This window comes from Mangrovimonas spongiae, from assembly GCF_003944795.1.
Classification (GTDB): Bacteria; Bacteroidota; Bacteroidia; order Flavobacteriales; family Flavobacteriaceae; genus Mangrovimonas; species Mangrovimonas spongiae.
This window is the reverse complement of sequence record NZ_RWBG01000001.1, coordinates 807401-922743: the sequence shown is the minus strand read 5'-3', so window position 1 is coordinate 922743 and position 115343 is coordinate 807401. Positions and strand designations below refer to the sequence as shown.

126 protein-coding genes and 1 tRNA gene (2 of these 127 running past the window's edge) are annotated in these 115343 nt (G+C 34.6%); 57 read left to right on the top strand and 70 right to left on the bottom strand.

Features of this window, described 5'->3' with window-relative positions:
• The 31 genes from EJA19_RS04290 to rpsL form a co-directional block, all read right to left on the bottom strand.
• Positions 1 to 246 carry the 5' portion of a DNA-directed RNA polymerase subunit alpha gene (locus tag EJA19_RS04290; RefSeq protein WP_125467093.1) on the bottom strand. The gene continues 747 nt to the left of window position 1, outside the view, so 246 of the gene's 993 nt are visible here — the first part of the coding sequence; the start codon lies at positions 244 to 246; the stop codon falls past the left edge of the window.
• 97 nt (positions 247 to 343) lie between these two features.
• Positions 344 to 949, bottom strand: coding sequence for a 30S ribosomal protein S4 (gene rpsD, locus EJA19_RS04285; protein WP_125467092.1), 606 nt, complete (start codon positions 947 to 949; stop codon positions 344 to 346).
• A 168-nt stretch (positions 950 to 1117) separates the two neighbouring features.
• On the bottom strand, positions 1118 to 1501 hold the full coding sequence (rpsK, locus tag EJA19_RS04280) for a 30S ribosomal protein S11 (RefSeq protein ID WP_125467091.1): 384 nt from the start codon (positions 1499 to 1501) through the stop codon (positions 1118 to 1120).
• A 114-nt stretch (positions 1502 to 1615) separates the two neighbouring features.
• The gene (gene rpsM / locus EJA19_RS04275; protein WP_125467090.1) at positions 1616 to 1990 is read right to left on the bottom strand and encodes a 30S ribosomal protein S13; all 375 of its coding nucleotides are present in this window, start codon (positions 1988 to 1990) and stop codon (positions 1616 to 1618) included.
• A gap of 2 nt (positions 1991 to 1992) precedes the next feature.
• A complete protein-coding gene (ykgO, locus tag EJA19_RS04270) occupies positions 1993 to 2109 on the bottom strand; it encodes a type B 50S ribosomal protein L36 (RefSeq protein ID WP_013305171.1) in 117 nt (38 codons plus the stop codon).
• A 4-nt stretch (positions 2110 to 2113) separates the two neighbouring features.
• Complete coding sequence (infA, locus tag EJA19_RS04265) at positions 2114 to 2329, bottom strand: translation initiation factor IF-1 (protein WP_125467089.1); 216 nt, start codon at positions 2327 to 2329, stop codon at positions 2114 to 2116.
• A 9-nt stretch (positions 2330 to 2338) separates the two neighbouring features.
• A complete protein-coding gene (gene secY, locus EJA19_RS04260) occupies positions 2339 to 3685 on the bottom strand; it encodes a preprotein translocase subunit SecY (protein ID WP_125467088.1) in 1347 nt (448 codons plus the stop codon).
• A 14-nt stretch (positions 3686 to 3699) separates the two neighbouring features.
• A complete protein-coding gene (rplO, locus tag EJA19_RS04255; RefSeq protein ID WP_125467087.1) occupies positions 3700 to 4152 on the bottom strand; it encodes a 50S ribosomal protein L15 in 453 nt (150 codons plus the stop codon).
• Positions 4153 to 4164: 12 nt separating this feature from the next.
• The gene (gene rpmD, locus EJA19_RS04250; RefSeq protein WP_125467086.1) at positions 4165 to 4347 is read right to left on the bottom strand and encodes a 50S ribosomal protein L30; all 183 of its coding nucleotides are present in this window, start codon (positions 4345 to 4347) and stop codon (positions 4165 to 4167) included.
• A gap of 12 nt (positions 4348 to 4359) precedes the next feature.
• Positions 4360 to 4884: a 30S ribosomal protein S5 gene (gene rpsE / locus EJA19_RS04245; RefSeq protein ID WP_125467085.1), complete on the bottom strand. Its 525-nt coding sequence runs from the start codon at positions 4882 to 4884 to the stop codon at positions 4360 to 4362.
• A gap of 7 nt (positions 4885 to 4891) precedes the next feature.
• Complete coding sequence (gene rplR / locus EJA19_RS04240) at positions 4892 to 5248, bottom strand: 50S ribosomal protein L18 (protein ID WP_125467084.1); 357 nt, start codon at positions 5246 to 5248, stop codon at positions 4892 to 4894.
• 10 nt (positions 5249 to 5258) lie between these two features.
• A complete protein-coding gene (rplF, locus tag EJA19_RS04235; protein ID WP_125467083.1) occupies positions 5259 to 5801 on the bottom strand; it encodes a 50S ribosomal protein L6 in 543 nt (180 codons plus the stop codon).
• Positions 5802 to 5814: 13 nt separating this feature from the next.
• Positions 5815 to 6213 carry a 30S ribosomal protein S8 gene (gene rpsH, locus EJA19_RS04230; protein ID WP_125467082.1) on the bottom strand — a complete coding sequence of 133 codons (399 nt, stop codon included), beginning with the start codon at positions 6211 to 6213 and terminating at the stop codon, positions 5815 to 5817.
• Between the two features lie 74 nt (positions 6214 to 6287).
• A complete protein-coding gene (gene rpsN / locus EJA19_RS04225) occupies positions 6288 to 6557 on the bottom strand; it encodes a 30S ribosomal protein S14 (protein ID WP_046756854.1) in 270 nt (89 codons plus the stop codon).
• 4 nt (positions 6558 to 6561) lie between these two features.
• Entirely contained in the window at positions 6562 to 7113 is a 552-nt protein-coding gene (rplE, locus tag EJA19_RS04220; protein WP_125467081.1) for a 50S ribosomal protein L5, read from the bottom strand.
• 2 nt (positions 7114 to 7115) lie between these two features.
• Positions 7116 to 7427 (bottom strand): 50S ribosomal protein L24, encoded by a 312-nt coding sequence (rplX, locus tag EJA19_RS04215; RefSeq protein ID WP_125467080.1) that lies wholly within the window; start codon positions 7425 to 7427, stop codon positions 7116 to 7118.
• 12 nt (positions 7428 to 7439) lie between these two features.
• Entirely contained in the window at positions 7440 to 7808 is a 369-nt protein-coding gene (rplN, locus tag EJA19_RS04210) for a 50S ribosomal protein L14 (protein ID WP_036121793.1), read from the bottom strand.
• A 2-nt stretch (positions 7809 to 7810) separates the two neighbouring features.
• On the bottom strand, positions 7811 to 8068 hold the full coding sequence (rpsQ, locus tag EJA19_RS04205; protein ID WP_125467079.1) for a 30S ribosomal protein S17: 258 nt from the start codon (positions 8066 to 8068) through the stop codon (positions 7811 to 7813).
• Between the two features lie 14 nt (positions 8069 to 8082).
• A complete protein-coding gene (gene rpmC, locus EJA19_RS04200) occupies positions 8083 to 8274 on the bottom strand; it encodes a 50S ribosomal protein L29 (RefSeq protein WP_125467078.1) in 192 nt (63 codons plus the stop codon).
• A 13-nt stretch (positions 8275 to 8287) separates the two neighbouring features.
• Entirely contained in the window at positions 8288 to 8713 is a 426-nt protein-coding gene (rplP, locus tag EJA19_RS04195) for a 50S ribosomal protein L16 (protein ID WP_125467077.1), read from the bottom strand.
• Between the two features lie 20 nt (positions 8714 to 8733).
• On the bottom strand, positions 8734 to 9438 hold the full coding sequence (gene rpsC, locus EJA19_RS04190) for a 30S ribosomal protein S3 (protein WP_125467076.1): 705 nt from the start codon (positions 9436 to 9438) through the stop codon (positions 8734 to 8736).
• 9 nt (positions 9439 to 9447) lie between these two features.
• A complete protein-coding gene (rplV, locus tag EJA19_RS04185; protein ID WP_125467075.1) occupies positions 9448 to 9855 on the bottom strand; it encodes a 50S ribosomal protein L22 in 408 nt (135 codons plus the stop codon).
• 6 nt (positions 9856 to 9861) lie between these two features.
• Entirely contained in the window at positions 9862 to 10140 is a 279-nt protein-coding gene (gene rpsS / locus EJA19_RS04180; RefSeq protein WP_125467074.1) for a 30S ribosomal protein S19, read from the bottom strand.
• Between the two features lie 6 nt (positions 10141 to 10146).
• A complete protein-coding gene (gene rplB / locus EJA19_RS04175) occupies positions 10147 to 10974 on the bottom strand; it encodes a 50S ribosomal protein L2 (RefSeq protein ID WP_125467073.1) in 828 nt (275 codons plus the stop codon).
• Between the two features lie 10 nt (positions 10975 to 10984).
• Positions 10985 to 11275, bottom strand: a complete 291-nt coding sequence (gene rplW, locus EJA19_RS04170) for a 50S ribosomal protein L23 (protein WP_125467072.1) — start codon at positions 11273 to 11275, stop codon at positions 10985 to 10987.
• A gap of 6 nt (positions 11276 to 11281) precedes the next feature.
• Positions 11282 to 11911 (bottom strand): 50S ribosomal protein L4, encoded by a 630-nt coding sequence (gene rplD / locus EJA19_RS04165; protein WP_125467071.1) that lies wholly within the window; start codon positions 11909 to 11911, stop codon positions 11282 to 11284.
• Positions 11911 to 12528, bottom strand: coding sequence for a 50S ribosomal protein L3 (gene rplC / locus EJA19_RS04160; RefSeq protein ID WP_125467070.1), 618 nt, complete (start codon positions 12526 to 12528; stop codon positions 11911 to 11913). The genes rplD and rplC overlap by 1 nt, the downstream gene beginning before the upstream one ends.
• A 177-nt stretch (positions 12529 to 12705) precedes the next feature.
• Positions 12706 to 13011 (bottom strand): 30S ribosomal protein S10, encoded by a 306-nt coding sequence (gene rpsJ, locus EJA19_RS04155; protein WP_007650482.1) that lies wholly within the window; start codon positions 13009 to 13011, stop codon positions 12706 to 12708.
• 11 nt (positions 13012 to 13022) lie between these two features.
• Positions 13023 to 15155: an elongation factor G gene (gene fusA / locus EJA19_RS04150; protein ID WP_125467069.1), complete on the bottom strand. Its 2133-nt coding sequence runs from the start codon at positions 15153 to 15155 to the stop codon at positions 13023 to 13025.
• 8 nt (positions 15156 to 15163) lie between these two features.
• Positions 15164 to 15640: a 30S ribosomal protein S7 gene (gene rpsG, locus EJA19_RS04145; protein WP_125467068.1), complete on the bottom strand. Its 477-nt coding sequence runs from the start codon at positions 15638 to 15640 to the stop codon at positions 15164 to 15166.
• 22 nt (positions 15641 to 15662) lie between these two features.
• The gene (gene rpsL, locus EJA19_RS04140; protein ID WP_036121756.1) at positions 15663 to 16037 is read right to left on the bottom strand and encodes a 30S ribosomal protein S12; all 375 of its coding nucleotides are present in this window, start codon (positions 16035 to 16037) and stop codon (positions 15663 to 15665) included.
• 178 nt (positions 16038 to 16215) lie between these two features.
• Here rpsL and EJA19_RS04135 point away from each other — a divergent pair, with 178 nt between their 5' ends.
• From EJA19_RS04135 to rlmB, 6 genes are all read left to right on the top strand, one after another.
• On the top strand, positions 16216 to 17913 hold the full coding sequence (locus tag EJA19_RS04135; protein ID WP_240640204.1) for a POTRA domain-containing protein: 1698 nt from the start codon (positions 16216 to 16218) through the stop codon (positions 17911 to 17913).
• A 120-nt stretch (positions 17914 to 18033) separates the two neighbouring features.
• Positions 18034 to 21108 (top strand): SusC/RagA family TonB-linked outer membrane protein, encoded by a 3075-nt coding sequence (locus EJA19_RS04130; RefSeq protein ID WP_125467067.1) that lies wholly within the window; start codon positions 18034 to 18036, stop codon positions 21106 to 21108.
• Positions 21109 to 21119: 11 nt separating this feature from the next.
• Positions 21120 to 22604 (top strand): SusD/RagB family nutrient-binding outer membrane lipoprotein, encoded by a 1485-nt coding sequence (locus EJA19_RS04125; protein WP_125467066.1) that lies wholly within the window; start codon positions 21120 to 21122, stop codon positions 22602 to 22604.
• Between the two features lie 11 nt (positions 22605 to 22615).
• On the top strand, positions 22616 to 23458 hold the full coding sequence (locus tag EJA19_RS04120) for a hypothetical protein (protein ID WP_125467065.1): 843 nt from the start codon (positions 22616 to 22618) through the stop codon (positions 23456 to 23458).
• Positions 23459 to 23476: 18 nt separating this feature from the next.
• Positions 23477 to 24463 carry a hypothetical protein gene (locus EJA19_RS04115; protein WP_125467064.1) on the top strand — a complete coding sequence of 329 codons (987 nt, stop codon included), beginning with the start codon at positions 23477 to 23479 and terminating at the stop codon, positions 24461 to 24463.
• Between the two features lie 68 nt (positions 24464 to 24531).
• On the top strand, positions 24532 to 25266 hold the full coding sequence (rlmB, locus tag EJA19_RS04110; RefSeq protein ID WP_125467063.1) for a 23S rRNA (guanosine(2251)-2'-O)-methyltransferase RlmB: 735 nt from the start codon (positions 24532 to 24534) through the stop codon (positions 25264 to 25266).
• Here the strand turns inward: rlmB and EJA19_RS04105 are convergent.
• A complete protein-coding gene (locus tag EJA19_RS04105) occupies positions 25263 to 26012 on the bottom strand; it encodes a rhomboid family intramembrane serine protease (RefSeq protein WP_125467062.1) in 750 nt (249 codons plus the stop codon). The genes rlmB and EJA19_RS04105 overlap by 4 nt on opposite strands.
• 101 nt (positions 26013 to 26113) lie before the next feature.
• Between EJA19_RS04105 and EJA19_RS04100 the strand changes: the two genes are divergently transcribed.
• Positions 26114 to 27391 (top strand): replication-associated recombination protein A, encoded by a 1278-nt coding sequence (locus EJA19_RS04100; RefSeq protein ID WP_125467061.1) that lies wholly within the window; start codon positions 26114 to 26116, stop codon positions 27389 to 27391.
• On the opposite strand, the gene EJA19_RS04095 is transcribed toward EJA19_RS04100, so the two are convergent.
• The 4 genes from EJA19_RS04095 to radC are packed head-to-tail and all read right to left on the bottom strand — an operon-like array spanning position 27388 to position 30926.
• Complete coding sequence (locus EJA19_RS04095; protein ID WP_125467060.1) at positions 27388 to 28209, bottom strand: hypothetical protein; 822 nt, start codon at positions 28207 to 28209, stop codon at positions 27388 to 27390. The two genes, EJA19_RS04100 and EJA19_RS04095, sit on opposite strands and share 4 nt — an antisense overlap.
• A 29-nt stretch (positions 28210 to 28238) precedes the next feature.
• On the bottom strand, positions 28239 to 28928 hold the full coding sequence (locus EJA19_RS04090) for a YjjG family noncanonical pyrimidine nucleotidase (RefSeq protein WP_125467059.1): 690 nt from the start codon (positions 28926 to 28928) through the stop codon (positions 28239 to 28241).
• Positions 28918 to 30219: a polysaccharide deacetylase family protein gene (locus EJA19_RS04085; RefSeq protein ID WP_125467058.1), complete on the bottom strand. Its 1302-nt coding sequence runs from the start codon at positions 30217 to 30219 to the stop codon at positions 28918 to 28920. Before EJA19_RS04085 ends, EJA19_RS04090 begins: the two co-directional genes overlap by 11 nt.
• Before the next feature lie 8 nt (positions 30220 to 30227).
• A complete protein-coding gene (radC, locus tag EJA19_RS04080) occupies positions 30228 to 30926 on the bottom strand; it encodes a RadC family protein (protein ID WP_125467057.1) in 699 nt (232 codons plus the stop codon).
• A gap of 53 nt (positions 30927 to 30979) precedes the next feature.
• On the opposite strand from radC, the gene EJA19_RS04075 reads away from it, so the two are divergent.
• Positions 30980 to 31570, top strand: a complete 591-nt coding sequence (locus tag EJA19_RS04075) for an FMN-binding negative transcriptional regulator (protein WP_125467056.1) — start codon at positions 30980 to 30982, stop codon at positions 31568 to 31570.
• Positions 31571 to 31612: 42 nt separating this feature from the next.
• Here the strand turns inward: EJA19_RS04075 and EJA19_RS04070 are convergent, their stop codons facing one another.
• On the bottom strand, positions 31613 to 32965 hold the full coding sequence (locus EJA19_RS04070) for a UDP-N-acetylmuramate--L-alanine ligase (RefSeq protein WP_125467055.1): 1353 nt from the start codon (positions 32963 to 32965) through the stop codon (positions 31613 to 31615).
• Positions 32966 to 33028: 63 nt separating this feature from the next.
• Positions 33029 to 33766, bottom strand: coding sequence for a tetratricopeptide repeat protein (locus tag EJA19_RS04065; protein WP_125467054.1), 738 nt, complete (start codon positions 33764 to 33766; stop codon positions 33029 to 33031).
• A gap of 140 nt (positions 33767 to 33906) precedes the next feature.
• Here EJA19_RS04065 and EJA19_RS04060 point away from each other — a divergent pair, with 140 nt between their 5' ends.
• Positions 33907 to 40140 carry an alpha-2-macroglobulin family protein gene (locus tag EJA19_RS04060; protein WP_125467053.1) on the top strand — a complete coding sequence of 2078 codons (6234 nt, stop codon included), beginning with the start codon at positions 33907 to 33909 and terminating at the stop codon, positions 40138 to 40140.
• Positions 40141 to 40176: 36 nt separating this feature from the next.
• On the opposite strand, the gene EJA19_RS04055 is transcribed toward EJA19_RS04060, so the two are convergent.
• The 6 genes from EJA19_RS04055 to EJA19_RS04030 form a co-directional block, all read right to left on the bottom strand.
• Positions 40177 to 40893, bottom strand: coding sequence for an SDR family oxidoreductase (locus tag EJA19_RS04055; protein WP_125467052.1), 717 nt, complete (start codon positions 40891 to 40893; stop codon positions 40177 to 40179).
• Positions 40894 to 40905: 12 nt separating this feature from the next.
• Positions 40906 to 41457 carry a DinB family protein gene (locus tag EJA19_RS04050; RefSeq protein ID WP_125467051.1) on the bottom strand — a complete coding sequence of 184 codons (552 nt, stop codon included), beginning with the start codon at positions 41455 to 41457 and terminating at the stop codon, positions 40906 to 40908.
• A gap of 82 nt (positions 41458 to 41539) precedes the next feature.
• Positions 41540 to 42058, bottom strand: coding sequence for a DUF4136 domain-containing protein (locus EJA19_RS04045; RefSeq protein ID WP_125467050.1), 519 nt, complete (start codon positions 42056 to 42058; stop codon positions 41540 to 41542).
• Positions 42059 to 42076: 18 nt separating this feature from the next.
• On the bottom strand, positions 42077 to 42784 hold the full coding sequence (locus EJA19_RS04040) for an ion transporter (RefSeq protein ID WP_125467049.1): 708 nt from the start codon (positions 42782 to 42784) through the stop codon (positions 42077 to 42079).
• Positions 42785 to 42796: 12 nt separating this feature from the next.
• On the bottom strand, positions 42797 to 43795 hold the full coding sequence (gene obgE / locus EJA19_RS04035; protein ID WP_125467048.1) for a GTPase ObgE: 999 nt from the start codon (positions 43793 to 43795) through the stop codon (positions 42797 to 42799).
• Positions 43796 to 43838: 43 nt separating this feature from the next.
• Entirely contained in the window at positions 43839 to 44945 is a 1107-nt protein-coding gene (locus tag EJA19_RS04030; RefSeq protein WP_125467047.1) for an adenylate kinase, read from the bottom strand.
• Positions 44946 to 45079: 134 nt separating this feature from the next.
• Between EJA19_RS04030 and EJA19_RS04025 the strand changes: the two genes are divergently transcribed.
• The 9 genes from EJA19_RS04025 to EJA19_RS03985 all read left to right on the top strand — a co-directional run bounded on the left by EJA19_RS04025 (position 45080) and on the right by EJA19_RS03985 (position 52518).
• A complete protein-coding gene (locus tag EJA19_RS04025; protein ID WP_125467046.1) occupies positions 45080 to 46234 on the top strand; it encodes a 5-(carboxyamino)imidazole ribonucleotide synthase in 1155 nt (384 codons plus the stop codon).
• Between the two features lie 2 nt (positions 46235 to 46236).
• Positions 46237 to 46716 (top strand): 5-(carboxyamino)imidazole ribonucleotide mutase, encoded by a 480-nt coding sequence (gene purE, locus EJA19_RS04020; protein ID WP_125467045.1) that lies wholly within the window; start codon positions 46237 to 46239, stop codon positions 46714 to 46716.
• A 212-nt stretch (positions 46717 to 46928) separates the two neighbouring features.
• Positions 46929 to 48962, top strand: a complete 2034-nt coding sequence (locus EJA19_RS04015) for a M3 family metallopeptidase (RefSeq protein WP_125467044.1) — start codon at positions 46929 to 46931, stop codon at positions 48960 to 48962.
• Positions 48963 to 49101: 139 nt separating this feature from the next.
• Positions 49102 to 49605, top strand: a complete 504-nt coding sequence (locus EJA19_RS04010; RefSeq protein WP_125467043.1) for a GbsR/MarR family transcriptional regulator — start codon at positions 49102 to 49104, stop codon at positions 49603 to 49605.
• 53 nt (positions 49606 to 49658) lie between these two features.
• Positions 49659 to 50036, top strand: coding sequence for a DoxX-like family protein (locus EJA19_RS04005; protein ID WP_125467042.1), 378 nt, complete (start codon positions 49659 to 49661; stop codon positions 50034 to 50036).
• Positions 50023 to 50790 carry a DUF2071 domain-containing protein gene (locus EJA19_RS04000; protein ID WP_125467041.1) on the top strand — a complete coding sequence of 256 codons (768 nt, stop codon included), beginning with the start codon at positions 50023 to 50025 and terminating at the stop codon, positions 50788 to 50790. The genes EJA19_RS04005 and EJA19_RS04000 overlap by 14 nt, the downstream gene beginning before the upstream one ends.
• Positions 50754 to 51506 carry a class I SAM-dependent methyltransferase gene (locus EJA19_RS03995; protein ID WP_125467040.1) on the top strand — a complete coding sequence of 251 codons (753 nt, stop codon included), beginning with the start codon at positions 50754 to 50756 and terminating at the stop codon, positions 51504 to 51506. The genes EJA19_RS04000 and EJA19_RS03995 overlap by 37 nt, the downstream gene beginning before the upstream one ends.
• Before the next feature lie 10 nt (positions 51507 to 51516).
• Positions 51517 to 51921: a hypothetical protein gene (locus EJA19_RS03990; protein WP_125467039.1), complete on the top strand. Its 405-nt coding sequence runs from the start codon at positions 51517 to 51519 to the stop codon at positions 51919 to 51921.
• 45 nt (positions 51922 to 51966) lie between these two features.
• Positions 51967 to 52518, top strand: coding sequence for a sigma-70 family RNA polymerase sigma factor (locus EJA19_RS03985; RefSeq protein ID WP_125467038.1), 552 nt, complete (start codon positions 51967 to 51969; stop codon positions 52516 to 52518).
• A gap of 249 nt (positions 52519 to 52767) precedes the next feature.
• On the opposite strand, the gene EJA19_RS03975 is transcribed toward EJA19_RS03985, so the two are convergent.
• The gene (locus tag EJA19_RS03975; RefSeq protein ID WP_125467036.1) at positions 52768 to 53598 is read right to left on the bottom strand and encodes a UbiA prenyltransferase family protein; all 831 of its coding nucleotides are present in this window, start codon (positions 53596 to 53598) and stop codon (positions 52768 to 52770) included.
• Positions 53599 to 53718: 120 nt separating this feature from the next.
• Here EJA19_RS03975 and gcvP point away from each other — a divergent pair, with 120 nt between their 5' ends.
• The 4 genes from gcvP (at position 53719) to EJA19_RS03955 (ending at position 59136) form a co-directional block, all read left to right on the top strand.
• Positions 53719 to 56568, top strand: a complete 2850-nt coding sequence (gene gcvP / locus EJA19_RS03970) for an aminomethyl-transferring glycine dehydrogenase (protein WP_125467035.1) — start codon at positions 53719 to 53721, stop codon at positions 56566 to 56568.
• Positions 56569 to 56670: 102 nt separating this feature from the next.
• The gene (locus tag EJA19_RS03965; protein ID WP_125467034.1) at positions 56671 to 57729 is read left to right on the top strand and encodes a 3-oxoacyl-ACP synthase III family protein; all 1059 of its coding nucleotides are present in this window, start codon (positions 56671 to 56673) and stop codon (positions 57727 to 57729) included.
• A gap of 4 nt (positions 57730 to 57733) precedes the next feature.
• Entirely contained in the window at positions 57734 to 58261 is a 528-nt protein-coding gene (locus EJA19_RS03960; protein WP_125467033.1) for a class I SAM-dependent methyltransferase, read from the top strand.
• A 32-nt stretch (positions 58262 to 58293) separates the two neighbouring features.
• Positions 58294 to 59136, top strand: a complete 843-nt coding sequence (locus EJA19_RS03955; RefSeq protein ID WP_125467032.1) for a glycosyltransferase family 2 protein — start codon at positions 58294 to 58296, stop codon at positions 59134 to 59136.
• Between the two features lie 186 nt (positions 59137 to 59322).
• Here the strand turns inward: EJA19_RS03955 and EJA19_RS03950 are convergent, their stop codons facing one another.
• Positions 59323 to 60129, bottom strand: coding sequence for a DNA/RNA non-specific endonuclease (locus EJA19_RS03950; protein WP_125467031.1), 807 nt, complete (start codon positions 60127 to 60129; stop codon positions 59323 to 59325).
• Between the two features lies 1 nt (position 60130).
• On the bottom strand, positions 60131 to 62758 hold the full coding sequence (locus EJA19_RS03945; protein WP_125467030.1) for a valine--tRNA ligase: 2628 nt from the start codon (positions 62756 to 62758) through the stop codon (positions 60131 to 60133).
• 176 nt (positions 62759 to 62934) lie between these two features.
• Between EJA19_RS03945 and EJA19_RS03940 the strand changes: the two genes are divergently transcribed.
• A complete protein-coding gene (locus EJA19_RS03940) occupies positions 62935 to 63360 on the top strand; it encodes a DUF1573 domain-containing protein (protein WP_125467029.1) in 426 nt (141 codons plus the stop codon).
• A 36-nt stretch (positions 63361 to 63396) separates the two neighbouring features.
• Here EJA19_RS03940 and EJA19_RS03935 read toward each other — a convergent pair whose 3' ends face one another.
• The gene (locus tag EJA19_RS03935; protein WP_125467028.1) at positions 63397 to 64704 is read right to left on the bottom strand and encodes an aspartyl protease family protein; all 1308 of its coding nucleotides are present in this window, start codon (positions 64702 to 64704) and stop codon (positions 63397 to 63399) included.
• Between the two features lie 136 nt (positions 64705 to 64840).
• On the opposite strand from EJA19_RS03935, the gene EJA19_RS03930 reads away from it, so the two are divergent.
• From EJA19_RS03930 to EJA19_RS03915, 4 genes are read left to right on the top strand one after another with little or no spacing between them, the layout of a single operon-like run.
• Complete coding sequence (locus EJA19_RS03930; RefSeq protein WP_125467027.1) at positions 64841 to 66034, top strand: pyridoxal phosphate-dependent aminotransferase; 1194 nt, start codon at positions 64841 to 64843, stop codon at positions 66032 to 66034.
• Positions 66034 to 67047: a UDP-N-acetylmuramate dehydrogenase gene (gene murB, locus EJA19_RS03925; protein ID WP_125467026.1), complete on the top strand. Its 1014-nt coding sequence runs from the start codon at positions 66034 to 66036 to the stop codon at positions 67045 to 67047. The genes EJA19_RS03930 and murB overlap by 1 nt, the downstream gene beginning before the upstream one ends.
• 46 nt (positions 67048 to 67093) lie before the next feature.
• On the top strand, positions 67094 to 67627 hold the full coding sequence (locus EJA19_RS03920) for an RNA polymerase sigma factor (RefSeq protein ID WP_125467025.1): 534 nt from the start codon (positions 67094 to 67096) through the stop codon (positions 67625 to 67627).
• Between the two features lie 8 nt (positions 67628 to 67635).
• Positions 67636 to 68433: an anti-sigma factor gene (locus EJA19_RS03915; protein WP_125467024.1), complete on the top strand. Its 798-nt coding sequence runs from the start codon at positions 67636 to 67638 to the stop codon at positions 68431 to 68433.
• Between the two features lie 42 nt (positions 68434 to 68475).
• Here the strand turns inward: EJA19_RS03915 and aqpZ are convergent, their stop codons facing one another.
• Positions 68476 to 69165 (bottom strand): aquaporin Z, encoded by a 690-nt coding sequence (aqpZ, locus tag EJA19_RS03910; protein ID WP_125467023.1) that lies wholly within the window; start codon positions 69163 to 69165, stop codon positions 68476 to 68478.
• Between the two features lie 143 nt (positions 69166 to 69308).
• Between aqpZ and EJA19_RS03905 the strand changes: the two genes are divergently transcribed.
• Genes EJA19_RS03905 through EJA19_RS03875 form a run of 7 tightly spaced genes read left to right on the top strand, consistent with a single transcriptional unit; the run spans position 69309 to position 76586 of the window.
• Complete coding sequence (locus EJA19_RS03905) at positions 69309 to 69512, top strand: membrane or secreted protein (RefSeq protein ID WP_125467022.1); 204 nt, start codon at positions 69309 to 69311, stop codon at positions 69510 to 69512.
• A 6-nt stretch (positions 69513 to 69518) separates the two neighbouring features.
• On the top strand, positions 69519 to 70631 hold the full coding sequence (locus EJA19_RS03900; RefSeq protein ID WP_125467021.1) for a glycosyltransferase: 1113 nt from the start codon (positions 69519 to 69521) through the stop codon (positions 70629 to 70631).
• Positions 70622 to 71170 carry an RNA polymerase sigma factor gene (locus EJA19_RS03895; protein WP_125467020.1) on the top strand — a complete coding sequence of 183 codons (549 nt, stop codon included), beginning with the start codon at positions 70622 to 70624 and terminating at the stop codon, positions 71168 to 71170. The genes EJA19_RS03900 and EJA19_RS03895 overlap by 10 nt, the downstream gene beginning before the upstream one ends.
• The gene (locus tag EJA19_RS03890) at positions 71167 to 72381 is read left to right on the top strand and encodes an Nramp family divalent metal transporter (protein WP_125467019.1); all 1215 of its coding nucleotides are present in this window, start codon (positions 71167 to 71169) and stop codon (positions 72379 to 72381) included. Before EJA19_RS03895 ends, EJA19_RS03890 begins: the two co-directional genes overlap by 4 nt.
• A gap of 48 nt (positions 72382 to 72429) precedes the next feature.
• Positions 72430 to 73305 (top strand): lipoyl synthase, encoded by an 876-nt coding sequence (gene lipA / locus EJA19_RS03885; protein ID WP_125467018.1) that lies wholly within the window; start codon positions 72430 to 72432, stop codon positions 73303 to 73305.
• On the top strand, positions 73305 to 74303 hold the full coding sequence (gap, locus tag EJA19_RS03880; RefSeq protein WP_125467017.1) for a type I glyceraldehyde-3-phosphate dehydrogenase: 999 nt from the start codon (positions 73305 to 73307) through the stop codon (positions 74301 to 74303). The genes lipA and gap overlap by 1 nt, the downstream gene beginning before the upstream one ends.
• A gap of 48 nt (positions 74304 to 74351) precedes the next feature.
• Positions 74352 to 76586: an ATP-binding protein gene (locus EJA19_RS03875; RefSeq protein WP_125467016.1), complete on the top strand. Its 2235-nt coding sequence runs from the start codon at positions 74352 to 74354 to the stop codon at positions 76584 to 76586.
• On the opposite strand, the gene lpxK is transcribed toward EJA19_RS03875, so the two are convergent.
• A complete protein-coding gene (gene lpxK / locus EJA19_RS03870; protein ID WP_125467015.1) occupies positions 76587 to 77594 on the bottom strand; it encodes a tetraacyldisaccharide 4'-kinase in 1008 nt (335 codons plus the stop codon).
• Positions 77595 to 77647: 53 nt separating this feature from the next.
• Here lpxK and EJA19_RS03865 point away from each other — a divergent pair, with 53 nt between their 5' ends.
• From EJA19_RS03865 to msrA, 3 genes are all read left to right on the top strand, one after another.
• On the top strand, positions 77648 to 78742 hold the full coding sequence (locus EJA19_RS03865; protein WP_125467014.1) for a Nif3-like dinuclear metal center hexameric protein: 1095 nt from the start codon (positions 77648 to 77650) through the stop codon (positions 78740 to 78742).
• Between the two features lie 3 nt (positions 78743 to 78745).
• Positions 78746 to 79525 carry a zinc ribbon domain-containing protein gene (locus tag EJA19_RS03860; RefSeq protein WP_125467013.1) on the top strand — a complete coding sequence of 260 codons (780 nt, stop codon included), beginning with the start codon at positions 78746 to 78748 and terminating at the stop codon, positions 79523 to 79525.
• 119 nt (positions 79526 to 79644) lie between these two features.
• Positions 79645 to 80331: a peptide-methionine (S)-S-oxide reductase MsrA gene (gene msrA / locus EJA19_RS03855; protein WP_125467012.1), complete on the top strand. Its 687-nt coding sequence runs from the start codon at positions 79645 to 79647 to the stop codon at positions 80329 to 80331.
• Here the strand turns inward: msrA and EJA19_RS03850 are convergent.
• Positions 80328 to 81137 (bottom strand): class I SAM-dependent methyltransferase, encoded by an 810-nt coding sequence (locus EJA19_RS03850; protein WP_125467011.1) that lies wholly within the window; start codon positions 81135 to 81137, stop codon positions 80328 to 80330. The two genes, msrA and EJA19_RS03850, sit on opposite strands and share 4 nt — an antisense overlap.
• Positions 81138 to 81142: 5 nt before the next feature.
• Complete coding sequence (locus tag EJA19_RS03845) at positions 81143 to 81562, bottom strand: (4Fe-4S)-binding protein (protein WP_125467010.1); 420 nt, start codon at positions 81560 to 81562, stop codon at positions 81143 to 81145.
• Positions 81563 to 81714: 152 nt separating this feature from the next.
• Between EJA19_RS03845 and kynU the strand changes: the two genes are divergently transcribed.
• The 9 genes from kynU (at position 81715) to EJA19_RS03800 (ending at position 90249) form a co-directional block, all read left to right on the top strand.
• Positions 81715 to 82947, top strand: a complete 1233-nt coding sequence (gene kynU, locus EJA19_RS03840; RefSeq protein WP_125467140.1) for a kynureninase — start codon at positions 81715 to 81717, stop codon at positions 82945 to 82947.
• Positions 82940 to 84337 (top strand): FAD-dependent oxidoreductase, encoded by a 1398-nt coding sequence (locus tag EJA19_RS03835; protein ID WP_125467009.1) that lies wholly within the window; start codon positions 82940 to 82942, stop codon positions 84335 to 84337. The genes kynU and EJA19_RS03835 overlap by 8 nt, the downstream gene beginning before the upstream one ends.
• A 222-nt stretch (positions 84338 to 84559) precedes the next feature.
• A complete protein-coding gene (locus EJA19_RS03830) occupies positions 84560 to 84997 on the top strand; it encodes a RidA family protein (protein ID WP_125467008.1) in 438 nt (145 codons plus the stop codon).
• Between the two features lie 69 nt (positions 84998 to 85066).
• Positions 85067 to 86506, top strand: coding sequence for an aldehyde dehydrogenase (locus EJA19_RS03825; protein ID WP_125467007.1), 1440 nt, complete (start codon positions 85067 to 85069; stop codon positions 86504 to 86506).
• Positions 86507 to 86602: 96 nt separating this feature from the next.
• Complete coding sequence (locus tag EJA19_RS03820; protein WP_125467006.1) at positions 86603 to 87385, top strand: SDR family oxidoreductase; 783 nt, start codon at positions 86603 to 86605, stop codon at positions 87383 to 87385.
• A gap of 95 nt (positions 87386 to 87480) precedes the next feature.
• Entirely contained in the window at positions 87481 to 88002 is a 522-nt protein-coding gene (locus tag EJA19_RS03815) for a 3-hydroxyanthranilate 3,4-dioxygenase (protein ID WP_125467005.1), read from the top strand.
• Positions 88003 to 88085: 83 nt separating this feature from the next.
• Entirely contained in the window at positions 88086 to 89171 is a 1086-nt protein-coding gene (locus tag EJA19_RS03810) for an amidohydrolase family protein (protein ID WP_125467004.1), read from the top strand.
• The gene (locus EJA19_RS03805; RefSeq protein ID WP_125467003.1) at positions 89171 to 89815 is read left to right on the top strand and encodes an O-methyltransferase; all 645 of its coding nucleotides are present in this window, start codon (positions 89171 to 89173) and stop codon (positions 89813 to 89815) included. Before EJA19_RS03810 ends, EJA19_RS03805 begins: the two co-directional genes overlap by 1 nt.
• A gap of 2 nt (positions 89816 to 89817) precedes the next feature.
• Complete coding sequence (locus EJA19_RS03800) at positions 89818 to 90249, top strand: TlpA family protein disulfide reductase (protein WP_125467002.1); 432 nt, start codon at positions 89818 to 89820, stop codon at positions 90247 to 90249.
• Between the two features lie 7 nt (positions 90250 to 90256).
• Here the strand turns inward: EJA19_RS03800 and EJA19_RS03795 are convergent, their stop codons facing one another.
• The 5 genes from EJA19_RS03795 to EJA19_RS03775 all read right to left on the bottom strand — a co-directional run bounded on the left by EJA19_RS03795 (position 90257) and on the right by EJA19_RS03775 (position 95104).
• Complete coding sequence (locus tag EJA19_RS03795; RefSeq protein WP_125467001.1) at positions 90257 to 90544, bottom strand: twin-arginine translocase TatA/TatE family subunit; 288 nt, start codon at positions 90542 to 90544, stop codon at positions 90257 to 90259.
• Between the two features lie 77 nt (positions 90545 to 90621).
• A complete protein-coding gene (locus EJA19_RS03790; RefSeq protein WP_125467000.1) occupies positions 90622 to 92922 on the bottom strand; it encodes a M1 family metallopeptidase in 2301 nt (766 codons plus the stop codon).
• A 61-nt stretch (positions 92923 to 92983) separates the two neighbouring features.
• Entirely contained in the window at positions 92984 to 93496 is a 513-nt protein-coding gene (locus tag EJA19_RS03785) for a DUF6702 family protein (protein ID WP_125466999.1), read from the bottom strand.
• 56 nt (positions 93497 to 93552) lie between these two features.
• Positions 93553 to 94209 (bottom strand): hypothetical protein, encoded by a 657-nt coding sequence (locus tag EJA19_RS03780; protein ID WP_240640202.1) that lies wholly within the window; start codon positions 94207 to 94209, stop codon positions 93553 to 93555.
• Between the two features lie 91 nt (positions 94210 to 94300).
• Entirely contained in the window at positions 94301 to 95104 is an 804-nt protein-coding gene (locus tag EJA19_RS03775; protein ID WP_158611348.1) for a carboxypeptidase-like regulatory domain-containing protein, read from the bottom strand.
• Positions 95105 to 95219: 115 nt separating this feature from the next.
• Here EJA19_RS03775 and pepE point away from each other — a divergent pair, with 115 nt between their 5' ends.
• The gene (gene pepE / locus EJA19_RS03770) at positions 95220 to 95927 is read left to right on the top strand and encodes a dipeptidase PepE (RefSeq protein WP_125466997.1); all 708 of its coding nucleotides are present in this window, start codon (positions 95220 to 95222) and stop codon (positions 95925 to 95927) included.
• A gap of 32 nt (positions 95928 to 95959) precedes the next feature.
• On the opposite strand, the gene EJA19_RS03765 is transcribed toward pepE, so the two are convergent.
• Positions 95960 to 96032, bottom strand: a tRNA-Gly gene (locus EJA19_RS03765).
• 92 nt (positions 96033 to 96124) lie between these two features.
• On the opposite strand from EJA19_RS03765, the gene EJA19_RS03760 reads away from it, so the two are divergent.
• Both EJA19_RS03760 and EJA19_RS03755 read left to right on the top strand, forming a co-directional pair.
• Positions 96125 to 96574 carry a GNAT family N-acetyltransferase gene (locus EJA19_RS03760; RefSeq protein WP_240640201.1) on the top strand — a complete coding sequence of 150 codons (450 nt, stop codon included), beginning with the start codon at positions 96125 to 96127 and terminating at the stop codon, positions 96572 to 96574.
• Between the two features lie 49 nt (positions 96575 to 96623).
• A complete protein-coding gene (locus EJA19_RS03755; protein WP_125466995.1) occupies positions 96624 to 97388 on the top strand; it encodes a M48 family metalloprotease in 765 nt (254 codons plus the stop codon).
• A gap of 62 nt (positions 97389 to 97450) precedes the next feature.
• Here the strand turns inward: EJA19_RS03755 and EJA19_RS03750 are convergent, their stop codons facing one another.
• A complete protein-coding gene (locus EJA19_RS03750) occupies positions 97451 to 97840 on the bottom strand; it encodes an ankyrin repeat domain-containing protein (protein WP_125466994.1) in 390 nt (129 codons plus the stop codon).
• Positions 97841 to 98101: 261 nt separating this feature from the next.
• Here EJA19_RS03750 and gpmI point away from each other — a divergent pair, with 261 nt between their 5' ends.
• Together gpmI and EJA19_RS03740 are read left to right on the top strand one after the other, a co-directional pair.
• Positions 98102 to 99619, top strand: a complete 1518-nt coding sequence (gene gpmI / locus EJA19_RS03745) for a 2,3-bisphosphoglycerate-independent phosphoglycerate mutase (RefSeq protein ID WP_125466993.1) — start codon at positions 98102 to 98104, stop codon at positions 99617 to 99619.
• Positions 99620 to 99654: 35 nt separating this feature from the next.
• Positions 99655 to 100065, top strand: coding sequence for a BT0820 family HAD-type phosphatase (locus EJA19_RS03740; protein ID WP_125466992.1), 411 nt, complete (start codon positions 99655 to 99657; stop codon positions 100063 to 100065).
• A 1-nt stretch (position 100066) separates the two neighbouring features.
• Here the strand turns inward: EJA19_RS03740 and EJA19_RS03735 are convergent, their stop codons facing one another.
• Complete coding sequence (locus EJA19_RS03735; RefSeq protein WP_125466991.1) at positions 100067 to 101335, bottom strand: acetyl-CoA hydrolase/transferase family protein; 1269 nt, start codon at positions 101333 to 101335, stop codon at positions 100067 to 100069.
• Between the two features lie 125 nt (positions 101336 to 101460).
• On the opposite strand from EJA19_RS03735, the gene map reads away from it, so the two are divergent.
• From map to EJA19_RS03720, 3 genes are read left to right on the top strand one after another with little or no spacing between them, the layout of a single operon-like run.
• Positions 101461 to 102279 carry a type I methionyl aminopeptidase gene (gene map / locus EJA19_RS03730; protein ID WP_125466990.1) on the top strand — a complete coding sequence of 273 codons (819 nt, stop codon included), beginning with the start codon at positions 101461 to 101463 and terminating at the stop codon, positions 102277 to 102279.
• Between the two features lie 3 nt (positions 102280 to 102282).
• The gene (locus tag EJA19_RS03725; protein ID WP_125466989.1) at positions 102283 to 103074 is read left to right on the top strand and encodes a DUF3050 domain-containing protein; all 792 of its coding nucleotides are present in this window, start codon (positions 102283 to 102285) and stop codon (positions 103072 to 103074) included.
• Positions 103071 to 103841 carry a class I SAM-dependent methyltransferase gene (locus EJA19_RS03720; protein WP_125466988.1) on the top strand — a complete coding sequence of 257 codons (771 nt, stop codon included), beginning with the start codon at positions 103071 to 103073 and terminating at the stop codon, positions 103839 to 103841. The genes EJA19_RS03725 and EJA19_RS03720 overlap by 4 nt, the downstream gene beginning before the upstream one ends.
• Here EJA19_RS03720 and EJA19_RS03715 read toward each other — a convergent pair whose 3' ends face one another.
• Together EJA19_RS03715 and EJA19_RS03710 are read right to left on the bottom strand one after the other, a co-directional pair.
• Complete coding sequence (locus tag EJA19_RS03715; protein ID WP_125466987.1) at positions 103842 to 104816, bottom strand: FAD:protein FMN transferase; 975 nt, start codon at positions 104814 to 104816, stop codon at positions 103842 to 103844. It lies immediately after the preceding gene.
• A complete protein-coding gene (locus tag EJA19_RS03710; RefSeq protein ID WP_125466986.1) occupies positions 104816 to 105193 on the bottom strand; it encodes a Na(+)-translocating NADH-quinone reductase subunit F in 378 nt (125 codons plus the stop codon). Before EJA19_RS03710 ends, EJA19_RS03715 begins: the two co-directional genes overlap by 1 nt.
• A 149-nt stretch (positions 105194 to 105342) precedes the next feature.
• On the opposite strand from EJA19_RS03710, the gene EJA19_RS03705 reads away from it, so the two are divergent.
• On the top strand, positions 105343 to 106095 hold the full coding sequence (locus EJA19_RS03705; RefSeq protein WP_125466985.1) for a DUF6090 family protein: 753 nt from the start codon (positions 105343 to 105345) through the stop codon (positions 106093 to 106095).
• 165 nt (positions 106096 to 106260) lie between these two features.
• On the opposite strand, the gene nqrF is transcribed toward EJA19_RS03705, so the two are convergent.
• From nqrF to EJA19_RS03675, 6 genes are read right to left on the bottom strand one after another with little or no spacing between them, the layout of a single operon-like run.
• Positions 106261 to 107568, bottom strand: coding sequence for an NADH:ubiquinone reductase (Na(+)-transporting) subunit F (gene nqrF, locus EJA19_RS03700; protein ID WP_125466984.1), 1308 nt, complete (start codon positions 107566 to 107568; stop codon positions 106261 to 106263).
• A 1-nt stretch (position 107569) separates the two neighbouring features.
• Positions 107570 to 108289: an NADH:ubiquinone reductase (Na(+)-transporting) subunit E gene (gene nqrE, locus EJA19_RS03695; RefSeq protein WP_125466983.1), complete on the bottom strand. Its 720-nt coding sequence runs from the start codon at positions 108287 to 108289 to the stop codon at positions 107570 to 107572.
• Between the two features lie 51 nt (positions 108290 to 108340).
• Positions 108341 to 108985, bottom strand: a complete 645-nt coding sequence (locus EJA19_RS03690) for an NADH:ubiquinone reductase (Na(+)-transporting) subunit D (protein WP_125466982.1) — start codon at positions 108983 to 108985, stop codon at positions 108341 to 108343.
• A gap of 4 nt (positions 108986 to 108989) precedes the next feature.
• Positions 108990 to 109739, bottom strand: coding sequence for a Na(+)-translocating NADH-quinone reductase subunit C (locus EJA19_RS03685; RefSeq protein WP_125466981.1), 750 nt, complete (start codon positions 109737 to 109739; stop codon positions 108990 to 108992).
• Position 109740: 1 nt separating this feature from the next.
• Positions 109741 to 110967 (bottom strand): NADH:ubiquinone reductase (Na(+)-transporting) subunit B, encoded by a 1227-nt coding sequence (locus tag EJA19_RS03680; RefSeq protein ID WP_125466980.1) that lies wholly within the window; start codon positions 110965 to 110967, stop codon positions 109741 to 109743.
• A gap of 39 nt (positions 110968 to 111006) precedes the next feature.
• Positions 111007 to 112362, bottom strand: a complete 1356-nt coding sequence (locus EJA19_RS03675; protein WP_125466979.1) for a Na(+)-translocating NADH-quinone reductase subunit A — start codon at positions 112360 to 112362, stop codon at positions 111007 to 111009.
• A gap of 170 nt (positions 112363 to 112532) precedes the next feature.
• Between EJA19_RS03675 and EJA19_RS03670 the strand changes: the two genes are divergently transcribed.
• Together EJA19_RS03670 and apaG are read left to right on the top strand one after the other, a co-directional pair.
• Positions 112533 to 113783 carry a type IX secretion system plug protein gene (locus tag EJA19_RS03670; protein ID WP_125466978.1) on the top strand — a complete coding sequence of 417 codons (1251 nt, stop codon included), beginning with the start codon at positions 112533 to 112535 and terminating at the stop codon, positions 113781 to 113783.
• Between the two features lie 89 nt (positions 113784 to 113872).
• Positions 113873 to 114259 (top strand): Co2+/Mg2+ efflux protein ApaG, encoded by a 387-nt coding sequence (apaG, locus tag EJA19_RS03665; protein ID WP_125466977.1) that lies wholly within the window; start codon positions 113873 to 113875, stop codon positions 114257 to 114259.
• Here apaG and EJA19_RS03660 read toward each other — a convergent pair.
• Together EJA19_RS03660 and EJA19_RS03655 are read right to left on the bottom strand one after the other, a co-directional pair.
• A complete protein-coding gene (locus EJA19_RS03660; protein WP_125466976.1) occupies positions 114256 to 115251 on the bottom strand; it encodes a DUF6695 family protein in 996 nt (331 codons plus the stop codon). The two genes, apaG and EJA19_RS03660, sit on opposite strands and share 4 nt — an antisense overlap.
• Positions 115241 to 115343: the end of an NRDE family protein gene (locus EJA19_RS03655; RefSeq protein WP_125466975.1), read on the bottom strand. 623 nt of this gene lie beyond the right edge of the window; only the last 103 of its 726 coding nucleotides appear in the window; its start codon lies off the right edge, out of view; its stop codon occupies positions 115241 to 115243. Before EJA19_RS03655 ends, EJA19_RS03660 begins: the two co-directional genes overlap by 11 nt.

Sequence of the window (115343 nt, the reverse complement as noted above, 5' to 3'; positions counted from 1 at the left end):
ATTAAGGATAATTTCGGTAACATCTTCTACAACACCTGAGATGGTAGAAAATTCGTGATCAACACCTTCAATTCTTACTGATGTGATTGCAAAACCTTCTAAAGAAGATAATAACACACGTCTAAGGGCATTTCCTACTGTTAATCCGTAACCAGGCTCTAAAGGACGGAATTCGAATTTACCTTCGAAATCTGTCGAGTCGATCATGATTACTTTATCTGGTTTCTGAAAATTAAATACAGCCATTTGTTTTCTTCGTTTTAATTGTTATTTAGTTGCGCGGTTTATAAGTTTGAAGAAGTACGAATAAACCCTTTGGCTAAATACCAATGTTGTTAATTTATTATTTAGAATATAATTCGACGATGAATTGCTCGTTGATATTTTCAGGAATTTGAAGTCTAGCAGGAACTGAAACATATGTTCCTTCTTTTTGTTCGTTATTCCAAGTAATCCATTCGTATACGTTGCTTGAATTTGCTAACGAGTTATTGATAGCTTCAAGTGATTTTGATTTTTCTCTTACACCTACAACATCGCCAGCTTTTAATTGGTAAGAAGGAATGTTTACTAACTCACCATTTACAGTAATGTGTCTGTGAGAAACTAATTGTCTAGCGCCACGACGAGAAGGAGAGATTCCCATTCTAAATACGACGTTGTCTAATCTAGACTCGCATAATTGCAACAATACTTCACCTGTAATTCCAGGAGCTGCTGTTGCTTTTTTAAACATGTTTCTAAATTGACGCTCTAAGATACCGTAAGTGTACTTAGCTTTTTGCTTTTCTTGCAATTGGATTGCGTATTCAGATTTTTTTCCACGACGTTTATTTGCACCGTGTTGACCTGGAGGATAGTTTCTTTTCTCGAAAGATTTATCTTCTCCAAAAATAGCTTCTCCAAATTTACGAGCTATTTTAGTTTTAGGACCAGTATATCTTGCCATTTTAATTAATTTTAGAGTGATTATTGAATTAAGGTCTTAGTCTTATCCTTCGATAATCGTTAATCTCTTGTTATACTTGTTTAAATTTTTTCAGTTTGCAAATTTACATATAAAAAAATTAATATCAACTATTTAGAACAGTTGATATTAATTTGAGGTTACATGTAATTAAACTCTTCTGCGTTTTGGAGGTCTACATCCGTTATGTGGTAATGGTGTAACATCTATAATTTCTGTTACTTCAATACCTGCATTATGAATAGAACGAATAGCAGATTCTCTACCATTTCCAGGACCTTTAACGTAAACTTTTACTTTTTTCAATCCTGCCTCTTGTGCTACTCCTGCAGCATCTTCAGCAGCTAATTGAGCAGCGTAAGGTGTGTTTTTCTTAGATCCTCTAAATCCCATTTTACCAGCTGATGACCATGAAATTACGTCACCTTTTTTGTTGGTAAGAGAGATGATTATGTTATTGAAAGAAGCTGTAATATGAGCTTCTCCAACTGCGTCTACAATAACTTTACGTTTCTTTGTATTTGACTTTGCCATATTAAATATTAGTTTTTAGTTGTTAGTTTATAGTTATTAGAATCCTAAACATTTCTATTTCAAGCAGATTCGTCTAACTTCTAAATACTAATGACTAACGTCTCAAAAAAATTATTACTTAGTTGCCATTTTCTTGTTAGCAACTGTTTTTCTTTTACCTTTTCTTGTTCTAGAGTTGTTTTTAGTACGTTGACCTCTTAATGGAAGTCCCGCTCTATGACGAATTCCTCTGTAACATCCTATATCCATTAATCGCTTAATGTTTAATTGTGTTTCAGAACGTAGCTCACCTTCAATAGTATAGTTTGCTACAGCAGCACGAATGCTACTAATTTGATCGTCGTTCCAATCTTGAACTTTGGTGTTTTCATCAACTTTAGCTTCTGCTAAAATGTCTTTTGCTCTACTTTTTCCTACACCATAGATGTAAGTTAAAGAGATAACACCTCTTTTGTGTTTTGGTATGTCTACACCTGCAATTCTTGCCATAATTATCCTTGTCTTTGTTTGAATCTAGGATTCTTTTTGTTGATTACGTAAAGTCTACCTTTTCTACGCACGATTTTACAATCTGCACTTCTTTTTTTTACTGATGCTCTTACTTTCATAGTATTAGTATCTATAAGTTATTCGAGCCTTAGTTAAATCGTAAGGACTCATTTCTAATTTTACTTTGTCTCCTGGTAACAATTTTATGTAGTGCATTCTCATTTTTCCTGAGATATGAGCTGTCACTATGTGACCGTTCTCTAACTCTACGCGAAACATTGCGTTAGACAATGCTTCTATAATTGTTCCATCTTGTTCTATAGGTGCTTGTTTTGCCATAGTATTTTTTTAAGCGACTGCTTTTCTATTTTTACCTGTTTTCATCAAGCCATCATAATGTCTATTCAACAAATAAGAGTTTACTTGTTGCATGGTATCGATTGCAACTCCTACCATAATCAACAATGATGTTCCTCCAAAAAATAGTGCCCAACCAGATTGTACATTTAACACCTTAACAATAATAGCAGGGAAAATTGCTATTAGGGCTAAGAATATAGATCCTGGTAAGGTTATTTGAGACATTATTTTATCTAAATATTCCGACGTTTCGCTACCTGGCCTTATACCTGGTATAAATCCGCCGCTTCGTTTTAAATCATCAGCCATTTTGTTTGTTGGTACTGTAATTGCCGTATAGAAGTATGTAAATACTATAATTAATAAGGCAAATACTAAATTATACCAAAACCCAAATATGTCAGCAAACTGAGTTTGCAACCATTGTCCTACAGCAGAATCTTTCATTAAAGATGTTCCGCCTATTAAACCTGGCACAAACATAATAGCTTGAGCAAATATAATTGGCATTACTCCAGAAGCATTTAACTTTAATGGAATATATTGTCTTGATCCAAATACATTTTTCTCGTAGCCACCAGAAGCTGTTCTTCTAGCATATTGAACGGCTATTTTTCTTACAGCCATTACTAGCATTATAGAAGCTAGGATTATCACTAACCAAATTACCAATTCAAAAAGGATTAACATAACATTGTTTCCTTCTAATCTTGAAGAGGCATTTTGTAAGAATGCTTTAGGTAATGTTGCAATAATACCTACCATAATTAATAGGGATATACCATTACCAATTCCTTTATCAGTGATTTTTTCACCTAACCACATTGCAAATATACAACCTGTTACTAAAATAACTATAGATGAAAAATAGAATAATCCTCCTGTTCCTAATAAAAAGGCACTTTGAGGAATTCCAAATGCTGTTGGTAAACTAGCTAAGTATCCTGGTGCTTGCACCAAACAAATAGCAATGGTTAACCAACGTGTAATTTGAGTGATTTTCTTTTGACCACTAGCGCCTTCTTTTTGTAGTTTTTGTAAGTAAGGAATAGCTATTCCCATTAACTGTACCACAATAGAAGCCGAAATGTAAGGCATAATACCTAAAGCAAAAACCGATGCATTTGCAAATGCTCCTCCGGTAAACGCATTAAGTAATCCTAACAATCCTGTTTCTGTATTGCTTTGTAAGCTCTCTAATTGAGCAGCATCAATACCAGGTAAAACTACTTGTGCACCAAAACGGTAAACTAATAACAGACCTAGGGTTACTATAATTCTGTTTCTTAGTTCTTCTATTTTCCAAACGTTCTTTATTGTTTCTATAAACTTCATGCGCTTAAACGTGATTATAAAGTTACAACTTCACCACCAGCACCTTCAATAGCTGCTTGAGCTGACGCAGTAAACTTATGAGCAGATACTTTTACTTTTGATTTTAATTCGCCTCTTCCTAAGATTTTTACTAGATCGTTTTTTCTAGCTAATCTTAAAGAAACCATAGTTTCAAAATCTAAAGTATCGGTAATCTTTTTATCGTCTACTAATTGTTGTATAGTATCTAAGTTTACACCTTGATAGCTTACACGGTTTCTATTAGTAAAACCAAATTTAGGCACACGTCTTTGTAGTGGCATTTGTCCACCTTCAAATCCTATTTTCTTAGAGTATCCAGAACGAGACTTTGCTCCTTTGTGACCTCTTGTTGCTGTGCCACCTTTTCCAGATCCTTGTCCGCGTCCAACACGCTTTGCGTTGTTATTAACTGAACCTTCAGCAGGTTTTAAATTACTTAAATCCATTTCAGTATCTTATTATTTTGTTTCTTCTATAGAAACTAAATGTTTAACTTTATTAACCATACCAAGGATGTTTGGTGTGGCATCGTGCTCAACTACTTGACCAATTTTTTTAAGCCCTAATGCTTCAAGGGTTCTTTTTTGTCTTTGGGTACGGTTGATTGCACTTTTTACTTTTGTAACTTTAATCTTTGCCATCGTTATCCTTTATTAACCTTTATACAATTTCTCAAGAGAGATTCCTCTTTCTCTAGCAACTGCTTTAGCATCTCTTAATTGAAGTAACGCATCGAAAGTTGCTTTTACCACATTATGTGGGTTAGATGACCCTTGAGATTTTGATAATACATCATGTACACCAACTGCTTCTAATACAGTTCTTACAGCACCACCAGCAATAACTCCGGTACCAGGGGCAGCAGGAATAATGTTTACTCTTGCTCCGCCGTATTTACCTTTTTGCTCGTGTGGTAGTGTTCCTTTCACTAATGGAATACGAACTAAGTTTTTCTTAGCGTCTTCTACAGCTTTAGAAATAGCACTTGCTACGTCTTTAGACTTTCCTAAACCGTGTCCAACAACACCTGCTTCGTTACCAACTACTACAATTGCTGAGAAACCAAATGCTCTACCACCTTTAGTTACTTTTGTTACTCTTTGTACACCAACTAAACGATCTTTAAGATCTAATCCACCTGGTTTTACTAATTCTGCGCTTTTATATTTTTGATACATAATATATTTAGAATTTAAGTCCTGCTTCTCTAGCTCCTTCAGCTAATGATTTTACTCTTCCGTGATATAAGTACCCACCTCTATCAAAAGAAATGGTTTCTACACCTGCTTTAAGGGCTTTTTCTGCAACCGACTTCCCTACTAATGTAGCAACTTCAGTTTTGGTTCCTTTAGCAGAACTAATTTCTTTATCTCTTGATGATGATGATGCAATGGTTTTTCCTGTTACATCGTCAACTATTTGAGCATAAATTTCTTTATTACTTCTAAAAACAGATAGTCTTGGTCTAGCTTCAGTTCCAGAAACTATTTTACGAACTCTGTTTTTTATTCTTTGTCTTCTTTCGTTCTTTGTTAATGCCATAACTTAATTATTATGCTGATTTACCTGCTTTTCTTCTAATTTGTTCACCAACAAATTTCACTCCTTTTCCTTTATAAGGTTCTGGCTTACGGAAAGAACGAATTTTTGCCGCTACTTGTCCTACAAGTTGTTTATCATGCGATGTTAACTTGATAATTGGGTTCTTTCCTTTTTCAGAGATAGTTTCCACTTTTACCTCTGGTGCAAGATCTAAAACGATATTATGAGAGAAACCTAAGGCTAAATCTAATTTTTGTCCTTGATTACTTGCTCTATATCCTACACCTACTAACTCTAATTCTTTTGTCCAACCTTTAGAAACACCTTCAATCATGTTATTGATTAAAGCTCTGTACAAACCGTGTTTCGATTTTTCATCTTTTTTCTCAGAAGAACGTTCAACCGTTAAATTTCCTTCTTCAACTTTTATTGATACAGCTGAAAATTCTTGGGTTAGTTCTCCTAACTTCCCTTTTACTGTAACAACGTTATCTTTAACGTCTACTGTTACTCCTTCTGGGATTGCTATTGGGCTATTACCTATTCTTGACATTTTTTTCAGCTTTTTAGTATACGTAACACAATACTTCTCCACCAACGTTTGCTTGTTGTGCTTGTTTTCCTGTCATAACTCCATGAGAGGTAGAAACAATTGCAATTCCAAGACCATTTAAAATACGTGGCATTTCTTTTGAACCTGAGTATTTACGTAAACCTGGTTTACTTATTCTCTGTATTTTTTTAATTACAGACTCTTTGGTGTCTTTGTTATACTTAAGGGCAATTTTTATTACTCCTTGAGCAGACGAGTCGTCAAATTTATAACTTAAAATAAATCCTTGATCGAATAATATTTTAGTTATTTCTTTCTTTAAGTTAGATGCTGGAATCTCTACCACTCTGTGGTTTGCTCGCACAGCATTTCTAATTCGCGTTAAATAATCCGCAATTGGATCTGAATACATAGTTATTTAATTTCGGTAACGGTTTTTAATATTGTCTTTCAACATTAAACCTGAGACCAGTTTATATTTGTTTTTTACCAGCTAGCTTTCTTAACTCCAGGTATTAACCCTTTGTTAGCCATCTCTCTGAACATTACACGTGAGATACCAAATTGTCTCATGTAACCTTTTGGTCTTCCAGTTAGTTTACAACGGTTGTGCATACGTACTGGAGAAGCATTTTTTGGTAACTTTTGTAGTGCTTCGTAATCGCCAGCTTCTTTTAAAGCTTTGCGTTTTTCTGCATATTTAGCTACTGTTTTTGCTCTTTTTACCTCACGGGCTTTCATTGATTCTTTAGCCATAGTATTAATTCTTTTTAAAAGGTAATCCTAATTCTGTTAATAATGATTTTGCCTCTTTATCGGTTTCTGCGCTAGTTACAAATGTAATATCCATTCCAGAAACTTTGTTTACCTTATCGATATCAATTTCTGGGAAGATAATTTGTTCAGTAACTCCTAGGTTATAATTACCTCTACCGTCAAAACCTGTGGCTTTAATACCATTAAAATCTCTTACACGTGGAAGTGCCGATGTTATTAAACGATCTAAAAATTCGTACATACGCTCTCCACGTAAAGTAACTTTAGCTCCAATAGGCATTCCTTTACGAAGTTTAAATGATGCAACGTCTTTTTTAGACATAGTTGCAACAGCCTTTTGTCCTGTTATAGCAGAAAGCTCGTCGATAGCATGATCGATTAACTTTTTGTCTGCAACAGCAGCGCCAATACCTCTAGATAAAACTATCTTTTTTAGTTTAGGAACTTGCATTACGTTGTTATAACCAAATTCCTCTGTAAGAGCTGAGATTACTCTGCTCTTGTACTCTTCTTTAAGTCTCGGTGTATATGCCATAACTAAATTACTTCATTAGATTTTTTGGAAAATCTTACTTTCTTGTCTCCTTCCATTCTGTATCCTACTCGTGTTGTTTCTCCTTTAGCGGTTAACAATGATAAGTTAGATATGTGAATAGCTGCTTCTTTTTCAACGATTCCTCCTTGAGGGTTTTGTGCACTTGGTTTTGTGTGTTTCTTCACCATGTTCACACCTTCAACAATCGCCTTGTTTTTATCTTTGTATACTTTAAGTACTTTACCTTCTGATCCTTTATGATCTCCAGCTACTACTTTTACAGTATCTCCTGATTTGATTTTAAGCTTTGTCATTTTATAATTTCATTAAAGCACTTCTGGTGCTAATGATACAATTTTCATGAATTGTTTATCACGAAGTTCTCTTGCTACAGGTCCAAATACACGTGTTCCTCTCATTTCACCTTGTGGGTTTAAAAGGACACAAGCATTATCGTCGAACCTAATATAAGATCCATCTGGACGACGTACTTCTTTTACAGTACGTACTACTACTGCTGTAGAGACAGCACCTTTTTTGATATTTCCGTTAGGAGTGGCTTCTTTTACAGAAACAACTATTTTATCTCCTACAGAGGCATATCTTCTTTTAGTACCACCAAGAACGCGTATTGTTAATACTTCCTTAGCTCCGGTGTTATCTGCTACTTTTAATCTTGATTCAGTCTGTACCATAATTACTTCGCTCTTTCAATTATTTCAACTAATCTCCAACATTTGGATTTACTCATGGGTTTTGTTTCCATGATTTTTACAGTATCTCCAATGTTACAATCGTTTGTTTCGTCGTGTGCAACGTACTTTTTCGTTTTTAATACGAATTTTCCGTACATAGGGTGTTTTACCTTTTTTACCTCAGAAACCACAATCGACTTCTGCATTTTATTACTGGTAACTACACCTATACGTTCTTTTCTTAAATTTCTTGTTTCCATATTCTACTGCAGAATTATTGTAAATCTCTTTTAGTTAATTCGGTTGCAATTCTAGCTACTGTACGTCTTGCAGCACGTAACTGAATTGGGTTCTCTAAAGGAGAAATAGTATGAGCCATTTTTAACTCTGAATAGCTCTGTTTTGTTTCACTAAGTTTCTCTTGCAACTCAGCAACAGATAATTCTTTAATTTCTGATTGTTTCATAATATCAAATAAATTATGCTTCGTGTTCGTAATCTCTTGCAACAACAAACTTAGTTCTTACTGGTAGTTTTTGTGCTGCTAATCGTAATGCTTCTTTAGCTGTTTCTAAAGGTACACCACCTACTTCAAACAACATTCTACCAGGTTTAACAACTGCTGCCCAATATTCTACGGCACCTTTACCTTTACCCATACGTACTTCAAGAGGTTTCTTTGTAATTGGCTTATCTGGGAATATTTTAATCCAGATAGATCCTTCTCTTTTCATGTAACGTGTAGCGGCAATACGCGCTGCTTCTATTTGACGTGCTGTTATAAACTTAGCGTCTAAAGATTTTATTCCAAAAGAACCGCTTGTTAATCTATGCCCTCTTCCGGCATTTCCTTTCATGCGTCCTTTTTGTTGCTTACGAAATTTTGTTTTCTTAGGCTGTAACATGTTCTTTCTTGTTTAAAAAATTACTTTCTACGACGGGATTTTCCGCGTCCACCTTTTCCTTGCTTCTTAGACAATCCAACAAGCGGAGAAAGCTCTCTTTTTCCATATACTTCACCTTTCATGATCCACACTTTTACACCTAATCTACCATAAGTAGTATGTGCTTCTACAAGTGCATAATCAATATCGGCTCTAAATGTTGATAAAGGAATACGTCCTTCTTTGTAGTGTTCGCTACGTGCCATTTCAGCGCCGTTTAAACGACCACTAATTTGAATTTTAATTCCTTCAGCATTCATTCTCATAGTGGCAGCGATAGCCATTTTAATAGCACGACGGTAAGAAATACGATTCTCGATTTGACGTGCAATACTTGCTGCTACTAGGTGCGCATCTAGTTCCGGTCTTTTAATTTCAAATATGTTTATTTGAACTTCTTTACCTGTAATTTTTTTAAGCTCTTCTTTTAACTTGTCTACCTCTTGACCGCCTTTACCAATTATGATACCTGGACGAGCCGTAGTGATAGTAACGGTTACAAGTTTAAGTGTACGCTCGATAATTACTCTTGATACACTAGCTTTTGATAGACGTGCATGGATATACTTTCTAATCTTGTCGTCTTCGGCAAGTTTATCTCCATAATCGTCGCCACCGAACCAGTTAGATTCCCATCCTCTGATAATTCCTAAGCGGTTTCCTATTGGATTTGTTTTTTGTCCCATACCTCTATCTTAACTTTGTGTTTTATTATTCGCATCCACCACTAATGTAACGTGGTTTGAACGTTTTCTAATTCTGTGAGCACGACCTTGTGGAGCTGGACGCAATCTTTTAAGCATTGCTCCTCCGTCTACTCTTACTTCTTTCACATAAAGCTCAGCTGCTTCAATATCGGCGTCTTCATTTTTTGCTTGCCAGTTGGCAATAGCCGATAATAAAAGTTTCTCTAAACGATTTGATGCCTCCTTTTGGCTAAATCTTAAGATATTTAGAGCTTTTTCCACGCGTTCGCCTCTTACTAAATCAGCTACTAAACGCATTTTTCTTGGAGACGTAGGACAGTTATTAAGCTTAGCGAAAGCAATTTGCTTTTTCTGTTCCTTAATAGCGTCTGCCATTTGTTTTTTACGACTTCCCATAGCTTATTACCTTTTTCCTTTGTTTTTAGCACCAGCGTGTCCACGGAATGAACGTGTTGGTGAAAATTCTCCTAATTTATGTCCTACCATGTTTTCTGTTACATATACTGGCACGAATTGACGTCCGTTATGCACAGCTATCGTTTGTCCAACAAAATCTGGAGTAATCATACTGGCTCTTGACCAAGTTTTGATTACGGTTTTCTTACCAGACTCAACATTGGCCTGAACTTTTCTTTCTAATTTATAATGAACGTAAGGTCCTTTTTTTAATGATCTTGCCATGTCTTATTATTTCTTTCTACGTTCTACAATATATTTGTTACTTGCCTTAGTTTTAGAACGCGTTCTATAACCTTTAGCTGGCAATCCTTTTCTTGAGCGAGGGTGTCCTCCAGAAGAACGTCCTTCACCACCACCCATTGGGTGATCAACTGGGTTCATTACTACTGGTCTTGTTCTTGGTCTTCTACCTAACCAACGTGTTCTACCAGCTTTACCAGCTACAAGTAATTGATGATCTGAATTTGACACAACGCCTATTGTTGCCATACAAGATCCAGGAACCATACGTGTTTCTCCAGAAGGCAATTTAATAGTAGCAAATCTACCTTCTCTTGCCATTAATTGAGCAAAGGCTCCAGCTGAACGCGCCATTACAGCACCTTGTCCTGGTCTTAACTCAACACATGAAATAATTGTTCCTAATGGAATTTTATTTAATGGCATAGCGTTACCGATTTCAGTTGGTACATTTTCGGTATTCGAAACCACTTTTTGTCCAACTTGAAGACCGTTTTGCGCGATAATATATCTCTTTTCACCATCTTCATATTTTAATAAAGCGATGAATGCAGTTCTGTTTGGATCGTACTCGATAGACATAACTTCTGCAGATACTCCTGCTTTGTTACGTTTAAAATCGATGATACGATAACGTTTCTTATGACCACCACCTATGTAGCGCATGGTCATTTTTCCTTGACTGTTTCTACCACCAGATCTTTTTTTCGGAGCAAGTAAACTTTTCTCCGGCTTATCAGTAGTAATGGCGTCATACCCATTAACTACTCTAAAACGCTGACCTGGCGTGATTGGTTTTAATTTCTTTACTGACATTTTAGTCTATTTACATATTACTGTATAAATCAATAATCTCACCTTCCGCCACTTGAACAATAGCTTTTTTAATAGCTTTTGTTTTTCCGTTTTGAATTCCCGTTTTTGTATAACGAGTACTTCTTTCTGGGCGGACATTTATCGTACGAACTTTTTCAACAGAAACACCATAAGCAGCTTCTACCGCTTCTTTAATTTCTATCTTGTTCGCCTTTGTATTCACCTCAAAAGCATAAGCATTCAAAGTCTCACTTTGAGTGGTCGCTTTTTCTGTGATTATAGGTTTTATTAAGATGTTCATGGTTCCTTATTTACTTAAATTCGTTTCAATTCCTTCTAATGAACTCTCAAAAAGCACTACTTGATTTGCATTAACAATCTTATAAGTGCTTAATTCAGAGCTATTTACAACTTCGTGCCCTTGTAAATTACGTGACGACAAATATACATTATTATTTGACGCTCCCAACACAAAGAGTGATTTTTTATCATCTAGGCTTAAGGCTTTTAGCACTGCTTTGAACTCTTTTGTTTTTGGAGTTTCAAAGTTTAAGTCTTCTAGTACTGTAATCGCTTTCTCATTTGCTTTAATTGTTAAAGCTGATTTACGTGCTAAACGTTTAAGGTTTTTGTTTAATTTAAACCCGTAATTTCTAGGTCTTGGACCAAACATACGTCCACCACCTTTAAAAACACCAGATTTAATACTTCCTGCTCTTGCAGTACCAGTACCTTTTTGTTTTTTAATTTTACGTGTACTTCCAGCAATTTCTGCTCTTTCCTTAGCCTTGTGTGTTCCTTGACGTTGATTAGCTAAATATTGCTTCACGTCTAAATAAACAGCATGGTTGTTTGGCTCTATAGCAAACACATCTTTAGAAAGTTCAACCTTTCTTCCTGTGTCTTTTCCGTTTATATCTAAAACTGCTACTTTCATTACTTTCTTACAATTACATAAGCGTTTTTGTGTCCAGGAACGCATCCTTTAACAACAAGTAAGTTCTTTTCTGGAACTACTTTTAAAACTCTTAAATTTTGAACTTTCACTTTCTCGCCACCCATTCTTCCGGCCATTCGCATACCTTTAAATACACGTGCAGGATATGATGCAGCACCAATAGATCCAGGAGCTCTTAAACGGTTATGTTGACCGTGTGTTGCTTGACCAACTCCACCAAAACCGTGTCTTTTAACAACACCTTGGAATCCTTTACCTTTTGATGTACCTGAAACATCAACAAATTCTCCTTCAGCAAAATGCTCTACTGTAATAGCATCGCCTAACTTGTACTCCTCATCAAAACCTTTAAATTCAACAACTTTGCGTTTTACAGAAGTACCTGCTTTTTTAGCATGACCTAAGTCTGCTTTTGTAGCACTTTTTTCTGTCGCGTCATCGAAACCTAATTGAACAGCGTTGTAGCCATCAACTTCGTCAGTTCTGACTTGGGTAACGATACATGGTCCAGCTTGGATAACTGTACATGGAATGTTCTTTCCATTGTCATCGAAAATGCTGGTCATACCGATTTTTTTTCCTATTAACCCAGACATAATTATTAATTAAAATTTATTATTACTTACTTATTTAAAAAATTTCAGGGTCAAAATACTTTTCAACCCTGAAATGTATTTTTACCGTTTTTCCCGCGACCGCATCGGTGGGACATTTTCATTCTCGCGAAAGCGGGAATCTCTTTCTGAGAGATACCTGCCTACACAGGTGTGTGATTATACTTTAATCTCAACTTCTACACCACTTGGCAACTCTAGTTTCATCAAAGCATCGATAGTTTTTGATGACGAGCTATAGATATCAAGTAATCTTTTGTAAGAACTTAATTGAAATTGCTCTCTAGATTTTTTGTTTACGTGTGGTGAACGTAGTACAGTAAAAATTTTCTTGTGTGTTGGTAATGGAATTGGTCCCGTTACTACAGCTCCAGTGCTTTTTACTGTTTTTACAATCTTATCAGCAGATTTATCTACTAAGTTGTGATCGTATGATTTTAGTTTTATTCTAATTTTTTGACTCATTTTCGTAAAATTTAAGCTTCAACTCCTCCTTGCGCAGCTTTAATCACTTCTTCTGCAATGTTAGAAGGTGTTTCTGCATAATGTGAAAATTCCATAGTAGATGTTGCTCTACCAGATGATAAAGTACGTAACGATGTTACATATCCAAACATTTCAGATAATGGCACATCTGCCTTTATTACTTTAGAACCTGCTCTGTCGCTCATGTTATTAACTTGGCCACGACGACGGTTAAGGTCTCCAACAATATCTCCCATGTTTTCTTCAGGAGTTAACACTTCTAATTTCATGATTGGCTCCATGATTACAGCTTTTGCAGCTTTTGCAGCAGCTTTAAATCCTAATTTAGCAGCCAATTCGAATGATAATTGATCTGAATCCACATCGTGATAAGATCCATCTGTTAAAGTAACTTTCATAGCATCTACTTCGTATCCTGCTAATGGACCGTTTTGCATAGCCATTTTAAATCCTTTTTCTACAGAAGGAATGAATTCTTTTGGTACGTTACCACCTTTAATTTCAGAGACAAACTCAAGACCTTGCTTACCTTCTTCAGCTGGTTCAAGAGTAAATACGATATCTGCGAATTTACCACGACCACCAGATTGTTTCTTGTAAGTTTCTCTGTGTTCAGCTCTTTGTGTTACGGCTTCTTTGTACTCTACTTGAGGTTGACCTTGGTTAACCTCTACTTTAAATTCACGTTTAAGGCGATCTACAATAATATCTAAGTGAAGCTCACCCATTCCTGATATAATTGTTTGTCCTGAAGCTTCGTCTGTTCTTGCAGTAAATGTAGGATCTTCTTCTGCTAATTTAGCTAAAGCCATACCTAATTTATCTACATCGGCCTTAGTTTTAGGCTCAACAGCGATACCAATTACTGGGTCTGGGAATTCCATAGATTCTAAAACGATTGGTGATTTTTCATCTGATAATGTATCACCTGTTTTAATATCTTTAAATCCTACTGCAGCTCCAATATCTCCTGCTTCAATATATTCGATTGCATTTTGCTTGTTTGAATGCATTTGGTAAATACGTGAAATACGCTCTTTTTTACCAGAACGGTTATTTAACACATAAGAACCTGCATCTAATCTACCAGAGTATGCACGGAAGAAAGCTAAACGACCAACAAAAGGATCGGTTGCAATTTTAAATGCTAACGCTGAAAAAGGCGCTGTTACATCTGGTTTACGTGTTGTATCTTCTCCTGTATTTGGATCTGTACCCACGATAGCATCCTTATCTACTGGTGAAGGCAAGTAACGGCAAACAGCATCTAATAAAAACTGTACACCTTTGTTCTTAAATGCCGAACCACAAATCATTGGAATAATAGACATATCCATAACTGCTGCACGTAATGCTGCGTGGATTTCATCTTCTGTGATAGACTCTTCATCTTCCATGAATTTTTCTAGAAGATTTTCGTCGTATCCAGCTACTTCCTCGATAAGGTTTGCTCTATATTCTTTTACTTCGTCTTTCATGTCTTCAGGAATATCGATTACGTCAAACGTAGAACCGAAATTATCCTCATGCCAAACGATAGCTCTGTTTTTTACTAAATCTACAATACCTCTAAAGTCTGCTTCATCACCAATTGGTAATACAATTGGTACGGCGTTAGACCCTAGCATATCTTTTACTTGTTGGCATACTGCTAAAAAGTTAGATCCTTGACGGTCCATCTTGTTAACAAATCCCATACGTGGTACTTTGTAGTTATCTGCTAATCTCCAGTTAGTTTCTGATTGTGGCTCAACACCATCAACAGCACTAAACAAGAACACTAAACCATCTAATACTCTTAACGAACGGTTTACCTCTACGGTAAAATCAACGTGTCCTGGAGTATCAATAATGTTAAAATGGTATCCTTTTGTATCTGGTAATTCTTTAGCATTTTCCATTGGGAATTTCCAAGTACAAGTTGTTGCAGCCGAAGTAATGGTAATACCTCTTTCTTGCTCTTGTTCCATCCAGTCCATAGTTGCAGCACCATCGTGCACTTCACCTATTTTATGAGAAACTCCTGTATAGAAAAGAATACGCTCTGTAGTTGTTGTTTTACCTGCATCAATATGAGCGGCAATCCCTATATTTCTTGTATATTTTAAATCTCTTTGTGCCATTTTATATTTTAGAATCTAAAGTGAGAGAATGCTTTGTTTGCTTCTGCCATTCGGTGAGTATCTAAACGTTTCTTAACGGCAGCACCTTCTTCTTTAGCTGCAGCTAAAATCTCAGCAGCTAATTTTTGAGGCATTGATTTTTCGTTTCTTTTTCTCGAAAAGTTAATTAACCACTTCATAGCAGTTGACACTTTACGGTCTGGACGAATTTGCATTGGAATTTGAAATGTTGCACCACCTACACGACGACTACGTACTTCTACGTGTGGCATCACATTTGAAAGTGCATCTTTCCATATTTCTAAAGCTGTTTTTTCGTCATCTGTTTTCTTTTGCTCTACGATATCTATTGCTTCGTAAAACACTTTAAAAGCCACAGACTTCTTCCCATCCCACATCATCATATTAACGAAACGAGTTACTAACTGGTCGTTAAAACGTGGATCCGGCAAAAGAGGCCTTTTTTTCGCTTGTCTTTTTCTCATGTCTTCTTCTTAAAGTTTTTAATTACTTCTTAGGGCGTTTTGCACCATACTTAGATCTACGTTGCGTTCTACCTTGAACACCTGCGGTATCCAATGCACCACGAACAATGTGATATCTAACACCTGGTAAATCTTTTACCCTTCCACCTCTAACCAATACTATCGAGTGCTCTTGTAAATTGTGTCCTTCTCCTGGGATGTATGCGTTTACTTCTTTACCATTAGTTAACCTTACCCTTGCAACTTTACGCATTGCTGAGTTAGGTTTTTTTGGTGTAGTCGTATATACACGCGTACAAACCCCACGTCTTTGTGGACACGAATCTAAAGCAGCCGATTTACTCTTCTTGGTTATTTTGGCTCTTCCTTTTCGTACTAATTGTGAAATTGTTGGCATATATTTCTATATAAAATTATTTTAACCCTCACTTTTGAGGGCTGCAAAGGTAGAAATAAAAATTAATTTTTCAAATGTTATTACATTAATTTTCAAGCGAATTAAAATTTTGACACGCCTTTCATATCATATAATTACATTTTACGTTAGCTTTACACACCAAACCCTGCTTTAAAACGTGTTTAGAACTTTTATTTTACTCCTTATTATATACTGTGTAAATATTGATTTAGGTTTTAGCCAAAACTTAAAATTAAAAATTACCAGCAAAGATAGCTTAGAGACACAAATTATACACCAAACAGGATACAAAACCACTCACGATAATTTTAAATCCGCAATCAACGAAATCGACAGTTTAAAATCCAAACTCATTAAAAGTGGGTTTATAGAAGCAAAAGTTTACAACGTTAAAAAAAAGCACGACAGTCTTGTAACCTGCAAGATGTTGCTAGGAAGCAAAATTGATTCGGTAAAAATTTTCTTTAACAACAAAGAGCACAACATCAAAACACACCTTAACAACATTACTAATAGTGAAGTTTTTGAGAATTATATTACAATCCCTTTCGAACAAACTCAAAACACACTCGAACAACTAAGTGCCAAGATAATTGAATCGGGAGACCCATTTTCGACAGTAAAACTGACAAAACAATTTATAAATAAAAACATCCTAGAAGCCAATTTGGACATAACTCAAAAAACAGAGAGTAGAAAAATTGACAAGATTATAATTAAAGGTTATGAAAAATTCCCAAAGGCATACTTAAAGCATAATCTAAAAATTAAAGAAGGGAACGTATTCAATTTAAATAAAATTAAACAACAACTATCTAATTTAAATCAGCTTCGATTTTCGAGTCAAATTAAAGATCCTGAAGTTTTATTCACCAAAGACTCTACTATATTATATGTATATCTTAAAAAAACCAAAAGCAATAATTTTGATGGCTTTTTAGGTTTTGGAACAAATGAAGAAAACGGCAACTTAGAATTTAATGGCTACCTTAACCTCGATTTAAACAATAATCTAAATTTAGGTGAATCGTTCTCCTTAATATATAAAAGTGATGAAAACGACCAACGCACGTTTAATGCTAACTTAAAAATACCGTATCTTTTTAACTCTCCAATAGGAGCCCAATTACAATTAAACTTATTTAAAAAAGACTCCTCATTTACAACAGCATCGCAAAACGTCAAACTTTTATATCAGTTAAATACAAAAAATGAAATATCGGCGGGGATAAAATCAATAAAGTCAAATAACTTATTAAGTAACACCAGCAATTTTACACCTATTGAAGATTACGAATCCTTTTTCTACAGCATAGGCTACCTACACCAAAACCTTCAAACAAATAATCGTTTATTCCCTATTTCCACATATATAAACCTAGAATTCGGGACAGGATATAGAAATAATGAAGAAAAACACGAACAACATGATTTATTTATCGACACTTATAAAACCTTTAATTTAAACCGGAAAAACAGTATTTTCTTAAGAGCAAATGGCGGCTATTTAATCTCCAATAATTATTTAGAAAACGAACTCTACCGGTTTGGAGGAATAAATTCCATTAGAGGATTTAAAGAAAACAGCCTGTCTGCAAATTTATATGGTATCCTTAATACGGAATACAGATATTTGCTAAGTCAAAGCATTTACCTTCATACCATTATAGATTTCTCTTACTTAGAAAATGATATAGCAAACCAAAAAGAAAAGCTTTACGGTTTTGGATTAGGTTTTGGCATATTAACAAAAGCAGGACTATTAAAATTTAACTACGCCAACGGCAAAACTGAAACCCAAAACTTCAAGTTTTCAAACTCTCAAGTACACCTAAGCTTAACTTCATTTTTTTAGGAAAACTTTAGCTTCACACGGTGATTTTCGCAAAAAAATTCAAAATTTTAACCCTTATTTATTGTTTAATTAACTTTTTATTATGATTTTTGGCGTAGACTAATTCAAATAAAATATAAAATGAAAACAAAGTTTAGTGGAATTTTAACGCTATTCCTAGCGTTTGTTGTGCAACTTTCGTTCGCGCAAGAAAAACAAATTTCAGGAACAATTTCCGATGAAAACGGATTACCTCTTCCTGGAGTTAATGTCATTGTTAAAGGGACTACTAACGGTACCCAAACAGACTTCGACGGTAATTACTCTATCACTGCAAACCAAGGTGATGTATTGTCTTACTCTTTCGTAGGTTACGCTACTAAAGAAATGACTGTTGGTGCTTCTAACACCATGAGCTTCGCTATGGATCCTGATGTTCAGGCTATTGACGAAGTAGTAATTACAGCCTTAGGTATTAAAAGGGAAAAGAAAGAAATTGCTTATCAAGCAGAAGCCATTGAGAGTGAGAAGTTAAGTACGGTTAACCCTACTACAGCTGCTCAAGGTCTTGTTGGTAAGATTTCTGGTCTTCAAATTAATGTTCAAGATAACGGTGTAAATCCTTCTTCTCAGATACTGTTAAGAGGTTTACGTTCTATTGGTCAAAACAACTCAGCATTGATTGTTATTGACGGTTCTAGAGCTACTCAAGGGGCGTTTGATGATTTAAACCCAAATGATATTGAGAATATCAACGTTCTTAAAGGATCTACGGCTGCTGCTTTATATGGATCAGATGCTGCAAATGGTGCCTTAATTGTTACCACTAAAAGAGGTAAAGAGAACTCTAAGTTCACTGTTGGCGTAAGATCAACTACCACATTTACTCAAGTGGCTTATATGCCTGATTTCCAAACTGAATATGGTACTGGATGGCAAGGTGACTATGACCCAATTGAAAACACTAACTGGGGACCTCGTTTTGACGGTGTTCCAAGACAAGTTGGACCAACTTTTGATGATGGTACATACCAAACCTTACCATATGCGCCAGTAGATGATAATTTATTGAATTTTTATCAAACGGGGGTTAACCTTCAAAACAATGTATACTTTACAGGTGGGGGTAAAAACAGTTCTTTCTACATGTCTTTAGGTCATCAAGATACAGAAGGTATTATTAAGAATGATGATTACGAAAGAACAACTGTTAGAGTTAATGCTTCTCAAAGGTTAGGTAATCTAGAATTATCTTTAAACTCTAGTTTTTTCAGAGACAATACAAATGTTGTAGGGAGTACTATAGGTTCTCAAGACAGACCTCTATACTGGTTTGTATTGAATACCCCTGCAAATATTCCTTTAGAAAATTATCAAGATTGGAGAAACGATTTGTATGCCTCTCCTGATGGCTACTTTAACGGATATTATCAAAACCCTTATTGGGCAATCGATACTAACAGAAACACTGATAGAACTAACAGATTGAATGGTAACATTCAAGCAAGTTGGGATGTTGCTGACTGGTTAAATATTACAGGAAGGTTTAGTTTGAATAGAGCTACAGGTACTGGTAAAAACTGGAGAGCTGAACAAAATTATACAGGAGCTTACACAAGACCTGATGCAGTATCTTCTTTTGTTACAGATAGTGAGTTTCAATCTACTATTTATACATCAGATTTATTAGCTACAGGTAATTTTACTTTATTTGAGGATTTTAGCCTTAAAACTATCTTAGGTGCTACAAGTTACAATCAACGTTATAGACAGAGTTCTATTACGGCTAACAACTTAAGTATTTTAGGTTTTTATGACATTTCAAATGGTACAGGTGAATTACAAGGAACAGTAGATGAACAAGAGAAAAGAACCTATGGTTTCTTTGCTGATGTTACCTTAGGATACCGTGACTTTATATACTTAAATGCATCAGGAAGACAAGATTACACATCTACACTAAATCCTGATGATAATAGTTACTTCTATCCTGCTATCGGATTGTCTTTTGTAGTATCTGAAGCTTTCCCATCAATTAAAGAAGGACCTATAGATTTACTTAAAATATCAGCTAACAATTCTACAGTATATAACGATTTACCAATATACCAAATTAATGAACGTTATGCTCAATCAGGATCATTCCCTTTTGGTACTATAAATGGATTCTTTGCTCCAGGAACTTTTGTTGATCCTGATATTAAGAAAGAAAAAATAAATTCAACTGAGATTAACTTGAATTTATCTATGTTCACAGGACGTCTTACTTTAGATGGTTCTTATGCTAAAACTATGATTACTGATAACATTGTAAACACCACGCCTTCTGTAGCATCTGGTGGTACTAACTTCTTAACTAATATTGGTGAGTTAGAAAACAATGCTTTTGATTTTACCTTAGCTGGTGATATTTTAAGATCAGATAATGGATTAAACTGGAACTCTGCACTAACATTCTCATCTGCAGAAACTACAGTAAATAAGATTGGAAATGGAGTTACTAGTGTTAACTTAGGTAGCAATATTTATGCTATTGAAGGAGAGGTTTTCCCTCAAATACAAGCAACCTCTTATGTTAGAGACCCTCAAGGTAGAATTGTTGTAGATGCTACTAATGGTAGACCTCTAATTGGTGATTTAAAGCCATTAGGAAAAACAACCCCGGATTATGTTATTGGTTGGACTAACTCTTTAAGCTATAAAGGCTTTAATTTATCTGGTACGCTAGATTATAGAACAGGTCACGTATATTACTCTCAATTAGCAGATGCTATGGAGTTTACCGGTAGATCTGTAGAAAGTGTATCTACAAATAGACAAGATTTTGTGATGCCTAACTCCGTTATTAACGTAGGTACAGCTGAAAACCCACAATACGTTGCAAACAATAATATACCTGTAACAGGTGGTAGACAAAGTTATTGGACAGACACATATAATGACATTAAAGAAAATTACGTAAGAGATGCTACAGCAGTTAAGCTACGTGAAATTGCTTTATCTTATGACTTACCTAGTAAGTTAATTGAAAACTTAAAGCTATCTAAAGTATCTATAGGTGTTGTTGGTAGAAACTTAATTACTTGGTTGCCTGAAGAAAATAGATTTTCAGATCCAGAATTTAATAACACTAACAGTAATGCTATTGGTACTGGTGGTTACTTCCAATCACCTCCAACACGTTCGTATGGATTTAATGTAAATATTGAATTTTAAAAAAAAAGATAATGAAAAGAATAAAAAATATAATAACAGTATTATTTGTTTCTATAGGTTTATTTTCTTGTAGCGATAGCTATTTAGATGTAAATGAAGATCCAAATAATCCAACTGAAGTTGGTGCAGAATTAATGCTTCCTGTTGCACAGGTATATTCTGCTAACACTCAATTTGCAAATAGATATACAAATACTCTAGGGAATATGCTTATGTACAACTGGAGTCAAAGTGATGGATTCTCTTGGTATTACGATGAATTTGAATATCAAGTAAATGCTACCTTTTATGATAGAATTTTTGATTATTCGTATGGAAATACGTTAAAGCAATACCAAGCTTTAGCTAATCTAGAAGGAGCTGAAAATGCTAATTATGTAGCTATCGCTGAAATCATGAAAGCCTTTCACATGCAAATATTAGTAGATGCTTATGGAGATGTACCATACTCTGAAGCTTTACAAAGAGGAGATAATCCAACTCCTGGTTACGATGATGCAGAAACTATTTATGATGATTTAATTGTAAAGTTAACTAATGCTATTGCCATGATAAACAATGCAGATGAAACTGCTGTAATTCCTGGTGAAGATGATATCATGTTTGGTGGTAATATGACGTCTTGGAAACAATTTGCTAATACCGTCAAATTAAGAATTTTAGTAAGACAATCTGGTATGGCTTCTAAACAAGCTTATATCACCACTGAAATGAATGCTATAATGAATGAAGGCTCTGGATTTATTACAAACAATGTTGCTGTAAACCCAGGTTACCTTAATGAAGAAGGTAAACAAAGTCCATTTTATGCCGCTTATGGTTTAACTGTTGCTGGTGAAACGCAAAATAACGGTCAAGCTACTTGTGCTTCAGATTACGTGGTTCAGAAATTGATTAACTTTAATGATCCTAGAATAGACCGTCTTTACACTTTACCTGTAGAGCCATTAACCATAGGTCATGTTGGTATACCACAAGGTGTACTTAATTACCCTGCGGACGATTCCTGGGAGCCAGAACATGTTTCTTTATTAGGTCCTGGTGTTTTAAGCAGTCCTCAGCAAGATGCGACTATTTTCACACTTGATGAAGCTTTATTTTTACAAGCTGAAGCTGCCCAAAGAAATCTAATGACTGGAGATGCTCAATCATTATATGAGTCTGCTATTACAGCTTCATTTAATTTCTTAGGTGCTGGAGATGCTTCTGCATATTATAGCCAATCTATAGAAAATGTAGGTTGGAATGCTTCTAGTGATAAAATAGAAGCTATTATAACTCAAAAGTGGATCGCTTTAAATGGTACTAACGGTTTTGAATCTTGGATTGAATATAATAGAACAGGATTCCCTTCTGATGTACCAGTATCAATGTTAGCGACTACTCCTGATAGACCTGTAAGATTAGCTTATCCTAATAGTGAAGTTACTTCTAACTCAGGAAATTTACCTAACCAGCCTGATGTATTCAATACAAAAATATTTTGGGCAAACTAAAAAATAGAAAAATGAAAAATTATAGAATATTAAGTTTATTATTATGTTTTGTAGCATTAACTATGACAACCTCTTGTTTAGTTGATGATGAAGTTGAATCTGATAGCTATGGTGATTCTCCTAGTTTGGCTGGTTTCACATCAGCTGCAAGAAATCTAAGTGCTGTAGCTGATGGCGAAGATAAGCAGTTTGGTATCGACTTAAGTTTAGTTGGACCTGCTTCTGTAGGTAACGTAGGTAGTGTTGATGTTGTTGTATCTGTTGATCCATCTTCTACTGCAATTGAAGGGACTCATTACAGTTTAACTTCTATGTCTACTACTCTGCAAGCTTCAAACAACTATATCGGAAGCCTACCTTTAACGGTAATTACCGAAGGAATTACGCCTCCACTAGCTGTATCTCCAGTTTTAAAACTGAATATTGAGTCTGTAAATGGATCTAATGTAATTCCTAACGGATTAAAAGATGGAATCACATTAACTTTTATTTACCAATGTTTTGCAGACCTATCTGGAACTTATGTAGTAACTAATGATTTTTGTGGTCCAACTTTTACTACTACAATTGCATCTGACGGACAAGGTGGATGGCTTATAGGTAGTGCAGATGGTGGTTTCTTACACCAATGTACTTCTAACACATCTTTATTAAATGCTGGTACTATCATTGAGCTATGTGGTGAGATTTTACCTAGTACAAACTTAGAATTTGGTACAGATGGAGGATATGGTATTGGAGATATACTAGGAGGTACATGGAATGGTGAAACAGGTGTTTTAACTATGCAACATCAAGATGTATTCTTTAATGGAGGACCATTCTTCTGGACATCAACTTATACAAGACAATAATTAAATTAAATAACGATTATGAAAAATTTAAAATATTTATATACCTCTCTTCTATCTTTAGTTTTGGTTTTTTCATGTGATTATGAAAAAGCTAAGATAGATACTGAAGATCCAGGTTCTGTGAACAATAAATCAACAGCAACTATAACAAGTAGTGTTTCTGGTGATGTAAACGAAGGGCAAACTATCGACTTTTTAGTTGAATTTGATAAGCCTACAGCTTACAACGTAGATTTAGTTGCTGTATTAAAAAGTGGAACTGCAGATGAAGACGATGTACAATTAGGAGGAAGTAGAATTTCTGCTTATAGCACCTCAACTACTGTTTCTGTTACTATTTCCGCTGATGATCTTTATGAAGAAGATGAAACAGCAACTATTCATATAGAACCAGCTAGTCCAGCTAGTTCTTATTATGTTCACCCAGATAGTAATCTAAATGCGGGCACATTTACTATTAAAAATGTAGCTTCAAATGAGTTAGATTTAGTATTTGATTGGGATCAAACATTTACTTACTCAGGAAGTGAATTTACATTATGCCAAATAGCATATGATAATGACTTTCTTTTATTTAATGGTGCAGACGGTAGCTTTATTGATTATTTAGCTGCTACTGCAGATTGTCCTGAAGTTGCTCATGTAGATATTTCTTCATTAGCCGATGGTGATTACCTTATCATTCAAAATATCTGGGATGATGGTGGATTACAGCCAACTGGTTTAGATTTCTTAATCCCAGTTACCGTTGAATATTCTAGAGGTGGTTCTACTTTAAGTGGTTCATATACTCAAGCTGATGCTAATGCATATAGCTCAACTCATGGATCAGACCCTGATGGATTAGATTTAACATATGTTATGTCTTTTAATATCACTAATGGTGTTGTAACGCTTTTTGATGATACTACTGGAACAGAAATTGGTTCAGGTAGAGCTGCAGCTCCTAACTCTAACATATCGTTAAATAACTTACACGGTTATGAAGGTGCTTTAAGAAAATAATTTTCTTTTAACTTTATAAACTTAAAAGCGACTGAAAATTTCAGTCGCTTTTTTTATACCTTTACCCCATGGAAAAAAACACTCAAATATTTGGTTTACGTGCTATTATTGAAGCCATAGAATCTGGAAAAACAGTCGATAAACTTTTTATCCAAAAAGGCTTACAAGGCGAATTATATAAAGAGCTACATGATCTCGTTAAAAAAGAAAATATTTCCTATAGCGTAGTTCCTGTTGAAAAATTAAATAGACTCTCACATAAAAATCATCAGGGTGTTGTTGCGCAAATCTCACCTATCGACTTTTATGATTTAGATAACTTGGTTATGAGTGTTATAGAATCTGGGAAAACGCCTCTATTTTTGTTGTTAGACCAACTAAGCGATGTTAGAAACTTTGGTGCTATTATAAGAACTGCCGAATGCACAGGCGTTAATGGTATCATTATTCAGAAAAAAGGTGGTGCTCCAGTAAATGCTGATACTATTAAAACAAGTGCTGGGGCTGTATTTAAAATTCCTATTTGTAAAGTAGACCATATTAAAGATGCCGTATTTCATTTACAAGCTTCTGGTATAAAAGTGGTCGCTGCTACCGAAAAGACAGATCACTATATTTACGATGTATCTTTTAAAGAACCTACAGGTATTATAATGGGAGCTGAAGGCAAAGGTATTTCTCCATCAGTTTTAAAAGCTGTAGATGCTAAAGCTAAACTACCCTTACTAGGTGATATAGACTCTTTAAATGTATCTGTGGCGTGTGGAGCATTTTTATATGAAGTAGTTAGGCAAAGACGTTAATCCTCGTCTTCTTTAAAAATATAATTTACCTCAATAGAGGAGCTTTCATCAGTTTCAGGGTTTTCTTCTTGGTCTGGCAATGTTTCAATAAAATTACCATCTTCATCAAAATGTTTTAAAAATGGATCATCATCTTCATTATACTCAGGATTTTCCCATTCATATTTAATAGGTTTTGCTATCTTATTTCTAAAAATAAAAGCAAACAATAATCCTGTTATTAACCCCGACAAGTGGCCTTCCCAAGACATTTGTTCTTTAACAGGAAAAATGTACCATAACATACTTCCATAGAGAAAAACAACCAATAAAGACAAAGCAATAAGTCGGAAATGTTTCGCAAAAACGCCCTTAAAAAAAGTAAAACTTACTAATACATAAATAACGCCACTTGCTCCAATATGGTAAGATGGTCGCCCAATAACCCAAGTTAGCAAACCCGATAGTAAAATACCATACACAATAACTTTCCATGCAATGTCTTTATAGAAAAAAAACATGGCCGCTGTTAAAACAAATAACGGTATTGTATTATGATATAAGTGCGTAATATTGGAATGTATTAAAGGGCTAAAAAAAACACCTTTTAGACCAGGCAACGTTTGTGGGTAAACACCTAAAAAGGTAAAATCTATGCCAAATCTAATCTCAACCCAAAATACAATCCAAATAATTAAAACAAATAGAATTGGGTAAAGTATAACACCATTAGTAAACTTAAAATTGTCGTCTTGTAAGTGATTCATAGAAACATTATTAGCAAAAGCTAATCCAATATAGACAGATGTGATAAAATGTCAGCAATTAACGTCTTTTAATTCCACATAAATTACATTATTTTTACCACATGAACGAACCATTGGCAGAACGATTACGACCAAAATCATTGGAAGACTACATTAGTCAAAAACATCTTGTGGGTGACAAAGGTGTACTAACCAAACATATTGAGCAAGGTATTATTCCATCTATGATTTTTTGGGGACCGCCCGGAACAGGAAAAACGACCTTAGCCAACATTATTGCTGAACAATCAAAAAGACCATTTTATACACTTAGTGCTATAAATTCTGGTGTAAAAGACGTTCGAGAAGTTATTGAAAAAGCAAAAAATAGTGGCGGCTTGTTTACAACTAAAAACCCTATTTTATTCATTGATGAGATCCATAGGTTTAGTAAATCGCAACAAGACTCCTTATTGCAAGCCGTTGAAAAAGGCTGGGTTACTTTAATTGGTGCCACAACAGAAAACCCAAGCTTTGAAGTTATTCCTGCACTATTATCGCGATGTCAGGTTTATATTTTAAATGCTTTTGAAAAAAGCGATTTAGAAGCACTCTTAACGCGTGCGATTGAAAAAGATGAACAACTAGCCAAAAAAAATATTACTCTCAAAGAAACCGATGCTTTATTACGTCTTTCTGGTGGCGACGCTAGGAAACTACTTAATATTTTTGAATTAATCATTACATCGGAAACCGCAGAAGAAATTACCGTAACAAACGAATTTGTTTTAAATAAAGTACAAAGTAATACAGTGCGTTACGATAAAACAGGCGAACAACATTACGATATTATTTCTGCTTTTATAAAATCTATTCGTGGTAGCGACCCCAATGGCGCTGTTTACTGGTTGGCAAGAATGATTGAAGGTGGTGAAGATGTTAAATTTATAGCAAGACGCTTATTAATTTTAGCAAGTGAAGATATTGGAAATGCTAATCCTACGGCATTAGTAATTGCTAATAATACATTCCAAGCGGTTTCTGTTATAGGCAATCCAGAATCTAGAATTATTTTAAGTCAATGTGCCACTTACCTAGCCTGCTCGCCTAAAAGTAATGCTGCATATCAAGCCATTAATTCGGCACAAACTTTGGTAAAACAAACTGGTGATTTAAGTGTACCTCTTGAAATTAGAAATGCGCCAACTAAATTAATGAAAGATTTAGGGTATGGCGATAATTATAAATACGCCCATAATTACACTAACAATTTTGCCGAACAAGAATTTCTTCCTAAAGAAATTACCGGAGAAAAATTTTACGATCCTGGTAATAATGCACGAGAAAAGGCACACCGTGACTTTTTAAAAAATCGTTGGAAAAATAAATACAATTATTAAAACTTAAGATTTATAACTTTAACTTTTAAGTTTTCAGCATTTAATTGCTCTGCTTTTACCCAATTACCGTTAAGTTTATAAACAACAGCATTTTTATCTTTAATCATATAAATATCTTCCTTTCCTGTATATAATAATGTAAACACCTTTTCACCATTGGCAAAAACATCATATGAAAATACGCTATTGGAAATAAGTTTGGCTTGATACACTAACGCTGAATCAGTGTCCTTAGAAGGAGAAACTTCTTTTATTTCCTTATTTGTTGTAGCAATACCTAAGTTAACAGTATTATCTACTGATTTTGTGTTATCTTCTTTTAGTTGTTTTATTTCTGCCTTTAGTTGTTTCACCTCTTCACTATCGCTTTTGTTATCCTCTGGCAATGGTTCGTAAGCGTATTGTAACATATCTATAGACACAAAAGCATCTCTAAGTGCTTTATTATAAGCTACAACATACTTTTTTTCTCTACTTTCTCCTAGTTTAGATTCGTAAACGATATCCTTTTTGCAGTCCTTTAAAACTACTTTTAATTTGGTTAAAAACAGCCCCCCATCTTTTTCTACATTGCTATACAAAGCTAAACAACCATTTTTTTGCAAATCTTCTGGATATTCATCGCCTTCCATAAGAGCTGTAAAACCATATTTCTCAAATAAAAATTTTGATAATGAGTTTAATCGGTATTTATCTGGTTCCCCTAAAAAATCATAACTCTTAGGAACGACAACATATTTATAGTTGTTTATAGTTTTTTGTGCGTAAGCTGATAATGTTAAAAACAGCGTTATCAACACTAAACAAGTCTTTTTCATGTTTAATATTTTAATTGTAAATATAATATTTATAAGTAGTTTTCTAGCTCTTGTAAATCCTTAATCTGTTTAATACTATTATCTACAGGAGTATTATTTAAATTATAGAAAATAGCATCAATACCAACATCTAATGCGCCATAAATATCGGCTTCCAAATTATCACCTATCATAATACTTTGCTCTGCTGATGTATTTGCTGCTGTTATAGCATGATTAAAAATTTTCGAGTTTGGTTTCTTTACCCCAACTGATTCAGAATCGGTTACCGATTTAAAGAAAACATCAATTTTAGAATTGACTAATTTTTTTCGCTGTACTTGATTAAAACCATTGGTAATTATATGCAATGTATAATCATTTGACAAATAGTGCAATATATCTACAGCATTGCTAAAAAGATGGTTATAAGTAGATAGATAAGTAATATAATCGTCTGAAAGTTTATTTATTGTGGTTTCATGTACTTCTAATTTTAGCATAGAAAACGTGTCATGTAATCTATTAAATCTAAGGTTTTTCTTATCAATTTTTTCTTCACGGTATAGTTTCCAATATTGAAAATTTATGGGTTCGTATACAGAGACAAACTCATCTAAATCTATTTCAATATCATTTATTTTAAATATTTTATCAAAAGTTAGCTTTGAGTTTTTATCAAAATCCCAAAGTGTATGGTCTAAATCAAAAAAGATATCTGTTATTCCGTTAAGCTTCATATGTAGAATCTAACATTAAATTAAAAAGTTCTTTAAATCCTTGCCAACGTTCTATTTCGCTAAAGGTATAATTATGAAACACTGGAGCAAACTCACCATTTACCGCTTTAATTTCATGAATCAACTCATTAACGGCTTTTTTCTTATCTAATTGCGAGTGCGTTTTTAATAACGCATAGTCCATTAAATGGTAAGGATGAACCTTTAATGGCGTTTGTATTTCATAATCTAAGTCGTAAAAAAAGAATGGCGTACATGTTCCTGCACGAAAACCTAAATGATTAACATAGCCCATAGTATAATCCTCAAAAATTTCTAAATCAACCAAATTACGATAAGCTTCGGGTAAATTAAGTTTTGAAAACGATTGTCTAGAAGCCGATAATGAGGTATTTAATATAGATTCCATTCGCTTTTTTTCTTTTTTAAGAATAGTACTATTCTCTAAAGCAAAATACGAAGCTTTTAAGCCTACATGGCAATAATCTGCTACATGTTTTATTAATGAAATATATTGCTTTTTTTGTGCGCTAACACCTTTGTCAAAAGTTGAATAATCACCAATTAAAAAGAAAAATTGAAACTTAAAGTTATACTGTTTTTGTTTATTAAGAATGTACTTATAAGTATCGAAAGGATCATGACGTAAACCAAACAGTACTAAAAATCTTAAGTATAATTTTTTAAACTTTAAATTTACCACATCTTTTAAAATTCCTCCTATAGTTCTAAGCAGGCCTTTTTGTTTAAAATCGTAAGGTGAAGGAACATCTATTATAGGTTTCACGGTATAGCTCCTTTCTGGAAATTGAAACTCTGGAAACTGCTTTTGCAAGACGGTTTTTAGTTTGTAAGCCCAAATATCAATAACAGGCTGATGTAAAAAATCGTGCTTAAATGCCATACTTTCTGTGGCTGTAAAACGCCCATAATCGTCTTTTACATGCGGCAAATACTCTTCGTAACGACTTAATAAGTAAAACGTTGCTGCAAAAACATCAAAAGGTAAAGTACTCTTTTCTGATGTAGAAAAAAAGCCTTTAGTATCGTCCCATTTTTGAACGTGAATATCTAAATCGGATAATCCTTGCTCAAATAATAACTCATGGCTTCTTACAAAAACCTCACTACTTAGTGACTGTTTCGTGTAAGACATTTTTATACTATCGTGTGCAATAAACTCTTCTACTTTGGTCGTGAAATTTACAGGAATACCTAAAATTCGTGTACAAATATGCTTAAACGCATAGGTTAATCGCGGCGTAATTTTATGGGTATAAACTAATAGCATAAAATAATTTACATAATACCTTCATCGGCAAAGCTAAAGTAAGCATTTTCGGTTACGATAAGATGATCCAAGACTTTTATATCCAAACTTTGTCCTGCCTGCTTTAATTTTTGGGTGATTTGTTTATCGGCTTCACTCGGCTTTAACGTTCCCGATGGATGATTATGAACTAAAATCACCGCTGTAGCACCACATTCCAAAGCCGTTTTCATTACCAAACGTACATCAACCAAAGTTCCCGTAATACCACCTTTACTTAATTGAAGCTTTTGTAAAACTTTATTAGAATTGTTTAAATATACAATCCAAAACTCTTCGTGTGGTAATTCGCCTATAATAGGTTGCATTAATTCAAAAACCGAAATACTGGAAGTTATTTTTTTTCGTTCCAAAGCTTCCTCTCCTCTACGTCGCCTACCTAACTCCATAGCTGCAGCAATACTTATAGCCTTAGCTTCACCTATTCCTTTAAATGCCATTAATTGTTTTAAGGAGAGTTTCCCTAATTCATTTAAGTTATTATCTACACTCGCTAAAATACGTTTACAAAGCTCGACAGCACTTTCTTCTCGACTTCCTGAACTTATAAGAATAGCTATCAACTCGGCATCGCTTAATACAGCTTTGCCTTTATCGCGGAGTTTTTCTCTTGGTTGGTCATCTTGATTCCAATGTTTTATAGAAAACGAACTTGATTTATCGGTCATTTTATAAATATAAATATTGTATTTTTATAAATCAACTTACAGGACATTCTAAATTGGCGTACCCACCTAAAATTCATCAAGATAACAACAAAGCACACATGATAGCCGTGATGCAAGCGTTTCCTCTAGCTACAGTTATTTCGGTAAAAAATAGTAATCCTATTATTACACATTTACCACTTATTTATAGTAATGATAAACTTATTGGTCATTTAGATAAATTTAATCCACACGCCGAATTATTACAAGATAACCAAGCAGTTACCATTATTTTTTCTGGTCCACAATGTTACATTTCACCCAGCATATACAAAACCGAACAGCTTCCCACCTGGAACTATGTAAAAGTGCATTTAAAAGGTACGGTTTCTAAAATTGATAATGTTGAAACCGTAAAGCAAAGTATGATTAGCATGACAGCATTTCTTGAACCAGAAAATGCTTATGTTTTAAAAGCCGGCAACCCAAAAATGGAAGCTTACTTGCCTTACGTAATTGGGTTTGAAATAACTATAACACATTGGGAAGGTAAATTTAAACTCTCGCAAAATCGAAATAAAGAGGATTTTGAGCTGGCTACAAAAGCGCTTAAAAGGCATTCACAAAAAAGTATTGAAACGTTTTTGAGCAAGATTTTTTTATAAACCATCTTGAACGAGAAACATAATTCAGAGTGACAAAGGTCATTAAACCAATTCTTTTACCTCTTTAAAATCCAAACCACCATAATTTCCAGAACTCATTAGCAACAAAGCCTTGTTGTTAAAATCTTGGGAAAATAAGTAATCTTTAAAATCGCTTGGATTGGTATAAATAATTAAATCATCTCGCTCAAAAGCTTGGGCTATTTGCTCGTGAGTAATAGCATCAAGTTTTTTAATCTCAACAGCGTGTGGTGAGTAAAACACTACGGCAACATCGGCAGCATCTAAAGCGCCTTTATATTCTTTTAAAAACCCGGCATTTAAACTACTATAAGTATGTAATTCTAAACAGGCTACCAAAGTTCGGTTAGGGTATTGCTCTTTTAAAGCTTTGGTAGTTGCTTTTACTTTACTTGGTGAATGCGCAAAATCTTTGTAAGCTACACTAGTTTCGCTATCGGCTATTTTTTCCAAGCGTTTGCTTGCACCTTTAAAAGTGGCAATGGCTTCGTAAAAATCATCCTCATCAATACCCATATGTTGGCAAATCCATTTAGCGCCAGCCAAATTATTTAAATTATGAGCGCCAAAAATTTCAATAGGCATTGGCCCTTCTGGCGTGTCTAAAAGTGTTTCGCCATTTTCAATAGTATATTCTGGAGTGTGATACCCTATTTTTCGTATCGGGTTTTCGCTAGCTTCTACAACGCGTTTCACCTCATCATCTTCTTCATTAAAGTTAATACTACCGCCTTGTACAATGCTATCAACAAAAATTTTGAATTGCTCCACATAGTTTTCATAAGTTGGAAATACATTAATATGATCCCAAGCAATACCACTCAATAAAGCGATATTGGGTTTGTACAAATGAAATTTGGGACGTCTGTCTATGGGAGAACTTAAATATTCATCGCCTTCCAAAACAATAAAATCGTTGTCTTCGGTGAGTTTCACCATCACATCAAACCCTTCTAGCTGTGCGCCAACCATAAAATCGACATCGCGATCATGATAGTTCATCACATGTAAAATCATAGATGTTATGGTAGTTTTACCATGACTTCCGCCAATAACTACACGTGTTTTATCTTTAGATTGTTCGTATAAAAACTCGGGATAACTATAGATTTTTAATCCTAATTCTTGGGCTTTTAACAGCTCGGGGTTATCTGCCTTGGCATGCATTCCTAATACAATGGCATCAAGGGTTTTGTTAATTTTCTCAGGAAACCATCCAAACGCTTTTGGTAGCAACTCTTTGGCTTCTAATCGTGATTTTGACGGATCGAAAATCGTGTCGTCACTACCAGTTACTTGATATCCTTTATTGTGCAATGCTATGGCTAAATTATGCATAGCTGCACCACCAATAGCGATAAAATGTACATTCATAAAACTTGCGATTGAAACCTCAAAGATATAGGTTTTTCTTGGAAGCATGAAGCATAGAAAGTCTTAATCTATTTTCGTTTCTATTTCAGAAATGCGCTCCAAAAGGCTATCGTCTCCTAACTTTTTGTAGGCTTCTTGTAGAGTATTGACAGCCATTTGGTATTTTTCAAAAGTTATATATAAGTCTACCAAATGCATGTAACAGGTTTTGCTACCACCAATAGTAATGGCGTGTTTGTAATTAGTTTCAGCAGTTTTAAAGTCTTTTTTGTATTCAGACACTTGTCCTAAAGCTAGAAAACCATCAACAACGGATAAAGCTTGCAATTTTTTAGCGTAATTCAAGGCTTTCTTGTTGCTTCCTCCTACAATTCCTGGAACATACAAATAGTAATGTACCAAAGCCCAATGTGCGTTAATATGACTGGGGTTGAGTTGTATTGCCTTTAAGAAAGCTAGCTCAACATCATTAATCATCATTAAGGCCTGTAATTTACTAACCGTTTTAGCTTTCATACCTAACGCACCACCATATTTATAATGATAATTGGCGTTTTGTGGCTGTAATTCAACCAAGTTTTTATAAATGTTAATAGCATGATCCCATTCTTTTAAATGACTGTAAGCATCTCCTAAAAGTTCTTGTAACTTTAAACTTTCTGGCTGGGACTCTATATATGTTTTGGCTTGTTCTTTTGCTGCGTAATATTTTTTTTGGGCTATTAAACTTGATATATTCTCTACTTCAGATTGTCCAAAAGCTGAAATAGTACACAAAAAAAAGATAACTAACCGAAGCATATCAAACTGTAGAAATTAAAAAATTGCTTTGTCAAGATTACTTAAAATTTGGCTAACTTTACTCATTCAAAACTACATTTTACACTATTATCCCTATTTTGGAATACATTTTGAAAGTAGTTTTGAAGAAAATAGGAACTATGAAGCATCTTACAACACTTTTAATGATTATACTTTTTGCTCACACTTCTCAAGCTCAAGACAATTACCAATCGCTTTGGAAACAAGTTGAAAGTTTTGACAACAAAGGTTTACCAAAATCGGCTTTAAAAATTGTAAAGCAAATTGAAAATCAAGCCAAAAAAGAGGATAATAAACCACAGCAAATAAAAACTTTATTGTTTAAAAGTAAATATGCTTTAATCCTTGAAGAAGAAGCACAACTCAACATTATTAATGACTTTAAAACTGAAATATCTAGTAACTCGACTCCTACAAAATCGGTTTTAGAAAATATGTTGGCTACCTTATATTGGCAATATTTTCAGCAGAACAGATGGAGGTTTTACGACCGTACTAAAACTTCTGAAAAAATGGACACTTCCGATTTTAGAACTTGGGATTTACAAACGTTGTTTGAGGAAATTCATTGCCATTACCAAAACTCATTAAGCGATTACAAGCTTTTACAAAACATAGCTGTAGATGATTTTAAAAGTATTCTTACAACAGCTGAAGGCTCTAAAAAACTCAGACCTACACTCTATGATATTTTAGCACACAACGCGCTATCATTTTACAAAACCGATGAGAACAACATAAGCAAACCTGCTTACAAATTTGAAATTGACAACCCTGAGTTTTTAGCTACAGCTAGTGAGTTTTCAACGTTAAATATAACATCAAAAGATTCTACATCTCTTCAACTTAATGCCTTGAAGTTATATCAGAATCTTACCATATTTCATGTAAAGAAACAGTTGCTAGAAGCCCTAGTCGAAGTTGATATTGAACGTTTAAACTTTGTTTATGGCAATAGTACATTCCCTAATAAAGATGCGCTATTTTTAAAAACACTTAATCAAAGTATAGAAAAATACAAAGGACAAGCTATTTCTGGTTTTTATGCTTTTGAAAAAGCTAAAATCTTACAGCAACAAGGACATACTTATAATGCAAAAATAAACGAAGACAATAGATGGAAGTTAAAGGAAGCCTTGGCGATTTGCAACAATTACATTTTTGCTTTCCCTAAAAGTCGGGCAGCAAAAAAATTAGAAGTCCTTAAAGAGCAAATTCTTAACGAGCAGCTTCAAATAACCACAGAAACACAACTTCCAATAAATACATTTAGTAAAGTTTTAGTACGTTATAAAAATTTAAATGCTTTAAATTTTAAAATCTACAACGCATCGTATTCGCAAATAAAGGCTTTTAATAAAATTTACCGAGAAGATAAAAAGCAACAGTTTATCAACAAGTTGTCGACGAATAAACAATTTACAAATAAATTAAAAAACGAAAACGATTACCAACTTCACACTACCGAAGTTAGTATACCTAAACTCGATAATGGACATTACATTATTACAGCCAACGTAAATAACACCGAACAAACTTTTGCCGCAAAAACTATTCAAGTAACCAATCTTGCTATTATAGAATTAACCGATGATTCTCAATATCGTTTTCAAATTATTAACCGTAATAATGGACAACCTATTAGTGGTGCTAAAATAGTATTAACGTATCAAAAAAACTATAATAAAACTACCTTCAACGAAACTTACACTACAGATCCTCAAGGTTTTTTTAGTAGAAGTAAACAAGACAATGAGCGGTTAAGAAACGTTAATATTAATGTAAGCTTCAACAATGATACAGCTGATTTTGGAGAGTATTATTTGTATAACTACCGTAACCAAAACCAAGAAAACGAAACACAATATAGAGGTTTTTTATTTACCGATAGAAGCATATACAGACCTGGGCAAACGGTGTATTTCAAAGGAATAAACACTATTATAAAAAACGGAACGACCAAAATTAACGCAGGACAAGCCGCCAAAATCAGACTCAAAAATGTTAATGGTGAAGTAGTTAACGAACTACTTTTAAAAACCAACGATTATGGTTCGGTTTCAGGAGAATTCATTTTACCAAATAACGGCCTAACTGGAAGTTATAGTTTGGATATGTTTTGTGGCGAATATACTTATACTAACATCTCTGTTGAAGAATACAAACGCCCAAAATTCGAGACCAATTTCAATCCTGTAAGCGAGACGTTTAAAGTCAACGATTCTGTCACAGTAAACGGAACTGCAAAAGCTTATGCGGGAAGTAATATTTCCAACGCCAAAGTGGTCTATCGTGTACACAGAAAGGTGCAATTTCCAAGATGGTATTATTGGTCGAGACCTTGGTTTAATAGTGAGCCTCAAGAAATTACTCATGGCGAAACCACAACCAATGACAAAGGAGAATTTGACATTACCTTCCTGGCACTTCCAGACCAAAGTGTGAACAAAGAAAACCTACCTACATTTCAATATGAAGTCACAGCAGATGTTACCGATATTAACGGTGAGACTAGAAGTAGCACAACCGTTATTAATGTTGGCTATCACGCTTTGACAGCTCAAATAATTATTGAAAGTGTTTTAGATAAAACCAATAAAAACCACAAGCTCACCATTGACACAAAAAACCTAAATGGCGAGTTTGTCCCAGCCACTGGAACCATAAAAATATACAAACTAAACGCCCCAAAACGTGTACTTAGACCACGACCTTGGGACGCTCCAGATTATCAAGAAATTGCCAAAAATGAGTTTTTGGAAAAATTCCCAAACGAAGCTTACACCAATGAAAGTGATTCAAAAAACTGGAAAAAAGGTGAGTTGGTGTTTGAAAAACCTTTCAATACTGAAAGCTCTAAAGAGCTTTTGTTAGGCAACATTAAAAAATGGGCATCTGGCGAATATCTTATCACATTGGAAACGAAGGACAAATTTGGACAGCCCGTAAAAGACCAAACTAGAACAACACTTTATAGCGCTAAAGACAAAACCTTAGCCGATAATCAATTATTCAGTATTACAACCGATACATCAAGCTATCGCCCCAACGACAGAGTACAAATAACTTTAGGGTCTTCCGCTAAAAATATGATTGTAACACTGGCTGTTGAAAAAGATAAACGTCTTGTAAAAACTGAAATCATTACAATCAACAACCAGAAAAAAACCATTTCTGTTCCTGTTACTAAAAATGATTTAGGTGGTTTTGCTGTACATTACAGCTATGCTTTTGCTAATAGTTTTGGTTCTGGGGTTAAAATGATTGCTGTTCCTTACCCTAAAACCGATTTAGAGATTGAAACCACAACCTTTAGAGACAAATTACAACCCGGCCAAGATGAGACTTGGAGCTTTAAGATAAAAGGCCCTAAAGGTGAGCAAGTTTCAGCTGAATTATTGGCAAGCATGTACGATATGTCGCTGGATCAATTTAAACCACATAGTTGGAATTTCACCCCATTACAACAACCTATTTACAATTCGTATTTACGTAAAAACGCCCGTTTAAGTTTTGCCATTAATGGCTTTAGAGTATATAACCAAAACCGTTTTTATGCTAATTATCCACTACAAGAATATGATGAATTAAATTGGTTTGGATTACACTTAGGAAACCGATACCAGATGTTACGTGGTAAGGTTTCTGGTATTGCGATAAACGAAATGGTTGCTGAAGATGCTGAAATGGACGAAGTTGTTACTACATCATTTGGTGTTGCAAAAAACACTAAAATAACTTTTAGAGGAAATAGATCTATATCAGGCAAAAATAAAGCACTAATTGTTATCGATGGTAGAATAGCCTCTGAAGAAGAATTTCAAAATTTATCCTCAAATGACATCCTAAAAACAGACGTTCTAAAAGGTGCAACTGGTGCAACACTTTATGGCTCTCAAGGAGCTAATGGTGTACTTATCATAACAACTAAAAAAGCTGATTTATCTTCAGTTAAAATCCGTAAAAACCTCCAAGAAACGGCTTTTTTCTATCCGCAGTTACAAACCGATAAAGACGGCAATGTAAGTTTTAGTTTTACAACACCAGAAGCTTTAACCCAATGGAAGTTACAACTTTTAGGGCATACCAAAACGCTGGAAAGCACCGTAACCCGTTTGGAAACCGTAACACAAAAAGAACTTATGGTCATACCAAACGCGCCACGATTTTTACGTCACGGTGACAAGATTGTTATTAGCATCAAAATTGCCAATCTATCCAATAAAGACCTATCCGGACAAGCGCAATTGCAATTACTTGATGCTGTAACTGGAAAAGAAGTAACAAGTACATTATTAACATCGCTACCTTTTGATAATATGATACCAAACAAGCATCGGAATTTCTCTGTAAAACAAAATGGCAACACCCAAATCGCTTGGAGCTTGTCAATCCCAGAAAACATCAATGCCGTTCAATATAAAATTATCGCCAAAGCAGGTGATTTTAGCGATGGCGAGCAAAATGCCTTACCAGTATTATCAAACCGAATGTTAGTTACTGAAACGTTACCGATGTGGATAAAAAGCAACGAAACCCGAACCTTTACACTAGATAAGTTACAAAACAACACCTCATCTACTTTAAAGCATCATAAATTAACTTTGGAGATGACCTCCAATCCGGCTTGGTATGCAATTCAAGCATTACCATACTTAATGGAGTATCCGTATGATTGCAACGAGCAAACCTTTAGTCGCTATTACGCCAACGCCTTGGCTAGTAATATTGCAAACAGCAATCCGAGAATTCAGGAGGTGTTTAACCAATGGGCTTCTCAAGAGGCACTTATTAGTAATCTGGAAAAGAATGAAGACCTAAAAAACATTCTTATTCAAGAAACGCCTTGGTTACGCGATGCCCAAAGTGAAACCGAACAAAAAAAGCGCATTGCCTTGTTGTTTGACCTCAACAAAATGAACAACGAGCTACAAAACGCTTTACGTAAGCTCAAACAAAATCAAATGGATAATGGCGCTTGGCCATGGTTTAATGGCGGACGACCAAACCGTTTTATCACCCAGCACATCATAACAGGATTTGGACATTTAAAACACCTTAATGTCACGTCGAGCGCAGTCGAGACGTCTTTAATCAATAAAGCTATATCGTATCTCGATTCAAAATTTATTGAAGAATACAACAACCTTAAAAAACATAATAAAAATGTTGATTTAAGTAAAGATCATTTGAGTTATACACAACTGCATTACTTGTATATGCGAAGCTTTTTCCCTGAAGTGAAGCAATCCAATGAAGTGCAAGAAATCTCTGCTTATTACTTATCGCAAATCCAGAAATATTGGTTAAAACGTTCTCTTTACTCCAAAGGATTAATGGCGTTGATAACGCATAGAATGAACGATAACAAAACAGCCGAAAGCATTTTAAAATCACTCAACGAAAACAGCATCACTAACGATGAGTTAGGCATGTATTGGAAAGACAATACAGCCTCTTGGCATTGGTATCAAGCGCCTATTGAAACCCAGGCCTTAATGATTGAAGTATTTTCTGAAGTTGGTACGGTTTTTCAGAGTGACACAAAAAATCTTGAAACTATTGACAACCTAAAAATCTGGTTGCTTAAAAACAAGCAAACCAACAAATGGGAAACCACCAAAGCCACAATCGATGCTGTTTATGCGCTGTTACTTCAAGGTAGCGATTGGTTATCTGTAACCGAAGCTGTTGATGTTCAAGTTGGCGGAAAACAAATCGATCCTTCAAAATTGGACAATGTAAAAGTGGAAGCTGGAACAGGTTATTTTAAAACCGCTTGGGATGCTTCAGAAATTACACCAGAAATGGCCAATGTAACCCTAACCAAAACCTTGCCAGCCGGCAGGCAGGAAGGCGGTGGTATTGCTTGGGGAGGTTTATACTGGCAATATTTTGAGGATTTGGATAACATCACCTCTGCCAAAACACCATTGTCTTTGAAGAAAAAACTATTTAAGAAAACCAACACCAATACAGGCGAGGTAATTACCGAAATCACACCTGAAACGCTACTTGAAGTTGGCGATTTAGTTCGTGTACGTATTGAATTACGAAGCGATCGTGATATGGAGTTTATTCACATGAAAGATATGCGTGCTTCTGGATTGGAGCCTGTAAATGTACTCTCGCAATACAAATGGCAAGATGGTTTGGGATACTACGAAAGTACCAAGGATGCGAGCACCAATTTCTTTTTCGATTATCTACCAAAAGGCGTTTACGTTTTTGAATACGATTTACGTGTTAACAACGCTGGTAATATGAGTAATGGCATCACTACCTTACAAAGTATGTACGCGCCAGAGTTTAGCAGCCATAGCGAAGGTGTAAGGATTTCAGTTAAAAACTAACAAAAAAAGCGGTTTCAATTTGAAACCGCTTTTTGTTTATTTACTTGGTGGCATACTTGGCCTTACTTCAATCTTACTTGGTAAGGTGCGTGGATTCATTTTTATTAAATCGACAACCAGTTCACCAATATCTTCACTTTGAATTTTCCAGGCATCTTTATCGCTTGGTTCGTTACCATTAAAATTTGTAGAAACCGACCCTGGCATAATCGTACTCACTTTTATACCATGCTGTCTTAAATCTAACATAACAGATTGCGTAAACCCTGTTACTCCAAACTTACTCGCATTATACGCAGAGCCATTGGCAAAGAAATTGGTTCCTGCCAAACTAGAAATGGTAATGTAATACCCTTTACTTTTTTTAAGAGCATCAACACTTGCCTTTATAGAATTGAAAACCCCAGTTAAATTGGTATCGATAGTTTCTTGCCATTGTTCGGGTGTTAAATCTTCAATATTAGCAAAATGTCCTAAACCAGCATTAGCAACAACAATATCTAATTGCCCAAATTCTTTTAAAACATCGTTAACGGCTTCTTGCTGGCTTTCTAGACTTCGTACGTCGGCTTTTAAGCCAAAAACTTTAGCATCGGTTTTAGAGGCTGCATTTAATTTACCTGCTGCTTCATGCGCTTTGGCGCTACTTCTACTTGTTATGGCTACATTAATATTTTGGTCTAATAATGCTTTTGCAATGCCAAAACCAATACCTTTTGTTCCGCCTGTTATTAAAGCTACTTTATGTGTCATAATATATCTATTTTAATTTGGTAATCGTTTTGTTAAAAAGGCTAATTGCCCCATATGGTTTGCTTGATGCTCCATAACGTGAAACCAAGCCCAATGATTTGTCATAACGCCATTCTTTTCAGAAAACCAAGTATCATCTTTTTGTTTTAATAACTTTTTGGTTTTCTTTCTAACATCGTCATAAATATTTAAGTAATATTTTATAGGTTTACCTTGTATATCTTGACGTGCTTTTTCACCTAAACTTAATGCGGTCTCCCACATTACTTTTTCTTCTTCGTTAAACTGTCTTCCTTCAAACGTGTATATTTGATAATACGCTTCGGTAGCTGCTAGATGATAAATAATAGCGCCTATTCTATTGGCATTTTCATCGATAAGAAAATCGGTTTGCTCTTCATTTAAGTCTTTTACCAACCGTTCTACTCTATCTTTTAAATTATCTAACATACTTACCATATTCCCAATATTTTGACTAAATCCTTTTGGAGGTTCTACTTTATATTGAGACGACGCCGTGAATACAGAAAATAAGAAAATTAAAGCAAGAAAATGATTTTTCATAATGGTTGTTTTTTAAAGTACCTCAAGATACACAACCTAAAATGTAACCAAAAACCATTAACATCAACTTAACGAATAAGTATTATTTTTTAGGTGGATAGCCTTCTAATACTTTATCTACAATGGTTTGTAGTTGCGTTAAGCGTTTTTCTGGAGTATCGTTGGGGTTATAAGAACTTTCGCTAATAGCTTGCCAAAAAAGTCCTTTGCCATTTTCATCGACAAAATCAAACTGAATGGCTCTTTTAATATTATCCTTTCCTACAGGAACACCAACCGAAACACGCCCGCCAACATGTCTTCCACCGCCGCCAATACCTATACCAACTCTGCTCCTATTGGCTTCTTTATGCTGTGAGGTTTGAAGATCGATATAGAAATCTGGATTTTCCGATAAGGTAAGGTTTTTCTTTTCTAAGGCTTTGTCTAAAATATTAAAGATGCGCTTACTATCTAACTCACTTAACCCTGTTTTTATATCGGAATAATAATTATAGGTTTTATATGCTGAAAAGTTTACGGTTTCGTCATAATCGTAACTTACTTTAACTGGTGCACACGACACAACTAACAAAAGCAGAATAAAAGGTATATGTCTCATAATTTTTTATGTTTAAAGTTACTCATTTTTTTCATCCATAGTTTTGGTTAACGCTGATGAAATAATTCCTGTTGGAATAGCTACAATTCCTAACCCTATCATTAAAATTAAAAATGTAAAAACTCTCCCCCCTATTGTTACAGGATAAACATCGCCATAACCTACGGTTGTTAAGGTAATAATTGCCCACCATAGACTATCAAAAATTGATGAAAAATTTTCTGGTTGCGCTTGATTTTCAAAATAATATATCCCTACTCCTGAAAAGTAAATTAATATCATGGTTACCATGACAAATAATATAATTTCTTCTTTTACCGATTTTATAGCAAAAATAAAATGTGCCATAGCTTTATTATAGCGAACCATTTTTAGCACCCTAAAAATTCGTAAAAAACGAAGGGCACGAAGCGATCTTAAATCGAAACCTATCGCTAGGTAAAATGGTAGAATTGACACCAAATCGATTATTCCATAAAAACTAAAAATGAATTTTAATTTATTATCTGCTACATAAATTCGCAATAAATATTCTACGGTAAAAACAATAACCGTGACAATCTCTATAGATTTAAGTATATCTCTGGTTTGCGGTTTTAGGTCTGGTAAGGTTTCAACCGTAAAAGCAATGACTGATAATAAAATTAAGCCTTGAATAATAAATGCAAACCATCGGCTTAATTTATTATCGTTAATTTCTACAACGCTTTTAACAAAGTCTTTCATCTAAGTGAAATTTTAGCTATTAAGCATGTCCCATAATTTATCTTTTAACTCGGTAATACCTTGTTGTGCTACAGCAGAAATAAACATATAATTTACAGGAAGTGTTTTATCGAGCTCGGTTTTTAATTCGGCTTTTAGCTCATCATCTAGCATATCGCTTTTCGATATGGCAATAAACCGTTCTTTATCTAGCATTTCTGGATTATAGCGTTTTAGCTCATCCAACAAAATATCGTATTGTTTTTTAATATCATCGGCATCTGCAGGAATTAAAAACAGTAAGGTGGAGTTACGCTCGATATGACGCAAGAAGTAATGTCCTAGACCTTTTCCTTCGGCTGCGCCTTCAATAATCCCAGGAATGTCTGCCATAACAAACGTTTGAAATTCTCTATGTTTTACAATGCCTAAATTGGGTTTAAGTGTTGTAAATTCGTAATCTGCAATTTTGGGTTTTGCTGCAGTAACTACCGATAGTAAAGTAGATTTCCCTGCATTAGGAAACCCTACTAAACCTACATCGGCTAAAACTTTTAGTTCTAAAATAATTTCTTTCTCCTCACCTGGTATTCCTGGTTGCGCATAACGTGGCGTTTGATTGGTAGCACTTTTAAAATGCCAATTACCACGCCCACCTTTTCCGCCTTGTGCTATAATTTTCTCCTCACCATCCTCGGTAATTTCAAAAAGGATCTCATTGGTTGATTTATCTCTAACAACCGTTCCTAAAGGCACATTCATGTAAACGTCTGCGCCATCGGCTCCTGTACTACGCTGTTTACCGCCATCGCCACCGTGTTCTGCTCTAAAATGGCGTTTAAATTTATATTCAAAAAGTGTCCAAAGGTTTTTGTTACCGCGTATTATTACGTTACCTCCACGACCACCATCACCACCATCTGGCCCGCCTTTAGCTATATACTTTTCACGGTGTAAATGTGCAGATCCTTTTCCACCTTTACCCGATGACACATATAGTTTTACGTAGTCTACAAAATTTCCTTCTGTCATAGTTATTTCCCGTAAATACAGGACTATTTTTTAGATTAGACTCTTAAAGGTTATCTATAACCTTGCTTAATCGCTCTGTAATTTCCTCTATACTTCCTACGCCATCTACACCATAAAACTTGTCTTGTGCAGAGTAAAAGTCTTTAAGAATAGCTGTTTTTTTGTAATATTCTGTAATGCGGTTTCTAATAATGTTTTCATCGGCATCATCGGCACGACCACTTGTTTTCCCACGTTCTAATAAACGTTGAACGAGTACCTCATCATCAACCTCAAGGGCAATCATAGCATTAATTTGAGAGTCTTTTTCATCCATTAACTTATCTAAAGCTTTTGCTTGCGCATTAGTTCTTGGAAAACCATCAAAAATAAAGCCGTTAGCATCGGCATTTTTTTCAACTTCAGCGTTTAGCATATCTATGGTTACTTGGTCTGGAACCAATTCGCCTTTGTCCATGTAAGACTTTGCTAACATACCTAAAGCGGTTTCATTTTTTATATTGTATCGAAACACATCTCCTGTAGAAATATGTACTAAATTGTATTTTTCTTTTAAAAACTCTGCTTGTGTTCCTTTTCCAGCACCTGGAGGTCCAAATAGGACTAAATTTGTCATGTGTTGTGTTGTTTTAAGTTGATATACTTCAGGCAAGTCTCTCCCTAAACCACTGTAGTCTAAACCATAGCCTACAATAAATTTTGTTGGAATTTCTATACCTACATAGTGTAATTTAAAGTCTTTTTTATAGGCTTCGGGTTTGTAAAATAGTGTTGCTATTTTAAGTTCTTTCACATTCTCATTTTTGAAAATGCGATGTACTTCGGCTAGAGTTTTTCCAGAATCGATAATATCTTCTAGAATAACTACTGTTCGCCCTGTAAGATCTTGTGTTAACCCTATTAGTCTTTGAATATCGTCTGTAGATTTCACACCTTCATAAGAGGCTAATTTTATAAAAGTAACCTCGCAAGGCTTGGGATAAGCCTTTACAAAATCACTAACAAACATAAACGAGCCGTTTAAAATACCTACAAATACTGGGATTTCATCTTTCAAATCATTAGCAATTTCTGTTACCATTCGGTTAACAGTTTGCTCAATTTCTTTGGCTCTTATAAACGGTTTAAATTCTAAATCGTGAAGCTTCACCTCTTGTTTTTTATTTTTAGAAAAGCAAAGATAATCATTTGATTAACGTTTTGCGAATTTGCCTTTACATTGTTTGTATTTTAGCTTTTTTCACAGCATATTGATTTGTATTTTTGCTAAAAATATTTTGTAGAATGAATTTTTTCTCATCTAACTTTAAACTTGGTATCCTGGGTGGCGGACAACTTGGTAAAATGATTCTTTACAACACAAGGAAATTTGATATTTACACATGTGTTTTAGATCCTAGTAACGAAGCACCATCCAAAATTGCTTGTAACGAATTTTATCAAGGCAATTTAATGGATTATGATACTGTTGTCGCCTTTGGACGAAAAGTAAATACATTAACTATAGAAATTGAGAATGTTAATGTTGATGCTTTAGAGACTTTAGAGAAAGAAGGCGTTACTGTTTACCCTTCCTCTAAAACATTACGCACTATTCAAAACAAGGCCAAACAAAAGTTATTTTATATTGACAACAATATTCCTACTGCCGAATTTTCAAGATTTGCTTATACTTCCGAAATAAGAGAAGCCTTAAATAATGGCGGTTTAGAATTACCTTTTGTATGGAAAAGTGCACAATTTGGTTATGATGGTAATGGAGTTAAGGTAATAAGACAACTTAACGATTTGGAAGGGTTACCCAATGTAGAGTGCATTACCGAAAAAATGATTCCTTTTAAAAACGAATTAGCTGTTATTGTGGCGAGGAATGCAGATGGTGAGGTTAAAACATTCCCTGTTGTAGAAATGGAGTTTCACCCAGAAGCCAATCAAGTAGAATATGTTATTTGCCCGGCTAGAATAGATGAAACTGTGGCTAAAAAAGCGCAAGAGGTTGCGCTTCAAACATCCAAAGCATTTAATCATGTTGGCTTATTAGCCGTAGAAATGTTTCAAACACAAGACGACCATATTTTAGTAAACGAAGTTGCTCCAAGGCCACACAATTCGGGGCATCAAACGATAGAAGCTAGTTATACGTCGCAATTCGAACAACATTTGCGTGCCATTTTAAACCTTCCTTTGGGAAAAACAGATAGTAAAGTTGGTGGCATTATGGTAAATTTAGTTGGTGCAGAAAATTATACTGGCGATGTTGTATACGAAAACATTGAAAGCATTATGAAAATGGATGGTGTAACACCACATATTTACGGCAAAAAACAAACCAGACCATTTAGAAAAATGGGGCACGTTACTATAGTAGATAAAGACATTAATACAGCAAGACAAATAGCAGAACAAGTAAAAAACACAATTAAAGTAATAAGCAAATAATTATGAGTAAAGTAGGTGTAATAATGGGAAGTAAAAGCGATTTGCCTATCATGCAAGACGCTATCGATATTTTAAAAGAATTTGATATAGAAGTAGACGTTGATATTGTATCGGCACATCGCACTCCAGATAAATTATTTGATTATGGTTCCAATGCTCATAAGAGAGATATTTCTGTCATAATTGCTGGTGCTGGTGGCGCTGCTCATTTACCTGGTATGGTTGCCTCTTTATCGCCACTTCCGGTAATTGGTGTTCCTGTAAAAAGTAGAAACTCTATTGATGGCTGGGATTCTGTTTTATCCATTTTACAAATGCCTGGCGGCGTTCCTGTTGCTACCGTGGCCTTAGATGGCGCAAAAAACGCAGGCATTTTAGCTGCACAAATTTTGGGGAGTTCTAATAAGAATATCCTAGAAAAAATTATAGAGTACAAAGAAACCTTAAAAACAAAAGTTCACGAGTCTGCAAAAAGTTTATAGTATAAAAATAAAAGCCTCGACAATTGTCGAGGCTTTTAACGCTATTAACCAATTTATTTAAAAGGGGGGTCCTTTTAAATCACTTATGAAAAATCGGTGCAAATATAACACCTAATATTTAAAAAAAAACCAAATTTTTTGTTAATATTCAGATTTACAACTCATTAGTAGGAAAGCAATTACTTTTTTTAATTCACATCAGCTAAAGAACTATGATTATTTTAAAACAACCTTTTGATACACAATACAATACAGCGCCTTTTTCAAAAATAAAAAACGCCCATTTCCTTCCCGCTTTTAAAAAAGCAATAGAACATGCTAAGGCCGAAATAAACAACATTACTCATAATCCAGAACCACCTACTTTTAGCAATACAATTGAAGCTTTAGATTTCTCTGGTGAACAGTTGGATAGAGTGTCTAGTATTTTCTTCAACCTGAATTCTGCCGAAACCAACGAAGACATTCAAAAAATAGCACAAGAAGTATCGCCTTTGCTTTCTGAGTTTAGTAACGACATTACTTTAAATGAAGCATTATTTAAACGTGTTAAAGAAGTTTATAATCAAAAAGACTCTTTAAACCTTAATAAAGAACAACAAACACTTTTAGATAAAAAATATAAAAGCTTTTCTAGAAATGGCGCTAACTTACCAGAAGACAAAAAACTGCAACTCCGCGAAATAGATAAAGAGCTAAGTAAACTAAAACTTACATTTGGTGAAAATGTTCTAGCAGAAACTAACAAATACGAACTTCATATTACCAACGAAGCCGATTTATCTGGACTTCCTGAAAGCGCTAAAGAAGATGCCAAACAAACTGCCGAACAAAAAGGAAAAGAAGGCTGGATTATTACATTACAATATCCTAGTTATATTCCATTTATGACCTATGCAGATAATCGTGAATTACGAAAAAAACTAGCGCTTGCATTTGGGTCAAAAGGATTTCATAATGATAATCTTGACAACCAAGATATTGTTTTAAAAATCGCCAATCTGCGTCATAAACGCGCTAATTTATTAGGGTATAAAACCCACGCGCATTTTGTTCTCGAAGAACGTATGGCTAAAAATCCAGAAACCGTAAACACCTTTTTAAACGACCTCTTAGAAAAAGCCAAGCCTGCTGCAACTAAAGAGTTTAAAAAACTAAGCGAGTTTGCTAAAAACTTGGATAATATCGAACAGCTACAAAAATGGGATGGCGCTTATTATTCAGAAAAACTAAAACAAAAACTTTTCGATCTCGATGATGAAAAGCTAAAACCCTACTTTAAACTTGAAAACGTTATTAACGGCGTTTTCACGATTGCCCATAAACTTTACGGGTTAAATTTTGAAGAAATTGACACCATTGATAAATACCATCCAGATGTATTAACCTATAAAGTCACCGATAACGACGGAAATTATATTTCTATTTTCTATGCCGATTTTTTTCCGCGAGAAGGAAAACGCAATGGTGCTTGGATGACTGTTTACAAGCCACAATATGTTAAAAACAATGAAAACAGTAGACCACATATTTCTATTGTATGCAATTTCACCAAACCAACAAAAACAAAACCATCGTTATTAACCTTTAATGAGGTTACAACCTTATTTCACGAATTTGGTCACGCCTTACATGGCATGTTAGCAAATACAACCTACCCTAGCCTTTCGGGAACAAGTGTTTTTTGGGATTTTGTTGAACTACCAAGCCAAGTGTTAGAAAATTGGTGTTACGAAAAAGAGGCTTTAGAGTTGTTTGCCACACATTACGAAACTGGTGAAGTGATTCCTATGGATTTAATAGAAAAAATTAAAGCGTCATCAACTTTTCACGAAGGTATGCAAACGTTACGTCAATTAAGCTTTGGTTTGTTAGACATGAGTTGGCATGGGCAGGATCCTTCACTTATAAAAAATGTAAAAGCCCATGAACTTAAGGCTTTTGAAAACACCAAACTCTATCCAGATACGCCAGAAAACTGTATGAGCACCTCGTTTTCTCATATTTTTCAAGGCGGGTATTCTTCTGGATATTATAGCTATAAATGGGCAGAAGTGTTAGATGCCGATGCTTTTGAATATTTTAAAGAAGAAGGTATTTTTAGTAAAACCGTAGCAGAGAAATTTAAAGAAAATGTACTCTCTCAAGGTGGCACTCAAGATCCCATGACGTTGTACAAACGTTTTCGCGGTAAAGAACCCCAACCCGAAGCTTTATTAAAACGCGCAGGGTTAATTGAGAAGTAGAGCTTGTCATGCTGAACTTGATTCAGCATCTCATCCTTTCTTGACAAGGAATTTTTCACTGATCTCAGAATAACAAACTGAAAACAAAATAAACTTTCAATATTTTTTGAAAATTTAAAATGTTTTATATATTTGTCTTATGAAATACAAAGAAGCCAAAGACAAATTTATTAGCACATGGGGAAGTTTAGGTTCTCTTTGGGGCATAAATAAAGCTATGGCACAAATACAAGCCCTTCTTTTTATAGCCACAAAACCTTTATCTATGGAAGACATCATGGACGAACTAAAAATATCCAGAGGTAATACAAGCATGAATCTAAGGCAGTTAATGGATTGGGGGATTGTTACTAAAGAAATTATCCCTGGTGAACGTAGAGAATACTTTACAACAGAAAAAGATGTACAAGAATTAGCAAGGATTGTAGCTAAAGAACGAAGCAGACGTGAGATAAAGCCAGTTATAAAAATACTTAAAGACGTTTCATCCATAGAAGATGATGGCACAAAAAACACTAAAGAACTAATAAAACAAACTAAAGCACTACACGAATTAACCGATACAATAGACCTTATGATTAATAAGGCTGTAAACCAAAAGCAAAATTGGTTAACAAAATCATTACTTAAACTTTTTAAATAAAAAAAATTTGCAATGATCTTTCAATATTTTTTGAAAGTTCAAAATACACGAAGATGAATCAAAAAATAAACAATATAATTATAGCAAGTATCTGGTTTATAAACGGACTGTTTTGTAAGGTTTTAAATGCAGTACCTAGACACGAACAAATTGTTTCAAAAATTTTGAGTGAAGACTACTCAAGACCTTTAACCATAATAATAGGAATTTTAGAAATTGCTATGGCGTTTTGGATTCTATCCAATAAAGCCACAAAATTTAATACTATTACCCAAATTGTAATTATAGCAAGCATGAATATTTTAGAATTCATAATCGCTCCTGAACTATTATTCTGGGGAAAGCTAAACGCATTGTTCGCCCTTGTATTAATCGTCGTTATTTACTGCAATCACTTTCATATTAACAAAACGCATCATGAACTTATCTAATCTTAAAAATCATCCGTTTGGAGTTGAAGCTTTTTTTGAAAGCTCGGTTGTATTAACATTTGCCGTGCCAAAAAAACAGTTGGAACCCTTAATACCTGATTGTTTACAACTAGACACATTTCAAGATAAATGGGCATTCATAGCTGTAGCCATGGTACAAACCAAAAATTTACGTCCTAAAGGATTTCCAAAATTATTAGGTAATGATTTTTTCTTAATTGGCTATCGCATTTTTGTGCGCTACACCACTAACAAAGGCAAACGTTTACGCGGATTATACATCATAAAGTCAGAAACTGATAAACAGAAAATGGCCTTCATGGGCAACATTTTTACCCATTATAACTATACAACTACTGATATTACAAAAATAAAAACCAAAAACAATGTTGAAATAACCTCTAAAAAATCAAATTTTAAAATCACTTACAAAAAAGATGATAAAGCTACAGGTTTACCTAAAAACTCACCGTTTTTAAGCTGGAAAGAAGCACGACGATTTGCTGGTCCTTTACCCTTTACATTTACTTATAATAAAGTGGAAAAAGAAGTATTGATTATTGAAGGTGTAAGACAAAACTGGAAACCAAAACCGTTAAAAGTAATTGAGTATAAATTTGAGTTTATCAATGCCCTTAAATTAAAAAACCATCATCTAGCAAACGCATTTATTATTGAACACATCCCGTATTATTGGAAAAAAGGAAAGAAAGAATTATGGAAACAAAACGAAAAAAATTTCAAGGCGTCCTAAACATTTTAAGCTTTAACAGACACTTTTATGTTATAGGAATTACAGCAATTACAATAATAATTTTAAGTCAATTATATTTTCAGTGGTCGCAAGCACTATTATGGATAATTATAGGTCTATTCTTATATGGATTATTGATGCCATTGATAGTTTCGGCTTATGTCTACGATTTTTCAGGTTACTATAATTTTGATTGGCTAAAATCATTACAACTTGAAGATTCTGAAAAAAAGCTAGCAGTAAACATTAATGCAGGTTTTGATGAAACAAGCTATATTTTGAAGAATAAATTTCCAAAATCAAAACTTCAGGTATTTGATTTTTATAATGCTGAACAACATACAGAACCTGCAATTGTTAGAGCAAGAAAAGTAAGTTTAACCTACCCTAACACTTCACAAATAAAAACTGATTACATTCCGCTTCAAACAAATTCTGTAGACATTATTTTTCTTCTTTCAGCAGCTCATGAAATTCGATCTTTTAATGAAAAAGTTCAATTTTTAAAAGAATGCCACAGAATCTGTAAACCTAACGGAAAACTCATTATGGTAGAACACTTACGAGACTTTCCAAACTTTTTGGCTTTTTCTGTTGGTTTTACACATTTCTTTTCAAGAAAGCATTGGGAAACAGCTTTTAAAAATGCTGGTTTCTCAACGTTTAACGAAAATAAATTCACTCCTTTTATGTCAGTATTCAATTGCCAACCTTAATAAACACATTATGATAATTCATATAAAAATAGCGGGCTATCTTTTACTAGTACTAGCATGTATCCACATTGCTTTCCCAAAGTATTTTAAGTGGAATAAAGAACTAAAACATTTGAGTTTAATTAATAATCAAATGATGCGAATTCATACATTCTTTATTGCAATTACAGTTGGCTTAATGGGATTGCTATGCATTACTTCTTCAGTAGAACTAACCGAAACTTTATTAGGTAAAAAAACAACATTAGGACTAGGTGTATTTTGGAGTTTCAGACTATTGTTTCAATTCTTTGTGTATTCTCCTAAATTATGGAAAGGCAAAATATTTGAAACCGTAATTCATATCTTGTTTTCATTATTGTGGTTATATTTTAGCTTTACCTTCTTACTAACATATTACATGAATAAGTTATAGAACTAATTTTTTTACCTAACTTTGAGTAAACCCTTGAAAAAGAAAATGCCAACCCACAAACTAAATCCTGATAATTGGATAAACAAATACTCCGATTATCTTTTTAACTACACTATTTCACGTGTTAACGACCGTGAAATGGCTAAGGATTTAGTTCAAGACACGTTTTTTGCGGCATTAAAATCTATGAAAAACTTTAAAGGCAATGCCAGCGAACGTACGTGGCTTATTGCTATTTTAAAACGAAAAATAATTGACTATTACCGTAAAATAAATTCTAAAAAAGGGCAAGCAGAAGTAAGAATGAGTTATAATGCAGAAGACAATGATGGTGACTGGTTAGAAGAACAAGTTGCCGATCCTTACGACAAAACTGCTGAAGATGATTTAGAAAACGACGAATTAGGTGATGCCATTTTTAAATGCTTAGACAAACTTCCCGAAAAACAAGCTAGCGTTTTTAGAATGAAAACAATTGAAGGTCTTGATACCGAGACTATTTGTAATGAATTAAATATTACTGCGTCTAACCTTTGGGTAATTATCCATAGAGCTAGAAATGCTATGGCAGATTGTATGGAAAAAACTTGGTTTTAAATTATGAAGCAAAAAAAGTCTTTTTTATTTATTTCTTGTGACGAAGCAAAGCATATTTGCGACAAGGCACAATACAAAGAAGCCTCTATTCTAGAAAAAATGAAATTAAACGTCAGATATTTGTGGTGTAAAGTTACACGCTCTTACATTAAGAGAAATAAAAAACTTACCCATACAATTAAAAGCTCAAATATTAACTGTTTAAATAATTCTGAAAAACAACACTTACAAAAACAGTTTAAACAGGAATTAAAAAAGCAGCAATAACAGTAACCAAAATATAGGAATAGCCTCTACCCAAAACGCACAATAATAAACCTTTTGCTTTTGTGTTGAAAACCATAAAAACAACAGTATTATAATTGAAATAACAACTGTAGATGTTAAAAAACCTCTTTGAACATCATCTTTCATTAATTCCAGCAAACAAAACACAACTAACCCTAAACTTCCTAAAATTTTTGTTCGCTTTACACCTATTTTCTGCGGAATAGTTGCCAATTTTAAACTATCATATTGTAAATCTCTAATTTCAAAAGGCAACATAAGCACCAACACAAACACAAACCGTTGCAATACCGTAATTAACACATCAAAACTCACCTCATAACCACCGTTCACTAAAGGCAAGCATACCGTTACAATAGCCCAAACAAAAGCTATAATATAAACTTTTATACCACCAATATCTCGCAAATTATTATGAGAATCAAACACATATTTTCGAGGTATAAAAGGTATCGCATATAAAAAAGTAACCGCAGCCATTCCTAAAATATACCACCATGTACTTTGCTTTAATGTAAAGAAAAAAACAATCATGGCTACAAAGCACAACAACGAAAAAACCTGTATGACTCTAAGCCATTTTGCCAAACTTCTATGATGAAATTTTGCTAACCCAAAATACTTCACAAAATTATAGCCTGTAATCGACGCAAAAAAAATAAAGCTCATCACATTTTTATCAAAGGAGAAATCAAATTCAATAGTCGTAATCCACGACAACGCCAACACACTTAAAGCCACGTGAATACTACTATTAAGATAAAAGTTAAAAAGATTTTTTGCCAACTGCATACCACAAAAATAAGCAATGTGTTAATAACCACTATTTTTGGTTAAAAACTTTAGTTCTCTTTAACAAAAAACCCTGAATTATTCCGTAATTTTGCAGCTTTAAACGCAACTATAATTTTAATGAATACAACGTCTTTTGCACTGCGCCATATTGGCCCAGATCAACAGGAACAAAAAGAGATGTTAAACACCATTGGTGTAGACTCTCTAGAACAACTTATTTTTGAAACTCTTCCAGATGGTATAAAACTTGAAGAACCTCTTAATCTTGACGAAGCCATGAGCGAACAAGAATATCTGGTTCATATTCATAACTTATCAAAAAAGAACAAAGTTTATAAAACCTATATTGGTTTAGGCTATCACCCAACCATTTTACCTGCTGTTATTCAACGTAACATTTTGGAAAATCCAGGTTGGTACACGGCTTACACACCTTATCAAGCCGAAATTGCCCAAGGACGCTTGGAAGCTCTTTTAAACTTCCAAACCATGATTGCCGATCTTACAGGAATGGAACTCGCTAACGCCTCGCTTTTAGATGAAAGTACAGCTGCTGCTGAGGCCATGAGTTTATTATTTGCTGTTCGAGAAAGAGCACAAAAAAAAGCTGGCATTAACAAGTTTTTTGTTTCCGAAGACATTTTGCCACAAACCCTTTCCCTTCTTAAATCTAGAGCGCTACCTATAGGTATTGAATTAGTTATAGGAAAAGAACATGATTTTAATTTTTCTTCTGAATTCTTTGGAGCTATACTTCAATACCCTGGAAAATACGGTCAAGTAACCGATATAAAATCATTCATAGAAAAGGCTAACACCAACAATATAAAAGTAGCTGTTGCTGCCGATATTTTAAGCTTAGTTAAACTAGAAGCTCCAGGAAAATTTGGTGCCGATGTAGTTATTGGAACCACACAACGTTTTGGTATCCCTATGGGTTACGGCGGACCTCACGCTGCTTATTTTGCAACAAAAGAAGCTTATAAACGTGAAATTCCAGGCCGAATAATTGGTGTAACTAAAGATATGGATGGCAATCGTGCTTTGCGTATGGCTTTACAAACACGCGAGCAACATATAAAACGCGATCGCGCTACATCAAACATTTGTACCGCCCAAGTACTTTTAGCTGTTATGGCTGGAATGTACGCTGTTTATCACGGACCAAAAGGACTTGAGTTTATTGCTAACCGCGTACACAGCGCTACAGTATTGCTATCTAATGCCTTAAAGCAACTAGGGTTTAAGCAAGTAAACACCGAGTTTTTCGATACGCTTCAAATAAAGACAAAAGCCAAAAAAGTGAAGAAATTAGCTAAGAAAATGAAAGTTAATTTCCACTATCCAGATGAGGAAACAGTAACTATTTCTATTAACGAAACTACTACTGTTCGCGATTTAAATTATTTAATCTTAGTCTTTTCTGAAATTGCTAACAAAGAAGCATTCACTATAGACGATATTCCTCAAGAAAACGCTATTTCAGAAAACTTACAAAGGAAAACAACATTTTTAACCGAAGAGGTTTTCAACAAATACCACTCTGAAACCGAGTTGATGCGTTATATCAAGAAATTAGAACGCAAAGATTTGTCATTAAACCACTCGATGATTTCGTTAGGTTCTTGTACTATGAAATTAAATGCCGCTGCTGAAATGCTTCCTTTAAGTATTTTTAAGTGGGCAAACGTACATCCTTTTGTTCCTGCAAAACAAGCCAAAGGTTACCTAACCGTTTTAAAAGAATTAGAAGACCAATTAACTGAAATTACTGGTTTTGCTGCAACATCATTACAACCAAACTCTGGTGCACAAGGTGAATTTGCAGGATTAATGGTTATTAAGGCATACCACGAATCACGCGGTGAAGGACATAGGAATATTTGCTTAATTCCAGCTTCAGCTCACGGAACAAACCCAGCATCTGCAGTTATGGCAGGCATGAAAGTGGTGGTAACAAAATCTACAGAAAAAGGTAATATAGATGTAGATGACTTACGCGAAAAAGCCGAACTACACAAAGACAACCTATCTTGTTTAATGGTCACTTATCCATCAACACATGGTGTTTACGAATCGGCTATAAAAGAAATCACACAGATTATTCATGATAACGGCGGACAAGTTTACATGGATGGTGCCAATATGAATGCCCAAGTAGGACTAACTAATCCAGGGAAAATTGGTGCCGATGTTTGTCACTTAAACTTACATAAAACATTTGCCATTCCTCATGGTGGCGGTGGACCTGGTGTTGGCCCTATTTGTGTTGCGAAACAATTAGTGCCATTTTTACCTGGAAATCCTATTGTAAAAACTGGCGGCGACCAAGCTATCGATGCTATTTCTGCCGCACCTTACGGATCTGCTTTAGTATGCTTAATATCGTATGGCTATATTAAAATGCTAGGAACCAAAGGGGTTACAGACGCTACCAAAGCTGCTATCTTAAATGCCAACTATATGAAAGAGCGTCTTCAAGGACACTTTGAAACATTATATTCTGGTGAAATGGGACGCGCTGCACACGAAATGATTGTGGATTGTCGACCATTTAAAGCCAACGGTATAGAAGTTACCGATATTGCTAAACGTTTAATTGATTATGGTTTTCATGCACCAACGGTATCTTTCCCAGTTGCAGGAACCTTAATGATTGAACCTACAGAAAGTGAAAGTAAAGAAGAGTTAGACCGTTTCTGCGATGCTATGATTTCTATTAAAGAAGAAATAGATATAACATCGAAAGAAGACACTAACAATGTGCTTAAAAATGCACCACATACATTAGAAATGTTAACTGCAGAAGAATGGCACTTTCCTTATAGTAGAGAAAAAGCTGCTTACCCGTTAAATTATGTTAAAGACAATAAATTTTGGCCATCAGTACGTCGTGTTAATGATGCTTACGGAGACCGTAACTTAATCTGTACTTGCGCGCCTATTGAAGACTATATGGAAGCCTAATTTAACAGTTTGAACATCGTAAAAGTTTTATAATTTATAGTTCGCTTTTAATTATTGGTAATTATATTAGTTACATTGCAATGATTAAAAGCGAACTTTTTTATGGGCATTACTATAACAGGAACTGGAAGCTACATTCCAGAAACTATTGAAAAAAACAATAGTTTTAACAATCACACCTTCTTAAATACAGATGGTTCAACAATAAATTCAACAAACGAAGTTATTGTTGAAAAATTTGAAGCCATTACTGGAATTTCAGAACGCAGATATGTTCAAGACCACCTTTCTTCTTCTGACATTGGAGCATTTGCTGCTGAAAAAGCTATAAACGATGCCAATATCGACCCAGAAACACTAGACTACATTATAGTTGCTCATAATTTTGGCGATGTAAAACACAATACAATACAAAGTGATATTTTACCTGGCTTAGCTGCAAGAATTAAACATTCACTTCGTATAAAAAACCCTAAATGTGTGGCTTATGACATCCTTTTTGGTTGTCCTGGTTGGGTAGAAGGCGTTATACAAGCCCAAGCCTTTATAAAAGCAGGTATGGCTAAAAAATGTTTGGTTGTAGGTACCGAAACGCTATCGCGAGTAGTAGATAAATACGACCGTGATTCTATGATTTTTTCCGATGGTGCCGGTGCAACAGTTATCGAACAAACTAATAACGATAGCGGTATTTTAGCCCACGAAACAGCAAGTTACACCTACGACGAAGCATATTACTTGTACTTTGGAAAATCTAACAACCAAGAATTACCTTCGGATACCCGATTTATTAAAATGCAAGGACGCAAAATTTATGAGTTTGCTTTAAATCAAGTTCCTAAAGCTATGAAAACTTGCTTAGATAATAGTGGCGTTGATATAAAAGACGTTAAGAAAATATTTATCCATCAAGCTAACGAAAAAATGGACGAAGCCATTATTAAACGCTTTTACCGCCTTTATCGGACACCAGAACCAGAACATGTCACTCCAATGAGTATTCATAAGCTTGGTAATAGCTCTGTTGCTACTGTTCCTACATTGTTTGATTTGGTAAAACACAATAAATTAGAAAACCATTCTCTTTCAAAAGGCGATGTTATTATATTTGCAAGTGTTGGTGCAGGCATGCACATAAACGCCATTACTTACAGATATTAACAACATGTACGAGAATAACTTTCCGAATAAACGCTATAAACACACACTTTCATTTTTAAAAAAACACATTTCAATCAACGAATCTATTTTAGATTTAGGTGTTGAGAATCCGTTTTCTAAAATTATGACTTCTGAAGGCTTTAAAGTTAAAAACACTCAAGGAGAAGATTTGGATGAAAACACCTCAACCATTGAAAAATCGGAAGCCGATGTAATAACTGCATTTGAAATTTTCGAGCATTTATTATCGCCATACACAGTTTTAAAATCGATTAAAGCAAACAAATTAGTCGCTAGCATTCCTATGCGGTTATGGTTTGCTTCAGCCTACAGGAGTAAAACAGATATACGTGACCGACATTTTCATGAGTTTGAAGACTGGCAGTTTGATTGGTTATTAGAAAAAGCTGGCTGGAAAATAATTGACCGTAAAAAGTGGACTAACCCAACCAAAAAAATTGGCATCCGCCCTATTTTGCGTTGGTTTACACCACGATATTATATTGTGTACGCTGAAAGAGTTAAGAATTAAAATTCGATATTTTAGTATTGAAATTTTAACATATGAATTTCTACATTGTCATACCAGCGCATAACGAAGCACGATTTATATCAGAAATGCTTTCATCTGTAGTCTGTCAAACAAAACTACCTAGGCGCTTAGTGGTGGTTAACGATAACTCGACCGACAATACGCAAAACATTGTAGAAACTTTCACAAAAAAACACGATTGGATATCGTCAATCAATACCACATCGACCAACCAACATATTCCCGGTTCTAAAGTTATTAATGCTTTTTATAAAGGTTTTGAAACTTTAGACGACAATTACGATGTGATTTGCAAGTTCGATGCCGATATTATTTTACCTCCTAACTACCTAGAACGACTATCCGAAATTTTCACAGAAAACCAAAAAGCAGGAATTGTTGGCGGATTGGCTTACATAAAAAAGAATAATGCTTGGGTTTACGAAAATATTGCCAAAAAAACACATGTACGCGGCCCTTTTAAAGCCTATCGTAAAGCTTGTTTTAAAGCTATTGGCGGATTAAAAAAATCGATTGGTTGGGATACCGTAGATACATTGCTCGCTAAATATCATGGTTGGGAAGTAGTTGTAGATAAGTTGCTACACGTTAAACACTTAAAACCTACAGGAAACACTTACAACGAAACCTCAAAACACTTGCAAGGCGAAGCTTTATATAAAATGCGTTATGGGTTTATAATCACCTGTATTGCTGCTTTAAAAATGGGATACAAAAAACGTAGCTTTAACACCTTTAAAAACTACCTTTTAGGGTTTCACACAGCAAAACAAAACAAAATACCATTTATTGTGACTAAAGAGGAAGGCAAATTTATTAGGAATTTACGCTGGAGAGGTATGCTTGGAAAATGATTATTAGTTCTCGACCTGACACAACATAAAACGTCCAAAAAACTGTGATAATTCTAAAAAAACGAAACTGCTTCTAAATACTTAGCATTAGAAGATTGAGACTGCTTCATTTCATTCGCAGTGACGTGACAATTTTAAATTCATTTTTTATAACTGAAAACTGCGACTGTAGACTGAAAACTGAGACTAAAAATGCCAATTCTTATAACTGCTGGAAGCTTCTAGTTTATTTTCTAAAACATCGTCTAATTCTGAGAAAAAGTCAATTCCTGTTAAATTTTCAAGCGAATCGATAGACACCACAAAATGATACAACGGTTTAGCAGAATTGTGATGAGGCATTAAAAAAGCCAAAGCCTTAGGATTACCATCATTATAATCCATCACAATTTTATAAAATTGGTTAGGCACCGAAACACGTTCGTCTCCAATCACTTTCATATTTCCTTTTAAAACACCACCCGTAATAACATAAACGCCATCATAGCGTTTTGCCCAATACCGTATTTTTTGTTCTAATCTATTCCAAACTCCAGAGTTAAAATCATGTTTTTGTGGTGAAATATTACTTGTTAGAAAGGTTTCTACATACAAATCGTAGTTAAATTCTCTATCGGCGGCAGGACATAAATGTCCACGATCATAACCAGATTTTTTATAATTACTCCAATGAGCTGCGCCTGTTTTTACAGCGTCGTCAATTTCAAAATAAGGCCGTTTAAAATTGGTATTTACCAACTGGCTTTCTTTAAGCTCGTAAGCTACCCATTCTGGTTGTTCATGAGGTTCGCTATATGATAACGAATAGCCATCATGATGTACTATTTGCCCGGTTGTACTTGTTGGTAAAAAAAATAAATTAGTAAGATCTTTTTCTATCTTTCCCTTACTAATAATAGCATCTTGCTCTTTAGTATTAAGGTAAGTTTCGAACACATATATCCCACACACAATAACAATAGCGACTATGGAATATATGGTTCGTTTACTCATATTATTTTAACGATGTTAAACTTGCTTTTAGCGTTTCAATTTTTGCCAAAGCATCAGCTTCTTTTTTCTTTTCGTTGGCTACCACTTGCTCTGGAGCATTATTTACAAAACGCTCGTTGGATAGTTTTTTCTGAACAGATTTTAAAAAGCCTTCGGTATAGTTTAACTCTTCGGTAAGTTTTTCTATTTCAGCTTCCACATCAATCGCGCCAGCCATAGGAATAAAATACTCGTTGGACTTTACTCTAAAAGTCAATGCACCTTCGACAGCTTCTGTAACGTAATTAATAGCTTCTAAATTTCCTAACTTTTTAATTACAGTATCGAATGTTGGTTTAACGTTTTCATTGTTTATAACTGAAAAAGCAATCGCATCTTTAAAGGCTATATTTTTTTCTTTACGAATAGTTCGAATTCCAGATACGACGTCTTGAGCGATTTCAAATTCTGAAATTAAACTTTCATTTATTGATTTTGATTTTGGCCATTGAGCTACAATTAAAGCTTCTTCTGGAGTTCTTTCTGAAATAAATTGCCAAATTTCTTCGGTTAAAAATGGCATAAACGGATGCAGAATGCGTAAGTTATCTTCGAAAAGCGCAATAACTTGTTGTAATGTTTTTTCATCGATTGGCTCGCCGTATGATGGTTTTATCATCTCTAATAGCCACGAACAAAAATCGTCCCAAATTAGCTTGTACGTTGCCATTAAGGCATCACTTAAGCGGTATTTTGAGAAATGATCTTCAATCTCGGCTAAGGTTTGCTGAAACTTGTTTTCGAACCACTCGATAGCTATTTTACTAGATTCTGGCTGTTCGATTGTTTCGCTTACTTCCCAACCATTGATTAACCTAAAGGCATTCCAAATTTTGTTTCCAAAGTTTTTACCTTGTTGGCATAACCCTTCGTCGAACAATAAATCGTTACCTGCCGCTGAACTTAATAATAAACCTACACGAACACCATCGGCGCCAAATTCTTCAATAAGTTTTAAAGCATCTGGCGAGTTACCTAACGATTTACTCATTTTACGGCGTTGCTTATCGCGTACCAGTCCTGTTAAATACACGTTTTCGAATGGGCGCTCGCCTGTATATTCGTAACCTGCAATAATCATTCGTGCTACCCAAAAGAACAGAATATCTGGTCCAGTTACCAAGTCGTTGGTTGGATAATAGTATTTAAACTCGTCATTTTCTGGGTTGCGAATGCCATCGAACACACTCATTGGCCATAACCAAGATGAGAACCATGTGTCTAAAGCATCCTGATCTTGACGTATATCTTCGCGATCTATTATAATGCCTTTTTCTTCGATTAAACTATGAGCTTCTTCAATACTTTCAGCAACAACAAAATCGTCTTTACCGTCGCCGTAATAGAAAGCTGGTATTTGATGTCCCCAATATAATTGTCGTGAAATATTCCAATCGCGAATGTTTTCCATCCAATGGCGATAGGTGTTTTCGAACTTTTTAGGGAATAATTTAACCTCTTCGGTTTCTAAAACCGCTTTAATAGCTGGTTTTACTAGGTCTTCCATTTTTAAGAACCACTGGTCGCTTAATCGTGGCTCGATAACGGCTTTGGTTCTTTCGGAAGTTCCTACTTTATTAATATGAGTTTCTGTTTTTACCAAAAACCCTTTTTCTTCTAATTCTTTTGAAATTTCTTTACGTACAACAAAACGATCTTTACCTTCATAATGCAATCCAAAACTATTCAGCGTAGCATCGTCATTAAAAATATCAACGACCTCAAGATTATGTTTATCGCCTAACATTTTATCATTCTCATCATGAGCGGGCGTAACTTTTAAACATCCTGTACCAAATTCAAGATCTACGTACTCATCTTCAATAATAGGGATAACACGATCGCACAGCGGTACAATGGCTTTTTTACCTTTTAAGTGAGTAAAACGCTCATCATTAGGGTTAATACAAATAGCGGTATCGCCTAAAATGGTTTCAGGACGTGTGGTTGCAATAGTTACAGTCTCATCACTACCTTCAATTTTATATTTTAAATAATAAAGAAGACCTTGTTTTTCTTCATAAATCACCTCTTCGTCGGACAAGGTTGTTTTGGCTTCAGGATCCCAGTTTACCATGCGGTAACCTCGATATATTAAGCCTTTATTATATAAATCGATGAATACTTTGGTTACACTTTCCGACATATCGTCATCCATTGTAAACTTCGTTCTATCCCAATCGCAAGAACAGCCTAGCTTTTTTAATTGATCTAAAATAACGCCACCATATTCATGTGTCCAATCCCAAGCGTGCTTTAAAAACTCATCGCGGGTTAAATCGTTTTTATCAACGCCTTGTTCCTTAAGTTTTGCTACAACTTTAGCCTCAGTAGCTATCGAGGCATGATCTGTACCTGGCACCCAACATGCATTTTTCCCTTGTAAACGTGCACGACGAATTAACACATCTTGAATGGTGTTGTTTAGCATATGTCCCATATGTAAAACCCCTGTTACGTTTGGAGGCGGAATTACAATGGTATATGGCTCACGTTTATCTGGTGTTGAATGAAAATACTCATGTTTCATCCAGTAATCATACCATTTACTTTCTACTTGATTAGCATCATATTTTGATGGAATACTCATACTTTGGAATAGTTTTTGAAATACAATGTGCAAAAGTACTTATAATTTGGTTTCTGTAAAAAGATTTAGGAGTTGATACTTGAGTGATTAGCTTTTTTTAACATGCATTACGTCTATTTTTTTTGCATGAGGACTGAAAAGTAAGTAAGTTTACCGTTCAATTAAATATAAATATTATGAAAAATTTAATTACAATATTATTTATTGGCTTATTAAGCTTTACTGCTACAGCACAAGATAAAGTTGCTAAAATCGAGTTTAAAACCGATGTTATTGACTATGGCACAATTAAAAAAGGTGCTGATGGTGTTCGTGTTTTTGAATTTACAAATACAGGAAATGCGCCATTAGTAATTTCTAATGTAAAGTCTAGTTGTGGTTGTACTGTTCCGGAAAAACCTAAAGGGCCTATTTTACCTGGAAAAACAGGCGAAATAAAAGTAAAATATGACACTAATCGTGTGATGCCGATTAGAAAAACCATTACAGTAACATCTAACGCAGAAACGCCTACTGTTGCACTTAAAATTAAAGGAGAAGTTATTGATCCTAATAAAACAAGTGTTCTGGAAAAGAAACAGAAAAGTGTGATGGAAAAATAAAAATGTAAAAGCCCTGAATTATTCAGGGCTTTTTTTTTAATCAAACATACTTTCTAATTTAAAAGTGACTTCAATAGTTTTTCCATCTCTATCTAAAAGCAGTTTTATTACTTTCCCTGAATTACCATAAAACTGTTTTACAATTCGTTGTAACGATAGTTTTCCAGCAGATTTTCCATTAATTTCTAAAATAATATCTCCTAAAATTACGCCTGCACTTTCAGCTGGTGAACCTTTTCTAAGCTCTACGACTTCAAAAGCCGGTTTTAAGCCTATCTTATATTCAGGATTGGTTGTTATAGTTTGATTTCCAAACTTTATTAATTGACCACTTCTTAGACTAAGTTGTTCTTCTACAACAAGCATCATCCCGTTTTGTTCTATCTCTAATCCAGCTCTGTTATACCTAAAATCTTCATTAAAATATTTGTTCTTTTTTAGGATTAATCTTTCATTAGGATAATCGATAAACATATTAAAACGTTTTAAAACATTACCAGCAACACTGCCGTTTCTATCTTTATATTGCCTAGCATTAGATATAGACAAAGAATCTGGGAAAGACACATTGGTATTTTTAAATTGAAATCCTGCTACAGAGAAAGCATCAACCTTGGAACGCTTACCATAAACACTTCCGTTTAACCCATAACCTAAAAAGTCTTTAAAAAACATGTCGTTAGGCACAATCCCCAAACTATCTTCTTTAAATAACCACAAGGCATCGCTTCCACCAGAATCAATAAGTAAATTAACCGGTATTTTTTCACCTAAAATAGTAACCTGTGCTTTTAGATACGGTTTGTTTTTATAAAAAGTTACATCTAGCTCTTTACAATTTCGGCATACTTTTGGAGAATACAAATTAGGATTATATACCCTTAAAAAAGATCTGCTATAATTAATCTCTACTATAAAATTCTTAAAAAAATCGTATCCTATAATACCGTGAACGGCTACCCCCAAACGTGGCGCAAAACTTAAATTGGTGTCGTAAACAATAAATAATTCTTGATTTAAATTAACCGTTTCGCCAATTCTTATCACATTTCCTTGAGACCTTAAAGCTTCTACTTGTAGCCCTTCTCCTAAGCCTCGTAAAAATATTTTTTCCGATTCTTTAATTTGAAGTGAATCTTTTAAATTCAAAAAATTAAAAACAATCGACTTATTAACGCCTGTATCTAATAAAAAAGATAATTCTACACCATTAACTTCTACTGGAACAACAATAAGATTATTAATTAGCTTAAAATGGATCTTTTTTGAGCGTTTTCCATTCATAACAAAACCATCTTGTGCATGAACGTTTACGCTCACACCTATCAAAAAAAATAGTATCATTAAAACACTTCTCACAAAAAACTAATAATCAATACTATATCAAGTTACAAATCTTTACATTAAGATGGCTTTTTAACAGTCCTTTTTAAAAAAACTTTAAGATAATTTTCAGACATTTGCAGACAAATAAAAAGACATGCCAACAATATCAAAAAAAGGGCAAGATATGCCGCAATCGCCAATTAGAAAATTGGTGCCTTATGCAGAAAAAGCTTATCAAGAAGGTAAAACTGTTTACCACTTAAACATTGGGCAGCCCGACATAAAAACACCAGAAATAGCACTTGATGCTGTAAAAGTTCACTCCTTAGATATTTTAGCCTATACCAGGTCTGAAGGTTCCGATGGCTATCGTACAAAAATTGCGAACTATTACCACAATCAAAATATTGAAGTTGATAAAGATGATATTATTGTAACAACTGGGGGTAGCGAAGCCCTATTATTCGCTTTTGGAAGCATTATGGATGTTGATGATGAAGTAATAATTCCAGAACCATTTTACGCCAACTACAATGGGTTTTCTACAGCCTCTGGCGTAAACATTGTTCCAGTAATCTCTAAAATTGAAGATAACTTCGCATTGCCTCCAATTGAAGAGTTCGAGCAACTTATTACTCCTAAAACCAAAGCTATTCTTATTTGTAATCCTGGAAACCCTACCGGATACCTTTATTCAAAAGAAGAAATACAAAAATTAGCTGCATTAGTAAAAAAACACGATTTATTTTTAATCGCAGATGAAGTATATCGTGAGTTTATTTATGATGGTTACGAACACTACTCTATCATGCAAGAGGACAGCATTAAAGATCATGCTATTATGATAGATTCTGTTTCTAAAAGATACAGTATGTGCGGTGCTAGAATAGGCTGTTTGGTCTCTAGAAATAAAGAGATTATTTCTACGGCATTAAAATTTGCCCAAGCAAGGTTAAGCCCTCCAACATTAGCCCAAATTGCTAGTGAAGCTGCACTGCAAACCCCACAAAGCTACTTTGATAATGTTATTGAAGAATATGTAGATAGACGCAACACACTAATCCGAGAATTAGAAAAAATAGATGGTGTTCAAGTTGCTAAGCCTAAAGGTGCTTTTTACTGTATTGCAGAACTTCCCATTGAAGATGCCGATCACTTTGCACAATGGCTTTTAGAACATTTTGATATTGACGGTGAAACAGTTATGGTTGCTCCAGCAGCAGGTTTTTACTCAACAAAAGGCGTTGGAAAAAACCAAATTAGAATTGCTTACGTATTAAAAAAAGAAAGCTTAATTAAAGCCGTTCATATTTTAAGTGAAGCCCTAAAAGTTTATAAAAAATCTTAATGGACATTAGAGAAAACATATCTCTTAAGCCCTACAATACTTTTGGCATTGATGTAAAAGCTAAAACGTTTTTAGAAATCAATACTATTGATGATTTAAAAACAGCCTTAAACAAATTTCCAAAAGAAAAGCTCTTTATTCTTGGTGGCGGCAGCAACATGCTACTCACCAAAGATATAGACGCTTTAGTTTTACACATTAATATAAAAGGTATTGAAGTTATTTCAGAAAACGACACACACGTCACCATACAAGCTCATGCAGGAGAAAACTGGCATGAGTTTGTACTTTGGTGCTTAAAAAATAACTTTGGTGGAATTGAAAATCTATCTCTAATCCCAGGTAATGTAGGCACCGCTCCAATACAAAACATCGGCGCTTATGGTGTAGAACTAAAAGACGTTTTTGTGTCTTGTAATGCTATAGAAATAGCCACACAAAAAATGGTTACTTTCTCAAAATCAGATTGCAATTTTGGGTATCGCGAATCTGTTTTCAAACAAAATGCCAAAGGAAAATATATTATTACTAGCGTTTGTTTCTCGTTAACGAAAAGCAAACACAACCTTCATACAGGCTATGGCGCTATTACAGCTCAACTAGAGAAAATGGATGTAAAAAAACCTACAATATCTCATGTTTCGAAAGCTGTTATTGCTATTCGAGAAAGTAAATTACCAAACCCTAAAGAAATTGGTAATAGTGGTAGTTTTTTTAAAAATCCTATTATTACAAAACCACATTTTAACACCTTACAAAACAACTTTCCAAACGTACCTTTTTACAAAATTTCTGAAAATGAAATTAAAATCCCTGCCGGTTGGTTAATCGAGCAGTCCGGCTTTAAAGGAAAAACCTTTGGCAACTACGGTGTACATAAAAAACAAGCCCTGGTTCTTGTTAATTATGGTAATGCAAATGGAAAAGACATATTACATCTTGCAAGGTTAATTCAAAAAACCGTTAAACGAATTTTTAATATTGATATTGAAACTGAAGTCAATATTATTTAAAAATATATAACTTTGGCTTTCTAACTTAAACGAAACAGTTAACCATTTGAGGACTTCAATAGAAAAAGAAATTATTGACCTTTTAGCACAAAGCGACAAAAGAGCCATCACGTTATTATACGAAAACTACGCCGATGCACTTCTGGGGGTCGCCATGAAAGTACTAAAAGACGAAGACCTTGCCCAAGATGTCCTTCAAGAAAGCTTAATAAAAGTTTGGAGAAAGCCCCAATCCTACAACCCTAAAAAAGCTAAATTATTTACTTGGTTATATAGAATTACCTACAATACAGCCATAGATAAAATACGTTCGAAAGCAAATAAACAAAGTAAAGAGATCCAAATTGAGGTTTCAAACGTATATAAATTGACATCCAAGAGTATAAATCAAGATGTTATGGACCTAAAAACCCATTTAAAAACCTTGGACAAAAAGTATCAAATTGTACTTGAAGCCTTGTTTTTTGAAGGGATGACACAGCAAGAAGCCAGCGACGAACTAGACATTCCGTTGGGTACTATAAAATCAAGATTAAAAATTGGACTTCGTGAATTAAGAAAAATTTACGATCCAGAATAAAAAGCGTCATGAATGATAAAATAACTACTTTTTTAAATTCTGACCTATTAGAAAAATATCTTTTAGGTGACACTACTTCTGCCGAAACAGAAATGGTTGAAACTTATATTTCGAAATATCCAGAAGTAGAACAAGCATACAACACATTACAAGACAACTTGGAAATTATGGCCAAGTACAATGCCGTTGATGCACCAAAAACCATTTTAAACAATGTTTTAAATGAGTTAGACACAAAGCCTGTTAAAACCTTAGCTACTAAAAAGAAACCCTCCAAAAAGTGGTTTCAATATTCTATAGCTGCCAGTGTTGCAACTATTGCTTTTGCCACACTATCTTACACACTTTATCAGCAAAATCAAGCTTTAAAACACGAAAACCAAGTAGTTGTTGATGAAATATTTGATTTACGTAACGATATTGAAAACAACAATAGCAAGTTAGACGATTTAATGCGTCAGTTTATGAAACTGAATAACCCTGACACCGAAAAATATGTGTTGCGTGGAAATGATAGAGCTAAAAACTTAAAAACAGTAGCCTACATTAACCCTAAGGAAAAAACATCGATGATTGATGTAGTTTCGCTACCTAAACTTCCAGAAAACCAAACCTATCAAATTTGGGCCGAAGTACAGGACAGAATGGTTAACTTAGGTATTTTAGATGAAGCCGATAGAAAACTTAAAACAATCCCCTACATGGAAGATGCTTTAGGATTGTCTATTACCATAGAGGACAAAGAAAATTCTAACGATGTTACTGTCGAAAATGAAGTCGCCGAGATTTCACTTCAGAAAAAATAATACAAAAAAGCTGAGTCAAAAAAACTCAGCTTTTTTTTATAACTAATCGTTATTTCCATAAAGAAATTTTCCTATTACTCCAGCTACGATAGCACCAGCAATGGGAGCTAACCAAAACAGCCAAACTTGACTTAAATAAGCACCTTCTGCAAATAACGCCTGACTGGTAGATCTTGCAGGATTTACAGAAGTATTTGTAACAGGAATACAAACCAAATGAATTACGGTTAGACTTAATCCTATGGCAATTGGCGCAAATCCTTTTGGAGCCTTGTCGCTTGTACTTCCTAAAATTACAAGTAAAAAGAACGCTGTTAAAATAAATTCAGCTACAAAAGCAGAGGTTAACGAATAGCCTCCTGGCGACAACTCACCATAGCCATTAGAAGCAAATCCACCAACACTTTCAAAGCCATCTACTCCAGAAACAATAAGATACAATGCACTTGCGGCCAAAATAGCACCAATTAATTGTGCTATAATATAACCTGGTAGTTCTTTCATAGGAAATCTACCCCCAGCCCAAAGTCCTAAACTTACTGCAGGATTAAAATGTCCGCCAGAAATATGCCCAACGGCAAAAGCCATAGTTAAAACTGTTAAACCAAAAGCCAATGCTACTCCTGCAAAGCCAATGCCTAATTCTGGAAAAGCTGCTGCAAATATGGCACTTCCGCAACCACCAAAAACTAACCAAAAGGTTCCAAAAAATTCAGCTAATAATTTTTTCATAATGTGAAAAGTTAAGATTGTATACTTCTAAGATACAGAATATTGCAATAAGTCACACTTTAATCCTTCTACACTTATAAATACTATTAATGTATTTATGTTTTTCAACTGTAAATATTGTACCTTTGCCTAAAATTTCTTTTATGAAACTTTTATTAATTACATTACTTTTATTAGGGCTTGGAGTTGCTGGTATTGCCATTAAAATATGGGCAAAAAAAGATGGTAAATTTGCTGGGACTTGTGCTAGCCAAAACCCGATGCTTAACAAAGATGGTGACGCTTGTGGATTCTGTGGAAAAACTCCAGATCAATTCGACTCTTGTAACGAACCTCAACACTCATAGGCTTTAATGCAGTTTATAGATATCGTATTCTACAGTTTTATTGTAGTAGTATGCATACAAACTGTATTTTATTTAGGGATTTTTTCAAAGTTTGCCTTTGAAAAAATTAAGCATAAAAAACCAAAAACCACTCCTGTTTCGGTTATTATTTGTGCCAAAAACGAAGCAAAGAACCTTCAAAATTTTCTTCCTTCAATCCTAGAGCAAGATTACCCAAATTTCGAGGTCATTTTAATTAATGATAGTTCCAGAGATCACACCCTTGATGTTATGGAACAATTCGAAAAACAATACAACAACATTAAAATTGTAAATGTTAGAAACATTGAAGCGTTTTGGGCCAACAAAAAATACGCCTTAACATTGGGTATTAAAGCTGCAAAAAACAACACATTACTTTTTACAGATGCCGACTGCAAACCTGTATCCAACAAATGGATAAGCGATATGAGTTCGCATTTTAGCAATGCAAAAACCATCGTTATTGGCTACGGCGCTTATAAACGTATAAAAGGCTCTTTTTTAAATATGCTAATTAGGTTTGAAACCTTACTTACCGCTACGCAATATTTTTCTTATGCAAGTCTTGGTATACCTTATATGGCTGTTGGCAGGAATTTAGCCTACCGAAGCGAAACCTTTTACGATGCACGAGGATTTATGAATCATATTGATATTAATTCTGGCGATGACGATTTGTTTATAAACGAAATTGCTTCTGGAAAAAACACAGCCATTTGCGTAACAAAAACGAGTTTTACAGAATCGCTACCAAAAACCACCTATAAAGATTGGGTTTTACAAAAAAGACGACACATTAGCACAGCACATCGCTATAAATTAAAACATAAGGTTTTACTATCTACATTCTATGCATCGCAATTCTTATTTTGGGGACTGGCCATTGCTTTATTACTAACAACTTTTAATTGGCCTATTGTCCTATCGTTAGTTATGTTTAGGTTAATGACACTCTATTTAATATTAGGAAAAACATCTAAAAAGCTAGATGAGAAAGGGCTTCTAGCTATACTACCTGTTCTAGAATTGTTTTTAATTAGTATGCAAATGGTTATCTTTATAAAAAATCTTATCTCAAAACCACATCATTGGAAATAAAAGACGCTATTGAAAAAGCAAAAAAGAACGACCAAATAGCATTTAACTACTTGTTAGACACTTATTGGAACGATGTTTATGGCTTTCAATTAAAGCGCACTCAAAATGAAAATGATGCCGAAGATATCACCATTCAAACCTTTTCAAAAGCTTTTGATAAAATAGACACCTATAATGATAATTATGTTTTTAAGACGTGGCTAATTGCCATTTCAAAAAACATTCATATTGATTTGTTGAGAAAGCAAAAATCTTCTGTTGAAAGCACTGCAAACAAACATGTAGAAGATGAGTATTTTGCCGTTGCCGACGAGTCTCCAACAGCCGAAGATAAACTTATCAAAGAGCAAAATTTAGCTAAGTTACTTCGCGACATAAAAAAACTAAAACCACATTACCAGAAAGTTATTAATCTTAGGTATTTTCAAGAATTAAGCTACAAGGAAATTTCCAAAGAACTTGACGAACCCATCAACAATGTAAAAGTAAAGCTGCTTCGGGCTAAAAAACTTTTAGCTGAAATTATTAAGAAAAAATGATACTTCGGTTTAAATCTTTAGGTCCTGGTTTGCTGTTTGCTGGTGCCGCTATTGGCGTATCGCACTTGGTACAATCTACAAGAGCTGGTGCCGACTTTGGTTTTGGGTTAATCTGGGCATTACTATTAATAAACATCATAAAATATCCGTTTTTTCAATTTGGGCCGCGCTATGCAACAGCAACTGGAGAAAGTCTTTTAGACGGCTACAAAAAATTAGGTAATGGTGTTTTAATAGCTTATTTTATTATCACATTCGCTACAATGTTTACCATTCAAACGGCAGTTACTATTGTTACCGCTGGCTTAGGAAAAACGTTGTTTGGAATAGATTGGCCTATTGAATATTGGACATTAATAATCCTTGCTATTTGTTTGGGCATCTTGCTTAAAGGACGATATGCATTTTTAGACAACTTAATGAAAGTCATTGTCATCACTCTAACCATAAGCACCATAGCTGCAGTTGTAATGGCTACTTCAAACACAAACGAAATACTGTCTTTCTCTCAAATTATTCCTAACGATACGGTTGGCATTGCTTTTTTAATCGCTTTTATGGGTTGGATGCCAGCGCCTTTAGATATCTCGGTATGGCATTCGTTATGGTCGCTAGAAAAGAAAAAAATAGATGCTTCTTTAGAGCCTAAAACGGCATTATTCGATTTTAATGTGGGTTTTTTAAGCACTATTGTAATCGGGCTGTGTTTTCTTGCTTTAGGTGCTTTAGTTATGCATCAATCTAACGTAAGCTTTAGTAGTTCGGCAGCAGTATTTTCCAATCAACTCATCACAATGTACACAGACAGTCTTGGTAATTGGGCGTATTGGCTTATTGGTATTGCCGCTTTTACAACCATGTTTAGCACCACCTTAACAACCTTAGACGCTTCACCAAGAGCCATGGATAAAACCACCTCGCTACTCTTTAACAAGAACCACAAAAAAGGGTATCTATTTTGGATATTATTGTTAACCATTGGCACCTTAGCTATTTTCTTCTTATTTCTTTCTGAAATGGGTACACTTATTGAAATCGCTACAATATTATCGTTTTTAACAGCACCTTTCTATGCTATTTTAAATTACAAGGTTATTAGTAGCAAACACACACCACAAGCTTGGCGACCTTCAAAAACAATGCATATGTTTAGCTGGCTAAGCATCATATTTTTGATTGGTTTTAGTATTTGGTACTTAACAACCATTTAGCATAGTTTTAAGGATATACTTTGTATCTTTGTGGGCTGAATTTAGTTTATGGAAACAAAAACTGCATCCAATATATTACCAAAAGAACGCAAGCCGAAATGGCTTCGCGTAAAACTTCCTACGGGGAAAAAATACACAGAGCTACGTGGTTTAGTAGACAAGTACAACCTTAACACCATTTGCACTTCGGGAAGCTGCCCAAATATGGGTGAATGTTGGGGTGAAGGCACTGCAACGTTTATGATTTTAGGAAATGTATGTACAAGAAGTTGTGGCTTTTGCGGTGTAAAAACGGGAAGACCTGAAACGGTAGATTGGGATGAACCAGAAAAAGTAGCGCGTTCTATAAAAATTATGAAAATAAAACACGCGGTTTTAACTAGTGTTGACCGTGATGATTTAAAAGATATGGGAAGCATTATGTGGGCCGAAACCGTAAAAGCTGTTCGCCGTATGAACCCAGAAACCACCTTAGAAACTCTTATCCCAGACTTTCAAGGGGTAGAACGCCATATAGATAGAGTTATTAATGTTGCTCCAGAAGTGGTGTCTCATAATATTGAAACTGTTCGTCGTTTAACTCGCGATGTGCGTATTCAAGCAAAATACGATAGAAGTTTAGGTGTCTTAAAATACTTAAAAAGCCAAGGCCAACGTCGTACAAAATCTGGTATTATGTTAGGTTTAGGTGAAAAACGCGAAGAAGTTATTGAAACGCTACACGATTTAAGAGAAAACGATGTGGATGTTGTTACTATCGGTCAATATTTACAGCCAAGTAAAAAACATTTGCCGGTTAAGCGTTTTATTCTACCTGATGAATTTCAAGAATATAAAGAGATTGGTTTAGAGCTTGGTTTCCGTCACGTAGAAAGCAGTGCTCTGGTAAGATCTTCGTACAAAGCTCAAAAACACATCAACTAATGATTCGGGTTGGGATTAATGGATTTGGAAGAATTGGTCGACGCTTATTTAGACTTGCCTTAAACCATCCTGCTATAGAGATTGTTGCTATAAACGATTTAGCTGATGCTAAAACTTTAAGCCATTTATTAAAATACGATAGTATTCACGGTGTTTTAAACATGGATGTTTCTTATACCAAAAATGCCATTTTAGTGGATGGAATATCCATTCCATTATCAAGCCACAATCATCCTCGTAAAATAAATTGGGCGCCCAACAATGTTGATATTGTTGTAGAATCTACAGGTAAATTTAAAGACAAATCTAGCTTACAACATCATTTAAACAATGGTGCTAAACAAGTTATTTTAAGCGTTCCTCCAACAGACGATGATATTAAAATGGTTGTTCTTGGTGTAAATGACAATATTCTAGACGGTACCGAAACCATGGTTTCCAATGCCTCATGCACAACCAATAATGCCGCACCAATGATTAACATCATTAATGATTTATGTGGTATTGACCAAGCCTATATTACAACGGTACACTCCTATACTACCGACCAAAGTTTACACGATCAACCGCATCGCGATCTTCGTCGTGCTAGAGCAGCAGGACAATCTATTGTACCTACAACCACTGGAGCAGCCAAAGCTTTAACCAAAATATTTCCAGAATTAGCTAGTGTTATAGGTGGCTGTGGTATTCGTGTTCCGGTTCCTAATGGCTCTTTAACCGATATTACATTTAATGTGAAAAGAACCGTAAGTATCGAAGAGATAAATAAAGCTTTTAAAGAAGCTTCTGAAAATGCTTACAAACATATTCTGCAATATACAGAAGACCCAATCGTATCTATTGATATTGTGGGAAATACGAATTCTTGTATATTTGATGCTGAAATGACATCGGTAATTGGAAATATGGTAAAAATTATTGGTTGGTACGATAACGAAACAGGCTATTCTTCTAGAATTTTAGACTTAATATGCAATTTATCGATTAAATCGTAACTTTTATCGAATAAATATTTATATTTGCCTGTAACAGAGACTATGAATATGTCCCAAATTTTAAAACATACTTATACGCTTCTTATTATTTTAATGAGTTTTGGCGCATTCGCACAAGAAACTGTTGGTGATGATCCAGAAACCATTCAAAACAATATTGACTATAGAATAAATCAAGCCCAATTTGATATTGAAAGTCATAATTATTTTCAAGCGAAGAATGAATTAGACGAAGCTTTAAAACTTGCTCAAAAGATAGATAACAAAAAAAGCTTAGGTATTATATATTCTAAAATTGGCAAACTTCAATTTATAACAGAAGAACCTAACGAAGCTATAAAATCACTTATTAAAGCTAATAAAATTCAGCGTTTGGCTAAAGATGAAACTAACTTGGCCGAAACCTATAAAATTTTAGGAAACGTTTACTATTCTAAAAAAGAATTCAATAAAGCCTTAGAATATTACACCTCGTCCCATTCTTTATTCGAACAAGCTAACTTAAATAATTATGTCGCCGAAGTATTACTTAATGAAGGAAAAACACATATAGCTTTAGAGGAATATTCCGAAGCCAAATCGAAATTACAAAAATCTGTTGTTCTTGCTAATAGGTATGAATTAGACAAAGTATTAAGTAGTGCCAAAATAAATTTAGGGTATGCGCTTTATAAACTCAACCTTAAAAACGATGCGCTTTCTGAAGCTAGCGAAGGGCTCTCCATTGCAAAAAACAATAATTTTGTGAATGTTTTAAACGACGGGTATTTAATTTTAAGCGATTTACATCAACTAAATGGCGAATACAAAAAAGCCAATAGCTTTTTAAAGAAATATGTATCCATCTCCGATTCGCTATTAGAAGTTAAACGTAATAATCTATCCAACGAAAAGCGTATTCAATTATTAACAGATAATCAAACCGAATATCAAAAAGAACAATCGGCCGACTTAGAAGAGCAAAAAGCTGCAAACGATTTAAGCAAGCTAACAACCATTTTAAGTATTGCGTTAATTACCATTTTATCGCTACTTACTCTATCATTATACAAAAACAACAATATTAGGTTAAAAACCAACAATATGCTTCACAAGAAAAACAGTGAGCTTATTGTCTCTAAAGAAAAAGCAGAACTAGCCTCAAAAACCAAAGCCAACTTCTTATCTACCGTAACACACGAGTTAAGAACACCGCTTTATGCTGTAACAGGTTTAACCAATATGCTGTTAGAGGAAAACCCAAAACCAGAACAAATTCAGCATTTAAAATCTTTAAAATTCTCTGGAGATTACTTATTAACTTTTATAAACGATATCCTTCAAATTAATAAAATTGAAGCCAATAAAGTTGATATTGAACCCGAACCTTTTAACTTAAAGAAAAAGATTACCAATGTTATTGCGGCATTAAAAAACTCGGCGAACGATAACAATACCAAACTTCATTTTGAATATGAAGAAAACTTACCAGAAAACTTTGTTGCCGATCAAATTAAGATTTCGCAAATATTAATAAACCTAGTAGGAAACTCTATTAAGTTTACTAAAGATGGTGATATTTGGGTTAAAGTGAGTAAACTAAGCCAAGACAGCGAAATTTTTAATCTAAGATTTGAAATAAAAGACAACGGTATTGGTATAAGTAAAGAGAAACAAGAACAATTGTTTGATAGCTTCTCGCAAGGCTCTATTCAAATTAACAGAAAATATGGCGGAACCGGCTTAGGACTTTCCATTGTAAAAGGATTAGTTAAAATTTTAAAAGGTAAAATATACCTAGAAAGTGAACTAGGCAAAGGCTCTAATTTTATTTTTGAAATTCCATTAAAGTATACCGAAAAAGAAGAAGTTGTTGAAGAAAAGAAAAGCTATTTTAATGACATTAGCGAGATTGATCTAGAAAACATTAATATTCTTGTTGTTGAGGATAACAAAATCAACCAAATGATTACTAAGAAAATCCTTAACAAAATGAAACTTAAATGTGATGTTGTTGATCATGGTGAAGCCGCTGTTGAAAGTGTTAAAGACAAAGCATACGATGTCGTGTTAATGGATATTCACATGCCAGGAATTAGCGGACTTGAAGCCACAAAAATAATACGTGGGTTTAACAAAGAAATTACCATTTTTGCTCTAACAGCCGTAACCCTTGAAGACAAAATGCATGAATTTGATGAAGCTGGCTTTGATGATATTATCTCTAAGCCTTTTAAGCAAGAAGACTTTGAGAAAAAACTTTTTAATGCCCTAATGGGAGAGCCTCAACAAAAAACTAGCTAATTAAAACGCCTTAATAAAGGACTTAATAACTTTGTTAAAATTAGCTGTATCATAAAAACCTATTTCAATAGGCAAATAAAACAATTTACTTTTTAGCGCCTTAAATTCCAACAATCGCATATAATCTTTTTCGGTAGTAACAATTACCTTATTATTTGTTGTAATCTTTGTAATATCCTTGTCACTAAAAGCATGGTGATCTTTAAACTGCATGTGATTAAAATGTAATCCTTTTTCATTAAGAACGTTTAAAAGCGGCTTAGGGTTGGCTATTCCAGTTACCAAAGTAAACGGTTTTAACTCAGCTAGAGGTAGCTTATTCACTTCTGTAAAAACGTGTTTAGAGTAAGTTATATAACTAAAAAACACCTGTTGATGTGCTTTTGGTTGTAACATACCCACAATACGCCTTCGCTCTTCTTCTAAAAGATTATCAGGACATTTAGTCACAACAATTATATCGGCCCGTTTTGCTCCTGTTTTAGGCTCACGCAAATTTCCTGTTGGCAAGACAAAATCATTAATATATAAATCGTTATAAGTAGTTAACAAAATATTTAATCCTGCTTTTACCTTTCTATGTTGAAACGCATCGTCTAATAAAACAACATCTGGATGTTGCAACGAAAGCAATTCGTTTATACCGCGAACACGATTACTATCTACAGCAACACTAATAAATTCTTTAAATTTATTATAAAACTGAAAAGGTTCATCGCCTAAAGTTTCAGCTGTATCTTCCTTACCAGCCAACCTAAAACCTTTGGTTTTTCTACCATAACCTCTACTTAAAGTAGCTAGCTCGTAATCTTGCTTTAACAAGCTTACTAAATACTCTATCATAGGGGTTTTCCCGGTTCCTCCTGTACTTAAATTGCCTACACAAATCACAGGAAATGAAAAAGAAGTGGATGTCTTCCAACCTAAATCGTAAAACAAATTTCTAAACCAAGTCACCAAATAATAAATGGGCACAATAGGAAACAGAAGTATGCGTAGTAATTTCATAGTAACGAAAGTAAATATTTTATATTTGTTTTTAAATCCAAACCTAAAACTTTATGATTATTCAAGATGTCATTAATTATTTAGAAGAATTAGCCCCACTTAATTATGCCGAAGATTTTGATAACGTTGGATTATTAGTAGGCGATAAAACCAAACCCCTAACAGGCGTTTTAGTTACACTAGACACACTTGAAGATGTTGTTGAGGAAGCCATTGAAAACAATTGTAATTTAATTGTAAGCTTCCACCCCATTATTTTTAAAGGTCTAAAAAGTTTAACAGGCAAAGACTATGTAGAAAGAACCGTATTAAAAGCCATAAAAAACAACATTGCCATTTATGCTATTCACACTGCATTAGATAACGCTTTGTTAGGAGTCAATCACATGATAAGCGAAAAGCTTGGTCTTACAAACAAGCAAATCTTAATCCCGCAAAAAAGCACTATAAAAAAACTAACCACATTTGTTCCAAATGCCGAAATTTCAAAAGTTAGAAATGCGCTTTTTGCAGCTGGCGCAGGAAGCATAGGCAATTATAGCAATTGCAGTTTTAATATAGAAGGCTATGGTACATTTATGGGAAATGACAACGCTAATCCAACCATTGGAAACAAAAATGAAACACATACCGAAGCCGAAACCCAAATAACTGTTATTTTCGAAAAACACAAACAAAATCAAATCCTAAAAGCTCTATTTAATTCACATTCTTACGAAGAAGTGGCTTACGACATTGTAACATTAGACAATAAAAACCAAGAAATTGGTATAGGTATGATAGGCGAATTAAAAAAAGAAATGTCTGAAAGCAATTTTCTAGATTTTGTAAAAACAAACATGAAAACCGAGTGCATAAGACATAGTGCTTTTTTAGGCAAACCTATAAAAAAAGTAGCTGTATTAGGCGGCTCAGGGAGCTTTGCTATTAACGCTGCCAAAGCACAAAAAGCAGATGCTTATATTACAGCCGATTTAAAATATCATGACTTTTTTTCGGCAAACAACCAGATTCTTTTAGCCGATATAGGCCATTTTGAAAGCGAACAGTTCACAAAAAACCTTCTAACTGCCTATCTTACAAAAAAAATTACTAATTTTGCAGTCGTTTTATCAAAGACCAATACCAATCCGGTAAATTATTTTTAAAGTATGGCAAAAAAGAAAGAACTAACTGTAGAAGAGCGTTTAAGAGCTCTTTACGATTTGCAACTAATCGACTCTCGCATTGATGAAATAAGAAATGTTCGTGGGGAACTTCCTCTAGAAGTTCGTGATTTAGAAGACGAAGTCGAAGGTCTTAACACAAGGTTAGAGAAATTAGACTCTAGCTTAGAGTCTATCAACAATCAAATTAGTGACAAGAAAAACTTAATTGAAGAATCTAAAGCACTAATTAAAAAGTACAGTGAGCAACAAAAAAATGTTAGAAATAACAGAGAACATAACTCGCTTACTAAAGAGGTTGAATTCCAAGAACTAGAAATTCAATTAGCTGAAAAGAACATTAAAGAGTTTAAGGCGCAAATCGAACAAAAGAAAGAAGTCATTTCTGAAACTAAAGACAAGCTTAAAGAGCGTCAAAAACATCTAAAACACAAAAAAGGTGAATTAGATGCCATTTTAGCTGAAACCGAAAAAGAAGAAAAAGCTTTAATCGATAAATCTGAGGATTACAAGAAAAACATCGAAGAAAGACTTGTAAAAGCTTACACAAGAATACGAACAAATGTAAAAAATGGTTTAGCGGTTGTACCTATTGAAAGAGGAGCTTCTGGTGGATCTTTCTTTACTATTCCACCACAAATTCAAATGGAAATTGCAACAAGAAAACGCATTATTACCGATGAGCATAGTGGACGTATCTTAGTAGACGCACAATTAGCCGAAGAAGAAAAAGAAAAAATGGACAAGCTTTTTGCTAAGCTATAAGTCATAATTTCACATTATAAACTATAAGCTCTTGCTCATGCAAGGGCTTTTTTTTTATAAAAAAATATCTTGTTATTATAAGGTTCTCTCTTTTGTTTCGACTACTTAAAAAAGATATTATGAAACAAGCTGCTTCCTTAATCATTTTCACGCTTTTATTTAGTTGCAACAACAACGCCCAAAACAATAAAAAACAACAAGCTATGGCAAACACAAAACCTATAGAGGTTCCGTTACAAGATGGTAAAACAAAAGCCTACTTTGCTAGTGGTTGCTTTTGGTGTGTTGAGGCCATTTACCAAAGCGTTATTGGTGTAGATGATGCTATTTCAGGTTATTCTGGCGGTCATACAGAAAATCCAACATACAACTCAAGTAATACAGGACGCACTGGTCACGCCGAAGCCGTAGAAGTCATTTACGACCCCAATGTGGTGAGTTTTTCAGATTTAGTCGAAGTTTATTTTAGCACGCAAGACCCAACCCAAATAAATGGTCAAGGACCAGATTGGGGATCGCAATATCGTTCCATTATTTTTTACCAAAATGAGGAACAAAAACAAATTGCTGAAGCCAAAAAATCTAAATGGGCCAAAAAAATAGGTAGTAATATTGCCGCCGAAATTATGCCGTTCCAAAAATTCTGGGAAGCCGAAGCATACCACCAAAACTTTGAAGCTAGGAATCCTAATCATCCGTATGTAAGAAATGTATCTAACAAGCGCTTAGATAAATTATACAAAACCTGCCCGTTGTTGGTAAAAAAAGAGGTAAATGATGTTATTAAAGACCTAAACAAAAACTAAGGTTTCGTTGCTTTTATATCAAAAATCAAAGGATATAATTTGTCTTTAGTAACATACATTTCAGATTGGGTTTTAATCAAATCTGGAAGCACATTATAAGGACTTTCATCATATTCATTTAAATAATCTACATGCAAACCTGCTTCGGTTAATGCATTAACCACTTCGCTTAATCCATGATTCCAACCGTATTCTTTACTTATTATTTTTGAGTTAGCATTAGCATAAGTACCTTCATATTCTTCATAAATCACATCATCCTGCATATAGCCATATTTTAAAGTTGGCGTTTCACCTAAATAATCAAACATCCAGACAATAGGATGAAACTCGACCATATAAAAAACGCCTCCAGAAGTTAAGCGTTCGGCAATCATTTTACCCCAAGGTTTCAAATTGGGCAACCAACCTATCACGCCATAGCTGGTAAAAACAATGTCAAACTCAGCATCTAAATACTTTGATGTATCCAACACATTACAACACACAAATTCGGCATCTAATTGTAATTCGTCATTAAGCTTTTTTGCCAACGTAATACCTTCATCACTCAAATCCACGCCAATACATTTGGCGCCTTTCCTACTCCAACTTAACGTATCTTGGCCAAAATGACACTGCAAATGCAATAAACGTTTCCCTGAAACATCACCTAGTGCATCTAATTCATAAGGCATTAAAGACGTCTTACCCTTCTTAAAAGCTTTTAAATTATACATATCGCTTTCGGCGTGAACTTTCACCTTCTCGTTCCAGGTGGCTTGATTAGTCTTAAAATAATTAGCTTGTTTAACGCTATCTGCCATTTTACCTACCCTTTAAAATTGTTTTTAACGTGAGTTCCATCACAATAAGGCTTATTATTAGAGGCGCCACACCTACAAAAAGCAGTCGTTTTATTTTTAGTTTCTTCTTGGCCATCTTTATCCGTGACTTTCAATGTTCCATAAACTAAAAGCGGTCCGTTTTCTAGAACCTCAACTTTAGTTTCTAGAGCCTGTTTTGTCTTGTCGTTATTTCCATTCATAAAAAAACTTAATGCACCAGAAGGACATTTCTTTACTTGATCTACTAATTCCTCTGTAGAAGCGGCATCAATTTTTATCCAAGGACGTTCTTTTGGTTGAAAAACACTCGGCAACCCTTTAACACAAATGGCTGAATGAATACATTTTTCAGACGCCCAAACAATAGTAACTTCTCCGTTTGAATATTCTTTTGTCTTATCCATAATTTTATTTTTATTAAATATAGAAAAAAATTCCATCAGAAATTATCAACCATTTACCGTTTCTTTTCTTTTGTTATAATTTGTACATTTGGGAAAATTCAAAAAAACACCGCACATTGAACTATAAAACAGGTCTTGATTTCGCTAAAGAAATGGACCAAAACGATCCGTTAAAGGCGTACCGCAGTAAGTTTCATATTCCAAAAGACAACAATGGAAATGAGCTAGTTTATCTCTGTGGAAATTCTTTAGGCTTACAACCAAAAGCCACCAAAGACTATATCGATCAAGAACTAGACGATTGGGCAAATTTGGGTGTAGAAGGCCATACCGAAGCCAAAAACCCGTGGTTACCTTATCACGAATTTCTTACCGAAAACATGGCTAAAGTAGTTGGTGCCAAACCTATTGAAGTCGTTACAATGAATACCCTTACGGCCAACCTTCATTTTATGATGGTATCGTTTTATAAACCTACACCCAAGCGCTATAAAATTGTTATTGAAGCCGATGCGTTTCCATCTGATAAATATGCCGTAGAATCCCAATTACGTCACCACGGATTTGACGATAACGAAGGGCTTATTCTTTGGAAACCTAGAAAAAATGAAGAACTATACCACTACGAAGACCTTGAAGCCATTTTAGAACAACAAGGTGATGAAATTGCACTAATTATGGTTGGAAACACCAATTACTACACAGGGCAATTTTTTGACATGAAACGCATTACAAACCTAGGTCATAAACACGGTTGTATCGTTGGTTTTGATTGTGCTCACGGTGCTGGAAACGTACAGTTAAACCTTCACGATTCTGGAGCCGATTTTGCCGTTTGGTGTTCGTACAAATACTTAAACTCTGGACCAGGAAGTTTAGCTGGTGCCTTTGTTCACGAACGTCACGCTCACGACAAAACTTTAAACCGTTTTACAGGTTGGTGGAGCCACAACAAGCAAACACGTTTTAATATGCGTCACGAATTTGATGTCCTTCCAGGTGCCGAAGGTTGGCAATTAAGCAACCCACCTATTTTATCGTTAGCTGCTATCAGAGCCTCTTTAGATATTTTTGGCGAAGTCGGTATGGAAGCTCTAACCAAAAAATCTAGAAAATTAACGGGATATTTTGAATATCTACTAAAACAATTAGGCGAAGACACTATCCGTATTATCACACCAGAAAACCCAGAAGAACGTGGTTGCCAATTGTCTATTCAAGTTAAAAATGCCGACAAAGCTTTATTTGATAAACTCACGGCCTCTGGTGTTATTGCCGATTGGCGTGAACCCGATGTCATTCGTTGTGCGCCTGTTCCGCTTTATAACAGTTATGAAGATGTATATAAAATGGTTGAACGCTTGAAAGAAATATTAAATGACTAAACAACAGAACATACTTATTATTGGTGCAGGACTTTGTGGTTCTCTCCTAGCCTTACGCTTAGGGCAACGCGGCTACAATGTAACCGTTATGGAAAAACGTCCAGATATGCGAAAAGTAGATATTAGTGCTGGTCGATCCATAAACTTAGCATTTTCAGATCGTGGTATTAAAGCTATGAATCTGGTTGGCATTTTAGATAAAGTCATGCCACTTTGTATTCCAATGAAAGGACGAATGCTTCACGATGTAGAAGGCAACACCGTTTTAGCGCCATACAGCGGTCGTGAAAACGAATATATCAACTCTATCTCTCGTGGTGGTTTAAACGAATTATTACTCACCGAAGCCGAAAAGCACGATAACGTCAACATTCATTTCAATAAAAAATGCCTGTCAGTTGATTTTGAAAAAACCACAGCACTTTTCAAAGACTACGACACTAAAAAGGAATTTATAGAAGACGCCGACGTTATTTTTGCCACAGATGGAGCTGGTTCTGCACTTCGTAAAAGTTATTATTTAGGCAAAAAGTTCCTCTTTAGCTTTTCGCAGGACTGGTTATCTCACGGTTATAAAGAACTTAGTATTCTCCCTGGAGAAAACGGCAGTTACAAAACCTTTAAAAACGCCCTTCATATTTGGGGACGCGAAGCATTTATGCTTATCGCACTACCTAATTTAGACGGTAGTTTTACGGTTACACTGTTTTTAAGTTTTGATGAAGGCGAATACAATTTTAACAATTTAACGACTAAAGAACGGGTGTTGGAATTCTTTGAAAAATACTTTAAAGACGCCTTAGAGCTAATGCCTAACTTAGTAGAAGATTTCTTTGAAAACCCAACATCACCATTAGGCACTGTAAAATGTTCACCTTGGCATTACAAAGGTAATACCTTATTAATGGGCGATGCCGCTCACGCCATTGTACCTTTTTATGGCCAAGGCATGAATGCCTCGTTTGAAGATGTTACCGAGTTTGATAAAGTGTTAGATGAAGGCCATCAAGATTGGGAAACCATTTTTAAAACTTACGAAGCCAATAGAAAGAAAGACACTGACGCCATTGCCGATTTAGCAATTGACAATTTCTACGAAATGAAAGGTCATGTTAACCACCCTAATTTTAGGGAAAAACGAAACCTTGAAATGGCTTTTGAAAAGGACTTTCCAAATGAATATTCATCAAAATATTCCTTGGTAACCTTTAATGAAAATATTGGCTATCGTGATGCTATGCTTCGTGGTCGCGCTCAAGACAAGGCTATTTTAAATATGTTAGCTGATGGCACCTTAAACATAAACGACGACTTAAAATCTAATTTAGAGAAAGTGACAATCGAAACCGAAAACATCCTTGAGGATGACAGAATCGCTGGGTTGAAGTAGTGGGAAGTGAGAAATGAGAAATGAGAAATGAGAAATATAAATCAATTGAAGAATTGAACATCAAAATTCAGAAATAATGAGCGAAAAAATGTAGCTGCAAAGCGAAGCTTTAAGCACGTAATTTTGAAAGCGAATGATGCTTTTTCAGCAATTTCCTTATTTTGATATGATTTTTTGGTTCGTTTTGTATCAAGACAAAATGAACAGAATAAAAGAAAAAATATGAGCAATAAAAAAAATGATACTTCTGCCTCTGCAGGAACTAAAGTAACTCCACGAGGCGCTTATCCACACGTAAAAGTTGTAGGGGATTTCATTTTCGTATCGGGAACGAGTTCACGTAGAGCAGACAATACTATTGCTGGTGTGGAGTTGATTGACGAAATGAATACTAAAGTACTAGATATTGAAGTACAAACCAGAGAAGTTTTAAAAAATATCGACAAAAACCTGCAAACGGTTGGTGCTAGTCTAAAAGATGTTGTAGATGTTACTACTTTTTTAGTCAACATGAACGACTTTGCCGGCTACAACAAAGCTTACGCTGAATTTTTTGAGAAAGCTACTGGCCCAACAAGAACAACAGTTGCTGTTCATCAATTACCGCATCCCGATTTGTTGGTAGAAATAAAAGTAATGGCTTACAAGAAGCAAGAATAAAGACATAAGAAGCAAGACATCAGACCAAGTTGTCTTGGCTCCTGTCTCTTGGTTCTATCATCTAAAAATATGAACATAAAAAACTACATTAATGGCAATTTTCACAATCCATCTTCAAACGAATGGATAGATAATTTTTGTCCTGCCAATGGCGACATATATGGACAAATTCCCAACTCTTCAAAAGCGGATGTTGAAAATGCTTACATTGCTGCAAAATCAGCTTTTCCTAGTTGGTCGCGAACTACTTTGGAAGAACGCAGTCGTATTTTACTTAAAATTTCTGAAGGCATTGAAGCCAACCTCGACAAATTAGCCAAAGCCGAAAGTCAAGACAATGGCAAACCTATTAGTTTAGCCAAAGCTATCGATATTCCACGTGCGTCAAGTAACTTTCGTTTTTTTGCCAATGCCATTACACAGTTTGCTAGTGAGAGTCACGAAAGCGTTGGTATGAACGCCATAAACTACACCTTACGTCAATCCATTGGTGTGGTTGGTTGTATCTCACCTTGGAATCTTCCACTCTATTTATTTACTTGGAAGATTGCTCCAGCCATAGCGGCAGGAAACTGTGTTGTTGCCAAACCAAGCGAAGTCACGCCAATGACGGCTTACTTATTAGGTGAGATCTGTAACGAAGCGGGGCTACCAAAAGGCGTTTTAAACATTGTTCATGGTTTAGGAACCTCGACAGGACAAGCCATAATTGAACACCCAGATATTAAAGCCATTTCGTTTACTGGTGGAACGGCAACAGGAGCTCATATTGCTAGAACTGCTGCGCCAATGTTTAAAAAACTGTCTTTGGAATTAGGCGGCAAAAATCCTAACATCATTTTTGCAGATTGCGATTATGACGATATGCTGAAAACAACCGTAAAATCATCGTTCGCCAATCAAGGTCAAATTTGTTTATGTGGCAGTCGTATTTTTGTGGAAGCTTCCATCTATGAGAAGTTCAAAACCGATTTTGTTAAAAAAGTAAAGCAACTCAAAGTTGGTCATCCATCTAAAAACGATACTAATATTGGTGCTTTGGTATCAAAACCGCACCTAGAAAAAGTAATGGATTATATAAAAATTGCCAAAGAAGAAAACGGCAAAATATTATGTGGCGGAAACCAGGTTACCGTAACAGGTTTTGAAAACGGCTATTATTTAGAACCAACCGTTATTGAAGTTCCAACAGATGAGTGTCGCGTAAACCAGGAAGAAATTTTTGGCCCAGTGGTTACCATAATGCCGTTTAAAACTGAAGACGATGTGCTACAAATGGCCAATAAAGTAAAATATGGGTTATCAGCCACATTATGGACAAACGATTTAAAACGCACCATGCGTATGAGCCACCAAATACAAGCTGGTATTGTTTGGGTAAACACATGGTTAATGCGCGATTTACGAACACCTTTTGGTGGAATGAAAGCCTCTGGCGTTGGTCGTGAAGGTGGTTTTGAGGCTTTACGCTTTTTTACCGAACCTAAAAATGTGTGTATAAAATATTAAATAAAAAGAATCAAGATTATTAAAGCAAACAACCAAGACAAAAAAGAAATGTTCTGAATCTTGGCTCTTAATTCTTGAACCTTATATCTAAATAATATGAATTTAAACTTAAACAATAAATACGCTTTGGTTTGCGGGAGTACTGCAGGTATAGGAAAAGCGACAGCAATAGCTTTGGCCAGTGAAGGTACAAACGTAACCCTTATAGCAAGAAACGAAGACAAACTAAAAGCTGTTTTAACAGAATTACCTCACCCTGAAAACCACAGCTACATTGTAGCCGATTTTTCTAATCCAGAAGACTTACAACAAAAAGTTGCAGACTTTATTGCCAACAACCACGGGTTTCATATTTTGGTTAACAACACCGGTGGACCTGCTGGTGGACCAATTTTTAATGCTAAATTAGAGGAGTTCCAAAATGCCTTCACACAACATTTAAAATGTAATCATGTTTTAGCGCAAACACTAGTCCCTTTTATGAAAGATGAAGGCTACGGACGTATTGTTAATGTCATTTCCACTTCGGTTAAACAACCTTTAGACGGTCTTGGTGTAAGTAATACCATTCGTGGTGCTGTGGCCAATTGGAGTAAAACTTTAGCTAACGAATTGGGACAGTTTGGTATAACAGTGAATAATGTATTGCCTGGAGCCACAGGAACCGAACGTTTAACGGAAATTATAAAAAACAAATCGGCTAAGACTGGAAAAACCAAAGATGAGGCTGCTAACGCGATGAAACAAGCCGTTCCAGCAAAACGTTTTGCTAAACCTGAAGAATTGGCCGATGCCATTACTTTTTTAGCAAGCGAGCGCGCCAGTTACATTAACGGAATTAACCTTCCTGTTGATGGTGGACGAACAAAATCTTTGTAACTTTATAACAAAATCTGCGTGAGGGATTGAAGCGAGCTACCGTGTAGCGCGAAAAGCCCGACCCGAAAGGGACACGCCCAAAAAACATGTAGTTTATGAGCAATTTAGTAACCCCTTTGAATTTTAAAGAATGGATTGATGAAAATCGCCATTTATTAAAACCGCCTGTTGGCAACAAATGTGTTTGGCCAAATGGTGATTATATTGTTATGGTTGTTGGCGGCCCAAATAGCCGAAAAGATTATCATTACAACGAAACACCGGAGTTTTTCTATCAGCTGGAAGGCGATATGGTGCTTAAAATTATGAACAACGGCAAACCCGAAGATGTTCATATTAAGGAAGGGGATATTTATTTACTACCTCCTAAAGTCCCACATTCTCCACAACGTCAAGCAGACACTGTTGGTTTAGTAATAGAATATCCACGCCCAGATGGAGTAAACGATGCCTTAGAGTGGTATTGTGAGAATTGCAATGAGCTGTTGTATCGTGAGGAATTTCCGTTGGATAATATAGAAACCGATATGCCTGTGATTTTTGATAAATATTACAGTAACGAAGAAAAACGCACTTGCACGTCTTGTGGTCACGTTATGCAGCCACCTAAGAAGTAGTGAGTAGTAAACTCTATTAAATTAAAATATTAATGCATTAAGGTTTAATCTTAGATAAGATCTAAAAGCTAGTAATAACTTATATGGAAAAGCGCAAATTACGTATAAATGGTCATTCGCATTTATTACCTTATCCAGAGGAAATCCCTCAATTTATGAAGGATAAAGGGATTTTCTGGGTTGATAAAGACCGAAAATTTATGCTTCAAAAAGATTGGAATAGACCCATCACGGATTCTAGTTTCTTTTTGAATGAAAAACTCGCTTGGATGGAGCGTTTTAAGATTGACCATGCAGTGGTTTTAAACTTATCGCAGCTTTATGGTAATGGTTTGCGTTTGGAAGAAATGAAACAAGCCTTGCGTTTTCAGAATGATTTTAACGGTCGTATTCAAGCTGAAAACCCAGGGAAGTTTACCTGTGGGTTTGTTGTCCATCCTGGGTTTGTACGTGGTGCGTGTTGGGAAATAGAGCGCTGTGTTGAAGAGTTAGGCATGCGTTTATTATGTTTACCAACACATTACATGGACACTATTGGTACATGGCGTTGCATTTTTGACGAAGAAAACGAGCCTATTTTTGAACTAGCAGACAAGTATAACTTAGCTGTTGAAATTCACCCCTATGATGGCGAAAAGTTCATTAAATTGGAAAACACGGCTTGGCGCTTTCATTTAATTTGGATGCTAGCACAATGCGCCGATGCGTATCACTTTTTAACCTTAAATGGGTATTACGAAAAATACCCTAACATGCGTGTATGTTTTGCTCACGGTGGTCAATTAGCACAAATTAACCTAGGAAGACGTATTCAAGGGTTTGATGGGCGCCACGATTTGTTTGAAGGCAAAGTGCACCCAAGAAAGGCTGTTGGCCATAAAAACATCTTTTTTGACACTTTAGTCCACGACACTAATTCTTTAGACTTGCTTATAAAGAATCAAGGCTCTAAACAAGTTTTAATTGGTTTAGATGATCCGTACCCATTAGGTGAAATGGAAAGTTTGCCGCAATCGTCTTACCCTGGAAAAATTTTAGATTTAGCCATAGAACGCGACATTATAACTGAAACCGAGAAAGACGCCATGTGGGAAGATAACGTATTACAATGGCTTTATGGTGATGATGACAAAGGCAAACAAGATCTAGTAAACAAAATTTTAGGGTAATGCACTTTTTTCCAGAGGAATTAGACGATTATGTAGTGGCACATTCTGAGAACGAGCCACAACTTTTGCAGGAACTACATAGAGAAACCTATCAAAAAATCCTGCAACCACGTATGTTGAGCGGACATTATCAAGGTCGTGTATTGAGTATGATTTCAAAAATAGTTAATCCAAAAACGATTCTAGAAATTGGCACCTACACAGGCTACTCTGCTTTATGTCTTTTAGAAGGCATGCAAAAAGAAGGGGCACTGCATACTATTGATGTTAACGAAGAGCTTGTCGATTTTCAACGAAAATATTTTGATAAATCTGTACGAGGCCATCAAATTCATCAACATTTAGGTAATGCCTTAAATATTATTCCTGAATTAAATACAACTTTTGACTTGGTGTTTATTGATGCCGATAAAGAAAATTATGCCAACTACTTCAAGATTATTATGGATAAATTAAACCCTGGCGGCATTATTTTATCGGACAACGTCCTTTGGAGCGGCAAGGTTCTGCATTCAACATTTAAAAAAGAAGACACCTCTACGCCTGCGCTTATCGAATACAACAAGCTTTTAAAAGAAGATGCAAGAGTAGAAACTGTATTATTACCCATTAGGGACGGTTTAACAATAAGCAGGAAAATTTAGTCATGACATCTAAAATTAATTCCATTATTGTTCAAGATTTTGAACATACTAGTATAGATCTTCTTTCTGCTTATCAAGAGCAAAACTTGTTGCTTTTACTCTACAACAATCAATGTTTGGGCTGTACAGGACGTGCTATACCGTTAGCTTACAAGCTTCAAAACATGTTTCCTAATATAACCGTAATTGGTATTCATTCTAATTTTAATAATGAGAAAACCACTGAAGAGGACATAAAAAGTATTTTCACCACTAAAGAGTTACCTTTCCCTATTTATTTGGATGAAAATCATAGTATTTATGATGCTTTTAATAGTGAAGGCACACCACAATGGTTAATTATAGATAAAAATAATATACTGTATCGCTCTATTTTTGGCTCGCAAGCTAATGCTGAAAATAGACTGCTTTATGCTTTGGAAAGTTTAGCGTAATTTATGGTTACATCTTTCGTCTTACAGAACCTGTAAAATCTTCAAGATCGTCTTTTACTTTGTTGAGTTCGTCTTGAACATCTTTCGTAATACTAGTATCAATACCGTTTTTTTCGGCACTTTTGGTAATTTCAGATTTTATATCGTTTGAAGCATCACGAAGCATTCGTAAACCTTTTCCCATACCTTTGGCGATCTCTGGAATTTTATCGGCACCAAAGACCATAACTACAATAAAAAGGATAAAGACCACCTCTGTAGTTCCAATAAATAAAAATGTTGCTTCTTGTATCACAATGCAAATATAGTAAGTGTTGCTATTATAACAGAATAAAAAAGCCGATTTAAAAAAATCGGCTTTTAAAAATTTATTTAATCTTTTACTTTTTCTTTAAACTTATCAAAAGCACTTTGTTGCTCTTGTTTAGGCCAAGAATTGTTTGCGGTATCTACATCGGCTGTTTCTAAATTAGGATCAACCGTTATCCCTATAATCTCTTTGTCTGATGCTATAGCTTTACTTACCTCATTATCGTTATAACGCCATATTTGTGCTGGATAATGCTCGGTTTTTGAAGTGCCATCGGCATATGAATATTCTACAATTATTGGCATGACTAAACCTCCTGGTTTTTCAAATGTTACATTATAGAAGTACTTAGGCTGCTTGATGTTTCTTTGTTCTTCTTCAGAAAAGTTATCCATAACATACTCCTTAACTGTAGGAATATCCATTAAATCTTGGTCTTTCATACTTTCCTTATATTCCTCGCTACCATCTTCCACCATATATACTAAAGGTGGTAAATCGCTCATTTTCATACCACGTTGCTTAACAATATTTTTCACATATTCGTTAGGCTCTGAAGACACATAATATTTTTTAACGTCTTTTACTCCTATATCTACCCAATCTGTTGTATAGAACCAACCTCTCCAAAACCAATCTAAATCGAATGCCGAAGCATCTTCCATGGTTCTAAAGAAATCTTCTGGTGTTGGGTGTTTAAACATCCAACGTTGTGAATACTCTCTAAAAGCGTAATCGAATAATTCTTCACCCATAACCGTTTCGCGCAAAATATTTAATGCTGTTGCTGGCTTTCCGTAGGCATTGTTTCCAAATTGATAGGTATTAAGTCCTTTGGTCATAATTGGTGCGATATAATTTTGATCGCCGCCCATGTAAGGGACAATTTTGGCTGCTGGCCCACGACGTGACGGATACGTATCGTGTCCTTCTGATAAAGCATCTGGATACCATTTACCAAAATCTTGCTCTGCTACATATTGTACAAAGGTGTTTAAGCCTTCGTCCATCCAGGTCCATTGACGCTCATCGCTATTCACAATCATTGGGAAAAAGTTATGCCCAACTTCATGTATAATAACACTCATCATGCCGTATTTTGTTCTGTCGCTATAATTACCGTCTTTATCTGGACGGCCATAATTCCAGCAAATCATAGGATATTCCATACCTTGATTTTTGGCATGCACAGAAATGGCTTTATGGTATGGATAATCAAAGGTCATTCTTGAATACGATTTTAACGTACTTGCAACCGCTTTTGTAGACCATTCTTCCCATAGTGGATTTCCTTCTTTTGGGTATAAAGACACCGCCATAGCATCTTTATTACCTATTTTAACGGCCATCATATCCCAGATAAACTTACGTGATGTCGCAAAACCATAATCACGAACATTTTCGGCATAGAACTTCCATGTTTTTGTATCGTTTGAAAATCCTTTTTCTGCTTTTTCTGCTTCGTCTTGAGTTACAATTAGAACAGGTTCGTCATAAGATTTTTTAGCCTTTTCGTAACGTTTCATCATGTCTTTTGAGAAGACTTCTTTACGGTTGGTTAACTTCCCTGTAGCATCTAATATATGATCTGCAGGAACAGTAATATTTACTTCAAAATTACCAAATGGTAATGCAAATTCATCGCGACCCCAGAATTGAGAATTCTGCCATCCTTCAACGTCGTTATAGACCGCCATTCTTGGGTAAAACTGCGCAATTACATAAGCTCTATTACCGTCTTCTGGAAAATATTCATACCCAGAACGTCCACGACCATTAACGTGGTCGTTAATGTTATACCACCATTTAATTGAGAACTCAAAACTATCTCCAGATTCTAATGGTTCTGGAAGCTCAACACGCATCATAGTTCTGTTAATCATGTGTGGTAAATTTTTACCATCTGCTTTTACTTCTTGAATGTTAAAACCACCATCAAAAGGTTCGGTCATATAATTATTTGCAAATGAAGATGCTTGATTTGCTGGGGCAACACCGCTACCTTCAATAAGTGGCGTTTTAGAGTCTTTCGCTCTCATGTTTTGATCTAATTGCACCCATAAATAGTTTAATTGATCTGGTGAGTTATTGGTATAGGTAATGGTTTCATTACCATAAAGTCGAGCGTTTTTATCGTCTAACTCGATATCCATTTTATAGTCTGCTTGTTGTTGGTAATACGCATGACCTGGAGCACCAGAAGCTGCACGATACATGTTTGGTGTGGAAAACTCATCGTACATTTGTTTAAACTTGTTATTATTTGTGTGCCCTTGTTTTATTTCCTGGGCTTCCTGTTCTTGGGCAAAAGTAGCTGCCGACAAAAACATAATTGAGAGGAATAAGCTCTTAAAAATCTTCATTTTTGAAAGTTTGTTAGTAAAAAAAATTGATTTGGAAAAGTAGTGATTTTTCAAGATTTAGCTATGGTTTTTCGTTAAAGTTTAACATAGCTTTATCATTTTCTTTTATAAGTATAAAACTCTTATTTTTAGAATTAATGTTTGTTCGTATAACGTTTTTCTGTTCTTTAAACATATCAAATAAAACCTCATTAGAAATCTCGAAGGTTTTTATATTCTTAATCCCTTCTATTTCAAGATAACAGATAGCAATATCGACATCGTACTCTTTTCCTATAAAGTTTATAATTTGTTCTTCACCATTAATTTTAATACTTATTTTGCTTTTTAGGTAACGCGCTATGTAATCGTTTACTTTTCCAGATTCATCTTTATATTTTAAAATAATATTTTCATCATAACGCTTTTTTAGTACGTTTTCTAAATCGTCGATAAAAATGCGGGTAATTATTTGTACTGATGATTGTTCTTTTACGTATTCTATTTGGGTAACACTTACATAGTATTTGTGCATTCCAAAAGCTAAAAAAACGAACAGCAATGGTAAACTTATGTATTTAATGTATGTTTTCATATTCAAGTTTTGAAACGTTATAATTACGTGGTCAAAAAACGTTCCAAATAACGTGTTTACTGTTTTAAATTTCTTTTGTATTGCTGAAGTTTTTCCTGCAAAAAGGTTAAAATTTCTAAATCGTTTGTGTTTTTACAACGTGCTGTAAAGTTTGGATCTTCGGCACAAAAATAGAAAAAATCGGTTCTTGAGGCTTTTTTTAACGATGCCATTTGAAAAAACTCGTCTTCCAACCGTTCTCTTACTTTTCTAAGGAGTTCGTCGCGACGTTCTAATGTTACGCGTTTTTTTAGCTTTTTGGTTCTTCCTGAAATTCCATTTAAAATAGGATTTAACGGAATTATTCCTCCTCCTGTTGTCGCTTCATTCAACACTCTTTCGTTATGCGTAAGTGGCTTGCCTTGATAACTAGGAATACCTAACATTTTTGCCGTTACGGGTTGTCCTTCTACACGTTCTACATCTTTTAGCAAATCACCTGTTAGTATTTTACCAACGGTTACAGCGTCTAAATCATATGTTAAAGGCTCTAAAAAAACCTCAACAAAGCGTTCTGTATATATAGATTCTGTAACAACAATTTCTTTAGGTTTATGTTGAATTGAGGTGATTTTTAAAGTATCGTTTTTACGAGCTGGAATTACAAACTCACCAAATTTATTGGCTACCGAAAATGTATGTGATGTTTGATTTATAATATGAATATTCTCCACATTTAAATTTGAAACAAGTTTTCCTTTAAGCTCTATGCCTTGTGCGAAAGAACATAAAACTGAGAAAAAACAACTTAAAAAAACGAGCGGCTTAGTCTTTTCCAACGGTGTTATTTTCGGATACATATTTTTGGCTCATCTTCGAAAAATACTCTAGTAAATACACTTCATTTTTGGGTAATAATAATGTGTCATCAAACCCCTTTCTATAACAAAATGCGTAAAAAGCTTCTACTTCGTCTTTGGGAACACCAAATTGATTGGCTATAAATTGGTTGGAGTATTTATTAGAAATGTCTTTAGGGTAGCTTATTTTTTTAGGCTCATAGGTACGATAGTTTTTTATTGGTTTCTTTTTTCGTTTAAAAAATAAACTTAATAAAGCGGCAAAATCTACCCCGTTGTAAAACTGCCCTTGCTTCATAAGTTGATTATCGACTTTGGTTAAATGGTCTATTTCAAAATTCATATTCTTAATATCGCCCAAAGACATGTTTGCTAAAGGATTGACTTCAATCTCTTCTACATTCTCTACATCTACATCTAACAATCCTGTTAAATCTGACGAGAACACAAGAACTTCATCTAAACTATTTACTTTTTCCGTTAGCAAAATTCTTAATATACCTGTTTCTATGGTTTGCTTTGTCACTCTAACGGTTTGTGGAAGAAACTGCAATGCCGATATTTCTAATATATCATGTTCTGCTACCTGCAAAGAAAAATGACCATTGGCTTTTGTTATTGTACCTTTTTGTGTGGTTAAATTATAAACGGTAACACCTTCTACATCGTTATGATTAGATACAATAACACCCTCTATCTCTATTCTACTGTTTTGAGAAAACACTAATGCGGTAAGTAACAAAAATGTAAAAAGTAATATGTGTTTCAAAATCATTGGTTTTTAGCTGGTATAAAGTAAGAACTTCATATCTTAATGTCTTCGGAAGGGTTTAATAAACTTTTGTTAAATGATAGCTTTAATTACTTTTACAAAAAGCTACATTATGAAACATATTATTCTTGCAAGTACATCAACCATTCATGGCAGTGACTATTTAGATTATATTTTACCAGAACTTGACATCTTTTTTAATGATATAGAAGACATTATTTTTATACCTTACGCTAGACCAGGTGGCATTACGCATAATGAATATACAAAAAAAGCACAAGAAGCTTTTAAAAAAATAAATAGAACCATTATTGGATTACATCAATTTGACAACCCAGTAGAAGCTATAAGTAATGCTAAAGCCATTTTTACGGGTGGTGGCAACACCTTTTTATTGGTACAACAACTTTATAAAAACAATATTATTACCCCCTTAAAAAACAGTATACTTAACGGCACAAAATATTTTGGCACGAGTGCAGGAAGCAATATTGGAGGGCTTACTATGAATACCACAAACGATATGCCCATAGTATATCCGCCAAGTTTTAAAACACTTGGGCTGGTGTCGTTTAATATTAATCCGCATTACCTAGATCCATTACCCAACAGCAAACATATGGGAGAAACTCGTGAAACACGACTAAAAGAGTTTCATAAGTTTAACACACAACCCGTTGTAGGCTTACGTGAAGGGAGTTGGCTAGAAATTGCAGATAAAACAATTATACTAAAAGGTGAATTACAAGCACGGATTTTCGAGTATAACAAACCACCTTATGAAGTTGAAACAGGTACAAACCTAAGTAATTTAAAATAAAAAAGCTTCACTATAAAAGTGAAGCTTTTTTGAGCGGGAGACCGGGTTCGAACCGGCGACATTCAGCTTGGAAGGCTGACGCTCTACCAACTGAGCTACTCCCGCAATCGTGGATGCAAATATAGTTAAAGATTTATTGTAGCAAAAATCTTTTTTTAGCAAATTAAACCTATTAATCTTTTTATTACTTTTTAATATTGGATAACACCTATTCTATAAAAATCATTTCAGCAAAAGACACTTATGATGTTAGACATCCTGTTTTACGACCAGGGCGACCAATAACCGACTGTGTTTTTGAAGGTGATAATTTAGACACCACATATCATTTAGGGCTTTTTCATCAAGAGCAACTTATTGGCGTGGTTAGCCTTATGCGTAACTCTAATAAGCAAATACAAGAAAGATCCCAATATCAATTAAGGGGGATGGCTATTTTAAAACCCTATCAAGGACAAGGTTTAGGCAAATACCTTATTGATGCTAGCATTAAAAAACTAACTGAATTACATTGTGAAATTGTATGGTGTAATGCTAGAGAAATAGCTCTTTCTTTTTACAAAAGAAACCAATTTCAAGTTTTAGGCGAACCATTTTCTATACCTCTTATCGGAAATCATTTTACCATGTTTAGAAAAATAAACTAACATTTTAAAAATTACTTTAGTAAATTTAAGTTTCTAATCATCTACTACCATGCGAAGTAAAAACTTTAAAATAAGGTTATTAATTGGGGTTGCTATAGTAGCGTTTGCTTACCTTAGGAAATGTAGCCAACAAGAAGTTAATCCATACACAGGACGCACACAAACCATTACGCTTTCTCCAGATCAGGAAATTGCCATTGGTTTAGAAAGCGCCCCTCAAATGGCACAACAACATGGCGGGTTATATCCAAACAAAGAATATCAAGCCTTTGTAGATCAAGTAGGGATGAAACTTGTTAATAGTAGCATTGCTAATGAAACTCCTTATAAGTACGACTTTCATTTACTAGCAGACCCAAATACGATAAATGCTTTTGCTTTGCCTGGCGGGCAGGTTTTTATTACGTATGCATTATTTTCTAAACTTGAAAATGAAGATCAATTAGCTGGCGTATTAGGTCATGAAATAGGACACGTTTTAGGAAAACATTCTAACGAACGTATAAGCGAATCTAATTTTTGGAAAACCATTACTATGGGAGCTTCTGTGGGTGCCGATATGGGTGGGTTTGTACAATCTATTGGTCAAAATACGTTATTAGCTAATGGCCGTGATGATGAATTAGAAAGTGATGATTTAGGCGTTAAGTTTATGATAAAAGCTGGTTATAACCCTAAAGAAATGATTGGAGTGATGGAAATTTTAAAAACTGCAGCAGGCCCTAACCGTGTTCCTGAATTTCAAAGTACACATCCAGATCCTGAAAATAGAATTGAACATATTCTAGAAGCCATAGAAAAATATAAAAACTAAAAAAAGGTCTCTAGAGTAGAGACCTTTTTAACTAACTAACCAACTTGAAAATAAACTACTGTTTACTTCTTCTTTAATGTGCTTTTAATTAACGCTTGTGCTTCTTTAGCATTAGAAAGTTCTGCATACTTTAAAGCCGTATGCCCTTTCTTACATTTAGACTTTAAATCAGCACCTTCTTTAATTAAAAGCTCTAAAATTTCTACCCTATTATACCTTGCTGCATACATAGCTGGTGTCATACCATTTGACTTTTCGTTTACATCTACGCCAAGTTCAATAAGTTTTTTAACAGTAACTATATCGCCTTTTGCAACAGATGTACAAAAAGGACTAATAGATGGTGATGAGATAACTTCAATAGTACTTGAAGGATTAAGATCGTTGTTTGCATGAGTATATCCAAAAGATACTCCTAATGCAAGTGCTAAAATGACTGTTGTTTTTTTCATGATGAAAGAATTTAAATTAATTGATTGATTTTTGATTACACTAAAGAGACGACTATTTTTTCAATCTGTTACACAAAAAAAATCTTATAACATATATTTAACGTTCTGCGAACAAATATGTTAACACCTTAATAAAACCCTATTATTAATTAACTTACAGACAAAAAAAGCATAAAACTTGATTAATCATTTTTATTTTATAGTATGATTTTTAAGTTAGAACTTATAAACTTTTATCTTTGATAACTTAAAGCAAGTAACATGAATAAGAAAGTAATTTTAATGATTTTGGATGGTTGGGGAAAATCTCCAGACCCAAAAGTTTCTGCTATAGACAATGCCAACACCCCTTTTATAGATTCATTATATAAAGATTACCCTAATGCCAATTTAAGGACCGATGGGTTGCATGTTGGCCTACCTGAAGGCCAAATGGGAAATAGCGAAGTTGGTCATATGAATTTAGGTGCGGGACGTATTGTTTATCAAGATCTTGTTAAAATTAACCTAGCTGTTAAAAACAATACCTTAGGTGATGAAACTGCCATTAAAAACGCTTTTGAATACGCAAAAACAAACAATAAACCTGTTCACTTTTTAGGACTAGTTAGCGATGGTGGCGTTCATTCGCATATTAATCATTTGTTGGGGTTAATAGATGCTGCCAATCAATATGGTGTTGCAAACTCTTATGTTCATGCCTTTACAGATGGTCGCGATGTTGACCCTAAATCGGGTTATGGTTTTATTACAGAATTAGAACAACATATAGAAAACACCAATACCCAACTAGCAACGGTAACAGGTCGTTACTATGCTATGGATAGAGACAACCGTTGGGAACGCGTTAAACTAGCTTACGATGCCTTAGTAAACGGCAATGGTTCAACATCAAAAGATGTGTTGAAATCTATCGATCAAAGTTATGAAAATGATGTCACAGATGAATTTATAAAACCCATCGTCATGACAGATAACAACGATAGTCCTATTGCAACAATTAAGAATGGTGACGTTGTTATTTTCTTCAATTTTAGAACTGATAGAGGTCGCCAATTAACCCAAGCGTTATGTCAAAAAGATTTCCATGAACAAAACATGCATAAGCTCGATTTGCATTATGTAACCATGACTAACTACGACGATTCCTTTAAAGACATTCATGTGGTGTTTGATAAAGAAAATCTAAAAGAAACTTTAGGAGAAGTACTTGAGAAAAATAATAAAACACAAATTAGAATAGCGGAGACCGAAAAGTATCCACATGTTACCTTTTTCTTTTCTGGAGGTCGCGAAACCCCTTTTAAAGGAGAAACCCGAATTTTACGAAATTCGCCCAAAGTAGCAACTTACGATTTACAACCAGAAATGAGCGCCTACGAACTACGCGATGCGTTAATTCCAGAACTACAAAAAGGAGACACCGATTTTGTGTGTTTAAATTTTGCAAATGGTGATATGGTTGGTCATACAGGTGTTATGGAAGCTGCCATAAAAGCCTGTGAAGCGGTAGACGAGTGTGTAAAGGATGTGGTAACAACGGCTTTAGACAACAATTACACAACTATTTTAATTGCAGATCATGGTAATTGCGAAACGATGGTTAATCCAGATGGATCGCCAAACACATCGCACACCACAAACCCTGTTCCTGTTATTTTAATAGACAAAGACAAATTACCTATTAAAGATGGTATTTTAGGAGATATTGCGCCTACTATTCTTCATCTTTTAGGTATTGAACAACCTAAAACAATGACACAACATAGCTTAGTCTAACTTTTTTACTATATTATTAATAACAGACAAGATGTATGAATTTTCAAGATAAGTTAATTATTGCTGTTGATTTTGATGGTACCATAGTAGACGATGCCTATCCTAAAATAGGAAAACCTAAGCTTTTTGCCTTTGAAACCTTAAAACGACTTCAGCAGGATGGACACAGACTTATCTTATGGACCTACAGAAGTGGTATTAGATTAGAAGAAGCTGTTGCTTTTTGTAAGGAAAATGGAATTACTTTCTACGCTGTAAACAAGAGTTTTCCTGAAGAAAAACTTGATGGTAAGAGGAGTAGAAAAATTCACGCTGATCTTTTTATAGACGATAGAAATATTGGAGGCTTTATTGGCTGGGGTGAAGTTTACCAGACTATTACCAAGGAAACACCCAATATTCCTAAACGTCGTAAAAAAGGACTCTTTGGTTTTTTAAAATCTTAGGTTATTTAATCATATTAAAATAGGCTTTATCAATCTCTTCTCTATGGTCGGGATGCGCAATATTAACTAATGCCTTAACACGTTCTTGAATGGTTTTACCATATAAATTTGCAATACCATATTCGGTAACTACATAATGTACATGCGACCGTGTGGTAACTACACCTGCTCCAGGCTTTAACGATGGTACAATCCTACTAATACCTTTTTTAGTAATAGATGGTAATGCTATAATGGCTTTTCCGCCCTCACTTAAAGAAGCTCCACGAATAAAATCCATTTGGCCACCAACACCAGAATACATATTAGACCCTATAGAGTCGGCACAAACTTGTCCAGTAACATCAACCTCTATAGCCGAGTTAATCGCAACCATTCTAGGGTTTTGTTTTATAATAGACACATCATTAGTATAATTTGAGGCACGCATTTCTATAAAAGGGTTATCATCTACATAATCATATAAACGCTTAGATCCCATTAAAAAAGTACTCAACGCACGTCCTCTATTAATACTTTTGTAATTCCCGTTAATAACATCTTTTAAAATTAAGTCAATCACCCCATCTGAAAACATTTCGGTATGCAACCCTAAATCTTTATGGTTTGTTAATCTTGACAAGACCGCGTTAGGAATACTTCCTATCCCCATTTGCAGGGTACTTTTATCTTCTATTAAACTAGCCACATAATCGCCAATTATTTGCTCTGTTTCAGTTGGGCTAGACATCGTGTGCTCTGGTAGCGGTTCATCGCATTCTACAAAAGCATCTATTTCTGAAACATGGATTATCCCGGCACCATGAGTTCTTGGCATTTGCTTGTTAACTTGGGCAATAACATAATTAGCATTTTCAATAGCCGCTAACGTCGCTTCAACCGATACGCCTAACGAACAATACCCGTGTCTGTCTGGTACAGATACGTGTATTAAAGCTACTTGCAAATCAATAATATTACGTTTAAAAAGTAATGGTAACTCACTTAAAAAAACTGGGGTGTACGATCCGTTACCAGCTTTTAAAGTATGACGCACATTTTTACCTATAAAAAAGGAATTAACATGAAAACTATCGCGTAACTCTGGATTAGCATAAGGTGCATCGCCTTCGGTATGTAGTTGGCAAATTTCTACATTTCGTAGCTCTTTATGGCGATTAGTTAAGGCGTTAATTAAAACTTGAGGAGCAGCAGCTGCTGCTTGTAAATAAACTTTATCATTAGATTTTACAATTTCCAATGCTTTTTCTGCTGTAACAGGTGTGTACATAATATTAGTGTTTTGTTAGTGCAAATTTCAGAATAATAGTTGTAATAAAAACTGTCAAAAATCATATTACAACATAATAATTTAACTCGTATATTTTTAAGTATCTTTGCACATATTTTAAGAGTATGATTATAGTAAAAACAAGAGAAGAAATAGAATTAATGCGTCAAAGTGCTTTGGTCGTGTCTAAAACATTAGGTATGTTAGCCAAAGAAGTAAAACCTGGCGTAACCACTAATCAATTAGACAAATTAGCCGAAGACTTTATAAGATCGCAAGGCGCTATTCCAGGGTTTTTAGGGTTGTACGATTGCCCGTCAACACTACTTTGTAGTGTTAACGAAGCTGTCGTTCATGGTCTTCCTACCGATAGACCTTTAGAAGAAGGTGATATTGTTTCTATTGATTGTGGAGCTATAATGAATGACTTTTATGGCGATCATGCTTACACCTTTGAAATTGGTGACGTTGCTCCAGAAACCAAGAAACTACTTCAAACCACTAAAGAATCACTATACGTTGGAATTAGAGAATTTAAGCTAGGAAACCGTGTTGGTGACGTAGGCTATGCTATTCAAAAGTATTGTGAAGATCAAGGCTATGGTGTTGTAAGAGAGCTTGTGGGTCACGGATTAGGAAAAAAAATGCATGAAGATCCAGAAATGCCAAACTATGGAAAACGTGGTCGTGGCAAAAAATTCTTAGAAGGACAAGTTGTAGCTATCGAACCTATGATTAATCTTGGCACTCAAAAAATAAAACAGCTAAAAGACGGTTGGACTATTGTAACTCGCGATGGTAAGCCAAGCGCGCACTTTGAACATGACGTTGCTATAATTGATGGTAAACCAGAAATTCTTTCAACCTTTGCCTATGTATACGATGCTCTAGGTATTGAAAGTAATGAAGAAGATGAGTTTAGACAAAAAGCTTTATCACTATAAAACATGGACTATAACATTCCATTTATAGAAAAGGAACTTGCCCCTTTAAGAAAACAACTAAACAACCATAAGCTTTATAGTGCATTATCCTCTTTAGACGACATTAAACACTTTATGGAACAGCATGCTTTTGCTGTTTGGGATTTTATGTCGCTTTTAAAAGCATTACAAAACAAATTAACATGTACTACACTGCCTTGGGTTCCTGTCAAAAATCCAGCAACAGCAAGGTTTATTAACGAAATTGTTTTAGGTGAAGAAAGTGATCTTAATGAATTAGGAGAACCTAAAAGTCATTACGAAATGTATTTAGATGCCATGCAGCAAATAGGTGCAAATACTGAAAACATTACGCTATTTACCAAACTTATTTCCGAAGGACAGTCGTTAAACAACGCTTTAGAAACGGTTAATATAGAAAGTAACACCGCAAATTTTATTGCCTTTACATTTCAGGTTATCAACACACAAGAGCCTCACAAAATAGCCTCGGCATTTACTTTTGGTCGTGAAGATGTGATTCCTGATATGTTTTTTCAAATTATTAATCAGTCTAAAACAAAAGACGACAGTTACAGTAAATTAACCTATTACCTTAACCGCCATATTGAATTAGATGGTGATGAGCATGGACCACTATCATTAAAAATGGTTGAAGAATTATGTGGTACCGATAATCAAAAATGGACAGAGGTATTAGAGACAGCAAAAGCCGCATTAAACCAGCGCATTAAACTTTGGGATGGTATTCATAATTTAATTGTTTCAAACACTGAAGTTGAAAAAACGTATTGAAAAAGCTTTTTAAAATACTACTAAATAGTATTCCTAGACCTATTTTAATTAGGCTTAGTTATGTAGCACGCCCCATTGTAGCTTTGGCTTTAAAAGGTGATAATTACACCGACCCTATCGACAACAAAAGTTTTAAAACCTTTTTACCTTATGGGTACGGCAAACAACGCCCTAATGTATTGTCGCCATCTACATTGTCTTTAGAACGCCACCGCTTACTTTGGCTGTATTTAAAAAACAACACTACCTTTTTTAACGATAAGCTCAAGGTTTTGCATTTTGCTCCAGAACAGGCTTTTTACAAACGTTTTAAAAACCTTAAAAACTTAGACTATACAACAACCGATTTAAATTCGCCATTAGCCGACGTAAAAGCTGATATTTGCAACTTACCTTTTAAGGATAATAGTTACGATGTTATTTTATGCAATCATGTTTTAGAACACATACCTAACGATACTAAAGCTATGAAAGAGTTATATCGAGTAATGAAACCTGGCGGCTGGGGTATATTCCAAATTCCACAGGATTTAAATAGAGAAGTTACTTTTGAAGACGATAGTATAACCGACAAAAAAGAACGTGCTAGAATATTTGGGCAATACGATCACGTTAGGATTTACGGACGAGATTATTTTAATAAACTTCGGAGCATTGGTTTCACTGTTGAAGAAGTGGATTATACTGCAACCATTACATCTTTAGAAATTGATAAATACCGTTTGGCAGAAGGTGAAATAATACCTGTGGTTAAGAAAAAAACCTAGCTATTTATCTGGAAACCCATTAATATTTAAGGTTTCAAATTCGCCTTTATCATTTTCAAAAATCAAGAGCACTTTCAACTCTTTATGTGAAACGAGGAAATCTTTCACCTTTTTAACACCCATCGTTTTAAAAGCTGTTGCATAAGCATCAGCAGTCATGCAATCGCCTGCAATAACCGAAATACTTAACAAATTGGTTTTACTAGGATAGCCTGTTTTAGTATCTATAATATGAGAGTACCTGTTACCATGTTCATCGGTTTTAAACTTTCTATACGTTCCAGAAGTTGCCATGGCAGCATCTTGTAATGTAATCGCTTTTAAAATGGATTGTGTGCCATCAAAATGGGGCTTTTCTACCCCAACCTTCCAAGGTGATTCTTTTTCCATGTTAATCCCTTTACAACGAATTTCACCTCCTATTTCAACCAAATAATTTTGTACACCTTTATCTTCCAGAAAGTTACCTATAACATCTACACTATACCCTTTAGCTATCGCATTAAAATCGATAAAAGCTCCTTTGCGTTTTTGAATTTGCCCATTAACCAATCCCATTTTATTAAATCCCACCGATTGCATTAGGCTATCAATTTTTAAACTATCTAGCTGTTTTATGTTTCCTTTAGGGCCAAAATTCCAAGCATTAACCACAGCACCAATGGTTGGATCGAAAGCGCCTTCGGTAAAACGATAAATCTCTTTCGAGCGTTTAAAAACAGTTGTAAAATGAGGATCTACATCTACGGTTTCATTACGGTTTATTTTCGATATTTTAGAGTCTGAAATATAGGTAGACATCGACTGATTAATCACTCTAAATAAGCTATCAAATTGTGGTTTATAATTAGTTTCGTTATTATAAATCACCGAATACGAGGTTCCGAAAACAGAACCAGAAATTTTAGTATTTTTTGGTTGTTTCTTACAAGAAACAAGAACCAATAATACAAGTATAAAACCTAATTTTCTCATTAATTTAAATTCATATCTATAACTTGAATACCATTGTATTCAATTAAATATTCTTCGTTTAAGTATACAGGCAATTCTTGGCCGTTAGGATTTCCTAAACCTACGCCAGCATACAATACTTTGGCGTCTTTATCGCGCGCATGTTTTTTAAAGGTTTCCATCCAAACAACATCGTAATTATTAGGATTGTTAGGCAACATAACTGCTTTAACTATAACAAAATAATACTGACTTTTTTTATCGATACACACAAACTGCGGATGCTTTTTAAGCTGACTATTTACGGTAATAAACTCAAAACCTCTAGATTCGAGATCTTTGCCTACATGATTCATAGCTAAATTGTGTAATTCTTGCTCTGTTAGTGGTTTGCTCATAATACAAAACTACAACATATTTTAGGCCTACTTAATTTTTTTATTACTTTTAGGATAACTTATTGATTCCTTTTTTAGATATTTTGGTTTTCAAATAGTTAACACCTCCCAAACCAACAACTTCATCTACTCAAAAAACTGTTGAGTATATGCTAACTTTTTTTCGTCGTTTAAGACAACAGCTTCTTAAAGAGAATCGATTTTCTAAATATTTATTATACGCCATTGGCGAAATTGTGCTTGTTGTTATTGGTATTTTAATAGCGCTTCAAATCAATAACTGGAATGAACACAGAAAGGGTTTAAATAAAAGAGGTGCTTACACCAAGTCTCTTTTAAAAGAACTAAAGCAAGACACTACAGATTTTAGAAAGAACACAGAATTTCTTAAGAAACAAATGGAAGTCTTAAAAGGTTTTCATGAAAGATTAAAGTCAAAAAGTGCAACCATAGACACCATGAAACAGATTGCCCGATATGAATTTAATATGGTAATAGACAATAAAAAAAACTACAACAACAATACCTTAAAAGCTTTACAGGCATCGAGCGAAATACAATTATATCCTAAACAAGTACAAGAGTTAATGCTAGAACTTACAGCAATACAGGAAGAGTATAACGATATTATAGAAATATACCTAGCAGATTATCTACATAATGTCCATGCTCAAAATCTTTTGGCTACAAGACCGGAAAAGTATAATTTTTTTGGAATTAATGACAAATTCAAATCTAAAACTTGGGACGCTATGGACGATGTTGAGTTTATCACAGTTTTTGACAATTTACTAAATTCAAAGTTGGACTTTTCTAGCTCAAGAATTATGATTTATGAGGAAGTTTCCCAAAAAACGGAAGCGCTCATAAAAACCCTTCAAACTTTAGATAAAAATGATTAAACTCTTTAGAAACATCCGCAAGTTACTTCTTAGTGAAGGCAAAACAAATTAGAAGAATAATGATGGCCAAATAAGTTCTTGCTAAACACTATTGTACCCCTAATCTCATTAAATAAAAAAAGCCAACTCAAAATAAGTTGGCTTTTTATTATATACTATTTTGGTTTATCCACCAAAATCATCAAATCGAATGTTTTCATCTGGGATACCAAAATCTTGTCCCATTTTCTCTACCGCCTTGTTCATTAACGGTGGGCCACAGAAATATAACTCAATATCTTCTGGTGCGTCATGATGATTTAAGTAGTTATCGATTACACAATTGTGAATAAATCCTACAAAGCCATCGCCTGGTGCATCAATATTTTCTTTTACTTTCCAGTTATCTTCTTCTAATGGTTCAGATAATGCCATATAGAATTTAAAGTTAGGGAAGTCTCTTTCTAATTCTCTAAAGTGTTCAATATAGAATAGCTCTCTTTTAGAACGTCCTCCATACCAATACGTTACTTTTCTACCTGTTTTTAAGGTTTTAAATAAGTGGTATAAGTGCGAACGCATTGGTGCCATACCTGCTCCACCACCAACATAAAGCATTTCTGCATCAGACTCGTTGATGAAGAATTCACCGTAAGGTCCAGAAATAGTTACTTTATCACCAGGTTTTTGAGCAAAAATGTAAGACGATGCTACTCCAGGGTTAACATCCATCCAACCATTTTTGTTTCTATCCCATGGCGGCGTAGCAATACGTACGTTAAGCATAATATCCCGACCTTCAGCTGGGTAAGAAGCCATAGAATAAGCACGCTCAACAACTTCGTCGTTTTTCATAACTAATGGCCAAAGACCAAACTTATCCCATTCTGCTTGAAATTTATCTGGTGTTTCATGCTCTTCTGGGTGTGCTGTAATATCAATATCTTTATAATTGATAGTACATGGCGGGATTTCAATTTGAATATACCCACCAGCTTTATAGTTCATATCTTCTGGAATACGAACAACAAACTCTTTAATAAAGGAAGCTACGTTGTAATTACGAACCACTTCGGCTTCCCATTTTTTAATTCCGAAAACTTCTTCAGGTATGGTAATTTCCATATCCTGCTTTACTTTTACTTGGCAAGCTAAACGCGCACCGTGTTGTAACTCTTTACGTGTAAAGTGAGGTGTTTCAGTTGGAAGTGCTTCGCCTCCTCCTTCTAATACGTGGCATTCACATTGAATACATGTTCCACCACCACCACAAGCTGATGGTAAAAAGATTTTTTGGTTACCTAAAGTAGATAATAAGGTTCCTCCAGAAGCTACTTCAACTTCTTTTTCGCCATTAATTTTTATGGTTACTGGACCAGATGGAGAAAGTTTTTGTTTTACGAATAATAACAAGCCCACCAATAGTAAGGTGACCACTAAAAAAGCGGCTACGGTTGCTAAAATTGTTCCTAATGTACCTGCTGCTAATATCATGTTACTCGTTTATTGTAGTGGTGTTTTCAGCTAATTTGTTTTCTTTTTTGTTAACCTTTTCAACTTTTGCAGTTTCTTCAGGTTGTTTTTTACCTTCATCATCGCCACCAGTTAACATGCCTCCAAAACTCATAAATCCAATCGCCATTAAACCAGTAATAATAAAGGTAATTCCTAAACCTCTTAACGGTGCAGGAACGTTTGAATAACGTATTTTTTCACGAATGGCAGCAATAGCTAAAATAGCTAGGAACCAACCAATACCTGAAGAAATACCATAATTAAACGCTAACCCAATAGTTTCTATTTCTCTAGATTGCATAAATAGCGATCCACCAAGGATGGCACAGTTTACAGCAATAAGTGGTAAAAAGATACCTAAAGAGTTATATAATGATGGTGAGAATTTTTCTACCACAATTTCTACTAATTGTACCATGGTTGCAATAGTTGCAATAAACATGATAAACGATAGGAAACTTAAATCGTAATCGGCATATTCTGCGCCTAACCATTGTAATGCTCCTGGTTGTAAGATGTATTGATCTAATAACCAGTTTACAGGTACGGTTACTGCTAATACAAATATTACGGCAGCACCAAGACCAACGGCTGTGCTTACTTTTTTAGATACGGCTAGGTAAGAACACATTCCTAAGAAGGTGGCAAATACCATGTTATCTATAAAAATTGATTTGAAAAATAATTCTAAATGTTCCATATTCTATATTTTGATGAGATTCTGAATCAAGTTCAGAATGACAAGCCAATTTTAGTCTTCTATTAAATCTTTGTTTCTACTACGTTGTACCCAAATAATGATTCCTACAACAATTAAAGCCATTGGCGATAATAGCATAAAGCCATTATTTTCGTAACCTATAGCATAAACGCCTGTTTTTTCAATTGGATCTCCTAAAACTTTAAACCCTAGTAACGTACCAGAACCTAACAGCTCTCTAAAGAATCCTACTATTACTAGAATTACAGCATAACCCAAAGCATTACCTATACCATCTAAGAACGATTTCCATGGGCCATTACCTAAGGCAAAGGCTTCAAAGCGTCCCATAATAATACAGTTGGTAATAATTAATCCAATAAATACCGAAAGTTCTTTACTTAAAGAATACGCATAGGCTTTTAGTACTTGATCTACAATAATTACTAAAGCTGCTACTACAGTTAATTGAACAATAATTCTAATCTTTGATGGAATAATGTTACGGATTAATGAAATAACCACGTTACCTACTCCCATTACAAACAATACAGATAAAGACATTACTATAGAAGCCTTTAATTGTGCCGTAATAGCCAAGGCCGAACAGATTCCTAACACCTGAATAGTAATTGGGTTGTTATCTGCTAACGGGTCTGTAATTAATTTTGCGTCTTTTTTAGAAAGTAATCCCATAAGATTAGTTATTTAAGTTTTTAAAATAAGGCACATACAAAGACAAATCGCTTTTAATCATTGCTGAAACGCCATCACCTGTAATGGTTGCTCCAGCGATAGCATCTACTTCATTATCAGTTTTGTCTTTATTTAATGGATCGGCATTGCTTTTAGAGATATCAACACCTTTAAAATTGCCCTCGCTATCTAATAAATGCTCACCAATAAAGTCGTCCATAAAGTAACGTTCTTTAATATTAGCACCTAAACCTGGTGTTTCTCCTTTATGATCGAAATACGCGCCTTGAATCACCATGTTTTCATCCATAGCTATGTATGCCCAAACAGCATCCCAAAGCCCTTTTCCGCGTATTGGAGCAATATAAAACGTCTGACCGTCTTTTTCCCCAATAAATAATGGTAATCTTCTTTTAGAAGCGTCGCCTTTGGCTTTTGCTTTTTCTTTTTTTATGTCGATTAAGTAAGCTTCATCGTTTTCTGTAACCTTACCATCTTGAATGACAATTTGCTTGGTGATGTACTTGTTAAATAATTCTGGAGCGACATCGGTAGACACAAAATTAGCGCTACTTTCGTCGTTTTCATTTACACCCATAGCGTATAAAATGTTCTGTTGTTTTTCCAACTCTACATTTTTTGTAATTGTAGGTTTAAGCGATGCTGCTGTAAAGGCTAACAAGGCACCTACTACAATTACCATTCCTATGGCAAATAATACGGTATATACGTTGCTATCTGTTTTATTACTCATTTTAAGCTGTTTTTGCTTTTAAACGTTTCATTCTTTTCTTCACATTACCTTGTACCACGTAGTGATCTATAGTTGGTGCAAATACATTCATCAATAAGATGGCTAACATAACACCTTCTGGGTATGCTGGATTAAACACGCGAATTAAAATAGAGATAAACCCGATTAAGAATCCGTAAATCCATTTTCCTTTATTGGTTTGTGAAGCGGTTACTGGATCGGTTGCCATAAATACAGCTCCAAATGCAAATCCACCAATTAATAAGTGGTGCCAGAATTCTGTATTCATTAACCCATAAAATTTACTGCTTTCTGTTATCCAACCAGCATCTACAACACCGTTAAAAATTAAGCCCATTACTAAAGCACCTATTACCGATGATAGCATAATTCTCCAGCTTCCTATTTTGGTAAAAATTAAGAATAAACCGCCTAGCAGAATTAAGATGGTTGATGTTTCTCCAACTGAGCCTGGAATTATTCCGAAGAACATATCTAACCAATCATGACTCATAGTTCCTTTTCCTTGAGCCAAACTACCTAAAATAGTTTCACCAGAAATGGCATCGACATTGGCTCCTGCTGCAATTTCGCTAGCGCGTTCTTTTGCACCGTGAACCCAAACTTTATCTCCAGACATCCATGTTGGATACGCGAAGAATAAAAATGCACGAATCGTTAAAGCTGGGTTAAGAATATTCATTCCTGTTCCACCAAAGACTTCTTTCCCTATTACAACACCAAAAGCTACTGCTACAGCAAGCATCCAAAGTGGTAAATCTACTGGTACGATTAATGGCACTAACATTCCTGTTACTAAATACCCTTCTTCTACTTCGTGTCCTTTAATTACAGCGAATAAAAATTCGATAGCTAAACCAACACCGTAAGACACTATAACTAATGGTAATACTTTCCATAGTCCTACTACTAAGTTATCCCAAGTCCAAAATGTGGCTCCGAAAAATCCGTTGGCAGCTTCTATGTCTCCTAAAGCTAAATGATGTTGATATCCGGCATTAAACATTCCAAAAATTAAGCATGGAACTAATGCCATAATCACGGTATTCATAGTACGCTTTAAATCGTCTGCTGCTTTAATATGCGTCCCACCGTGAGTGGTTTCGTTAGGCAAGTATAAAAACGTATGAAGCGCGTTAAACGCAGGCGCCATCTTGGTACCTTTATACTTTTCTTTTAGTTTATGTAAATTACTTTTTAAACTCATTTATTTAAAGTTTTTCATTCTAAAGATTAAAATGAACGATTAACCAATTTCTTTAATCATTATGTCTAGACCTTCTCTAATAATTTTTTGATGTGGTTGTTTAGACACACAAATAAATTCTGTAAGCGCAAAATCTTCAGGAGCGACTTCGTACATACCTAAAGCTTCCATTTCATCTAGATCTTTATACATACATGCTTTTAGAATTTGCATTGGGTAAATATCTAATGGGAAAACCTCTTCGTAGTTTCCTGTTACCACAAAAGCTCTGTGTTCACCGTTAGTATTTGTGTTTAAATCGTACTTTTTCTTTGGGTTTAACCAAGAAAATGTCATGGCTCTAGAGGTTGATATTTTATCAAAAACAGGTTTATTCCAACCAAACAACTCGTAATCATCGCCTTCTGGAATAACACTTAACGTATTGTTGTAGTATCCTAAAGCACCATCTGGTTTAATTTGTGTTCCTGTTAAAACATTTCCAGAAATAATTCTTGCATTAGCATCTTTTTCGATACCGTTATCATAAATCATTGTAGAAACTTCGCTACCTATTTTGGTTTTAAAGTAACGTGGTTTTTTAACTTCAGAACCTACCATAGCTACCATACGTTCTGCATTAAATTTACCTGTTAACAATAATTCACCTATAATGATTAAATCTTGCGGGTTGATAGTCCAAACCGTTTCGCCTTTGTTTATAGGATCTATTTTATTTATTTGCGTCCCCACATTTCCTGATGGATGCGGCCCAGACACTTTATGTAATGTAATACCATTTAACCCAGCCAAAGGTGAATTAGCATTTTTACCAACACTAACATGAATTTTACCGTCTGTTAATTTCGCTAAAGCATCGATAGCTGCTTGCATTTCGGCTTCTTTTCCTTGCAGTACATAGTCGTAATCTGCAGCTAAAGGTGCCGAAGCATAACCAGAAATAAAAATAGCTTTAGGTGTTTTTGTTGGATTGGCAATTACATCGTATGGACGTTGTTTAATAAAAACCCAACATCCAGAAGCCATTAAATGTGCCTTAATACTTTCGGCATTGGCCTTGGCAATATCAAACTTCCCGTGATCTAACACAGTTTGTTCTTTATCGGCTTGGATTTTAATAGCCATGATTCGTCTTCTTGCACCACGCTCTACCTCAACAACTTCACCTGCAACAGGAGACACAAACTTCATATCTTCAACATCTTTGTTGTAAAATACAGTTTCGCCAGCTTTTACCTTGGTGCCTTCTTTTGCGATAAGTTTTGGAGTTATGCCGTGGAAATCTTCAGGTCTGATAGTATAGGAATTACTAACTATGGCATTTTCAGTAGTCTTTTCAGCCTCACCAACTAGGTTGATGTCCAGACCTTTTTTAATCTTAATGTCGTTTGACATAGGTTTAATTTTGATATTAGTTCTCAAAAAATCGCAGCAAATTTACGAAGTAAATAGGAAATAATAATATAGAAACTTCACGAGTATTTTATTTATATCAATTCTAAATAAACAATCTGCCTTAGGCATAAAATTTGCTTATATTTACAAACTAACCTTGATTGTATAAAATGACACTAAAACATATTCTTTTTACGTTTACCGTTCTTACTTTTAATACACTTTTTTCTCAAGTTAAAGAAGTTAATCCTCCAGATTATATTAAAACCATTACGTTTAAAGGCGATACTCCTGAAAGCCAGCTACCTGTACTTAAAAAGGGAGAGTTTTTAGTATTAGAATTTGATGCCTTAAATGGTAACGAAGATGATTATTATTACAAAATTGAGCATTATAATTACGATTGGACGCCATCGGTATTAGCTAGGGCCGAATTCATGGAAGGTTTTGACAACCAACGCATTCGAAACTACGAGAATTCGTTTAACACCTATCAAATTTATTCGCATTATAAGCTAACCATTCCCAACCAAAGAACCAGAGGCTTGAAAATTTCTGGAAACTACATGATTAAAGTATTCAATGAATATGACGAATTAGTCTTCTCTAGAAAGTTTATGATTTACGAAGATTTAGCCAATGTTGGCGTGAGTATAAAAAGATCGAGAGATGTAAAAGATATTGATGGCAAACAAAGTGTGGACATTACCATAAACTCTAACAACTTAAGGTTTAACAATCCTACACAAACCGTAAAAACCTTAATTGTACAAAACAATAATTTAAACACAGCCATATCTGGACTAAAACCGCAATATACTTTAGGAAACGAATTGATATACAAATACACCAAAGAAACTAGCTTTTGGGCGGGAAATGAGTATTTTTTCTTCGAAAACAAAGATATTAGAGCTGCCAACACAGGCATACAATACATAGAACTTGGTAACCTTTATAATAACTTTTTATTTGCTAATATTATTAGAAAAGACAGACCATACACTTACAACCCCGATATTAATGGAAACTTTGTTATTACTGCTATAGATGTTGAAAACACCGACATTGAAGCTGATTACGCATGGATTCATTTTGCACTCCTTACTAACAAAGAATTAAAAGGTAAAAATGTATATGTATACGGCAACTTTAATAATTATGCTACAGATGAAAGCAACCTGATGCATTACAATGACAAAGAAGGCATGTACGAAGCTAGTATTTTATTAAAACAAGGGTTTTATAATTACAAATATGTTACCATAGACAACAATGGCACACTTGAAGAAGGTAGCATAGGCGGAAACTTTTACCAAACCGAAAACAATTATAAAGTATTGGTATATTATCGCGATTTAGGCGCAAGATACGACAGATTAATTGGTATTGGCGAAGCTAATTCGGTTAACATTTCCAACTAACATAAAACGGCATAAAAGCATTAATTCTATTAAATAAATAAATTTTATTATTTTAGCTAAACACCAAAAGATTTTACACCAAACCCTATATGGTTCAACAAGTTACAAAAGGCATAAAAATTTCGGTAGATACGTCATTCGAAGGCACATTTTATAAAGATTATAAAATTCAATTTGCCTATGAATACGAAATAACTATTGAAAACCAAAGCAAAGACACCGTACAGTTATTTGCTAGACATTGGGTTATTAAAGATGCTTTAAATAATGAAATTATTGTTTCCGGTGAAGGCGTTGTAGGAAAAAAACCCATTTTAAAACCTGGCGAGTCTCATATTTACACTTCCGGCTGCCTCTTAACCTCACCTTTTGGCGCCATGAGCGGCTACTATTATATGACAAGCCTTACCACTACCAAACAGTTTCAAGTCACCATTCCTTCCTTTAAGCTAAGCACTCCTTTTGCTCTTAATTAAGATTTTTTATCAAAACGATAAATGGTATTACGTTGCTTAACATGACAATATAAACAGTTAGAAGAATACAAAAAAGCATAAGGTTCGTTATACTGAAAACCTTCTTCTTGCTGAATAAAAATCGCATCCACATCTACTGTTCCATTAGGAGAAACTCTTCTAAAGCGATATTCATGCTCTACATCACTTTCATGTAATTCAAACCAAGCTCCCGACCCTATGCCAGACAACCATTGTGCATTATTGTTAACATACTCTTGCCCTTTTGGCTGCAATGTTCCTATAGGAGATACACGATGTGTTTTCAATCTATCTAAAAAGCACATTTTGTTAATTTGCCTAACCGACCCATTAAAAACCTGAACACAACCATCTTCGTCAACTTTATACACATATGTTTCGGTGTTTGCAGCAACAACATTACCTACAGTACTGGGCGTAAATTTTTTCAACTTTATAAGTCGCTTTTTTACAGCGTCATCAGTAACCGAAGTAATTAAAGTATCTGTTACAAACCGCGCACAATTAGTCGCTTTTTTTATAAAAGCAGCATACCTAATAAACTGTCTTTCCTGCATAATTTTAATAAACTCACTTGCTTTATCATAGTTTACCTTTTTACAAATTGATGCATACAATGTACCTTCACCATGTGTAAATTCTGGGTGCGTTGCTAAATAGTTTAAAATATCGTTTAAGTTTACAATATTACCATCAACCAACTTTGCTCTTAAAGGTTTTTCCAGTTCGCAATCGGTGTCTTTTGCTCTTACACGGCCCGTTGCATCTGGTGTTACATAGCGTCCAAAATCGTAATATTCTAAAACACCTGTCTCTTTGTTAATTAATACCAATGCAGCATGCCCAGCCCTTACATGGGTTTGATTACCTATTCCTAGATACTTTAAAAAAGGGGAATACCATTCTTTGGCATGCCGAACAATAGTTTCGGGATAAGCTAGGGTTAAAATAATTCCTGTATTATTTTTCATGAATTAAGTTACAATCAAAGTCAATTAATGCACTTGTATTCTTCTGTAAGTCTTCATATTGCATGGTTACTAAATGATTAGATTTTTCAACT

What these genes read in the sequence shown, in the direction of transcription:
- EJA19_RS03830 (WP_125467008.1), top strand. Translation starts at nt 84,560, where the DNA reads ATGAGCAATAAAAAAAATGATACTTCTGCCTCTGCAGGAACTAAAGTA.
- EJA19_RS03860 (WP_125467013.1), top strand. Translation starts at nt 78,746, where the DNA reads ATGGCAAAAAAGAAAGAACTAACTGTAGAAGAGCGTTTAAGAGCTCTT.
- rplO (WP_125467087.1), bottom strand. Translation starts at nt 4,152, where the DNA reads ATGGATTTAAGTAATTTAAAACCTGCTGAAGGTTCAGTTAATAACAAC.
- EJA19_RS03950 (WP_125467031.1), bottom strand. Translation starts at nt 60,129, where the DNA reads ATGAGTAAACGAACCATATATTCCATAGTCGCTATTGTTATTGTGTGT.
- rplN (WP_036121793.1), bottom strand. Translation starts at nt 7,808, where the DNA reads ATGGTACAGACTGAATCAAGATTAAAAGTAGCAGATAACACCGGAGCT.
- rpsE (WP_125467085.1), bottom strand. Translation starts at nt 4,884, where the DNA reads ATGTATCAAAAATATAAAAGCGCAGAATTAGTAAAACCAGGTGGATTA.
- EJA19_RS04085 (WP_125467058.1), bottom strand. Translation starts at nt 30,219, where the DNA reads ATGCTATTAGTTTATACCCATAAAATTACGCCGCGATTAACCTATGCG.
- EJA19_RS03875 (WP_125467016.1), top strand. Translation starts at nt 74,352, where the DNA reads ATGTCCCAAATTTTAAAACATACTTATACGCTTCTTATTATTTTAATG.
- rlmB (WP_125467063.1), top strand. Translation starts at nt 24,532, where the DNA reads ATGGAAAAAAACACTCAAATATTTGGTTTACGTGCTATTATTGAAGCC.
- rplV (WP_125467075.1), bottom strand. Translation starts at nt 9,855, where the DNA reads ATGGGAAGTCGTAAAAAACAAATGGCAGACGCTATTAAGGAACAGAAA.
- EJA19_RS03890 (WP_125467019.1), top strand. Translation starts at nt 71,167, where the DNA reads ATGATACTTCGGTTTAAATCTTTAGGTCCTGGTTTGCTGTTTGCTGGT.
- purE (WP_125467045.1), top strand. Translation starts at nt 46,237, where the DNA reads ATGAGTAAAGTAGGTGTAATAATGGGAAGTAAAAGCGATTTGCCTATC.
- EJA19_RS03905 (WP_125467022.1), top strand. Translation starts at nt 69,309, where the DNA reads ATGAAACTTTTATTAATTACATTACTTTTATTAGGGCTTGGAGTTGCT.
- EJA19_RS04120 (WP_125467065.1), top strand. Translation starts at nt 22,616, where the DNA reads ATGAAAAATTATAGAATATTAAGTTTATTATTATGTTTTGTAGCATTA.
- map (WP_125466990.1), top strand. Translation starts at nt 101,461, where the DNA reads ATGATTATAGTAAAAACAAGAGAAGAAATAGAATTAATGCGTCAAAGT.
- rpsJ (WP_007650482.1), bottom strand. Translation starts at nt 13,011, where the DNA reads ATGAGTCAAAAAATTAGAATAAAACTAAAATCATACGATCACAACTTA.
- EJA19_RS04090 (WP_125467059.1), bottom strand. Translation starts at nt 28,928, where the DNA reads ATGAAGCTTAACGGAATAACAGATATCTTTTTTGATTTAGACCATACA.
- EJA19_RS03675 (WP_125466979.1), bottom strand. Translation starts at nt 112,362, where the DNA reads ATGTCAAACGACATTAAGATTAAAAAAGGTCTGGACATCAACCTAGTT.
- EJA19_RS03990 (WP_125467039.1), top strand. Translation starts at nt 51,517, where the DNA reads ATGATAATTCATATAAAAATAGCGGGCTATCTTTTACTAGTACTAGCA.
- EJA19_RS04005 (WP_125467042.1), top strand. Translation starts at nt 49,659, where the DNA reads ATGAATCAAAAAATAAACAATATAATTATAGCAAGTATCTGGTTTATA.
- aqpZ (WP_125467023.1), bottom strand. Translation starts at nt 69,165, where the DNA reads ATGAAAAAATTATTAGCTGAATTTTTTGGAACCTTTTGGTTAGTTTTT.
- gpmI (WP_125466993.1), top strand. Translation starts at nt 98,102, where the DNA reads ATGAATAAGAAAGTAATTTTAATGATTTTGGATGGTTGGGGAAAATCT.
- EJA19_RS04015 (WP_125467044.1), top strand. Translation starts at nt 46,929, where the DNA reads ATGATTATTTTAAAACAACCTTTTGATACACAATACAATACAGCGCCT.
- rplX (WP_125467080.1), bottom strand. Translation starts at nt 7,427, where the DNA reads ATGACAAAGCTTAAAATCAAATCAGGAGATACTGTAAAAGTAGTAGCT.
- EJA19_RS03960 (WP_125467033.1), top strand. Translation starts at nt 57,734, where the DNA reads ATGTACGAGAATAACTTTCCGAATAAACGCTATAAACACACACTTTCA.
- rplD (WP_125467071.1), bottom strand. Translation starts at nt 11,911, where the DNA reads ATGAAAGTAGCAGTTTTAGATATAAACGGAAAAGACACAGGAAGAAAG.
- EJA19_RS04105 (WP_125467062.1), bottom strand. Translation starts at nt 26,012, where the DNA reads ATGAATCACTTACAAGACGACAATTTTAAGTTTACTAATGGTGTTATA.
- EJA19_RS03825 (WP_125467007.1), top strand. Translation starts at nt 85,067, where the DNA reads ATGAACATAAAAAACTACATTAATGGCAATTTTCACAATCCATCTTCA.
- EJA19_RS04060 (WP_125467053.1), top strand. Translation starts at nt 33,907, where the DNA reads ATGAAGCATCTTACAACACTTTTAATGATTATACTTTTTGCTCACACT.
- rplE (WP_125467081.1), bottom strand. Translation starts at nt 7,113, where the DNA reads ATGGCATATACACCGAGACTTAAAGAAGAGTACAAGAGCAGAGTAATC.
- rplR (WP_125467084.1), bottom strand. Translation starts at nt 5,248, where the DNA reads ATGGCATTAACAAAGAACGAAAGAAGACAAAGAATAAAAAACAGAGTT.
- EJA19_RS03715 (WP_125466987.1), bottom strand. Translation starts at nt 104,816, where the DNA reads ATGAGAAAATTAGGTTTTATACTTGTATTATTGGTTCTTGTTTCTTGT.
- rplB (WP_125467073.1), bottom strand. Translation starts at nt 10,974, where the DNA reads ATGTCAGTAAAGAAATTAAAACCAATCACGCCAGGTCAGCGTTTTAGA.
- EJA19_RS04115 (WP_125467064.1), top strand. Translation starts at nt 23,477, where the DNA reads ATGAAAAATTTAAAATATTTATATACCTCTCTTCTATCTTTAGTTTTG.
- EJA19_RS03815 (WP_125467005.1), top strand. Translation starts at nt 87,481, where the DNA reads ATGAGCAATTTAGTAACCCCTTTGAATTTTAAAGAATGGATTGATGAA.
- EJA19_RS03690 (WP_125466982.1), bottom strand. Translation starts at nt 108,985, where the DNA reads ATGGGATTACTTTCTAAAAAAGACGCAAAATTAATTACAGACCCGTTA.
- EJA19_RS03985 (WP_125467038.1), top strand. Translation starts at nt 51,967, where the DNA reads ATGCCAACCCACAAACTAAATCCTGATAATTGGATAAACAAATACTCC.
- EJA19_RS03820 (WP_125467006.1), top strand. Translation starts at nt 86,603, where the DNA reads ATGAATTTAAACTTAAACAATAAATACGCTTTGGTTTGCGGGAGTACT.
- EJA19_RS03670 (WP_125466978.1), top strand. Translation starts at nt 112,533, where the DNA reads ATGACACTAAAACATATTCTTTTTACGTTTACCGTTCTTACTTTTAAT.
- kynU (WP_125467140.1), top strand. Translation starts at nt 81,715, where the DNA reads ATGGACCAAAACGATCCGTTAAAGGCGTACCGCAGTAAGTTTCATATT.
- EJA19_RS04025 (WP_125467046.1), top strand. Translation starts at nt 45,080, where the DNA reads ATGAATTTTTTCTCATCTAACTTTAAACTTGGTATCCTGGGTGGCGGA.
- rplC (WP_125467070.1), bottom strand. Translation starts at nt 12,528, where the DNA reads ATGTCTGGGTTAATAGGAAAAAAAATCGGTATGACCAGCATTTTCGAT.
- lipA (WP_125467018.1), top strand. Translation starts at nt 72,430, where the DNA reads ATGGAAACAAAAACTGCATCCAATATATTACCAAAAGAACGCAAGCCG.
- ykgO (WP_013305171.1), bottom strand. Translation starts at nt 2,109, where the DNA reads ATGAAAGTAAGAGCATCAGTAAAAAAAAGAAGTGCAGATTGTAAAATC.
- EJA19_RS03800 (WP_125467002.1), top strand. Translation starts at nt 89,818, where the DNA reads ATGACATCTAAAATTAATTCCATTATTGTTCAAGATTTTGAACATACT.
- rpsQ (WP_125467079.1), bottom strand. Translation starts at nt 8,068, where the DNA reads ATGGAAACAAGAAATTTAAGAAAAGAACGTATAGGTGTAGTTACCAGT.
- EJA19_RS03710 (WP_125466986.1), bottom strand. Translation starts at nt 105,193, where the DNA reads ATGAGCAAACCACTAACAGAGCAAGAATTACACAATTTAGCTATGAAT.
- EJA19_RS03810 (WP_125467004.1), top strand. Translation starts at nt 88,086, where the DNA reads ATGGAAAAGCGCAAATTACGTATAAATGGTCATTCGCATTTATTACCT.
- EJA19_RS04070 (WP_125467055.1), bottom strand. Translation starts at nt 32,965, where the DNA reads ATGAATGTACATTTTATCGCTATTGGTGGTGCAGCTATGCATAATTTA.
- rpmC (WP_125467078.1), bottom strand. Translation starts at nt 8,274, where the DNA reads ATGAAACAATCAGAAATTAAAGAATTATCTGTTGCTGAGTTGCAAGAG.
- lpxK (WP_125467015.1), bottom strand. Translation starts at nt 77,594, where the DNA reads ATGAAATTACTACGCATACTTCTGTTTCCTATTGTGCCCATTTATTAT.
- EJA19_RS03685 (WP_125466981.1), bottom strand. Translation starts at nt 109,739, where the DNA reads ATGAGTAATAAAACAGATAGCAACGTATATACCGTATTATTTGCCATA.
- rpsC (WP_125467076.1), bottom strand. Translation starts at nt 9,438, where the DNA reads ATGGGACAAAAAACAAATCCAATAGGAAACCGCTTAGGAATTATCAGA.
- rplW (WP_125467072.1), bottom strand. Translation starts at nt 11,275, where the DNA reads ATGAACATCTTAATAAAACCTATAATCACAGAAAAAGCGACCACTCAA.
- EJA19_RS04010 (WP_125467043.1), top strand. Translation starts at nt 49,102, where the DNA reads ATGAAATACAAAGAAGCCAAAGACAAATTTATTAGCACATGGGGAAGT.
- infA (WP_125467089.1), bottom strand. Translation starts at nt 2,329, where the DNA reads ATGGCAAAACAAGCACCTATAGAACAAGATGGAACAATTATAGAAGCA.
- apaG (WP_125466977.1), top strand. Translation starts at nt 113,873, where the DNA reads ATGGTTCAACAAGTTACAAAAGGCATAAAAATTTCGGTAGATACGTCA.
- rplP (WP_125467077.1), bottom strand. Translation starts at nt 8,713, where the DNA reads ATGTTACAGCCTAAGAAAACAAAATTTCGTAAGCAACAAAAAGGACGC.
- EJA19_RS04045 (WP_125467050.1), bottom strand. Translation starts at nt 42,058, where the DNA reads ATGAGACATATACCTTTTATTCTGCTTTTGTTAGTTGTGTCGTGTGCA.
- rpsD (WP_125467092.1), bottom strand. Translation starts at nt 949, where the DNA reads ATGGCAAGATATACTGGTCCTAAAACTAAAATAGCTCGTAAATTTGGA.
- msrA (WP_125467012.1), top strand. Translation starts at nt 79,645, where the DNA reads ATGAAACAAGCTGCTTCCTTAATCATTTTCACGCTTTTATTTAGTTGC.
- EJA19_RS03945 (WP_125467030.1), bottom strand. Translation starts at nt 62,758, where the DNA reads ATGAGTATTCCATCAAAATATGATGCTAATCAAGTAGAAAGTAAATGG.
- EJA19_RS03750 (WP_125466994.1), bottom strand. Translation starts at nt 97,840, where the DNA reads ATGAAAAAAACAACAGTCATTTTAGCACTTGCATTAGGAGTATCTTTT.
- EJA19_RS04040 (WP_125467049.1), bottom strand. Translation starts at nt 42,784, where the DNA reads ATGAAAGACTTTGTTAAAAGCGTTGTAGAAATTAACGATAATAAATTA.
- EJA19_RS04065 (WP_125467054.1), bottom strand. Translation starts at nt 33,766, where the DNA reads ATGCTTCGGTTAGTTATCTTTTTTTTGTGTACTATTTCAGCTTTTGGA.
- nqrF (WP_125466984.1), bottom strand. Translation starts at nt 107,568, where the DNA reads ATGATATTAGCAGCAGGTACATTAGGAACAATTTTAGCAACCGTAGCC.
- EJA19_RS04000 (WP_125467041.1), top strand. Translation starts at nt 50,023, where the DNA reads ATGAACTTATCTAATCTTAAAAATCATCCGTTTGGAGTTGAAGCTTTT.
- EJA19_RS03995 (WP_125467040.1), top strand. Translation starts at nt 50,754, where the DNA reads ATGGAAACAAAACGAAAAAAATTTCAAGGCGTCCTAAACATTTTAAGC.
- EJA19_RS03805 (WP_125467003.1), top strand. Translation starts at nt 89,171, where the DNA reads ATGCACTTTTTTCCAGAGGAATTAGACGATTATGTAGTGGCACATTCT.
- EJA19_RS03935 (WP_125467028.1), bottom strand. Translation starts at nt 64,704, where the DNA reads ATGATACTATTTTTTTTGATAGGTGTGAGCGTAAACGTTCATGCACAA.
- radC (WP_125467057.1), bottom strand. Translation starts at nt 30,926, where the DNA reads ATGACCGATAAATCAAGTTCGTTTTCTATAAAACATTGGAATCAAGAT.
- EJA19_RS03725 (WP_125466989.1), top strand. Translation starts at nt 102,283, where the DNA reads ATGGACTATAACATTCCATTTATAGAAAAGGAACTTGCCCCTTTAAGA.
- EJA19_RS03850 (WP_125467011.1), bottom strand. Translation starts at nt 81,137, where the DNA reads ATGGCAGATAGCGTTAAACAAGCTAATTATTTTAAGACTAATCAAGCC.
- EJA19_RS03660 (WP_125466976.1), bottom strand. Translation starts at nt 115,251, where the DNA reads ATGAAAAATAATACAGGAATTATTTTAACCCTAGCTTATCCCGAAACT.
- EJA19_RS03930 (WP_125467027.1), top strand. Translation starts at nt 64,841, where the DNA reads ATGCCAACAATATCAAAAAAAGGGCAAGATATGCCGCAATCGCCAATT.
- secY (WP_125467088.1), bottom strand. Translation starts at nt 3,685, where the DNA reads ATGAAGTTTATAGAAACAATAAAGAACGTTTGGAAAATAGAAGAACTA.
- fusA (WP_125467069.1), bottom strand. Translation starts at nt 15,155, where the DNA reads ATGGCACAAAGAGATTTAAAATATACAAGAAATATAGGGATTGCCGCT.
- EJA19_RS03940 (WP_125467029.1), top strand. Translation starts at nt 62,935, where the DNA reads ATGAAAAATTTAATTACAATATTATTTATTGGCTTATTAAGCTTTACT.
- rpsL (WP_036121756.1), bottom strand. Translation starts at nt 16,037, where the DNA reads ATGCCAACAATTTCACAATTAGTACGAAAAGGAAGAGCCAAAATAACC.
- EJA19_RS03790 (WP_125467000.1), bottom strand. Translation starts at nt 92,922, where the DNA reads ATGAAGATTTTTAAGAGCTTATTCCTCTCAATTATGTTTTTGTCGGCA.
- murB (WP_125467026.1), top strand. Translation starts at nt 66,034, where the DNA reads ATGGACATTAGAGAAAACATATCTCTTAAGCCCTACAATACTTTTGGC.
- EJA19_RS03845 (WP_125467010.1), bottom strand. Translation starts at nt 81,562, where the DNA reads ATGGATAAGACAAAAGAATATTCAAACGGAGAAGTTACTATTGTTTGG.
- EJA19_RS03900 (WP_125467021.1), top strand. Translation starts at nt 69,519, where the DNA reads ATGCAGTTTATAGATATCGTATTCTACAGTTTTATTGTAGTAGTATGC.
- nqrE (WP_125466983.1), bottom strand. Translation starts at nt 108,289, where the DNA reads ATGGAACATTTAGAATTATTTTTCAAATCAATTTTTATAGATAACATG.
- EJA19_RS04050 (WP_125467051.1), bottom strand. Translation starts at nt 41,457, where the DNA reads ATGAAAAATCATTTTCTTGCTTTAATTTTCTTATTTTCTGTATTCACG.
- EJA19_RS03965 (WP_125467034.1), top strand. Translation starts at nt 56,671, where the DNA reads ATGGGCATTACTATAACAGGAACTGGAAGCTACATTCCAGAAACTATT.
- EJA19_RS04125 (WP_125467066.1), top strand. Translation starts at nt 21,120, where the DNA reads ATGAAAAGAATAAAAAATATAATAACAGTATTATTTGTTTCTATAGGT.
- EJA19_RS03705 (WP_125466985.1), top strand. Translation starts at nt 105,343, where the DNA reads ATGCTAACTTTTTTTCGTCGTTTAAGACAACAGCTTCTTAAAGAGAAT.
- obgE (WP_125467048.1), bottom strand. Translation starts at nt 43,795, where the DNA reads ATGACAGAAGGAAATTTTGTAGACTACGTAAAACTATATGTGTCATCG.
- rpsH (WP_125467082.1), bottom strand. Translation starts at nt 6,213, where the DNA reads ATGTATTCAGATCCAATTGCGGATTATTTAACGCGAATTAGAAATGCT.
- rplF (WP_125467083.1), bottom strand. Translation starts at nt 5,801, where the DNA reads ATGTCAAGAATAGGTAATAGCCCAATAGCAATCCCAGAAGGAGTAACA.
- gap (WP_125467017.1), top strand. Translation starts at nt 73,305, where the DNA reads ATGATTCGGGTTGGGATTAATGGATTTGGAAGAATTGGTCGACGCTTA.
- rpsG (WP_125467068.1), bottom strand. Translation starts at nt 15,640, where the DNA reads ATGAGAAAAAGACAAGCGAAAAAAAGGCCTCTTTTGCCGGATCCACGT.
- EJA19_RS03955 (WP_125467032.1), top strand. Translation starts at nt 58,294, where the DNA reads ATGAATTTCTACATTGTCATACCAGCGCATAACGAAGCACGATTTATA.
- EJA19_RS04130 (WP_125467067.1), top strand. Translation starts at nt 18,034, where the DNA reads ATGAAAACAAAGTTTAGTGGAATTTTAACGCTATTCCTAGCGTTTGTT.
- rpsS (WP_125467074.1), bottom strand. Translation starts at nt 10,140, where the DNA reads ATGGCAAGATCATTAAAAAAAGGACCTTACGTTCATTATAAATTAGAA.
- gcvP (WP_125467035.1), top strand. Translation starts at nt 53,719, where the DNA reads ATGAATACAACGTCTTTTGCACTGCGCCATATTGGCCCAGATCAACAG.
- EJA19_RS03740 (WP_125466992.1), top strand. Translation starts at nt 99,655, where the DNA reads ATGAATTTTCAAGATAAGTTAATTATTGCTGTTGATTTTGATGGTACC.
- EJA19_RS04055 (WP_125467052.1), bottom strand. Translation starts at nt 40,893, where the DNA reads ATGACACATAAAGTAGCTTTAATAACAGGCGGAACAAAAGGTATTGGT.
- EJA19_RS04100 (WP_125467061.1), top strand. Translation starts at nt 26,114, where the DNA reads ATGAACGAACCATTGGCAGAACGATTACGACCAAAATCATTGGAAGAC.
- rpsM (WP_125467090.1), bottom strand. Translation starts at nt 1,990, where the DNA reads ATGGCAAGAATTGCAGGTGTAGACATACCAAAACACAAAAGAGGTGTT.
- EJA19_RS03915 (WP_125467024.1), top strand. Translation starts at nt 67,636, where the DNA reads ATGAATGATAAAATAACTACTTTTTTAAATTCTGACCTATTAGAAAAA.
- rpmD (WP_125467086.1), bottom strand. Translation starts at nt 4,347, where the DNA reads ATGGCAAAGATTAAAGTTACAAAAGTAAAAAGTGCAATCAACCGTACC.
- EJA19_RS03785 (WP_125466999.1), bottom strand. Translation starts at nt 93,496, where the DNA reads ATGAAAACATACATTAAATACATAAGTTTACCATTGCTGTTCGTTTTT.
- EJA19_RS03755 (WP_125466995.1), top strand. Translation starts at nt 96,624, where the DNA reads ATGCGAAGTAAAAACTTTAAAATAAGGTTATTAATTGGGGTTGCTATA.
- EJA19_RS03835 (WP_125467009.1), top strand. Translation starts at nt 82,940, where the DNA reads ATGACTAAACAACAGAACATACTTATTATTGGTGCAGGACTTTGTGGT.
- rpsK (WP_125467091.1), bottom strand. Translation starts at nt 1,501, where the DNA reads ATGGCAAAGTCAAATACAAAGAAACGTAAAGTTATTGTAGACGCAGTT.
- EJA19_RS04095 (WP_125467060.1), bottom strand. Translation starts at nt 28,209, where the DNA reads ATGAAAAAGACTTGTTTAGTGTTGATAACGCTGTTTTTAACATTATCA.
- EJA19_RS03735 (WP_125466991.1), bottom strand. Translation starts at nt 101,335, where the DNA reads ATGTACACACCTGTTACAGCAGAAAAAGCATTGGAAATTGTAAAATCT.
- EJA19_RS03680 (WP_125466980.1), bottom strand. Translation starts at nt 110,967, where the DNA reads ATGAGTTTAAAAAGTAATTTACATAAACTAAAAGAAAAGTATAAAGGT.
- EJA19_RS03975 (WP_125467036.1), bottom strand. Translation starts at nt 53,598, where the DNA reads ATGCAGTTGGCAAAAAATCTTTTTAACTTTTATCTTAATAGTAGTATT.
- pepE (WP_125466997.1), top strand. Translation starts at nt 95,220, where the DNA reads ATGAAACATATTATTCTTGCAAGTACATCAACCATTCATGGCAGTGAC.
- rpsN (WP_046756854.1), bottom strand. Translation starts at nt 6,557, where the DNA reads ATGGCTAAAGAATCAATGAAAGCCCGTGAGGTAAAAAGAGCAAAAACA.
- EJA19_RS03865 (WP_125467014.1), top strand. Translation starts at nt 77,648, where the DNA reads ATGATTATTCAAGATGTCATTAATTATTTAGAAGAATTAGCCCCACTT.